This is a genomic window from Romboutsia sp. 1001285H_161024_C4 (assembly GCF_015550185.1).
Classification (GTDB): Bacteria; Bacillota; Clostridia; order Peptostreptococcales; family Peptostreptococcaceae; genus Romboutsia_C; species Romboutsia_C hominis.
The window spans coordinates 1-115,343 of the sequence record NZ_JADNAJ010000004.1 but is presented as its reverse complement, the minus strand read 5'-3'; the positions used below and the strand labels follow the sequence as shown (position 1 = coordinate 115,343).

The 115,343-nt window shown below is 27.7% G+C and carries 99 protein-coding genes, 1 rRNA gene, 2 pseudogenes and 3 riboswitches (1 of these 105 running past the window's edge); of the genes and pseudogenes, 86 read left to right on the top strand and 16 right to left on the bottom strand.

Annotated features, from left to right (window positions below; translation table 11 throughout):
* The 11 genes from I1959_RS08705 to I1959_RS08655 form a co-directional block, all read left to right on the top strand.
* A protein-coding gene (locus I1959_RS08705) for an aminopeptidase P family protein (protein WP_195237954.1) crosses the window boundary here: on the top strand, positions 1–447 show its 3' portion. Its footprint begins 624 nt before the window's first position; only the last 447 of its 1,071 coding nucleotides appear in the window; its start codon lies off the left edge, out of view; its stop codon occupies positions 445–447.
* Between the two features lie 4 nt (positions 448–451).
* Positions 452–1,648 carry a MalY/PatB family protein gene (locus I1959_RS08700; protein ID WP_195237952.1) on the top strand — a complete coding sequence of 399 codons (1,197 nt, stop codon included), beginning with the start codon at positions 452–454 and terminating at the stop codon, positions 1,646–1,648.
* A gap of 114 nt (positions 1,649–1,762) precedes the next feature.
* On the top strand, positions 1,763–1,948 hold the full coding sequence (locus I1959_RS08695) for a helix-turn-helix domain-containing protein (RefSeq protein ID WP_092922759.1): 186 nt from the start codon (positions 1,763–1,765) through the stop codon (positions 1,946–1,948).
* Positions 1,949–1,978: 30 nt separating this feature from the next.
* A complete protein-coding gene (locus I1959_RS08690) occupies positions 1,979–2,179 on the top strand; it encodes a hypothetical protein (protein ID WP_092922762.1) in 201 nt (66 codons plus the stop codon).
* 25 nt (positions 2,180–2,204) lie between these two features.
* The gene (locus tag I1959_RS08685; RefSeq protein ID WP_166504783.1) at positions 2,205–3,365 is read left to right on the top strand and encodes an iron-containing alcohol dehydrogenase; all 1,161 of its coding nucleotides are present in this window, start codon (positions 2,205–2,207) and stop codon (positions 3,363–3,365) included.
* Between the two features lie 435 nt (positions 3,366–3,800).
* Positions 3,801–4,469, top strand: coding sequence for a response regulator transcription factor (locus I1959_RS08680; RefSeq protein ID WP_092922768.1), 669 nt, complete (start codon positions 3,801–3,803; stop codon positions 4,467–4,469).
* 2 nt (positions 4,470–4,471) lie between these two features.
* Positions 4,472–5,509 (top strand): sensor histidine kinase, encoded by a 1,038-nt coding sequence (locus I1959_RS08675; RefSeq protein WP_195237950.1) that lies wholly within the window; start codon positions 4,472–4,474, stop codon positions 5,507–5,509.
* Positions 5,510–5,732: 223 nt separating this feature from the next.
* Positions 5,733–6,500 carry an ABC transporter ATP-binding protein gene (locus I1959_RS08670; RefSeq protein WP_092922774.1) on the top strand — a complete coding sequence of 256 codons (768 nt, stop codon included), beginning with the start codon at positions 5,733–5,735 and terminating at the stop codon, positions 6,498–6,500.
* Complete coding sequence (locus I1959_RS08665) at positions 6,490–8,520, top strand: ABC transporter permease (protein WP_195237948.1); 2,031 nt, start codon at positions 6,490–6,492, stop codon at positions 8,518–8,520. The genes I1959_RS08670 and I1959_RS08665 overlap by 11 nt, the downstream gene beginning before the upstream one ends.
* Before the next feature lie 250 nt (positions 8,521–8,770).
* Positions 8,771–9,886, top strand: a complete 1,116-nt coding sequence (locus I1959_RS08660) for a 4-hydroxybutyrate dehydrogenase (protein WP_166504786.1) — start codon at positions 8,771–8,773, stop codon at positions 9,884–9,886.
* 248 nt (positions 9,887–10,134) lie between these two features.
* Entirely contained in the window at positions 10,135–10,575 is a 441-nt protein-coding gene (locus I1959_RS08655; RefSeq protein WP_166504787.1) for an N-acetyltransferase, read from the top strand.
* Between the two features lie 201 nt (positions 10,576–10,776).
* Here I1959_RS08655 and I1959_RS08650 read toward each other — a convergent pair whose 3' ends face one another.
* Entirely contained in the window at positions 10,777–12,138 is a 1,362-nt protein-coding gene (locus tag I1959_RS08650; RefSeq protein ID WP_195237946.1) for a D-serine ammonia-lyase, read from the bottom strand.
* A gap of 300 nt (positions 12,139–12,438) precedes the next feature.
* Here I1959_RS08650 and I1959_RS08645 point away from each other — a divergent pair, with 300 nt between their 5' ends.
* From I1959_RS08645 to I1959_RS08630, 4 genes are all read left to right on the top strand, one after another.
* Entirely contained in the window at positions 12,439–12,993 is a 555-nt protein-coding gene (locus I1959_RS08645) for a helix-turn-helix domain-containing protein (protein ID WP_092922789.1), read from the top strand.
* 200 nt (positions 12,994–13,193) lie between these two features.
* Positions 13,194–13,997, top strand: a complete 804-nt coding sequence (locus I1959_RS08640; RefSeq protein WP_092922792.1) for a hypothetical protein — start codon at positions 13,194–13,196, stop codon at positions 13,995–13,997.
* A 12-nt stretch (positions 13,998–14,009) separates the two neighbouring features.
* Entirely contained in the window at positions 14,010–15,140 is a 1,131-nt protein-coding gene (locus I1959_RS08635) for an ATP-binding protein (protein ID WP_195237944.1), read from the top strand.
* 3 nt (positions 15,141–15,143) lie between these two features.
* Complete coding sequence (locus tag I1959_RS08630; RefSeq protein WP_166504790.1) at positions 15,144–16,553, top strand: vWA domain-containing protein; 1,410 nt, start codon at positions 15,144–15,146, stop codon at positions 16,551–16,553.
* A 316-nt stretch (positions 16,554–16,869) separates the two neighbouring features.
* Here the strand turns inward: I1959_RS08630 and I1959_RS08625 are convergent, their stop codons facing one another.
* On the bottom strand, positions 16,870–17,628 hold the full coding sequence (locus I1959_RS08625) for a SagB/ThcOx family dehydrogenase (protein ID WP_166504791.1): 759 nt from the start codon (positions 17,626–17,628) through the stop codon (positions 16,870–16,872).
* 258 nt (positions 17,629–17,886) lie between these two features.
* Positions 17,887–17,973, top strand: a riboswitch (cyclic di-GMP riboswitch).
* Positions 17,974–18,183: 210 nt separating this feature from the next.
* Between I1959_RS08625 and I1959_RS08620 the strand changes: the two genes are divergently transcribed.
* From I1959_RS08620 to I1959_RS08600, 5 genes and pseudogenes are all read left to right on the top strand, one after another.
* Positions 18,184–24,579 carry an NPCBM/NEW2 domain-containing protein gene (locus I1959_RS08620; RefSeq protein ID WP_195237942.1) on the top strand — a complete coding sequence of 2,132 codons (6,396 nt, stop codon included), beginning with the start codon at positions 18,184–18,186 and terminating at the stop codon, positions 24,577–24,579.
* 913 nt (positions 24,580–25,492) lie between these two features.
* Complete coding sequence (locus tag I1959_RS08615) at positions 25,493–26,884, top strand: MFS transporter (RefSeq protein WP_166504793.1); 1,392 nt, start codon at positions 25,493–25,495, stop codon at positions 26,882–26,884.
* Between the two features lie 262 nt (positions 26,885–27,146).
* Complete coding sequence (locus tag I1959_RS08610) at positions 27,147–27,986, top strand: HAD family hydrolase (protein ID WP_195237940.1); 840 nt, start codon at positions 27,147–27,149, stop codon at positions 27,984–27,986.
* A gap of 56 nt (positions 27,987–28,042) precedes the next feature.
* Positions 28,043–29,812 (top strand): annotated as a pseudogene (locus tag I1959_RS08605) (glycoside hydrolase family 3 protein).
* Positions 29,813–30,033: 221 nt separating this feature from the next.
* The gene (locus I1959_RS08600; protein WP_166504795.1) at positions 30,034–30,618 is read left to right on the top strand and encodes a helix-turn-helix domain-containing protein; all 585 of its coding nucleotides are present in this window, start codon (positions 30,034–30,036) and stop codon (positions 30,616–30,618) included.
* A gap of 136 nt (positions 30,619–30,754) precedes the next feature.
* Here I1959_RS08600 and I1959_RS08595 read toward each other — a convergent pair whose 3' ends face one another.
* Entirely contained in the window at positions 30,755–31,129 is a 375-nt protein-coding gene (locus I1959_RS08595) for a MerR family transcriptional regulator (protein ID WP_092922819.1), read from the bottom strand.
* Between the two features lie 170 nt (positions 31,130–31,299).
* On the opposite strand from I1959_RS08595, the gene I1959_RS08590 reads away from it, so the two are divergent.
* From I1959_RS08590 to I1959_RS08495, 20 genes are all read left to right on the top strand, one after another.
* Positions 31,300–33,060, top strand: a complete 1,761-nt coding sequence (locus tag I1959_RS08590) for a 1-deoxy-D-xylulose-5-phosphate synthase (protein WP_166504796.1) — start codon at positions 31,300–31,302, stop codon at positions 33,058–33,060.
* Positions 33,061–33,505: 445 nt separating this feature from the next.
* On the top strand, positions 33,506–36,007 hold the full coding sequence (locus I1959_RS08585; protein WP_195237938.1) for a heavy metal translocating P-type ATPase: 2,502 nt from the start codon (positions 33,506–33,508) through the stop codon (positions 36,005–36,007).
* A 527-nt stretch (positions 36,008–36,534) separates the two neighbouring features.
* Positions 36,535–36,990: a C-GCAxxG-C-C family protein gene (locus tag I1959_RS08580; RefSeq protein ID WP_092922828.1), complete on the top strand. Its 456-nt coding sequence runs from the start codon at positions 36,535–36,537 to the stop codon at positions 36,988–36,990.
* Between the two features lie 18 nt (positions 36,991–37,008).
* Positions 37,009–37,962, top strand: a complete 954-nt coding sequence (locus tag I1959_RS08575; protein WP_195237936.1) for a TDT family transporter — start codon at positions 37,009–37,011, stop codon at positions 37,960–37,962.
* 243 nt (positions 37,963–38,205) lie between these two features.
* Complete coding sequence (locus tag I1959_RS08570) at positions 38,206–38,397, top strand: (2Fe-2S)-binding protein (RefSeq protein ID WP_092922834.1); 192 nt, start codon at positions 38,206–38,208, stop codon at positions 38,395–38,397.
* Positions 38,398–38,604: 207 nt separating this feature from the next.
* Positions 38,605–39,699 (top strand): sensor histidine kinase, encoded by a 1,095-nt coding sequence (locus I1959_RS08565; protein WP_092922837.1) that lies wholly within the window; start codon positions 38,605–38,607, stop codon positions 39,697–39,699.
* Between the two features lie 4 nt (positions 39,700–39,703).
* Positions 39,704–40,348 (top strand): response regulator, encoded by a 645-nt coding sequence (locus tag I1959_RS08560; protein ID WP_092922840.1) that lies wholly within the window; start codon positions 39,704–39,706, stop codon positions 40,346–40,348.
* A gap of 217 nt (positions 40,349–40,565) precedes the next feature.
* Positions 40,566–41,498 (top strand): ABC transporter ATP-binding protein, encoded by a 933-nt coding sequence (locus I1959_RS08555; RefSeq protein WP_092922843.1) that lies wholly within the window; start codon positions 40,566–40,568, stop codon positions 41,496–41,498.
* Positions 41,499–41,511: 13 nt separating this feature from the next.
* Entirely contained in the window at positions 41,512–42,630 is a 1,119-nt protein-coding gene (locus I1959_RS08550) for an ABC transporter permease (protein ID WP_195237934.1), read from the top strand.
* Between the two features lies 1 nt (position 42,631).
* A complete protein-coding gene (locus tag I1959_RS08545; protein WP_166504802.1) occupies positions 42,632–43,762 on the top strand; it encodes an ABC transporter permease in 1,131 nt (376 codons plus the stop codon).
* A gap of 187 nt (positions 43,763–43,949) precedes the next feature.
* Positions 43,950–45,233, top strand: coding sequence for a hypothetical protein (locus I1959_RS08540; RefSeq protein WP_195237932.1), 1,284 nt, complete (start codon positions 43,950–43,952; stop codon positions 45,231–45,233).
* Positions 45,234–45,389: 156 nt separating this feature from the next.
* The gene (locus tag I1959_RS08535; RefSeq protein ID WP_092922854.1) at positions 45,390–46,316 is read left to right on the top strand and encodes a chemotaxis protein; all 927 of its coding nucleotides are present in this window, start codon (positions 45,390–45,392) and stop codon (positions 46,314–46,316) included.
* A 246-nt stretch (positions 46,317–46,562) separates the two neighbouring features.
* Positions 46,563–47,507, top strand: a complete 945-nt coding sequence (locus I1959_RS08530; protein ID WP_092922857.1) for an iron-hydroxamate ABC transporter substrate-binding protein — start codon at positions 46,563–46,565, stop codon at positions 47,505–47,507.
* A gap of 154 nt (positions 47,508–47,661) precedes the next feature.
* On the top strand, positions 47,662–48,675 hold the full coding sequence (locus I1959_RS08525; protein ID WP_195237930.1) for a FecCD family ABC transporter permease: 1,014 nt from the start codon (positions 47,662–47,664) through the stop codon (positions 48,673–48,675).
* 3 nt (positions 48,676–48,678) lie between these two features.
* Positions 48,679–49,692, top strand: coding sequence for a FecCD family ABC transporter permease (locus I1959_RS08520; RefSeq protein ID WP_195237928.1), 1,014 nt, complete (start codon positions 48,679–48,681; stop codon positions 49,690–49,692).
* A 47-nt stretch (positions 49,693–49,739) separates the two neighbouring features.
* The gene (locus I1959_RS08515) at positions 49,740–50,525 is read left to right on the top strand and encodes an ABC transporter ATP-binding protein (RefSeq protein WP_195237926.1); all 786 of its coding nucleotides are present in this window, start codon (positions 49,740–49,742) and stop codon (positions 50,523–50,525) included.
* A gap of 9 nt (positions 50,526–50,534) precedes the next feature.
* Positions 50,535–51,878 carry an MATE family efflux transporter gene (locus I1959_RS08510; protein ID WP_195237924.1) on the top strand — a complete coding sequence of 448 codons (1,344 nt, stop codon included), beginning with the start codon at positions 50,535–50,537 and terminating at the stop codon, positions 51,876–51,878.
* A 169-nt stretch (positions 51,879–52,047) separates the two neighbouring features.
* Positions 52,048–52,350, top strand: a complete 303-nt coding sequence (locus I1959_RS08505) for a hypothetical protein (RefSeq protein ID WP_092922873.1) — start codon at positions 52,048–52,050, stop codon at positions 52,348–52,350.
* A gap of 390 nt (positions 52,351–52,740) precedes the next feature.
* On the top strand, positions 52,741–54,135 hold the full coding sequence (locus I1959_RS08500) for an MATE family efflux transporter (protein ID WP_092922876.1): 1,395 nt from the start codon (positions 52,741–52,743) through the stop codon (positions 54,133–54,135).
* 118 nt (positions 54,136–54,253) lie between these two features.
* Complete coding sequence (locus tag I1959_RS08495; RefSeq protein WP_195238104.1) at positions 54,254–55,303, top strand: 4Fe-4S dicluster domain-containing protein; 1,050 nt, start codon at positions 54,254–54,256, stop codon at positions 55,301–55,303.
* A 72-nt stretch (positions 55,304–55,375) separates the two neighbouring features.
* On the opposite strand, the gene I1959_RS08490 is transcribed toward I1959_RS08495, so the two are convergent.
* Both I1959_RS08490 and yedE read right to left on the bottom strand, forming a co-directional pair.
* Entirely contained in the window at positions 55,376–55,612 is a 237-nt protein-coding gene (locus tag I1959_RS08490; protein WP_166504809.1) for a putative Se/S carrier-like protein, read from the bottom strand.
* A 108-nt stretch (positions 55,613–55,720) separates the two neighbouring features.
* Positions 55,721–56,809, bottom strand: a complete 1,089-nt coding sequence (gene yedE, locus I1959_RS08485) for a YedE family putative selenium transporter (protein WP_166504810.1) — start codon at positions 56,807–56,809, stop codon at positions 55,721–55,723.
* Between the two features lie 200 nt (positions 56,810–57,009).
* Between yedE and I1959_RS15785 the strand changes: the two genes are divergently transcribed.
* From I1959_RS15785 to I1959_RS08460, 5 genes and pseudogenes are all read left to right on the top strand, one after another.
* Positions 57,010–57,285 (top strand): aminotransferase class V-fold PLP-dependent enzyme, encoded by a 276-nt coding sequence (locus I1959_RS15785; RefSeq protein WP_330405548.1) that lies wholly within the window; start codon positions 57,010–57,012, stop codon positions 57,283–57,285.
* A gap of 142 nt (positions 57,286–57,427) precedes the next feature.
* Positions 57,428–57,694: an aminotransferase class V-fold PLP-dependent enzyme gene (locus I1959_RS15780; RefSeq protein ID WP_334293979.1), complete on the top strand. Its 267-nt coding sequence runs from the start codon at positions 57,428–57,430 to the stop codon at positions 57,692–57,694.
* 84 nt (positions 57,695–57,778) lie between these two features.
* Positions 57,779–58,339 (top strand): annotated as a pseudogene (locus tag I1959_RS15490) (DUF4269 domain-containing protein).
* Positions 58,340–58,476: 137 nt separating this feature from the next.
* Entirely contained in the window at positions 58,477–58,941 is a 465-nt protein-coding gene (locus tag I1959_RS08465; protein WP_092922888.1) for a methylated-DNA--[protein]-cysteine S-methyltransferase, read from the top strand.
* 36 nt (positions 58,942–58,977) lie between these two features.
* Positions 58,978–59,373 (top strand): DNA alkylation repair protein, encoded by a 396-nt coding sequence (locus tag I1959_RS08460; RefSeq protein WP_330405549.1) that lies wholly within the window; start codon positions 58,978–58,980, stop codon positions 59,371–59,373.
* Positions 59,374–59,671: 298 nt separating this feature from the next.
* Here I1959_RS08460 and I1959_RS08455 read toward each other — a convergent pair whose 3' ends face one another.
* Complete coding sequence (locus I1959_RS08455; protein WP_166504814.1) at positions 59,672–60,493, bottom strand: nitroreductase family protein; 822 nt, start codon at positions 60,491–60,493, stop codon at positions 59,672–59,674.
* Between the two features lie 221 nt (positions 60,494–60,714).
* Here I1959_RS08455 and I1959_RS08450 point away from each other — a divergent pair, with 221 nt between their 5' ends.
* The gene (locus tag I1959_RS08450; protein WP_166504815.1) at positions 60,715–61,623 is read left to right on the top strand and encodes a LysR family transcriptional regulator; all 909 of its coding nucleotides are present in this window, start codon (positions 60,715–60,717) and stop codon (positions 61,621–61,623) included.
* 44 nt (positions 61,624–61,667) lie between these two features.
* On the opposite strand, the gene I1959_RS08445 is transcribed toward I1959_RS08450, so the two are convergent.
* A complete protein-coding gene (locus tag I1959_RS08445) occupies positions 61,668–63,134 on the bottom strand; it encodes an amino acid permease (protein ID WP_195237922.1) in 1,467 nt (488 codons plus the stop codon).
* Between the two features lie 276 nt (positions 63,135–63,410).
* Positions 63,411–63,581, bottom strand: a riboswitch (Lysine riboswitch).
* A 190-nt stretch (positions 63,582–63,771) separates the two neighbouring features.
* Here I1959_RS08445 and I1959_RS08440 point away from each other — a divergent pair.
* The 8 genes from I1959_RS08440 to I1959_RS08405 all read left to right on the top strand — a co-directional run bounded on the left by I1959_RS08440 (position 63,772) and on the right by I1959_RS08405 (position 73,639).
* Positions 63,772–66,339 carry a cell wall-binding repeat-containing protein gene (locus tag I1959_RS08440; protein ID WP_166504817.1) on the top strand — a complete coding sequence of 856 codons (2,568 nt, stop codon included), beginning with the start codon at positions 63,772–63,774 and terminating at the stop codon, positions 66,337–66,339.
* A gap of 176 nt (positions 66,340–66,515) precedes the next feature.
* Positions 66,516–66,728, top strand: coding sequence for a hypothetical protein (locus I1959_RS08435; RefSeq protein WP_092922906.1), 213 nt, complete (start codon positions 66,516–66,518; stop codon positions 66,726–66,728).
* A gap of 207 nt (positions 66,729–66,935) precedes the next feature.
* The gene (locus I1959_RS08430; protein WP_092922909.1) at positions 66,936–67,316 is read left to right on the top strand and encodes a hypothetical protein; all 381 of its coding nucleotides are present in this window, start codon (positions 66,936–66,938) and stop codon (positions 67,314–67,316) included.
* Between the two features lie 420 nt (positions 67,317–67,736).
* Positions 67,737–69,866: an anaerobic ribonucleoside-triphosphate reductase gene (gene nrdD, locus I1959_RS08425; protein ID WP_166504818.1), complete on the top strand. Its 2,130-nt coding sequence runs from the start codon at positions 67,737–67,739 to the stop codon at positions 69,864–69,866.
* A 16-nt stretch (positions 69,867–69,882) separates the two neighbouring features.
* Positions 69,883–70,386, top strand: coding sequence for an anaerobic ribonucleoside-triphosphate reductase activating protein (gene nrdG, locus I1959_RS08420; protein WP_092922915.1), 504 nt, complete (start codon positions 69,883–69,885; stop codon positions 70,384–70,386).
* A 690-nt stretch (positions 70,387–71,076) separates the two neighbouring features.
* The gene (gene rpsD / locus I1959_RS08415) at positions 71,077–71,670 is read left to right on the top strand and encodes a 30S ribosomal protein S4 (RefSeq protein ID WP_092922918.1); all 594 of its coding nucleotides are present in this window, start codon (positions 71,077–71,079) and stop codon (positions 71,668–71,670) included.
* A gap of 137 nt (positions 71,671–71,807) precedes the next feature.
* On the top strand, positions 71,808–72,143 hold the full coding sequence (locus I1959_RS08410; RefSeq protein WP_092922921.1) for a winged helix-turn-helix transcriptional regulator: 336 nt from the start codon (positions 71,808–71,810) through the stop codon (positions 72,141–72,143).
* Between the two features lie 128 nt (positions 72,144–72,271).
* Entirely contained in the window at positions 72,272–73,639 is a 1,368-nt protein-coding gene (locus I1959_RS08405; protein WP_092922924.1) for a cation:dicarboxylate symporter family transporter, read from the top strand.
* Positions 73,640–73,715: 76 nt separating this feature from the next.
* Here the strand turns inward: I1959_RS08405 and brnQ are convergent, their stop codons facing one another.
* Positions 73,716–75,005: a branched-chain amino acid transport system II carrier protein gene (gene brnQ / locus I1959_RS08400; RefSeq protein ID WP_092922927.1), complete on the bottom strand. Its 1,290-nt coding sequence runs from the start codon at positions 75,003–75,005 to the stop codon at positions 73,716–73,718.
* Between the two features lie 606 nt (positions 75,006–75,611).
* Between brnQ and I1959_RS08395 the strand changes: the two genes are divergently transcribed.
* Complete coding sequence (locus I1959_RS08395; RefSeq protein WP_195237920.1) at positions 75,612–77,063, top strand: DEAD/DEAH box helicase; 1,452 nt, start codon at positions 75,612–75,614, stop codon at positions 77,061–77,063.
* 140 nt (positions 77,064–77,203) lie between these two features.
* Complete coding sequence (gene hpf, locus I1959_RS08390; RefSeq protein WP_092922933.1) at positions 77,204–77,734, top strand: ribosome hibernation-promoting factor, HPF/YfiA family; 531 nt, start codon at positions 77,204–77,206, stop codon at positions 77,732–77,734.
* Between the two features lie 93 nt (positions 77,735–77,827).
* Here hpf and I1959_RS08385 read toward each other — a convergent pair whose 3' ends face one another.
* The gene (locus I1959_RS08385; protein WP_166504820.1) at positions 77,828–78,604 is read right to left on the bottom strand and encodes a CPBP family intramembrane glutamic endopeptidase; all 777 of its coding nucleotides are present in this window, start codon (positions 78,602–78,604) and stop codon (positions 77,828–77,830) included.
* 224 nt (positions 78,605–78,828) lie between these two features.
* A riboswitch (TPP riboswitch) is annotated at positions 78,829–78,940 on the top strand.
* Positions 78,941–79,070: 130 nt separating this feature from the next.
* On the opposite strand from I1959_RS08385, the gene thiS reads away from it, so the two are divergent.
* Genes thiS through I1959_RS08360 form a run of 5 tightly spaced genes read left to right on the top strand, consistent with a single transcriptional unit; the run spans position 79,071 to position 82,600 of the window.
* Complete coding sequence (gene thiS / locus I1959_RS08380) at positions 79,071–79,265, top strand: sulfur carrier protein ThiS (RefSeq protein WP_166504821.1); 195 nt, start codon at positions 79,071–79,073, stop codon at positions 79,263–79,265.
* 1 nt (position 79,266) lies between these two features.
* Positions 79,267–80,073 (top strand): sulfur carrier protein ThiS adenylyltransferase ThiF, encoded by an 807-nt coding sequence (gene thiF / locus I1959_RS08375; protein ID WP_166504822.1) that lies wholly within the window; start codon positions 79,267–79,269, stop codon positions 80,071–80,073.
* A gap of 19 nt (positions 80,074–80,092) precedes the next feature.
* Complete coding sequence (locus tag I1959_RS08370) at positions 80,093–80,869, top strand: thiazole synthase (RefSeq protein ID WP_166504823.1); 777 nt, start codon at positions 80,093–80,095, stop codon at positions 80,867–80,869.
* 1 nt (position 80,870) lies between these two features.
* On the top strand, positions 80,871–81,974 hold the full coding sequence (gene thiH / locus I1959_RS08365) for a 2-iminoacetate synthase ThiH (protein ID WP_092922948.1): 1,104 nt from the start codon (positions 80,871–80,873) through the stop codon (positions 81,972–81,974).
* Positions 81,974–82,600 (top strand): thiamine phosphate synthase, encoded by a 627-nt coding sequence (locus I1959_RS08360; RefSeq protein WP_195237918.1) that lies wholly within the window; start codon positions 81,974–81,976, stop codon positions 82,598–82,600. The genes thiH and I1959_RS08360 overlap by 1 nt, the downstream gene beginning before the upstream one ends.
* Positions 82,601–82,750: 150 nt before the next feature.
* On the opposite strand, the gene I1959_RS08355 is transcribed toward I1959_RS08360, so the two are convergent.
* Positions 82,751–83,575 (bottom strand): MerR family transcriptional regulator, encoded by an 825-nt coding sequence (locus tag I1959_RS08355; RefSeq protein WP_092922954.1) that lies wholly within the window; start codon positions 83,573–83,575, stop codon positions 82,751–82,753.
* A gap of 362 nt (positions 83,576–83,937) precedes the next feature.
* Between I1959_RS08355 and I1959_RS08350 the strand changes: the two genes are divergently transcribed.
* The 7 genes from I1959_RS08350 (at position 83,938) to I1959_RS08320 (ending at position 90,314) form a co-directional block, all read left to right on the top strand.
* Complete coding sequence (locus I1959_RS08350) at positions 83,938–84,138, top strand: hypothetical protein (RefSeq protein WP_166504825.1); 201 nt, start codon at positions 83,938–83,940, stop codon at positions 84,136–84,138.
* A gap of 33 nt (positions 84,139–84,171) precedes the next feature.
* The gene (locus tag I1959_RS08345) at positions 84,172–84,360 is read left to right on the top strand and encodes a hypothetical protein (RefSeq protein WP_092922961.1); all 189 of its coding nucleotides are present in this window, start codon (positions 84,172–84,174) and stop codon (positions 84,358–84,360) included.
* A 264-nt stretch (positions 84,361–84,624) separates the two neighbouring features.
* Positions 84,625–85,578, top strand: a complete 954-nt coding sequence (locus I1959_RS08340; protein WP_166504826.1) for an ABC transporter permease — start codon at positions 84,625–84,627, stop codon at positions 85,576–85,578.
* Positions 85,568–86,581: an iron chelate uptake ABC transporter family permease subunit gene (locus tag I1959_RS08335; RefSeq protein WP_330615174.1), complete on the top strand. Its 1,014-nt coding sequence runs from the start codon at positions 85,568–85,570 to the stop codon at positions 86,579–86,581. Before I1959_RS08340 ends, I1959_RS08335 begins: the two co-directional genes overlap by 11 nt.
* Entirely contained in the window at positions 86,581–87,336 is a 756-nt protein-coding gene (locus I1959_RS08330; protein WP_092922970.1) for an iron ABC transporter ATP-binding protein, read from the top strand. Before I1959_RS08335 ends, I1959_RS08330 begins: the two co-directional genes overlap by 1 nt.
* A 67-nt stretch (positions 87,337–87,403) precedes the next feature.
* Positions 87,404–88,363: a siderophore ABC transporter substrate-binding protein gene (locus I1959_RS08325; RefSeq protein ID WP_195237916.1), complete on the top strand. Its 960-nt coding sequence runs from the start codon at positions 87,404–87,406 to the stop codon at positions 88,361–88,363.
* A 250-nt stretch (positions 88,364–88,613) separates the two neighbouring features.
* Positions 88,614–90,314 carry an ABC transporter ATP-binding protein gene (locus I1959_RS08320; protein ID WP_092922976.1) on the top strand — a complete coding sequence of 567 codons (1,701 nt, stop codon included), beginning with the start codon at positions 88,614–88,616 and terminating at the stop codon, positions 90,312–90,314.
* A 50-nt stretch (positions 90,315–90,364) separates the two neighbouring features.
* Here the strand turns inward: I1959_RS08320 and I1959_RS08315 are convergent, their stop codons facing one another.
* The gene (locus I1959_RS08315) at positions 90,365–90,559 is read right to left on the bottom strand and encodes a zinc ribbon domain-containing protein (protein WP_092922979.1); all 195 of its coding nucleotides are present in this window, start codon (positions 90,557–90,559) and stop codon (positions 90,365–90,367) included.
* Positions 90,560–90,779: 220 nt separating this feature from the next.
* Here I1959_RS08315 and I1959_RS08310 point away from each other — a divergent pair, with 220 nt between their 5' ends.
* A complete protein-coding gene (locus I1959_RS08310) occupies positions 90,780–91,547 on the top strand; it encodes an ABC transporter ATP-binding protein (protein WP_092922982.1) in 768 nt (255 codons plus the stop codon).
* The gene (locus I1959_RS08305; protein WP_195237914.1) at positions 91,537–93,546 is read left to right on the top strand and encodes an FtsX-like permease family protein; all 2,010 of its coding nucleotides are present in this window, start codon (positions 91,537–91,539) and stop codon (positions 93,544–93,546) included. Before I1959_RS08310 ends, I1959_RS08305 begins: the two co-directional genes overlap by 11 nt.
* A 147-nt stretch (positions 93,547–93,693) precedes the next feature.
* Here I1959_RS08305 and I1959_RS08300 read toward each other — a convergent pair whose 3' ends face one another.
* From I1959_RS08300 to I1959_RS08290, 3 genes are all read right to left on the bottom strand, one after another.
* Positions 93,694–93,918, bottom strand: coding sequence for a helix-turn-helix domain-containing protein (locus I1959_RS08300; protein ID WP_092923282.1), 225 nt, complete (start codon positions 93,916–93,918; stop codon positions 93,694–93,696).
* A 13-nt stretch (positions 93,919–93,931) separates the two neighbouring features.
* Complete coding sequence (locus tag I1959_RS08295; RefSeq protein ID WP_195237913.1) at positions 93,932–94,423, bottom strand: DUF2975 domain-containing protein; 492 nt, start codon at positions 94,421–94,423, stop codon at positions 93,932–93,934.
* A gap of 145 nt (positions 94,424–94,568) precedes the next feature.
* Entirely contained in the window at positions 94,569–96,089 is a 1,521-nt protein-coding gene (locus I1959_RS08290) for a hypothetical protein (protein WP_092922991.1), read from the bottom strand.
* 332 nt (positions 96,090–96,421) lie between these two features.
* Between I1959_RS08290 and I1959_RS08285 the strand changes: the two genes are divergently transcribed.
* The 4 genes from I1959_RS08285 (at position 96,422) to trxA (ending at position 100,070) form a co-directional block, all read left to right on the top strand.
* The gene (locus I1959_RS08285; RefSeq protein WP_195237912.1) at positions 96,422–97,720 is read left to right on the top strand and encodes a conjugated bile salt MFS transporter; all 1,299 of its coding nucleotides are present in this window, start codon (positions 96,422–96,424) and stop codon (positions 97,718–97,720) included.
* A gap of 224 nt (positions 97,721–97,944) precedes the next feature.
* Positions 97,945–99,108 (top strand): class I SAM-dependent methyltransferase, encoded by a 1,164-nt coding sequence (locus I1959_RS08280; RefSeq protein ID WP_195237911.1) that lies wholly within the window; start codon positions 97,945–97,947, stop codon positions 99,106–99,108.
* Between the two features lie 110 nt (positions 99,109–99,218).
* Entirely contained in the window at positions 99,219–99,587 is a 369-nt protein-coding gene (locus I1959_RS08275; protein ID WP_195237910.1) for a C-GCAxxG-C-C family (seleno)protein, read from the top strand.
* 171 nt (positions 99,588–99,758) lie between these two features.
* The gene (gene trxA / locus I1959_RS08270; RefSeq protein WP_195237909.1) at positions 99,759–100,070 is read left to right on the top strand and encodes a thioredoxin; all 312 of its coding nucleotides are present in this window, start codon (positions 99,759–99,761) and stop codon (positions 100,068–100,070) included.
* 607 nt (positions 100,071–100,677) lie between these two features.
* Here trxA and I1959_RS08265 read toward each other — a convergent pair.
* Positions 100,678–101,403, bottom strand: a complete 726-nt coding sequence (locus tag I1959_RS08265) for a hypothetical protein (protein WP_195237902.1) — start codon at positions 101,401–101,403, stop codon at positions 100,678–100,680.
* A 211-nt stretch (positions 101,404–101,614) separates the two neighbouring features.
* On the opposite strand from I1959_RS08265, the gene I1959_RS08260 reads away from it, so the two are divergent.
* The 4 genes from I1959_RS08260 to I1959_RS08245 all read left to right on the top strand — a co-directional run bounded on the left by I1959_RS08260 (position 101,615) and on the right by I1959_RS08245 (position 106,344).
* Positions 101,615–104,791, top strand: a complete 3,177-nt coding sequence (locus I1959_RS08260; RefSeq protein WP_195237900.1) for a ligand-binding sensor domain-containing protein — start codon at positions 101,615–101,617, stop codon at positions 104,789–104,791.
* A 92-nt stretch (positions 104,792–104,883) separates the two neighbouring features.
* Positions 104,884–105,060, top strand: a complete 177-nt coding sequence (locus I1959_RS08255; RefSeq protein ID WP_166504832.1) for a hypothetical protein — start codon at positions 104,884–104,886, stop codon at positions 105,058–105,060.
* Between the two features lie 398 nt (positions 105,061–105,458).
* A complete protein-coding gene (locus I1959_RS08250; RefSeq protein WP_166504833.1) occupies positions 105,459–105,830 on the top strand; it encodes a VOC family protein in 372 nt (123 codons plus the stop codon).
* A 214-nt stretch (positions 105,831–106,044) separates the two neighbouring features.
* A complete protein-coding gene (locus tag I1959_RS08245) occupies positions 106,045–106,344 on the top strand; it encodes a PTS sugar transporter subunit IIBC (protein ID WP_166504834.1) in 300 nt (99 codons plus the stop codon).
* A 358-nt stretch (positions 106,345–106,702) separates the two neighbouring features.
* Here the strand turns inward: I1959_RS08245 and I1959_RS08240 are convergent, their stop codons facing one another.
* Positions 106,703–107,155 (bottom strand): MarR family winged helix-turn-helix transcriptional regulator, encoded by a 453-nt coding sequence (locus I1959_RS08240; protein ID WP_166504835.1) that lies wholly within the window; start codon positions 107,153–107,155, stop codon positions 106,703–106,705.
* A gap of 267 nt (positions 107,156–107,422) precedes the next feature.
* On the opposite strand from I1959_RS08240, the gene I1959_RS08235 reads away from it, so the two are divergent.
* From I1959_RS08235 to I1959_RS08200, 8 genes are all read left to right on the top strand, one after another.
* Positions 107,423–109,645 carry an ABC transporter ATP-binding protein gene (locus tag I1959_RS08235; protein ID WP_166504836.1) on the top strand — a complete coding sequence of 741 codons (2,223 nt, stop codon included), beginning with the start codon at positions 107,423–107,425 and terminating at the stop codon, positions 109,643–109,645.
* Positions 109,635–111,485 carry an ABC transporter ATP-binding protein gene (locus I1959_RS08230; RefSeq protein ID WP_207733564.1) on the top strand — a complete coding sequence of 617 codons (1,851 nt, stop codon included), beginning with the start codon at positions 109,635–109,637 and terminating at the stop codon, positions 111,483–111,485. Before I1959_RS08235 ends, I1959_RS08230 begins: the two co-directional genes overlap by 11 nt.
* Positions 111,486–111,744: 259 nt before the next feature.
* Positions 111,745–112,221, top strand: coding sequence for a PTS galactosamine transporter subunit IIB (gene agaB, locus I1959_RS08225; protein ID WP_092923024.1), 477 nt, complete (start codon positions 111,745–111,747; stop codon positions 112,219–112,221).
* Between the two features lie 22 nt (positions 112,222–112,243).
* Positions 112,244–113,011, top strand: coding sequence for a PTS mannose/fructose/sorbose/N-acetylgalactosamine transporter subunit IIC (locus tag I1959_RS08220; RefSeq protein ID WP_092923027.1), 768 nt, complete (start codon positions 112,244–112,246; stop codon positions 113,009–113,011).
* Positions 113,001–113,840, top strand: a complete 840-nt coding sequence (locus I1959_RS08215; RefSeq protein WP_092923030.1) for a PTS system mannose/fructose/sorbose family transporter subunit IID — start codon at positions 113,001–113,003, stop codon at positions 113,838–113,840. The genes I1959_RS08220 and I1959_RS08215 overlap by 11 nt, the downstream gene beginning before the upstream one ends.
* Before the next feature lie 9 nt (positions 113,841–113,849).
* A complete protein-coding gene (locus I1959_RS08210; RefSeq protein WP_092923033.1) occupies positions 113,850–114,251 on the top strand; it encodes a PTS sugar transporter subunit IIA in 402 nt (133 codons plus the stop codon).
* A gap of 128 nt (positions 114,252–114,379) precedes the next feature.
* On the top strand, positions 114,380–114,661 hold the full coding sequence (locus I1959_RS08205) for a hypothetical protein (protein WP_166504837.1): 282 nt from the start codon (positions 114,380–114,382) through the stop codon (positions 114,659–114,661).
* A gap of 431 nt (positions 114,662–115,092) precedes the next feature.
* Positions 115,093–115,343 (top strand): 16S ribosomal RNA (locus tag I1959_RS08200); the annotation flags it as partial.

Here is a 115,343-nt window from a genome sequence, read left to right as displayed (position 1 = left end):
GCTATAACAATAGATTTTGGTGTTGTTTACCAAGGATATCAATCTGATATGACTCGTACAATATCTATAGGTAAGCCACCTAAAATTATTCAAGAAATATATGATGTAGTTTTAAAAGCACAACTATCGGCAATAGAGTCAATTAAAGAAGGTATGAAAGCTAGTGATGTTGATAAAATTGCTAGACAAATTATAGAGAATCATGGATTTGGTGATTATTTTAACCATGGATTAGGTCATGGAATAGGTCTTGGTGATGGAGAAGTGCCAACACTAAACCCAAGAAGTGATGATATTCTAACAGAAGGTATGGTAATGTCCTGCGAGCCAGGTATTTATATTCCAGATGTAGGGGGAGTTAGAATAGAAGATGATATTGTCATAATCGATGGTAAAGGTATTTCACTTAATAAGACATCTAAGGACTTTATAATATTAGGAGAGTAAAGCTATGAAATATAATTTTGACAAAGTGTTAAATCGTAAAGAAGGTAATTGTAGAAAATGGAGCAATAGTGTAATTCAAGAAAAATTCGGATTAGATGAAGATGCAATTCCTATGGATTTAGCTGATATTGATTTTGAGTGTGCTCCAGCTATAAAAGAAGCTATTACAAAAAGAGCATCTGTGGGAGATTATAGTTATACCTTTATAGGAGATGACTTCTATGAAGCCGTGATAAATTGGAACAAAAGAAGATTTGATGTTCATATAGAAAAAGAGTGGATAAAATTAACTTTCGGAACAGTTTCAACTCTTCATTATATAGTTCAAGCGTATACTAAAGAAGGAGAAGGAGTATTAATAAATACACCTGCTTATGATCCTTTTGCAGAAGCTGTAGTAAATAACAATAGAAAGTTATATTGTAGCCCATTAAAGCTAGAAAATAATAGATATTATCTTGACTTTGAAGATATGGAAAATCAAATGAAGTCTGGTGATATAAAAGTATTTATATTCTGCAGTCCACAGAATCCATCAGGCCGTATATGGACAAAAGAAGAACTATATCAAGTGTCAGAATTATGCTTGAAGTATAATGTACTTTTAGTAAGTGATGAAATTCATAGAGACGTAGTATTTAAAGGTCATACATTTATATCTTTATGGAATGCTCATCCAGAAATTTATAAAAATAGTATAATATGTGTATCTCCTAACAAAGGATTTAACTTAGGTGGGCTAAAAACATCTTATGTAGTAATAAGAGATGCTAAGGTTAGAGAAACTTTATTGGAAAGACTAAAAAGTAACTCAATAACTTCTCCAAATGTATTTGCTATTCCAGCCATTGTTGCAGCATACAACGAAAGTGAAGAATGGTTAGATGAGATGAGAGATTATGTAGAAAGTAATTTCGAAATAGTTTATGACTTCTTTGAGAAATATATGCCAAAAGCAAAAGTTATGAAGTCTGACTCTTCTTTCTTAGCATGGATAGATGTAAGAGAAGTATTTAAGGATGAAGAAGAGTCTAAAGAATTCTTTAGAAGTGCAAATTTAACTATGGTAGTTGGAAGTTATTTTGTAAAAGATGGAGAAGGATTTATTCGTCTTAATATAGGATGCCCTAAAGAAACATTAAATGAAGCTCTAAATAGAATAAAAGAAACTTATATAAGTATGTATTGTCAAAAAGCTTAAATCAATTTTAAGGCATAAAAGGTAAGTCCCATATATATTGAATTTTAATCGATATATATGGGATTTATTTTTATTTAGGAGCTATGATGACAAGTCAAATTTTATTTGAGGAAAATGGGAATTAATCTTATCGAATATTTAAATATGAAAAAGATAGCAGGGGCAAAACCACTGTCAATGGATATAGACAAATCAATAAATAGTATTTCTTTATATTTAAGATTTGAAAATTGTGGCTACCTTATAAGGGTATTTAAAAAGTTAGAGGGAATAACGCCAAAAGAATTTAGATATATATAACTAGTCTTATTGAAAAATAGGACTTTTTTTATGGGAAAAATAGCAAAGAACAAAAAATTACATTTTTTAAATAAAAATAGACTAAAATTTTACATAGAAAAACAAGATATTAAGATGTATTTGATAAGAAAAAAAGTTAAAATTATAACAAGGAAAACGAAAACATTAAATTGGGGTAGGATACAAAATTTAATCCCAAAATATTTTATGCTTTTTATAAATAAAAAATAATGTATACAAATTGGAGGAATATAAAATGGGCAGAATGTATGATTATTTAGTACCAAGTGTCAACTTTATGGGACCAGGATGTTTAAAAGTTATTGGCGAAAGGGCTAAAATGTTAGGCGGGAAAAAGGTTTTAATAGTTACAGATAAATTCTTAAGAAACCAAGAAAATGGAGCAGTTGAACAAACTATAAAATATTTAACAGAAGCAGGTCTTGAAGTTGTTATATACGATGGAACTGAACCAAATCCAAAAGATACAAATGTAGCTGATGGTTTAAAAGTTTTCAAAGATGAAAACTGTGATATGATAATTACAGTAGGTGGAGGTTCTTCTCATGACTGTGGTAAAGGTATAGGTATAGCTGCAACTCATGAAGGTGATTTATATGAATATGCAGGTATAGAAACTTTAACTAATGCACTACCACCAATATTAGCAGTAAACACAACAGCAGGAACTGGAAGTGAAGTTACTAGACACTGTGTTATAACTAATACAAAGACAAAAGTAAAATATGTTATAGTAAGTTGGAGAAACTTACCATTAGTATCTTTTAATGATCCAGAATTAATGGTTGGAAAACCAGCAGGACTTACTGCAGCTACAGGAATGGATGCTTTAACTCATGCAGTAGAAGCATATGTTTCTAAAGATGCTAACCCTGTAACAGATGCTTCTGCCATACAATCAATAAAATTAATATCTAATAACTTAAGACAAGCAGTTGCTATGGGTGAGAATTTAGAAGCTAGAACAAATATGGCTTATGCATCATTATTAGCTGGTATGGCATTTAATAATGCTAACTTAGGTTATGTTCATGCTATGGCTCACCAATTAGGTGGATTATATGATATGCCACATGGTGTTGCTAATGCAATGTTATTACCTCATGTTTGTAAGTATAATATAATATCTAATCCACAAAAATTCGCTGATATAGCTGAATTTATGGGAGAAAACATAGATGGTTTATCAGTTCATGAAGCAGCTGAAAAAGCAATAGATGCAATGTTTAGATTATCTAAAGATATAGGTATACCAACTTCACTAAAAGAAATGGGAATAAAAGAAGAAGATTTTGAATATATGGCTGAAATGGCTCTTAAAGATGGAAATGCATTTAGTAATCCTAGAAAAGGTAACAAACAAGATATAATAAATATATTTAAAGCAGCATATTAATAAAAACATCTCATACTATTTAAAATATCATATCAAAAAGGGAATGTTAATTAACAATATAAAAGTTGGGACAAGTATTTATTTACGATACTTGTTTCAACTTTTTTATTTTAAAAATTTCATAAATACTTTATTAGAGCTTTTCAAGCATACTTACTATTATAAACTTATAAAACAAAATGAAATAAAAAGTACTGCACAATTAAACTAGAAAAAGAAAGTAATTTAATAAAATTAACAATATTAATAATGATTAATAAAAATGAATACTCAATACCTAAAAATATATTTAAAATATTAGAAACTTATATTTTGCTATAAAATGTGTATTTTAGCTAAAACTTACTAACCTGTTCATATAATATTAAAAATTAATAAATTGAAAGAATCAACCAAAATGATATAATTATCTTTAAAATGGAGGTAAAAAATATTATGAAGAAAATTATTATAGTAGAAGATGAAGAAAAAATTAGAATGGAGCTAAAAAATTTCTTATTAAAATATAAATATGACGTTGTATGCTTAACAAAATTTGAAAATATTATAGAAGATATTTTAAAGTTGAATGGACATCTAATTTTATTAGATATAAATTTACCTATATATGATGGGTATTATATTTGTAGAGAAATAAGAAAAAAATCTGATATACCTATAATTGTAGTAACGAGTAAAGATACAGAAATGGATGAGCTTATGAGTATGAATTTAGGAGCAGATGATTTTATAACAAAGCCGTATAATACTCAAATTTTATTAGCACGAATAAATTCTATTTTAAAAAGAACATATAAAGAATCTAATACAGATATACTTTTATATAAAGAGTTGGCATTGGATTTATCTAAAGATATTGCTATATTTGAAAATCAAGAAGTAGACTTAACTAAAAATGAATTTAGAATACTAAATTGTTTAATGAAAAATAAGGGAAAGATAGTATCAAGAGGAGATTTAATGGATTATTTATGGGACTTAGATTTATTTATAGATGATAATACTCTAACTGTTAATATAAATAGGCTTAGAAAGAAATTAAGTGAAATTGGATGTAGTGGATATATAGAAACTAAAAGGGGGAGAGGCTATATAATGCCGTAACTATGAATATAAAAGATTATTTAAAAGATAGAAACTTAGCTATATTATTAAATTTTATATTTTTTGCTTTTGTAATTTTTATACTAAAAGCATCTCAAGTTGAAAGAGTAACAATAATTTTTACAGCAATGCTTTGGATAGTTTTAAGTAGTATAGAAATTTTTTATGGATATTTTAAAAAGAAAAGTTACTACGATCAAGTAATAAATTCCTTAAATGAACTAGACAAAAAGTATTTACTACCAGTAGTTATAAAAAGACCATCTTTTTGCGAAGGAAAAATTTTATATGATGTACTTAGCATTACAGATAAATCTATGAATGAAGAAGTCAATAAATATAAATTTAATCAAGAAGAATACAGAGAGTACCTTGATTTGTGGGTTCATGAAATAAAAACTCCAATAGCAGCTAGTAAGTTAGTTATAGAAAATAATAAAAATGAACATACATTAAGTATTTTAGAAGAAATAGAAAAAGTAGAAGGTTTTATAGAACAAGCTCTTTATTATTCAAAATCTAATGAAATAGAAATAGATTACATAATAAAAGAAACAGATTTAAGAAAGTGTATAAATAACACTATTAAAAGAAATAAAAACTTAATTAGGGAAAAGAAGATTTGTATAGATATACAAGATTTTAGAGAAATAGTTTATTGTGATGCAAAATGGATGGAGTTTATACTAAATCAAATTATAGTAAATGCCATAAAATACATAGGAGATAAAACTATAAATAAAAAGTTAGAAAAAGAACTTCCAAAGATATCTATATACACAAAGCTTAAAGACAATAGCCTAGAATTGTATATAAAAGACAATGGAATTGGAATTGATAAGAAGGATTTAAAAAAAGTTTTTAACAAAGGTTTTACAGGCATTAATGGAAGAAAACTAAAAAAATCAACAGGAATGGGACTTTACATATCAAAACGATTAGCAGAAAAAATGTATATAGGCCTAGATATATACTCTGAGGTTAATGAAGAAACCACTGTAAAAATAACATTTCCAAAAAGTAATATGATTCAAATATAAAAAATTCGCTTTGCTCATGTCGCCAACGACCTTGAAAAACAGGTCCGTTACTCAAGTTTATATGTTGGAAATTATATTTATCCACAAATCAGGATTAAATATAATTTCCTAAGAAGTAAATAAACTTACATTTTCGTAAGATAGTCGTAAGGTTATCTTATTAATTAAATCCTCTAAAGACTATAAAATAAAGTTATAAATTAAAAAATATGGAGGAGATAAGATGAGTACAGTTCTTAAAGTTAAAAATATAGAAAAATATTATGGGAATAAAAAGAATCTAACAAAGGCTATTAACAATATTTCATTTGAAGTTGATAAGGGTGAATTTATAGGGATTATGGGACCAAGTGGAAGTGGTAAAACTACACTTTTAAATTGTATAGCAACAATAGATAAGGTAACTACCGGAAACATACAAATTGAAGATAAAGATATAACAACTTTATCAAGAAAAAATATAGAAAAGTTTAGAAGAGAACATTTAGGATTTATATTTCAAGAGTTTAATTTACTAGATACTTTAACTGTATATGAAAATATATCCTTAGCACTATCTATACTAGGAGTAAAGGGATCAGAAATAGATAAAAGAGTAAAAAGTGTATCAAGTAGACTTGGAATATCAGAGATATTAAGTAAATTTCCATACGAAATATCAGGAGGGCAAAAGCAAAGAGTAGCTTGTGCAAGAGCTATAATAAATGAGCCGTCTTTGATTCTTGCAGATGAACCAACAGGGTCACTAGATTCAAAATCAGCAAGAGTTTTACTTGAAAATTTATCTGACCTAAATGAAAGTATGAATTCTACAATAATGATGGTAACTCATGATGCTTTTACAGCTAGTTATTGTAAAAGAATTTTATTTATAAAAGATGGAAAAATCTTTAATGAGTTAGTAAGAGGAAATGATGATAGAAAAGAATTTTTCAAAAGAATTATAGAAGTTGTTACTCTTTTAGGAGGTGACAATAACAATGTTATTTAAGCTTTCCAAAAGAAATGTTCAAAGAAGTATGAAAGATTATAGTATTTACTTTTTTACACTTGTTCTAGGAGTTTGTATATTTTATATATTCAACTCAGTAGAAGCTCAAACAGCTATGATGGATATGACAGAAAATCAAAAAAAGCTAATGGAAGTTACAACTATGATAATTTCAATAGTATCAGTTTTTGTGTCTTTCATATTAGGTTTTTTAATAATATATGCAAATAACTTTATAATTAAAAAAAGAAATAGAGAATTTGGTATATATATGACACTAGGTATTAGTAGAAGTAAAATTGCTTTTATGCTATTTTATGAAACTATAATAGTTGGGGTTATGTCTTTAGCAGTAGGACTATTTGTAGGTGTATTTTTATCTCAAGGACTAGCTTCAGTTACTGCAAAATTATTTTCACTGGATATGAAAAAATATCAATTTATATTTTCAAAGGAAGCTTGTATAAAAACAATAATATATTTTAGTATAATGTTTTTTATAACTATGATTCTAAATTTTGTAGTAGTTTCAAGATATAAACTTATAAATTTAATAAATAGTCAAAGAAAAAATGAAAAGTTAAAAGGCACAAATTTAATATTATCTGTAGCACTATTTATAATATCTATAGTTTGTTTAGGATTTGCATATAAATTAATTTTAGAAAATGCTCTTGTAGACATAACAGATAATAATTTTAAACTATCTATACTTTTAGGCGTTGTAGGAACAGTATTATTTTTTAGATCTTTGGCAGGATTTTTAATAAAATTAGTTCAAAATGATAAAAACTTATATCTAAAAAATCTTAACACTTTCACTTTAAGACAATTAAACAGTAAAATTAATACAAACTATATATCAATGAGTATTATATGTTTAATGTTATTTATATCAATTGGGATGTATTCTTCAGCAATAGGACTAAAAAATGCCATGGAAAAATCAGCAGAGTCTCAAACCCCATATGATGCAACTTTTATAGAAACGTACAATCCTCAAGAAAAAACAAACTATAACAATGAAAAATTAAGTGAAATACTTAAAAAGTTAGATTTAAATGTAAATGATTATTCAAAAGAATATTTAGATTATAATTTTTACAAATCTCCTATAAAGTTTATTAAAATGTTTGAAAATACTTCAGATGATTTTTTATCTAAGCAATTAAAAGTTACGATGGATCATAATATTCCTATTATAAAACTATCAGATTATAATAAGCTAAATAAAATGGCAGGTAAAAAACCAATAAATTTAAAAGATAAAGAAGTACTTTTTGTTACAAATTCATCTACTATGGAGAACCCAATAAAAGATTATATAAAAAATAATAAAAGTATAAAAATAGGAAATGATGAATTTAAAATAAATGAAAACTATCAAAATCAATCTTTAGAAAATGATTTAGCAAAAGATAATTTTATAACATTTGTAGTTGAAGATAAATACGCAGATAAATATGATATAAGTCAAAAGTGTTTAAGTTTTAATTATGTAGGAGATAAAAAAGATACAGAAAATAATCTAACTAAAAATCTTGAAAAAAGTAAAAATAAACAAATTCAATATCAAAAAGACAATGGTTCAATCTTAATATTTATAAGTAAACAAATGGTTTTAGAAATTAATATGTCTAATGCAGCTATGTTTTTATACATTGGTTTATATATAGGGATAATATTCTTAATATCTAGTGCAGCAGTACTTGCACTTAACCAATTATCAGGAGCAACAGAAAGTTTAGGAAGATATGAAATACTTAAAAAACTTGGAGTAAGCTCAAAAATGATAAACAAATCAATTTTTATACAAGTATTTATATATTTCTCACTTCCAATAGCCTTAGCCTTAGTTCATAGTTATTTTGGAATAAAGGTAGCAAATAACGTAATTAAAATATTTGGAGACTATGATACAGTAGGAACTAATGTGGTTGCAGTAGTGAGTATATGTGTAATTTATGCTATATACTTCTTTGGAACATGTAAAGGATATAGGAGAATTGTAAATAAGTAATTAAAGTATGTACTATTGAAAGAACATAGATAGTCAATATTACATATGATTCTTAATGATTGTATCAATCATTGAATAAAAATAACTCATCCTATAATTGAAAGCTTAAATTATAGGATGAGTTATTTTCTATATTTAAATTATAGCATATAAATAAATTTAATTATAGACTAGTTGGATAGACTGTATTTTTATATACTATTTTAAGTACAAATGATATACAGAAAATATAAACATCGGGGGTAAAATAATGAACTTATTTATGGCAAAGACAAATATTCATAAATTTGAAAAGGTAAAAGAGTTTATTGAAGAATTTAAAATAGGAGAGAATGACTTTATTTTTGCAAGTAAAGGTATATATGAACGAAATTTTAAAGAGTTAGACATAAAGGCAACGGTAGCTTATAAAGATACATATGGAAATGGTGAGCCTACAGATATAATGATGGATGCTCTATTAAAAGATTTTAATAAAGGTAACTACAAAAGAGTTATAGCCATTGGTGGTGGTTCAGTAATAGATATGGCTAAAATATTAGTTCTAAAAAATGGAAAGTGTACAGCAGATTTATTTGAGAAAAAGATAAAGTTAGAAAAAGTAAGAACATTGATAACAATTCCAACAACTTGTGGATCGGGGTCAGAGGTATCAAATGTTAGTATAACAGAAATAACTAAGTTAAACTCTAAACTTGGACTGGCAATTGATGAGTTATATCCAGATTATGCGGTACTTATTCCAGAGTTACTAGTAAATTTACCATATAAATTCTTTGCAACAAGTGCAATAGATGCGTTAATTCATTCTATAGAATCATTTCTTTCACCAAAGGCTAATGTTTATACAGAGATGTTTAGTAAGCAAGCTATGGAAATAATAATAAAAGGGTTTAAAAGAATTGTTAAAGAAGGGCAAGATGCAAGAGTTTCGATGCTAGATGATTTTCTTATTGCTAGTAATTTAGCTGGAATTGCTTTTGGTAATGCAGGAAATGGAGCAGTGCATGCTTTATCATCTCCTTTAAGTGGAACATATCATGTACCTCATGGTGAAGCTAATTATCAATTTTTCACATCTGTTTTTAAAGTCTATAATAAAAAAAATCCAAGTGGAAAGATAATGGATTTAAATATTATTTTAAGTGGATTACTAGAATGTGAAGTTTGTAATGTATATGATGAAATGGAAAAGTTACTAAGTAATATTATAGAAAAAAAATCTTTAAGAGAGTACGGTATGAAGGAATCTGACATATTACTATTTACTGAAAATGTTATAGCTAACCAACAAAGATTACTTAGTCAGAGTTATACTTCATTATCAAAAGAAAATATTAAATATATTTATAATGAGTTATTCTAAATGCCTAATGTTAAATTTTACATTTATTTTATATTTAATAAAGTAAGATGTATTTTTCAATCTGAAAACATAGATGAATATATTTATATTAGATTAATAAAAAATAGGTGCGTTAAAGTAATTAAAAAATTACTTAATGCACTTTTTTATAGTACAAAAATTATACAAAATATATATGTATTAAGTATTACTTAAAAGTTAATTATAACATTAAAATAAAATACGTAAGTAGGGGGAAAACATCCGATATGATAAGAATGTTAGAGAATAAAGATATAGATAGAATAATGGAAATATGGTTAGAAAGTACTATAAAAGCTCATGATTTTATAGAAAAAAAATATTGGGAAGATAATTATAATACAGTAAAACATGATTATATACCTGTATCAGATGTTTTTGTTTATGAAGACGGAGAAAATATAAAAGGATTTATAGCAATTATAAATAGTGAATTTATAGGTGCATTATTTGTTGATAATAATTACCAAGATCGTGGAATTGGTAGAAAGTTAATTGAACATATCATTAATTTATACGATAACTTAACTTTATCTGTTTATAAAGATAATACAAAATCTGTTGAATTTTATAAAAAGATGAATTTTGAAGTTGTTAGTGAAAGTATTGATGAGGGCACTATGTGTATTGAATATACTATGAAAAATAAAAGTAAAATTCATAGATAAATTAGTTGGTTGGATAAGTAATATAGCTACACTTGATAAATAAATACAGTTGTTAGATTTAGTCTGAAGATTTATATAGAAGAATAATTTAAAATTTAAAAAAATGAAATCGAAGTCATATAAAAAGTAGGGGAATTTAAATAGAAAATTAAATTTATAAATAAAAGGTATTATCAAAATCTTGATAATACCTTTTATTTACTACTTAAGTAGTGAAACACCTTTGTTATAGTATTCATCCATCATATCCTTAGGAACCATACTTCCTCCAGTTGCCCAAGCTATATGAGTTATATTTTCTATCTTATCTTCAAGATTATTAGCTTTTAAATATTTCTTACCTTCTTCAGAAGTAAGTACATTTATTATACCTGGGACACCAGCAAGAGCTGAAGGTTCTAAGAATATATTTTCACCATCAGCCATTTTAGTTAATAATCTGTACATATTTTCATCAGTAACAGAGTAGCATCCACTCATTAATTTTTCTAATGTTTTACCAACAAATCCAGAAGCTCTACCAACAGCTAATCCATCAGCAGCAGTTATATTGTCTATTCCAAAGTCTTGAACAGAAACTTTATCATGCTCACCAGTCATACATCCTATCATCATGCATGGAGAGTGTGTTGGTTCAGCAAAGAAGAAGTGTACATTATCTTTGTATAAAAGCTTAAGTCCAAAGGCAACTCCACCAGGACCTCCACCAACACCACATGGTAAGTATACAAATAGTGGATGATTATCATCTACTTTTACATTAATATCTTTTAATTGTTTATCTAATCTTTTAGCAGCAACAGAGTACCCTAAGAATAAGTTTTTAGAGTTTTCATCATCTACAAAGTAGCTATTAGCATCTGCTTCAGCTTGTTTTCTTCCTTCTTCAACAGCTTTGCTGTAATCAGATTCATACTCTATAACTTCAACGCCTCTGCTTCTTAATAAGTCTTTTTTCCATTGTCTAGCATCTGCAGACATGTGAACTGTAACTTTGAAACCAAGTTTAGCACTCATTATACCTATACTTAAGCCTAAATTTCCAGTAGAGCCAACTACTACAGAATATTGAGAAAAGAATTTTCTAACTTCATCGCTATCTAATTTAACATAGTTGTCTTCTAATGATATTATATCGTTTGCTAAAGCTAAATCTTCAGCATGTTTTAATACTTCATATATTCCACCTCTAGCTTTTATAGATCCTGATACTTTAAGGTGACTGTCACATTTCAATAATAGATTTCCAGCAAGTTCTTTACCACAGATTTCTTCTAGCTTAGCTTTCATGTTATCTATTTTAGCTATTGGAGATTCTATTATTCCATTTTCTGATTGAGTTTCAGGGAATACTTGAGCTATGTATGGAGCAAATCTATTTAATCTTGCTTCTGCATCTAGTACATCAGCTTCAGAAAGCGAAACATTTTCCATACCCTTATCAAAATTAGTATGAAGTGGATTTATCCATATTGATTCTTTTAAATCTATTATTTCTTGTAATAAAGGATATTCATCAATCCAAGTTGATATTTCTTTGTTTAAAACTTTTGCATTAGACATAATAATAACCATCCTTATATTTTTATTTTTAATTCTTAAAGATAAATATTTATATAAATTTACCTAAGATAAATGAAGTTTATATTAAAACTATTTGTTAATTTAAATAAGTATTAATTAATTTTATTTCAAATAGTTAAATAATACTTAACTAATACTAACATTTTTTATGATTGACGTCAATTGAATTTAATTATTATTATAAAAGTTAAATAAAATTTAATTAAATTGATAAGAATAAGTTATATTGATATAATATGTAATGATAATTTCAAATACACAAAAGAGGTAAATTAACATATGAATGAAGTAGATATATCAAGAAATATTACTGAATATAGAAAAAGTAAAAATTTAACCATAAAAGAATTAGCTAACTTAACAGGTGTAACACCTTCTTTACTTAGTCAAATAGAAAAGGGAACATCAAACCCGTCTATAAATACGCTAAAACAAATTTCTAAGGCTTTAGATATACCCCTATTTAATTTTTTTATAAATGATAATCCTACTGAAAATTTAGTAGTTAGAAAAGATAGTCGAAAAAAAATAATGTTTGCTGAGGATGATAGCTTTGCTTATGAATTATTGACTCCAAACTCGCGAGGAACCATAGAGTTTATGCTTATGAAGATACCTAAAAGAGAGTCATCTTCAAAAGAACTTTTTAGTCATAAGGGCGAAGAAGTGGCTTATGTTATGAAAGGCTGTGTAAGTTTACATTTGATGAATACAGTTATTGAGTTAAATTGTGGAGATAGTGTAAAAATACCACCACACTCAAATCATAAGTGGGAAAATAATTCTGATGAGGATTGTGAGGTTATATTTGCAGTAACACCACCATCATTCTAAAAAATAAAAAATTTAAAATAAATTAGAAGAATAGAAGGATTTGTATAAAAAAGTACCTAAAGCTAAAATAGTTTTAGGTACTTTTTTTATATATTGCCATAATTATTCTGTTTAAATTTATTAAAAAGGTATATTAATTATAATAAGAAATAATTATAATAGATAAAAATTTAAAATAAACATAGAGGGAAAGGTATGCTATGGAAGAAGCAAAACTTATAAAGATGATAAATAATAATCCATTTGTTATAAAAACTATAAACAATCCAACAGATGAGATTAAGTTATTAGCTATAAAGAAAAATGGGCTTGTATTAGAGTATATAGAAAATCCAACTATAGAGATGCAAGAATTAGCTATAGACAACAATGCTAGAGCAATTAAATATATAGATAAACCAACAGAAGATATGATGATAAAAGCTGTAAGCGATGGATGGACTATTTTAGAGTGCATTAAAAATCCAACTGATAAGGTAATTAAATTAGCTATAGATAAAGCTGGATGGGCTATTAAATATGTTGAAAATCCAAATGAGGAGCTACAATTATTAGCAGTAAGGAAAGATTATGATTCATTAAAATATATAAAAAATCCTTATGAAAGTGTTCAAGAAGAGGCTGTAAAAATAAATTATACTGCATTAAGATATATAGATTCACCTAGCTATAATGCACAGATTTTAGCTATTAAAAGCAATGAATCGGCTATTAGATTTATAAAAAACTTGGATAAAAGTAAAATGTTAGAATTTTTAAAGGTAAATATTTTAACTATTAAATATATTTCAAATAAGATATCTAAAGAAGAATTAGAAGAAGTGTTAAAAGAAATGCTATCAAAGGAAGATATTGAAGAAAAATATGTTAGAGATTTTTTAAACTGTAAAACTATAGATAAAAATAATGATAATATATCCATGGATAAGATAATATTCATTCATAAATACGGAAGTAAAAAAGCTAAAAAAATAGCTGTAGATGAAAAACTTAAGATGATATAGGAGAAATAAAAAATGAATTTTATAGAGACATTAAAAAGCGTTGACTTAGTTTTAGCTACTGGGGAAGTACCTTTAGTAGTTGGCGAAAGTGGAATAGGAAAAACTGCATTAGCAAAAAAGCTTGCTAAAGAAAATGAGTGGAGTTTAATTGTTATTGATGGAAACTTACTTAAAGAAGGTGAAATAGGAGGCTTACCAACTGTAGAATCTTATATAATAAGTAATTCTAATGGTCAGGAGATAGTAAAGAAAACAACAGTATATGCAGTTCATAACAAGCTAAGGGAAATTGATGAAGAAATATCTAAAGGAAGAAATGTTCTTTTATTTATAGATGAAATAAATCGTTGTGAGCATACGGTACAACAAGAGCTTATGAACTTAATATTAAATAGAGAAATAAATGGATATAAGTTACATGATGATGTAAAAATTTTAGCAGCAATGAATCCATCAAGTAAGTATGGTTCAGATTTTGATTATCAAGTTGTAGATATGGATGCAGCTCAAGAAAATAGATTTGTATGGCTAAATATGGAGTCTGATTATAATCAATGGCTAAAATGGGCAATAGGTGAAGGTCTTGAACAAAAGGTTATAGAGTTTATTTCAACCTTCCCAGAATATTTACACAAAATAAATGAAGGAGATGTATCAGCAACTCCAAGAAGTTATGAAAGAGTTTCTAAAAGTTACAAAGTATATAAGGATCAAAAAGATTCAATACCAAAGGCTGTATTTTTAAATGTTATAAAAGGAAATGTAGGTAAAGTTATCGCAGAGGAATTTATAAACTTTATTGAATCAGATTATAGTCCACTTATATCTTATGAAGAGGTTTTTTGTGGAGAAACTTTAAGTGAATCTGTTATAGAAAAAGTAAAAAATGAAAGTCATACAAGACTTTATTTATCAGTAATGAATATTTTAAGGGATTTAGAATCAAATATTAAAAATGAAGATTATGAGGCAAGCTATTATATTAATAGATTTGTACAGTTTTTAAAAGTATACCCTATAGATTTAATGGTAGGAATTATGAAAGAGATTAAAAATAGCTATAAAAAAGTATATGAAAAAGCTATAGAAAATGAAGAATTTGTAGAAGCTTACTTCGAATCTTATAAATTAATAAGGGGATAGCCTATGGAAACTTACTTTGATAAACAAAAAAGAGATCTTTATTATAAAACAGAAAAAATTATAGATACGTATGCTATGTTAAAAGCAAATCACAAGGGTGAAAAATTTGAGATAGATATACCACAAGATTTCAAAAATGAATTTTTCAGTTTAGTAGATAAAGTTAATCTAAGCCTTATGGAAGACAAAGATAATTTCTATGGATATTTTTTATTTCAAACATCAAGAGAAATAAGATTTGATATAAGTAGTCCCACTGCTATAAATTTTAAAGGTGCTAAGTATGTCATATACTTTAATCCAATAATTTTTTTAGACCTTAATATGAGACAAATGGAAAGTACAATTAAACATGAAATTCTTCATGTAATATCTATGCATTTAGTAAGAGCAAGAGAATTAAAAGGAAAATACAGTACATTAGCTATTAATATGGCGATGGATATAGTGGTTAATAAATATTTAAATAATTTACCACCATATGCTGTTACTTTAGAAAATGTAAATGTAAAATATAATTTAAAACTTGAGCCTTATGAGCCTTTTGAATACTATGTAGAAAAAATTCAAACTGAATTAGATTTACAAGAAGTAGATAAAGATGGCGAAGAAGATGATACTCGTCAGTCTGATGATATAGAAACTGAATACAATCCAGAAAAAACTCATGATATTTGGGAAGATTCTAGTAATATAGATGAGGAAACTCTTAAAGAATTTACCCAAAAAGCTATTAATAATTCTCAAAAAGGTAAAATTCCAGAATACTTAGATGGTATGATATCATCACTTAAAAATAGTAAAGGTGAATTGCCTTGGAACTTATATCTTAATAGATTGATGGGAACAGTCGAAAGCAATAAAAAGAAGACTATAACAAGAAGAAATAGAAGACAGCCAAATAGATTAGATTTGAGGGGACAGTTGAGATCTCATAAAGCAGAGATAGCTGTCGCACTTGATATAAGTGGAAGTATTAGTGATGAAGAATTTAAACAAGCTATTAAGGAAGTACTTAATATAGTAAAAAATTATAACCATGAAATTACAATCATAGAATGTGATAATGAAATTAGACGTGTGTATAAAGTCAAATCTGTAAAAGATATAAAAGAAAGGCTTAAAAGAAGAGGATCAACTAAATTTAGCCCAGTTTTTGAATATGCTAATAATAAAAAAATTAATTTATTGGTATACTTTACTGATGGTAAAGGAGAAGACAGGCTACAAGTAATACCTAGAGGATATAAAATTTTATGGGTTATTTCAGGAAGAGGAGACAAACTTTCATTAAGAGAGCCTTATGGAGCAGTTAAAAAACTTAGCAAGGTTAAAATAAAAGATGATACATTAGATATGAGTGATGTTAGAAATGATGGATATTCAATGAATAACCAAGCTCCAATTTTATAAATTTATGTATTAAATTCTGGTTATTCTAATAACATAATAATAAAATTTCAATGAGAAATATAATTTCTAAAGGAGATAATAATATTATGAAAGAAGCAGAAAGATTATTAAATGAATAATTTGCGATTATTTTAAATATTTCTCCTGATGAAGTAACCTCATATATATTAAGTCAAATATCAAAATAAAGTACTTTATACTATACTTTATTTAAAAATATTAAAATTAAAAAATCTCAAAAAGTATCTTAATTTAAGATATTTTTGAGATTTTTACTTTAAAGTAATACAATTATATTAATAATTAAGCTAATTTATTAAAGTTTTTTACCTAAACAAGCCATATAAATTACAAACTCATTTTCTCCATCTAAATCTAACATATTATCAATTATATCCTGATCATATATTCCGATAGCACAAGTCCCGTAATTAAGAGATTCTGATGCTATGTAAAGATTCTGGCAAACATGTCCAATATCTATAAGTATTTTCTTATGAGCAGTTATACTAAATCTATGTTCACTTCTATATGGAATACAACTCCAAGCAAACACAACGGCACTTTTAGATACGAAACCTTGAACAAAAGGTTGGTTTGGAGTTGCTTTATCTATTTCATCATCTATATTGCTTAAAGTCTTTATAAATAAAAGTTTATGTTCTAAAGGTAAATATCTGTAAACTCCACTCTTTAAACCATCAACATTATTTATTATTAAATATGTTTCAAATGGGTGAGTGCAACCAGCAGAAGGTACAGTTCTTAAGGCACTAAATTTATCTTTTACAGTTTGGATTCCTTGAGTAGCCCATAGTAAATACGAAAGTTCAGATAAATTTATTTTTTCATCACTATATTTTCTTATACTTCTTCTATCATTTATACAATCTAGTACGTTAGGTTTAACTAAAATGTCTTTGCTTACAGGAGGTAACTCTATTAAATTAGAATTTGAATCATATTCTTTTTGGAAAGAAGGAGCGGGTATTCCTTTTTGTTTATCCGTTTTTATCTGTTTTAGTATTTCAAAATCAGCTTTGAAAAATTCTCTGTTTTGTGCAATTTTATCCATAGATGTCTCCTTATTAAAATGTATAAATTTTTACACTTATTATACCATATATATAAATATAAGTGGAAAAAGCCTAAATGGTAAAAATTTCATATTAGAAGCTTAATTACAGATAAAAATTAATAAATATTTTTGTGTAGTAATAATTAATATTTGCTTTAATAGAATATATTCAAAAATATATTAAAATTATTTTAAATTAAAAAAAACTATTTTAATTTATAAAAAATTATGTATAATTAATATAGATGACTAAAAATTACATATTAGCAAACCTAGAGAAATCTAGCGACGCAAAGCTAAAGGGGCTAAGGTAAAATTAGACTATGCCAGCCAGTTGCCAAAGAATTGATATTCTTTGTTTTTATAGAGTTATCTTATGATATAATTGTAAGATTGTTTTATAATGTTTACTTTAGATGGCAACTACCCTTTATAAAGGGTAGTTTTTTATTTAATAAAAACAACTATAGCTCTATAGCAAGACTATATTTTGAAATTTGGGGTAAAATATTTAGTTATTGTAAATTCATATAATATAAGAGGGAGAATATTATGAAGAAAAAGATAGCATCAATATTGGCCATATCTGTTATAGCAACAAACAGCACACCTGCTTTAAATGTTTTTGCTAACGAAGTAATAAAGGAAAAAGCATTAGCGATAGAGGAACAAGTTTCTAAAAGTATGACAGTTAGTGATTTTAAAATTAAGAACAATCCTAACTTCGCTAAGTATAATGAACTTTATAGAGTTGAGATACAGTCTATAACAAACAATGGAAGAAGTTACCCAGGAACTAAGATAGAAAATGCTATAGATGGAAAACTTAATACACATTGGGAAACATACACTAGAAATACAAATGAATTTAAAAATGAAGTAATTGTGGAGTTTAAAGATATAGCCGAGATAAATAGATTAGCTTATGCTACAAGACAAGACGGGGCTAAAGGTAAAGGATATCCTACTAGTGCAGAGATATATGTTTCAGAGAGTGAAATAGGTGAAGATTTTAAACTAGCAGGAAAAATAGAAGGAAGTAAAGTTACAGGTGGAATGGTTGAATTTAAATTTGATACTGTAAGAGCAAAGAGAGTTAAATTCAAATTCGTAGAAGCACATGACGAGTGGGCAAGTGCCGCAGAGTTTTGGTTCTATAAAGAGGATAGAATTCTAGATAAGATGGAAAGATTATTTACTAATGCAAACATGAATGAAGTAAGTAAAGAGTTTGCAACTCCTGAAGCATTAAACACTTTAGAGAAAGAAACTGAAGGACATCCATTCCGCGATAGCTTTAAAGAATATATAGATAATGCAAGACTTGTTCTAGAGAACAAAGAGGTTAACTTTATTGAAACTAAAGTATCTAAGTTATTAGGGTATGGAACTGAAAACCAAAAAGCTTATGATGACAAGTTTATGTTAGGTAAAGACCACATCGTTAATACACAAGTAAATGGTGGAACTTACTCTACAACAAAAATAGAATATATGTATGATGGTGACCCTAATACACATTGGGAAACAAACAGAAGCAATGGTAATGGTTTCACTAATGAAGTGGTATTCACTTTTGATGAAATAGAACAACTTGATAGAATAGCATTATTACCTAGAAGCGGAAATCAAAAAGGATTTCCTACTAAGTATGAAATATATGCTTCAGAAACTTCTCAAGGGGATACATTCAAATTAGTTTCTAGCGGTACTGCAGAAGTTACTAAAGACTTCATGCAATTTAAATTTAACCCAACAAACTTTAAGAGACTGAAGTTTGTATTTAAAGAGTGCCATGAAAATAGACCATTCATATCAGAAGCTAGGTTCTATAAAGAAGATGCTTTATCAGAGAAAATGGATAAACTATTTACAGACAGTAATAAGAATACAGTAAACCCTGATTTTGGGACTTTAGAGAAACTTACTGCTTTAGAGAATGAAGCGAAGGCACATCCTTTATACAGTAAGTTCAAAGAAGATTTAGATGATGCTAAACTTGTATTAGAAGGTAACGAGGTAACTTATGCAGATGCTAAAGTTTCGAAGTTTAAAGCTTTTGGAACTCCAGAGTTAGCAGAGTATGATAAGACTTATAAGATAGATAATAGTCATATAAAGAATATAACTACTAACGGTAGACATTGGTCAAATCAAACTATAGATAAAGCTATAGATGGTGATCCTAACACTAATTGGCATTCTGATGCTAGAAATAGCGAAACTCATACAAACGAAGTTATAATGACTTTAGACCAAATAAGAACTTTAGATAGAATAGTATATTATTCTCCGAGAGATAGAGGTTTCGCAGAGAAGTTCGATATCTATACTTCTAAGACTAGTGAAGGAGACACATTTACTAAAGTAACTAGTGGTAGTGCTTCAAGAACTGGAGACTCTATATCTATAAAGTTTAATCCAACTCAAGCTAGAAGAGTTAAGTTTGTTTATAAGCAAGGATATGAAGGTTGGGCTTTAGCGTCAGAGTTCGGATTATATAAACAAGACCAAACTCTAGATAAAATACAAAGGTTATTCACTGATGATACTATGTCTAAAGTAAGTGAAGAGTTTGATACAGTTGATAAATTAAAAGCTTTAGAGAACGAATGTAGTACACACCCATTCTTTGAAGACTTTAAAGAGGACTTATACAATGCAAGAGTTCTAATAGAACAAGGCAAGGTAGAGAGTTCTGTTGCTACAAGTAAGAAGTTTAATCATCTGGATAATGCGGAGTATGTAAAACAATTTAGAATACCTTACGAGAATATAAAGAGTATAAGTAATAATGCAGGGCAATATCTACAACAGCATATAAATAACGCGGTTGATGGTAATGTAGACACTTACTGGGAGACTAATAGAGGAAACGATAAAGAATGGTCTAATGAAGTAACTATAGAATTCAAACAACCTATAACTGTAGACAGAATAGCTTATGGTGCTAGACAGTCAGATAGAAAAGGATTTTTAGAGGAATTCGAGATATATGGTTCTAACGCTACTAAAGGTGATAACTTCCAATTAGTGGCTACAGGTAGAGCAGACAGTACTTCTGGTTTAGTTGAAGCTAAATTCAAACCTACAACATTTAAGAGAATGAAATTAAAGTGGGTTAAAAGTAACCAAAACTGGGCTACACTAAACGAAATAATGTTCTTTAAGAGAGATATAGTTTCAGATAAAGTTAATAACTTATTTACAAATGAATTAAAGAATGAGTTAAACCCAGAATTCAATTCATTAGAAGCTATTGAAGCTTTAGAGAAAGAAGTTAAAACACACCCATTAAAAGTAGAACTTATGGAAAGTATAGACATGGCTAAAGATTTAATTAAATCTCCTGATAAGAATAAAGGTCATGTTTATGAATTAGAAAGCAGAGGAGACGCTATAAAGGAAAGTCAAAAGAGAAAGGTATGGAATTTCAGAGATTGGCAACCTACAGGTTTAGCAGTTAAGTCAGGTGAAAAGATAACTGTGTATGTTGATACAGAAACAGGCGACCCAGTACCTAACTTAGTATTTAAACAAATGGATAGTAGACATAACGGTTTAGCAGATATAAGATTAACTAGAGGTAAGAACGAAATTACAATACCTGAGGTCGAAGTAAATGATATAAGACCAGGGACTGCTAAAGCAGGAGTATTATATGCTTCAAATCCTTATACTCCAGAGCAACAAGCAAGAAAGCCTAAGATAAGAATAATAGGTGGTGTAAGTTATCCTCAATTCGTAAAAGGTGTAGATAATGATGAACAGGTAATAAATGAGTTACGTGAATATACTGAGAAGTTAAAGAAAGATCCTAAACTACCTGATGTATTCGAAGTATTAGGAGATAAAGCTTTAGTAAACGTTAGAGCAACGTATGCTTTAGATTGGTATACAGAAAATAATAAAGTACCTAGTTATACAGCAGATAGATCTGACGAAGTAATAAAGGAAGCAATGAAGTTCTGGGGATTTGATGGTTCTAAAGATATACATTCGGACTTCAACTTTAGATATGTAACTATGCTTAAGAACTTAAGTGGTGGAGTATTCATGAATGCAGGAAACGGTATAACTGGATACAACCAAGGACAACAAGGTGGAGCTCTAAACGTTGACACTGGCTGGGGATTCATGCATGAATTAGGACACAACCTTGATACAAATAATAGAGCAATGCCTGAGATAACTAATAATATTTTACCTCTTCATTTCCAAATGATTAAAGGTGAAGCTAGTAAGATATCTCAACAAAACTTATGGGAGAGTAAAATATTCCCTAAAGTAAGTAAAGAAGATTATTCTAACAATGAGTGGTACCCTGCAAGTGACACTAGTTCATTAACTCATATGGCACCATTATGGCAATTACAACTATATGATAATACATTCTGGCCTCGTTTTGAGCAACAATTTAGAGAGAGAAACATAGGTGGTGGTGACTGGAATAACAAGCATGAAGCTTGGGCAGTTGTTGCATCAGATGTTCTTCAATTAGACTTAAAAGAACATTTTGCTAGACATGGTTTCTACGTTAATGAAGAGACTGCTAAGCATATGGCTCAGTACAAAAAGCCAGATAAGAAGTTATGGTATATAAATGATAATAAGTATCTGAACAAAGGTGAAGGTTTCAATAACGAGGTAGATTGTAAAGTTAAAGTTAAGACACAAGAGACTTCTGTTAAATTAGATATATCAATAGATAAAACCAATGCTAATAGTCTTCTTGGATATGAGATAATTAGGGATGGTAAAGTGATAGGATTTACTACTAAAGATACTTTCATTGACACTAACATAAATCCAGGTACTAATCACGAGTATAAAGTAGTTGCTTACGATACTCAATTAAATCCTTCTGAAGGTGTAGGCGTTAAGGCACATCAACCTATATTAGAAACAGTCGGAGGGTTGACATTAGCTTTAGGTGAAAATTTCAATGCTTTAGATTATGTTAAGGCAACTGATTACAATGGTAATAAATTGAAAGACATTAAGGTCACAAGTGATGTGGATACTACTAAGAAGGGTAACTACACAGTAACTTATGAGGTAACTGATAATGATGCAATTTCTAAAGAAACAATGAACGTTAATGTTGTTAGTAAATATGATTACTTATCAGATAGTGAGTGGAAGAGTGAACATACCGATTGGGGTAAACCATCACGTAATAACTCTATAAAGGGAAGAATTTTAGGAGAGATTAAAGACTACGATAAGGGAATAAGATTACATGCTAACGGAAATGTTGTTTATGATTTAGGTGAGCATAACTATGATAACTTTGAGGTTAAAGTTGGAGTAGACATGAACTTAGAAGCTCAAAATAATTCAAGTATAACTTTCAAGATTGTAGGCGATGGAAAGACTTTAGCAACAACTAAAGTATTAAAGCATGAGGATAATATGCAGTATATAAATGTTCCTGTAAAAGGAGTTAAAGAACTTAGATTAGAAGTTAACAATGGTGGAAACGGAAATACTTCAGACCACGGTATATTTGTAGAACCTAAATTAACAACTAATAATGCTAAACCTGAGTTAACTATACCTAAGTCTCAAACTGTTAAAGTTGGTCAAACTTTAGAAGACATAGTTGGAACTTACAAAGCTACAGATGCCGAAGACGGTGACATAACTGGTAATGTAGTCGTGACTGGACAAGACAAAGTTAACTTTAATAGAGTTGGTAACTATACTATAACTTATAGTGTAACAGATAAAGACGGCAATAAGGTAGAGAAGAGTAGAGTTATAAATGTAATAAACATGGAAGACTTTAAATACTTGAGTGACTTTGATTGGAAGTCTGCAAATTCAGGCTGGCAAAGTGTTAGGAAAGACAACGCAGTAAGTGGAAATAAGTTAAAACTTACTGGAGAAGATGGTCAAGAGGTTGTATATGATAAAGGAATTGGGACTCATGCAAACTCTACAATAGTATATGATTTAACAGATAAAAATGTAGACTTATTTAGTGCATTTGTAGGAGTAGACCGTGCTATGTATGGTTCAGTAGGTAGTGTACAATTTGAAGTGTATGTAGATGGTGAAAAAGTTTATGATAGTGGTTTAATGAATTCTAGAGATTCACAAAAGTTTGTGGATGTAGACTTAGCAGGAGCTAAAGAACTTAAACTAATAGCTAAAGATGGTGGAAACGGAATAGGTTCTGATCATGCTACTTGGGGAGATGCTAAGTTACATTATGTTAATACTGAAAGAGTTTATACTGAAGAATTAACTACTGCATTAGAAGAAGCTAAGAAGTTGGATAAGGATAATTATACAGACAAAAGTTATCAAGTTTTAGCAGACAGTATAGCTAAAGCTGAAGCATTATTAACAGAAGAGAAACCAAATCAAGAATCTATAGACGCTATGACAAAAGAACTTCAAGATAATGTAAAAGGTTTAATAGAAATAAATCTACAGGAAGTTGTTAATATTCCAGATAAATATTTAGTTAAATCTATACAAAATCAATTGGGAAAAACCGGAAATATAACTTTAGGTGATATGCGTAGTTTAACTACTTTAAGGTTATCTGGTGTTGTCGATTTAACAGGTATAGAGCATGCTAGAAACTTAGAGACTCTAGAAATGAGCTATAATGAAGTTAAAGATTTAAGACCATTAGCAAATCTAAAAAAACTTAAAACATTAGATGCAAAAGAGCAAATTATTGCAGTAGGAGAATTAACTCCATCTAATGGTAAAGTTGTAGTTGACTCTAAAGCATATAACAGAGAAGGAAAAAATGTAGCTAAAACTGTTAAACTTGTAGATAAAGATGGTAATACAGTAATAGAACAAGATGCTAAAGATGAGTCTGTTATAAGTATAGAAGGTTTACCTAAAGGTTTATATGGTGTTCATGTATTATTTGAAGACGAAGATTTTGATGGCATAATGATATATTTATTCAATATAAATTAAAAAAGTATTCAAAATATTACTTTTTTAACTATAGAAAAATCACTGCTTATTTTTAATAGGCAGTGATTTTTTTATATTTTATTAAACATATTGATTTATCTAAGCTAGTAATTGTTTTTAAAAGACCATTTGAATATAGAAAAAGATACAATGTAAACAATACTATATTTATAACGCGACCTAAGAGTTTTGGTAGACACGTATAAGTAAAATTAATAACTAAATTTTAAAAGATCAAAAAATAATAAAAGAAAAAGGAGCATATTCAATAAATATTTCAAAATATAAACTTTAAAAAGATGCAGATAATTTATTTTTATCAGAACTTTATAATGCACTCTATGGTGGTGAAAAGGTAGTTGTATTTCATAATTGTCATCAAATTGCTCTAGATTTGCTTACTTTAAATACTACTGATGAAATACTAGCAAATGGGAAGTATTTAAATTTTTATAACCGAAAAAAATGAAGAAATTATTAGAAATTTATTTTCAAATAGTTTTATGAAAAAGGCACACCACATTAAGGGGGTTGCTTTGAATATATGGGGTGAATAATTAAATAAATAATTAATATCAGAGTGCTATAAAATATTTAAATTAAAAATTAATGACAAAAATTGATAAATTTCTAGAAAACGGTTGCTAAGAAAACAAAAAGTGTGTTAGTATACTAGTATAAAGAAGAAGGGCTTGGATAGATAAAAAAATAACAAAGGAAATTATATGGATAATGACTAAGTCCAAATCAGATATTTCAGATTATATACTAAATTGCGCTTAGCAATCATCAATAATTAAGAAAACGATATTTTAACTTTGGGGGGAAGTTGGTATACTAGTATAAAACAAAGTGAAAAATTTGAAATATCATAAGGAAAAAAGAATAATAATATGTTCTAAGGAGTGGGGAAATGGAAATATCAACAGAAAAAGTTCTAAAGCAGGATGTAGTAAAACCTTTTGGTCTGCAAGACAAGATAGGATATATGTTAGGGGATTTAGGAAATGACTTATTCTTCCAATTTGTAAGTGGATATTTAATGCTATTCTATACAGATGTGTTAGGAATAACTGCGGGGGCAGTAGGAACTATGTTAGTAATTGCTAGAATATGGGATGCAATAAATGATCCAATGATGGGGACTTTTATAGATAGAAGAAAAGTTGGCAAAAATGGTAAATTTAGACCGTACTTATTATACGCCGCGTTGCCTGTAACGATTATGGGATTTTTAACATTTACAGCTATACCTGGTATACCAGATAACTTAAAGTTAGTATATGCATATATAACTTACATAGGTTTTGGTATGTGTTATACAGCTATAAACATACCTTATGGGTCATTGGCATCAGTAATGACAACAGACCCAGTGGAAAGAACATCTTTATCTACATTTAGATCAGTAGGTGCACTAATTGCAAATTTAGCAATAATGATTATAGTACCTAAATTAGTATTTAGTGATGGTGTAGCCACAGCAGGTGGGTTTATGAAAGCTTCGGCTGTCTTTGTAGTATTTTCTAATTTATGTTATTTTGGGGCATTTAAATTAACAACAGAGCGTGTTAAGCATAAAGTTCAAGAAACAAAAGAAAAGTCAAGTTTTATAAAAACAGTTAAAACTTTACTAAGTAATAGAGCTTTAATAGGGTTAATGTTAGCTTCATTTGGTATGTTAGCATCTATGATGGCAGTTAATGCTTTAACACCATACTTATATAAAGATTATTTTAAAGCACCAGAACTAATATCTCTTGGTGGTGTAATTGGAATGATTTCATCATTTTTAATATTACCATTCTTATCACCACTTGTTAATAAGTTTGGAAAGAAGGAGCTTTCAGTAGGAACTATGTTAATTGCTGTAGCAGCAAACTTAGCATTATTCTTAATGCCTATAAAAAGTCCATATGTGTATATGGCTATAAACTTTATAGCATCTATAGGAACTGGGTTCTTCAATGTATTAATTTGGGCATTAGTAGGTGATGCAATAGATTATCAAGAATATATAACTGGTAAGAGAGAAGAAGGTATTGTTTATGCATCTTACTCTTTAGTTAGAAAGCTAGGTCAAGCTATAGCTGGTGGAATAGGTGGATTTGCGCTTACTTTCATTGGATACAAAGCAGGGGTAGCAACACAAACACCAGAAGTTGCTCAAGGGATAAAATACATAATAACAATACTACCTTTCGTATCAGCTTTAATTTCAACTATAGCTATGACATTTGTGTATAACTTATCAAAAACTAAATTAGCAGAAATGACAAAGGAGTTAGAACTTAGAAGGGGATAAATATAGGAAATTACTATAAAATTATAAGAAAATTAAGCAAAACAGATATAAATACTTATTAGCCCTTGTATGTACAAGGGCTTATAGTTTATAGGCTAAATTATATTAGGTATTAGAATTTTATCAATTTATTTTTTATTAACTTTAAAAAGCAAAATTTTTGTAGAAATGAATTGAAAAACGATTGCCTTTAATTATTGCGTATGTTAGTATACTAGTATAAAGGAAAGAGCTATATAATTGCTTACTAATGGAGGATATTATGGCGAATATATTTGATAAGTATGAAAAGACACAAGAATTTTTAATATGTATTGACTCTGATGGATGTGCAATGAATACTATGGAAATAAAGCATAGAAGATGTTTTGCACCAGAGATGATAAAAACATGGAACTTATATGAAAAAGAAGATTATATATTAAACCTTTGGTATGACATAAATCTTTATACAAAAACTAGGGGTATAAACAGATTTAAAGGTTTAGCTGAAACCTTTAAAATCATAAGCAACGAAGGTATAGAAATAGATGACCTTGATAGTCTTGTAAATTGGGTTGAGACTACAAATGAATTATCAAACAAATCCTTAGAAAGAGAAATAGAAAAGACTAATAGTAAGGCCTTAAAAATGGCATATGAATGGTCTTTAAATGTAAACAAATCTATAGAACAATTACCAAAGGGTGATGAACCATTTGAAAATGTAAAAGAAGGATTAGAAACATTATCTAAGTTAGTAGATGTTGCAGTAGTATCATCAGCAAATGGAGAAGCTTTAGATGATGAGTGGAATAGGCATAATTTTGTTAGGCATCTTAAAGCACTACTAGGGCAAGAAGCTGGAACAAAACAATATTGTATATCTGAGCTTAAGAAAAAAGGATATGATGAGAAGAAAATATTAATGGTAGGAGATGCACCAGGAGATTTACAAGCTGCTAAAAATAATAATGTAAATTTCTATCCTATATTAGTAAATAAGGAAAGTTATTCTTGGAAAAGATTAGTAAATGAAGTAGTTCCTAAATTAATGAATGGTACATTTGATGAAGCTTATCAAAATCAATTAATAAAGGAATTTAATGATTCATTAAAATAATAAAAATATTTGTAATAAAAAACATCCATAATAAATACAATAGGGGGAATAATTATATGTTAAATTTAAAATCAAAACCTTATAATCTTGATGAACAATCTATACAATGGGTAAAAGACACAATTGCAAATATGACAATAGAAGAAAAAATAGGTCAACTATTTGTAAATATGGGTGCAAGCCGTGATGAACAATACTTAAAAGGTGTTTTAAATAATTATCATATAGGGGCAGTTAGATACAATCCAGGTAAAGCTGAAGATGTATATGATCAAAATAAAATATTACAAGAAAATAGTAAAATACCACTATTAATAGCTGCAAATACTGAAAATGGTGGTAATGGAGCATGTACAGATGGGACATATGTAGGAAGCCAAGTTAAGATAGGAGCAACAAATGACCCTAAATATGCTTATGAAATGGGGCGTGTTTCTGGTGTGGAAGCAGCAGCAATAGGATGTAACTGGAGCTTTGCACCAGTAGTTGATATAAATAGAAACTAGAGAAATCCAATAATATCTTCTCGTTGTTATTCATCTAGTGCAGAGCAAGTATTAGAATTTTCTTTAGAGTACATGAGAGGAATAATGGAAAGTGGTATTATGCCTGCGGCGAAGCATTTCCCTGGAGATGGAATTGATGAACGTGATCAACATTTATCATTTGCTCCAAACTGGCTTTCAGTAGACGAATGGGATGCTACATTTGGAAAGGTATACGGAGGATTAATAGATGCAGGTCTTCCATCAATAATGGCAGGACATATAGCTTTACCTGAATATGTACGTTACTTTAATCCAGAAGCAACTATTGAAGAATTAACTATGCCAGCCACATTAAGTAAATATATATTAACAGATTTATTACGTAAAAAAATGGGATTCAATGGAGTAATAGTAACAGATGCAAGCCATATGGTAGCTATGACATCGGCAATGAAGCGTAGTGAAATGTTACCAACAGCTATAGCGGCAGGTAGTGATTTATTCCTATTCTTCAATGATCCAGATGAGGACTTCAAGTGGATGATGGATGGTTATAAGAATGGAATAATAACTGATGAGCGTCTTGAAGAAGCATTAACTCGTATATTAGGATTAAAAGCTGCTTTAGGATTACATAAAAAAGCTAAAACAGAAATACTAAAACCAAAAGAAGAAGCTATGGCTAAAATAGGATTAGAAGAAAATAAAATACCTGCTTTAGAAATAGCAGATAAAGCTATAACATTAGTTAAGAATAAAGAAGATATATTCCCTATATCTCCAGAAAATCAAAAACGCGTATTACTTGTAGAGCCTAAAGGTCATGACGGTGGATTTGGAAAACTAATGGCTATGATGGGTGGAAAAGGTAAAAATGCAATCGAGTTAATGAAAGAGTTATTAGAAGCAGAAGGATTTGTAGTTGAAATATATGAATCTCCAATGGAAAAAGCAATGAAGTTACCACCAGAAGAGATGATGAAATCAATGATGGATATTTACTCAGGAAAGCGTCCTATATCTGAGTTAACTAGCAAATATGATTTAATAATAAACATAGCAGATATTGGACCAGGAACAGACCAACGTATACAATGGCCAATGAGTAAAGGTACTCCTGATATACCATTTTATGTAAATGAAATACCAACAATATTTGTGTCAGTACAATGTCCATTCCATTTAGCTGATGTACCTCAAGTAAAAACTTATATAAACACTTATGATAATAAAGAATACACTATAAAAGCATTAGTTGAAAAGATGTTAGGTAGATCAGAATTTGTCGGTGTAAGCTCAGTAGATGCGTACTGTGGATTATTAGATACACAATATTAATTTATAAATATAAATAATCAAATACTAATAGTTGTAGTTAAATATTGTATTTAACTACAACTATTTTTAATATATTACAAAACTTTTTTTAAATGACTAATGGATATAGTTAAATGATGTAAAATAATTAATATAAAAAGAAAAACATAATATAAACTCTACGATTAGTTTATTGAAAGATTTTCTCTAATAGTTTAAATTATTAACAAGAGGTGAAACTGATGGATTGTAAGAAAGTTGGCAAATTAATATATGAACTAAGAAAAGAAAAAAACATGACACAAAAACAAGTTGCCGAATTAATGAATATAAGTGATAAAACAATAAGTAAATGGGAGCGAGGATTAGGTTGCCCTGACATTTCTTTACTTTTAAAATTATCAGATATATTTGGTGTAAGTATAGAAGGGATTCTATCAGGAGAAATAAATTTAAATGAATTAGAGGGAGGAAATATGAAAAATATAAGATTTTATATATGTGATAAATGTGGAAATTTAATAACAACAACAGGTGAAGCATCTATATCTTGTTGTGGTAAGAAAATAGAACCATCAATTGCAAAAAAAGCAGAAGATGGACATAGACTTAATGTAGAAAATATAGAAAATGAGTTATTTATTACATCAGAACATGAAATGAAGAAGGAACATTATATTTCTTTTGTAGCACATGTAAAAGGAGATAGAGTTCAGATTGTAAAACAATATCCAGAGTGGAATATGCAGTTTAGGTTAAATCAAAATGGACGTGGTAAATTATATTTTTATTGTAAAGAACACGGACTATTTTATCAAATAGTATAGAGAAAAAATTAGTTACCAAAAAACAAATATATTTATATAGAGATATTAATTTTAAAGATAAAACCTACTATCGATTTATTGATGGTAGGTTTTTTTATAAGAAAATAATAGTAGAAAAATACTATATAAATTTTAATTATTTACATATGTTAGATTTTTGTTCTTTAATATAAAAGTTTATCTTATTATTGACAATTTTAAGAGAAGAATTAAAATTTTTTATCTCATCTTCGATATATTTTTTATGTTTTAAAAGTATATCTTCACGTTGGCATATGGTATCTGGACCTTCTATACATAAATTAACATATTCTTTAATTTTAGAAATAGGCATATGAGTATTTCTTAAACAGCATATTAGATTAAGCCACTCCAAATCTGTATCTTTAAATATTCTATTGCCTTGTTCATTACGTTCAATAAAAGGGAGTAACCCTTCTTTTTCATAGTATCGAAGTGTATGAGGTGACAAGTTATATTTTTGTGCTACTTCTTTAATAGTATATGACATATATAGCCTCCTAAAATATATGATAATATATTATACCTTTATAGTTAATTGTAAGCAAAATCAAAATAGATAAACTAAAAAATACTTATTGACTTAGAGTTTACTCTAAGGGGTATACTTATTAAAACAACGAAAATTACTTTAAAGACTAGCATCTAGGAGGAATTAATATGATATTAAATGTTTTAAATAAAATTGATGAACCAAAAGATTTAAAAGGACTTTGTAGTAATGACTTAAAAGTATTAGCTGACGAAATAAGGGAAATTTTAATAAAAAAAGTAAGTACAACAGGTGGCCACTTTGGTCCTAATTTAGGGATGGTTGAAGCAACTATAGCACTACACTATGTGTTTAATTCACCTATAGATAAGATAGTTTATGATGTTTCTCATCAATCATATACACATAAAATTTTGACGGGAAGAAAAAATGCATTTATAAATCCTGATAAATACAACAGTGTTACAGGATATACTTCACCTCAAGAAAGTGAACATGACTTCTTTACAATCGGACATACATCAACTTCAGTTAGTTTAGCATGTGGATTAGCAAAGGCTCGTGATTTAAAAGGTGGTAATGAAAATATTATAGCAGTTATAGGTGATGGTTCTTTAAGTGGTGGGCAAGCTTACGAAGGATTAAATAATGCAGCAGCATCAGGAAAAAATATAATAATAGTAGTTAATGATAATGATATGTCTATAGCTGAAAACCACGGAGGTCTTTATCAAAACTTAGCTTTACTTCGTAACACTAATGGAAAATCAGAAAATAACTTCTTTAAAGCATTAGGATTTGATTATCATTATATTAAGGATGGAAATAATATTGAGTCTTTAATTAAAACATTCTCAAAAGTTAAAGACACAAATCATCCAGTGGTAGTTCATATGCATACTATCAAAGGAAAGGGATATAAAGATTCAGAGGAAAATAAAGAAGCTTTCCATTGGGTAATGCCATTTGATTTGGAAACAAAAGAACCAAGATTTAAAAGTACAGGTGAATCTTATTCAGAGGTTGCAGGCGAATTTTTATCACAAAAGGCAAGAAAAGATAGTAGTATCGTAGCAATAACAGCTGCAACTCCTGGGCCAGTTGGTTTAGGTTCATTTAGACATGAATTTAAAGATCAATTTATAGATGTTGGAATAGCTGAGGAACATGCAATAGCACTTGCATCAGGTATAGCATCACAAGGTGGTAAACCCGTTGCATCTTTTGTTAGTTCATTTATACAAAGAACTTATGACCAATTATCTCAAGATCTTGCTATAAATAATAATCCTGCACTTATCATGGTTTATTGGGGAGGAATAACAGATAGTGATGTAACACATCTTGGATTATTTGATATACCGCTTATATCTAATATACCAAACATAGTATATCTTGCACCAACTAATAAAGAAGAATATATTGCAATGATGGAGTGGGGAATAGAGCAAGATAGACATCCAGTTGCAATACGTGTTCCTAATATGGAGGTAGTGTCAACAGGTGTTAAGGTAGAACCTAATTTTGATAACTTAAACACTTATGAAAAAGTTAAAGAAGGAAGTGAAGTAGCAATTATTGGACTTGGCTCATTCTACCATTTAGGAAATAGGGTACAAGAGATGCTAAAAGAATCAACAGGAATAAATGCTACATTAATAAATCCTAGATTCATAAGTGGAATAGATGAAAAATTATTAACTGAGCTATTGGATAACCATAGATTAGTAGTAACATTAGAAGATGGAATACTTGACGGTGGATTTGGTGAAAAGATATCGAGATTCTATGGGGATAAAGATATGAAAGTATTAAACTTTGGAGCATCAAAAGAATTTACAGATAGTGTATCATTAAAAGAATTATATGAGCGTTATCACCTAACTGAAGAGTTAATAATTTCAGATATAAAGGATGCTCTTAAATAAGATTAAAATTTGATTATAGATAGATTATAATCAACCTAATTATTGCGAATATTAAGAGGTAAGAATAGGAGTAGCTTTCACTATTAAGAGCCATATTGATGAATTTATCAATATGGTTTTTATTTATGTAAAAATAATTTATGTATAAATAAGGTACTGTATAACAAAGAACCACCTTAATTTAAATAAGGGTTTATATCAATTTGATATGAAGTTTAATGATAGATTTAACTTCTATTGTATAGTGTATATTTAAATTGATTAAAATTATTTTAAGAATATATTCTATTTTCTTAAAGATTATTGACAAATAAAAAAAATGAGATATACTTATAGATATTAATACCCCCTGGGGGTATAATGAAAATAGTATTCAAGCGGCTGAAATAAAAAATAGGGCTTATAAATATATAAAGTCTATAAAAAATATGAAAGGAGATTTAACATGAATAATATAGTAAAAAGAAGTTACAAAGTAACAGGAATGACATGTTCAGCCTGTGGTAAAGCTGCAGAAAGAGCTGTCAAAAAAATAGATGGCGTAGTCAGCCAAAGTGTAAATATGGCTACAGAAAAAATTAACATAGAATATGATAAAAATAAGGTTAGCTTTGAGGAATTGCAAAATGCAGTAAAAAAGGCAGGTTACAATTTATTAGAAGATGTTAGTTATAGCAAAATAGATTTTAAAATAGGTGGTATGACTTGCGCTTCTTGTGCAAAAGCAATAGAGAGAGCAGTCAATAAATTGGATGGAATACAAAGTATTAATGTAAATGTAGCTACCGAAAAAGCAACTATAAGTTATGATTCATCTAAGCTAAAATTAACCGCAATAAGAAATACTATTGAAAAAGCAGGATATAAAGTATTAGAAAAAAGTACAACTAGTAAATCAAACAATGTAGATGAAGATAAATTAAGAAAAGAAAAAGAAATGAAAACACTATTTATAAAGTTTTTAGTGGCAGTAGGATTTTCAATACCGCTATTTTATATAGCGATGGGACCTATGGTACCAAGTCCAATTGGACCGTGGCCAGTTCCAGATATTATAAACCCAATGACAAATTCTCTAAACTATGCTTTAATCCAAATAGTACTAGTAATACCAGTAATGATAGCTGGAAATAAATTCTACACTAATGGATTTAAAGCACTTATAAATAAAAGTCCAAATATGGATTCACTAGTAGCAATAGGAACATTAGCAGCATTTTTATATAGTTTATATACAACAGTCCAAATGGCTACTACAAATATGGTAGCAGGACATGAACATCACCAATTATATTATGAAAGTGCAGGTATAATAATAGCACTAATATTACTTGGTAAATATTTAGAATCGAGATCAAAAGGAAAAACAAGTGAAGCTATAAAAAAACTTATGGGTCTTCAACCTAAAACAGCAATAGTTATAAAAAGTGGAAAAGAAATAGAAATTCCAATAGAAGAAGTAGAAGTTGGAGATGTAATAATAGTTAAACCAGGAAGTAAGATACCAGTAGATGGTATAGTAATAGAAGGACATACTTCTGTAGATGAATCTATGCTTACAGGTGAAAGTATACCTGTAGAGAAAAGTGTAGGAGATAAAGTTACAGGAGCAAGTATAAATAAAAACGGTAGTATAAAGTTTAAAGCAGAAAAAGTTGGAGCAGATACAGCTTTATCTCAAATTATAAAATTAGTTGAAGATGCACAAGGTAAAAAAGCACCAATAGCAAAATTAGCAGATACTGTATCAGGATATTTTGTACCAACAGTTATAACAATAGCTGTAGTAACGGCATTACTTTGGTTTACAGTTGGAGGAAAAGGTGTAGAATTTGCACTTACAATATTTATATCAGTACTTGTAATAGCTTGCCCATGTGCACTAGGACTTGCAACACCTACAGCGATTATGGTAGGTACAGGTAAAGGTGCAGAAAATGGTATATTAATCAAAGGTGGAGAAGCATTAGAATTAGCACATAAGATAGATACTATAATATTTGATAAAACAGGAACAATAACAGAAGGGAAACCTAAAGTTACAGATATAGTAGTAGCTAACAATATTGATAAAGATTATTTATTAAAAATAGCAGCAAGTGCTGAAAAAGGTTCAGAACATCCACTAGGAGAAGCCATAGTAAGATTTGGTGAACAAAAAAATATTGGATTTATGAAAGTAGAGAAATTCAAAGCTATACCAGGTCATGGTATAGAGGTAACTATAGATAATAAAAATGTATTACTTGGAAATAAAAAGCTTATGGATGATAGAAAAATAAGCTTAGGAAATTTAAGTAATAAATCAGATGAATTAGCAATGCAAGGTAAAACACCTATGTATATAGCTTTAGGAAATGAATTAGGTGGAATAATAGCAGTAGCCGATGTAGTTAAAGAAAGTAGCAAAAGAGCAATAGATAAACTTCACAGCATGGGAATAAAAGTTGCTATGGTAACAGGAGACAACAAAAAAACTGCTGATGCAATAGCAAAAGAAGTTGGAATAGATATAGTACTTGCAGAAGTTTTACCACAAGATAAATCAAATGAAGTTAAAAAACTTCAACAACAAGGTAAATTCGTTGCAATGGTAGGAGATGGAATAAATGATGCTCCAGCATTAGCACAAGCAGATATAGGTATAGCAATAGGAAGTGGAACAGATGTAGCCATGGAATCTGCGGATATAGTTTTAATGAGAAGTGACTTAATGGATGTTCCAACAGCTATAAAATTAAGTAAAGAAACTATAAAAAATATAAAACAAAATCTATTCTGGGCATTTGCATACAACACAGTAGGAATACCAGTAGCAGCAGGTGTATTATATATGTTTGGTGGACCATTATTAAATCCAATGCTTGCAGCAGCGGCTATGAGTTTAAGCTCAGTATCTGTAATAACTAATGCACTTAGACTTAAAGGATTCAAAGCATATAAATAATATTCTAGTTAATATAAGTTGATTAGACAGATATAAAGTATGAACATTAAATTAACTTATGAAATACAAAATATTCTTTTACAAAATGAATTTACGTAAATATCCATAAAAGATGATTCCATAAATTTAAAGGTCAATGAAAAAAACTATAACTTTTATAATCATAAGGATAAAATGTATTTTTAATATAGTAAAAGATTAATAAATACCAAAGTGGTAAGATTATATCAAAATAAAATCATATATGGATTTTCAAGAGCTAGGGTAAAACCTAGCTCATTTTTATGTATAAATTTTTAAAAAATATTTTATAGAGAAAGCTTATCCAAGCATTTTACTATTTTATAATCTGTAAAATAGTAAAATGTTTGAATATATGCACCACTAAAATTAATTTATCGTAGATTTTCTTTTCTTAAATATATGCGATGATTTCTATATTCAAGTCCTTAATTATAGAAAATATCTATTTAACGTGGGAAAATTCCAATGTTATAATAATAACCAGAAAAAATAGGAGGGATATTATGAATAATATTGAACAAAAAGCAAAAGAAATAAGAAAAATAGGCGAAGGATACTTTGAAAGAGGAGAATTTTACTGTTCTGAAGCAGTAGTAAAAACTATAAATGACGCTTTAGGTAATCCTTTTAGTGATGATATAACTAAACTAGCATCAGGTTTTCCTATAGGAATAGGTAAAGCTGGATGTTTATGTGGAGCAGTAAGTGGTGGAGTAATGGCCCTAGGAATGGTATATGGTAGAAAACATGGAGAGCCTATGAATGAGGATATGTTTAAACGTTCATCTGGATTACATGACCACATAAAAGAACTTTACAAAAGCACTTGTTGTAGGGTTATGACTAGAAATTTTGAATTTGTATCAGAAGAAAGAAGACAACATTGTATAAAAATAACTGGTGAAGTTTGCGAATATGTAGCAAAAACTTTAATGGAAGATAATAAATTAAATAAATAGTCGAAGGATTTAGTTACTATGAAAGATAATTTTAAGAATATACCAATAGCATTATCAGCTATATCATTAGGTTTTATGGGATTGGGAACTGCCTTTGCAGGATTTAATATTTTATGGGTAAGACACATAGCAGTTTTATTTTCAGTAATTTGTTTAGGACTTATATTTTTAAAGTATGTTATGCACCCAAAAGTAGTTTTAGAAGAAATAAAACACCCTGTATTAGGAAGTGTTTATCCTACTGTCTGTATGACACTTATGGTTATAGCTGTCTATTTTAATGATTTTAATCATATGATAGGAAAAGGAACATGGGTATTTGCAATAGCTCTACATTTTATAATAAGTATATTTTTCTTTAAAGAAATGTTTAAAGAGTTTAAATTAGATAAAATGATACCAGGTTGGTTTATCCCTAGTGTAGGAATAGGAGTAGGAGCAGTTACCAGTGGTCCAATGAATATGCCTTTACTTTCGGACATTGTATTTTACTATGCATTAGCTATGTTTGTAATAATAACACCAGTTATGATTTATAGACTAAAAAAACATTCTAAATTACAAGGGCCTGCAAGATCTACAATAATGATATTTACAGCCCCAGCTAGTGTATGTTTAGCGGGTTGTTTAGCTACTAGCAGTATGGAAAATCAAATACTTGTAAGTATTCTTGCAATATTAACATACATATCTATTATTTATAGTTATGCATTATTACCACAACTTATAAGAGAAAAATCACTTCCACATTTAGCACCACTGACATTCCCATTATCTATAGGAGTTATAGCTTCTCAAAGATATGTAAAATATCTTGGAAATAAAAATTCAAATTTACAAGGGATATGCGAAGTATTATTATATGTTCAATGTGTAGTTGCCACTTTAGTTATAGCATATGTAGTAATTAAAGCTGTTTGTTTATTATTTAGTAAATTTAATAAAGTAGATGACAAAGGATTAAGTATATAAAGAAAGCAAGTGTAGTTTTTACACTTGTTTTTATCTGTCATTTTATATGAAAGAGTATAATTTGGATTTTGAATAAACGATTATTTATAGTCATTTTTATGTTAGTAAATAAATAAAAAACACATTTAATATTATAAAAATTTAAGGTAATAAAGATTTATTTAAGAATATAGAATTTCCATAGTTTAATTAAGTGTTTACTAGGTATAAATAAAATATACTTTAGCCTAGGGAGGTTTTACTATGAATAATGATAGAATATGTGGTTGCTGCAATGTGACTATTGAAGATATAATAAAAGCTAAAGAAAATGGATGCACAAGTGTTGAAGAGATAGTTAAAGAAACAAATGTAGGAAGAGCCTGTGGTAGATGCAAAGATAAAGCAGAGTTAATGATTTTAAAAGTACTTTTAAATAGACTTTATATAAAGTAATAATTGGCCATATTGATGAAAGATTCAATATGGTTTTTATTTTACAAAAAAATTATATTAGTTTTTAAGTATTAAATAATATATAATTTATGTGATATGATTGAAAAGAACACAATTAAGTAATTGAATAAAGTTTAAATAGGATTAAAGTGGGGGGCTTAAAGCTAATTAAATCATAGCTTTAAATTTTATATTGGGAGAATAATAATGATACTTAGAATAATTGTAAACATTATTTTGGCAGTAAATATATTTTTATATGGTATGGAAAATGATATATACTTCGACAAAGTAAGTTATCCAATATGTATAGCTTTAATTAGCATAAGCTTATCAGTTTATATGCTATACATAATCAAACTTAAAAATAAAAAAATACTATTAGGAAATATTTTATATATGATTATAGTAACCTACCTTTATCCTCCATCTTTAGTGATTTTGACATATATGATAACTGAATATATACAAGTTAAAGGCTATAAATGTAGGTATATTTTACTTTTTGTATATATAATGTTATCTATAAAGATAGGATTAAATTATAATGATATATTTATAGGAATAATTGCTAGTATTTTTACTTATGAAATTATGAGATATGAACAAAAAATCTTGAAAATAGAAAAAATTAACTATGATTTAAAAGAGAAAAACTATAACATTGAAGAAAGAAGAAAAAAAGAAAATCGTATAAGACATCAAAATGTTGAAGTTGTAAAAATCGAAGAAAGAAATATGATATCTCAAAAACTTCACGATAAGATAGGACATACTTTGGCAGGAAGTATAATGCAACTAGAAGCTTTAAAAATAGTAATTGTAAATGATAAAGAAAAAGGCAATGAAATGCTAGAAAGTATAATTACAAACTTAAGAAATGGTATGGATGATATAAGGCAAACTTTAAGAAAAATAAAGCCAGATCAATCGCAAGTTAATATAAATAATCTAAGGTTAATGTTAGAGGATTTTTCTAATAAATCTAATATAAATACTAAATTAAATATAGAAGGAGATTTAAATGAGATAAATTTAGTTTATTGGAAAGCTATAATAGAATGTTGTAGTGAAATATTGACAAACAGCATGAAATATTCCAATGGGGAATTAATTAACATTGACATTAGCGTATTAAATAAAATTATAAGATTACATATAAAAGATAATGGTTGTTATCAGGGTGAAATAAAAAAAGGAATGGGGTTATTAGGGATTGAAGAGAGAATCATCAATTTAGGTGGAGATATTTATTTTAATAATGAAGATGGATTTTCAAACCTAATAATACTTAAAAGGTGAGAAAATGATAAAATTAATTATAGTAGATGATGATGTTTTAATAAGAGAAAGTCTAAAAATAATAATAGGGATAGATAATGAAATTGAAGTAGTTAAAGCTTTGGAAAATGGGAAAGAATGTATAGATTTTTTAAGTGAAAATGAAGTAGATGTAGTACTTTTAGATATGAGAATGCCAGTGATGGATGGTGCAGAAGTGCTAGAGGAAATTAGCAAGAGGAATATAAAGGTTAAGGTATTAATACTTACAACTTTTGATGAAGAAAAACTAATAAGTAGTGCTATAAAGCATAAGACTAGTGGATATCTGCTAAAGAGTAGTAAGCCAGAGAAAATCATAAGTGGGATAAAATCTGTTTATCTTGGAAATGGTGTGTTTGAGTCTGATATAGTGTCAAAATTGGTAGTGGGTAGTAGTAATAAAAATGATAAGTCAGATGATGAGGGTTTAAATATTTATGGGTTAACAGATAGAGAAAAAGACATAGTAAGACTTATATCAAAAGGCTTATCAAATAAAGAAATTGCAAATAAGCTTTTTTTATCTGAAGGAACCATAAAAAATCATATAACATCTATTCTGTCTAAAATGGATTTGAAACATAGGACACAGATAGCTATAGAGTATTTAAATAGTAAAATACACTAATTACATAATTGATTTTGAAGGAAAACCACTTAGGTTTTCTTTTTTATTTAACAAGGAATTATTTTAAATGAAATTAGTAAATGATTAAGGTTATTTGATAATCATGAAATTTATGACTTTAGTCATGGTTAATCAATGACTATGTGTACTTAAGGAATTTATATATCTTTAATATAATTAAAATATAAACTAATGTAAATAAATGGGAGTGATATTTATGAAATATATTGAGATAAGTGGCTTATATAAACGTTTTGGGGATGTAAATGCTATAGAAAATTTAAATCTATATATAGAAAAGGGGGATATATTTGGCCTGCTTGGACCAAATGGAGCTGGAAAAAGTACAACAATAAATATACTTTGCCAACTACTAGAAAAAGATAGGGGAAGTATAAAAATATGTAATGAAGAGTTAAGAAGGAGTGATGCTAACATAAGAGGTAAGCTTGGGATAGTTCCTCAAGACTTAGCTATATTTGAAGATATGACAGCATTAGAAAATACAATGTTTTTTGGTAGCCTATATGGGCTAAGAGGAAAAGACTTAAAAGAAAAAGCATTAAAAGCTTTGGAATTTGTAGGATTAGAAGACACTAAAAAGTTAAGCAAGACTTTTTCAGGAGGAATGAAAAGAAGATTAAACATTGCTTGTGGAATAGTACACAATCCAGAGTTATTAATCTTAGATGAACCAACTGTTGGAATAGATCCACAATCAAGAAATCATATAATGAAATCTATAAAATTTCTAAATAAAAACGGATGCACAATAATATACACAACACATTATATGGAAGAAGTAGAAGCTATTTGCAATAATATCGCAATAATTGATAAAGGGAAGGTCATAGCAAGTGGAAGTAAGGAAAGCTTAAAATCAATTATTACAGATAAAAACAAGTTTGAAGTAATGGTTAATGATATTACAGAAATAAATGAAAAAGAGTTAATGGATATAAAAGGAATAGATAGTGTTGAATTTAAAGACAATAAAATTATTGTAAGTATAGATAGAGAAATTAATGGTTTAAATGAGTTCATACTTTATATAAGTAGTAAATCCATTAAAATTTTAGATATAAAAAGTAAGGCACTAACACTTGAAGATGTGTTCTTAAATCTCACAGGAAGAAAGCTTAGAGATTAAGGAGGAGGAAAAAATGAGTATAATACTATCTGCAATAAAAAGAAGTTTAAGAGATAAGAATACAATCATTGGTACTATATTTTTAGTTATAATGCTTCCTTATATATTCTCAATAATTTTTAGCTTTGATAGTGTAAAGGAAAGCCTTGATATAAGTATAGTAGGAAACAAAAATAGTGAAATAAACAAATCATATGTAAAAGCATTAGAAGAATTTGATAAAGAAAATGAGATGATAAGCTTAGATTATAAAATCTATAACAAAGAAGAACTTGATAAAAATATTGAAGAAGTAAATAAGAGTAATTTAACTGTAATTATAGATGATAAAAATAGGAATATAAAGTTTGAAGGAAGCAAAAAACTTAGTATGGGTGAAGAAGTTATTGAAGGGATTACAAAAGAATTTTTTAATTTAATGTCTGTATACGAATCAGTGGCCAAAGAAGGTGAAGTACCTAGTATAAGTAATAATTTAGTAAAGGTATCAGAATACAAAAGTGAAGGAAACAAAAACTTAATAGCAGAAGATATAGATTATGGTAAATACTTCAGTGTAGTCATGCTTCAAATGGCAATCCTTGCAGTAAGTGCTTGTTCTTTTAAAAATACCTTTTACATAAAAGAAAATATAGGAGAAAGGGCAAAGTCCTCTCCAATGAAAATATCTAAACTTATGTCACTAGAGTTAATAGGCTCATTCATAGTTATTTTTGGTCAAGGAATTATAATGTTACTTGCAATATCCATTTTATATGGTGTAAATATTACTAAACAAAATTTATTAGGAATGATAGCCTTGATAAGTGTACTTAGTATGCTTTCTGTTTGTATAGGACTATTTGCATCATCTATATGTAAGAAAAGAAGCGTTGGAGAAAATGTCTGCTCTATAATTGTAACTGTTATGGCTTTAGCTTCAGGCGAACTTATGCCGAAAATGGAACAATTTGCAAAAAATATTCCAATATTAAAGTTAAATCCATTTGTATGGATCAGTAAAGAATTTAATTCATTAGTAACTTTAAATTATAGTGAAAATTTATATACTGCATTAGGTGTTGGAATTATAGCATCTATTGTGTTAATGGCTATATCAATACTAATTTTAAGTAGAAAAGTGGTGAAATAATATGAAAAATATCATGATTATATTAAAGCATAATTTAAAATGTACTATGAAAGGGTGGTTTTGGTTAGTATTAATATTTCCAATAGCTATTAATATACTTGTTAGCGTGTTGGTTGATAAAGTAGACTCATCTCTAGAAGATTCAAATAATAGTTTTAATGTAGGGATATATACAAAAGACAATAGTGAAATAGTAGATGGTTTATTGCCACCAGATAAAGTAGGTAGTTTTTTTAAAGTTAGTAGTGTAAAAGAGCTTAAAGAAACTTTAGATAAAGGAGATATATCTGTTGGAGTCATAATAAATAGTAAAGATATATATAAAGATATAAAAACTAATAAAGAAGGAACAATAGAAGTCATTTCTCAAAGTAATTCAGGAAACAAAGAGTATATACTTAGCGTTATAAATACTGGAATTATGCAAATTCAATCTTTTGGAGATAACAAAGGTGAATACCTAAAATTATATAAAGAATATGAAAAGAATAGCTATAAATTTACTTATGAAAATAGTGATTTATCGTATGCTTTCCATTATATAATCATGTTTGGTTTATTTGAAATAGCATTTTTAATTATAGGAGGAAGATGTATAGCACCATTATTAAAAGAAAGGGAGCTCAAAATAGACAGGAGAATTTTAATGTCTAAGATAAGTAAGGTAGAATATACATTAGGACACATATTAGGATGCTTTGTATTATTGTTGTTTCAAGGTGTAACTTTAGTAGCTACTTTTTATATACTAAATCCACAGTTTGATATTAACTTAATATGGATGATGCTACTATCGTTTGCATTATCCATTGTAGGGATAGCAGTAGCTTTAGTAGTTTTAAGTATATCTAATAATTCAACAATGTATTATACACTACTTTCTGTAATAGTAACTCCAATGTGCTTATTAAGTGGTGGATTTCTTCCTATAGAATTTATGCCAGAATCAGTTCAACATTTTTCACTGATTTTACCACTAACTTGGATAAATTCAGCATTTAAAAAGATTATTATGGAGGGGAGTTATTTAAGTATAGGGTTAGATTTATTAGCAGCAGTATCAATATCATTAGTATTAATTATGCTATATTTAGTATTAGAACGTAAAAGGAAAAATAAATTAACTTGTTAAATAATATAATTAAGAATAGATAAGTTTTTATTTATATTAATTTAATATTAGATACCACTTTTTCATAAATAAACTGAAGCTAATATTTAAGACAGTTTATAATGGATAGGTGGTTTTTATTTTTGTAATAAAATATAATAAAAGATAGTTTTACTTAAAATAAATATAATTCTAAAGAGGAGACAAGGTGATTAATAATATAAATAGTAATTCATATAGCAATTTATCTAAAGCAGTATTAACAAATAGAAATAATCAAGCTAAGACAATACAAGATAAGTCAGCAATAAAAATAGATTTAGAGGCAGTATCAAAGGAACAATTTGCTAAATTAAATAAATCTCAAAAAGAAGAAGTAGCAAATTTATTAAAGCGAATTCAAGGAGAAATAGCAAAGGCAGAAATAATAGCAGTAAAAATAGTTAAGGGAGAGACATTAAATTTTGAAGAAAAAAAGTTTATAAAAGAAAAATATCCAGATTTAAAGCAAGTAGCAGAAGAATCTGCAAAAGAGGTAAAAGAATTAAAGCATGAAATAAAAAATTTAAAAAGTGAAGATCAAAAACAACAAGTAATATCAAAAGCAATAAATAATATAAAACTAATGAATAAAAAGGGAATACTTTCTGAGGTACAAACTAAAATTAAAATGTCAGGAATAGAAGAAGTTGAAAAGTTCATAAAGAATATTCAAAAAGAACTTAAAAAGTCAGAAATGATAGCAGTAAAAATAGTTAAAGGAGAGAGATTAAATTCTGAAGAAAAAAAGTTCATAAAAGAAAAATATCCAGATTTAAAGCAAGTAGCAAAAGAATCTGAAAAAGAAGTAAAAGAATTAAAGCATGAAATAAAAAACTTAAAAAGTGAAGAACAAAAACAACAAGCAATATCAAAAGCAATAAACAATATAAAACTAATGAATAAAAAAGGAATACTTTCTGAAGCACAAACTAGAATTAAAATGTCAGGAATAGAAGAAGTTGAAAAGTTCATAAAGAATATTCAAAAAGAACTTAAAAAGTCAGAAATAATAGCTATCAAAATGATTAAAAGTGAGAAATTAACTATTGAAGAAAAAAATTTTATAAATGAAAAGTACCCAGAGTTAAGACATGAAGTAGAAAAATATATAAAGAAAAGTAATAGCTTAAAGGAACAATTAAAGTTATGTAAAAATGAAGAAGAAAGGCAACAAATAGTATCAAAAGAAATTAAGAATATAGAAAATATGAGCAGTAAAGGCATTATTTCAGAAAGTGAATTAAAAATAAATATGGCAGCAATAGAAGAAGCTGTCATATTTATAAAAGATAGCAAATTAGAAATAAATAAAGAAGAAAGAGAAAATGATAAAGGTAAGTTATTAAAGTTTATTATAAATCCATATTTCTATGTAGGTACAGTTTCAGATAATCTATCAAGCATATTTATTATCATAGCAATAATAACAATTATTTATCTGTTTTTATAAACATGCTATTCATATTAAAGAAGAGTATTTTTATTTATAGCGTTACAAGAGTTTAGTTGCAATAGATGATTAATAATCCTATAGATTTATACATAAAAGACGTATATAGAATATATAGACATCAAAATAGTTAGTAGAGAAAATTGGAGGATTATAATGGGACTTTCAGAAAATACAAGCCAAACGAAAATACTTTTAGAGTCTGGCACTAATGAACTTGAGATTATGGAGTTTACAATTTCAGGTGAAGTATTTGGTATAAATGTAGCAAAAGTACGTGAAATTTTAATGGCTCAAGAAGTAAAGAAAATGCCAAATTCACATGACGTTGTAGAAGGTGTATTTAAGCCAAGAGATGAGATTATCACGGTTATAGACCTTGGAAAATATTTAAATCTTCCTAAGCCAAAAGATATAGGACATGATATATTTATCGTTACTCATTTTAACAAGTTAAACTTTGCATTCCGTGTAAATTCAGTAGTTGGGATTGATAGAGTTTCTTGGAAAGATATAAAAAAACCAGATAGAGTTATATATGGTGGAGATGAAGGCGCAGCAACAGGTATTGCAGAATACAAGGATAGACTTATAACTATATTAGATTTTGAAAAAATAATTGCAGAAATTAGTCCGGAATCAAGTATTCAATTTGAAGCTATAGAAAAATTAGGCGATCGTAAATGTAATGATAAAACTATTTTAATAGTAGAAGATTCAATGTTACTTTCAAAACTTATAATCGAGTGTTTACACAAAGCAGGCTATAAAAACACAGTTAAGGCAGATAATGGACAAGAAGCATGGGATTATTTATTAGAAGTAAAAACTTGTGGTGACCCAATTGAAAATCATGTTTCTTGTATAGTATCAGATATTGAAATGCCTCTAATGGATGGTCATAGGCTAACAAAACTTGTTAAAGAAGACAGTGTTTTAAAAGATATTCCACTAATACTATTCTCATCTTTAATAAGTGAAGAAATACGTATTAAAGGTCAGGCACTTGGAGCGGATGAACAGATAACTAAGCCAGAAATAGTTAATCTTGTTAGCATTATAGATAGATTAACAGAAAAATAATAAGGAAAAATTAAATAGGGTTAAGTAAAATACATTTTAAATATATCAAATATAAGAAAATATTATCATAAGCGTATGATAATATTTTTTTATTTATTTTAAAATATATAAAAAAATTTATAAAATAAAAATATATTGACTATAAAAAATTAGATGATATAATAATTATATAAATCAAGTGATAATAATTATTAATAACAAAAAATAATGATAATAATTACATAAATAACAACACGGAGGAATGACATGAAAAGATTAAAATCATTAGTAGTATTAGGTGTAACAATAGCTACTCTTGGAATTGTTACTGGTTGTTCGGGAAACAGTAACAATGAAGATAGTAATAAAAAAGAAGAAACAAGAGTAGTACAATCCGTAAAAGGGGAGGTAGAAATACCAGCAGATCCTAAAAGAATAGTTGATATATCTGGAAGTAGTGAGGAGCTAGTTTTACTAGGTCACACTCCAGTAGCTACAGCAAATGTAGATTCATATGAAACAGATAAAGTTCCATCATACGTAGAGGATAAGTTAGGAAAGTCAAAAGTAGTTGGTCACTCAATGATGGATACTATGGATATAGAAGCAATATTAGCATCTAATCCAGATTTAATAATAATGGCACCAAGACAAGAAAAGATATATGATCAATTAAAAGAAGTAGCTCCAGTAGTTATGCTAAAAGATGAAGCAAATGATTGGGAAGCTAAACTTAAAGATGTAGCTAAGTTATTTGGACAAGAAGAAGAAGCTCAAAAATGGTTAGATAGCTACTATACAAAAGCTAAAAAATTAGGTGATGAAATAAAGAAAGCTAATGGGGACAAAACATACTTAACAGTATTAGCTAGTCAAGGTCAATTTATGGTATTTACTGAAGGTGGTATAGGCACAATATTAAAAGATGATATGGGATTACCTCAACCTGCTAATATGCCTAAGCAAGATGGAATAACTTTACCAACTGTTACTATGGAAGGTTTAACAGAGATAGATGCAGACCATATAATAGTTATAGCTACAGATTCAGATAAAGCCGATTTAGAAAAAAGTACAGTATGGCCAGAAATTAGAGCTGTAAAAGAAGGTAACGTAACAATACTTGATGCAAGTCCATACTTTAGTCAAGCATACAATCCAATAGGAAGAGAATTATTATTACAATCAATAAAAGATGAAGTTGTAAAATAATATAAGTATATAAAGTAGGTGGTAAAAGGATATAACTTTTGTCACCTACTATTTAATTTATAGAGAATTAATTTCAATTAAAAAATAATTACAATTAAATTTTATGGGTATATTTAAAAGAGTATTTCAGTTAAATTTAATCTAAGGAGGAACTATGAAAAAATTAAGCAAAAAAACTTTAGCTTATTCATTTATGCTTATAGGAATAATATTGCTTATAGCTGGAATAGTTATGTCTATTTCACTAGGAGCAAAAGATATAGATTTTCAAACAATAATACATAGCATATTTACAAATAGTAATGATGTAAGTATTAAGATAGTTAGAGATGTTAGGATACCAAGAGCTATTTGTGCAGCTCTTGTTGGAGGATTCTTAGCAGTGGCTGGAGCTATAATGCAAGGTATAACTAGAAACCCTATTGCAGAGCCATCTGTAATGGGTATAACACAAGGTGCTACATTTATGATAGCAGTAGCTTTTGTATTACAAAGAATATACAAAAATTTAGTTATAGGAAGTTTTGGGTTGATGGTATTTGCATTTTTAGGTGCTAGTATAAGTGGACTTTTAGTTTATTTTATAAGCTCAAGGTCGGCAAGGAAAGTAGATCCAGTAAAGCTTGCTCTTGCAGGAACTGCATTAGGTACTTTACTTATATCATTAGCTATGGGAATCTCAATGTACTTCAACTTATCTCAACAGCTAAGCTTTTGGATTTCTGGAGGACTAGTTAGTGCTAAGTGGGAAGGTGTTAAACTACTAGCTATAGTAGGAGGAACTGCATTTATAGGGGCTATGTTTATGGCACCTAAGATAACTATTTTAAGTTTAGGAGAAGAAGTTGCCATAGGATTAGGACAAAGAACAAATGCAGTTAGGTTTGTGAGTTTAATAATAGTAATATTTTTAACTGGAGCATCTGTTTCTGTGGCTGGAAATATAGTATTTGTAGGATTAATAGTTCCTCAAATTGCTAAAAGAGTAGTAGGAGCGGACTATAAATATATAATACCTAGTTCAATGATATTAGGTTCAGTTTTACTTGTATATAGTGATATTATGGCTAGAATGATTAATCCTCCTTATGAAACACCGATAGGTTCTTTAACAGCATTATTAGGAGTTCCTATGTTTATATACCTTGTTAGAAAGGATACAAAATAGATTATGAATATAAAAAAGAATAAAAAATTTATTATGATTATAGGCATTTTAATGGTATTAATATTTGCTACATTTTTAGTTAGTTTAAATATGGGATCGCTGTCTATAGAGCCATTAGATGTTATAAAAACTTTAGTAGGACAAGGATCTAAAAGTCATGAAATTGCTATATTTAAACTACGATTACCTAGAATTGTGATTGGAATTCTAGTTGGAACAGCTTTGGCAATAGCAGGTACTATTTTACAAGGTGTTACTAAGAATGATTTGGCAGACTCAGGAATACTAGGAATAAATTCAGGAGCTGCATTATTCGTTGTCATATACATTTATATTATGAATGGAAATGTATATGATGGTATAAGTAATATGACTATATTTACAATGCCAATAGTTGCATTATCAGGAGCTATATTTGGAGCATTTTTAATTTATATACTTGCATGGAAAAACGGAATAAATTCATCTAGATTATTGTTAATAGGTATAGGTATAAATGTAGCATTTACATCATTACTTACGATATTCCAATTAAGATTTACAACACAAGAATTTAATAGAGTAATGGCGTGGACTTCAGGAAGTATATGGGGAGCAAGTTGGAAATATGTATTATCAGTTTTACCTTTTATATTAATATTTACTTTGCTTACAATATATAAATCTAGATATTTAGATGTACTAAATTTAGGAGATGAAGTGGCAACAGGGTTAGGTATAGAGGTTGAAAAAGAGAGAAGAAGATTAATAATATATGCTGTAATATTAGCAGGTGTAGCGACTTCTGTAGCAGGAAGTATAGGCTTTTTAGGATTAGTTGCACCGCATATAGCTAGAAAATTAGTTGGGCCTAAGCATAAAAAGTTAATTCCTACAGCTGCACTTGTGGGAAGTTTAATTTTACTAGTGTCTGACACTATAGCTAGAAATTTAATAGCACCTATGGAAATCCCTGTAGGAATAGTAGTAGCAATAATAGGTGTTCCATACTTTATTTATCTGATGCTATCAGAATAAATAATTTCATTTTAAATAATCGAAATAATTAACCAAAGGAGATAAAAATGAACTGTATAAATACTAAAGATTTAAATATTTCATATGGAAATTTAGATATAGTAAAAGATTTAAATTTAGACATACCAAAAGGAAAAATAACTACGATAATAGGGTCTAATGGATGTGGAAAATCAACTATATTAAAAACTATAGCTAGAATTATACAACCTAAAAGTGGTGACATATATATAAATGATAAAAATATAAAGGAACAAAGTCCAAAAGAATTAGCAAAAACTATGGCAGTTCTTCCACAAAGTCCTCAGGCTCCAAGTGGCCTTACTGTAGAGGAGTTAATAGCTTATGGAAGATTTCCTCATCAAAGGGGATTTGGTAAATTAAAAAAAGAAGACAATGATATAGTTACATGGGCATTAAAGTCAACGGGAATAGAGGAATTTAGAGATAGACCGATGGAAGCCTTATCTGGAGGTCAAAGACAAAGAGCTTGGATTGCCATGGCACTAGCTCAACAAACAGATATACTTATACTTGATGAGCCAACAACATATTTAGACTTAGCTCACCAATTAGAAGTATTAAAGTTATTAGAAGAATTAAACAGAAAACAGGGAACAACTATTGTTATGGTAATACATGAACTTAACAATGCAGCTAGGTTTGCAGACTATATGATAGGTGTTAAAAAGGGTAAAATAGCATGTCAAGGTAGTGCACATGAGGTTATGACAAAGGAAAATCTTAAAGAGTTATTTAATATAGATGCTGAGATTGTTGAAGATCCTAGAACTCAAAAACCAGTATGTATAACTTATGACATGGTGGTATAGGAGTAATTTATGGAAAGTCAACAAGCTTTAAAAGAAGATAAAATAGGAAGGTTACTACTTAAGTATTCAGTACCTGCTATATTAGCAATGATGGTAACATCTTTATATAATACAGTAGATAGAGCTTTTATAGGTTCTATTAAGGATGTAGGAGCACTTGCTATATCTGGACTTGGAGTGACAATGCCTTTATTTACAATACTAGGAGCATTTTGTGTAGGAATTGCTATTGGAGGAAGTACTAATATATCTATAAAGCTCGGTGAAGGTAATAAAGAAGAAGCTGAAAGGATATTAGGAAATACATTTGCTTTAGAAATAGTTGTTGCTATAGCAATAATGATAATAGGAGCATTCTTTTTAGATGATATACTTTATATGTTTGGAGCTAGTATTGATACTATTAAATACGCAAGAGATTATATGAGTGTAATATTCTTTGGTACATGGTTTAATTTGCCAGGGTTTGCACTTAATAGTGCTATAAGGGCAGAAGGAAGACCTAAGCTAGCTGCTACAATGATGATAATAAGTTGTATTCTTAATCTAATATTAGACCCTATATTTATATTTGGATTTGATATGGGAATAAAAGGTGCAGCTATAGGAACTATAATGTGTCAACAGTTAGTATTTATATGGTCTACCTATTATTTTACACTAGGAAAATCAAATCTTAAGCTAAAAATCAAAAATATTAGGCTAGAAAAAAGACTTTTAAAAGCTATTATATTAATAGCATTAACTCCATTTTTTATGGAACTAGCATCAGGTTCTATACATTTAGTAACAAACAGAGTACTGAAAATATACGGTGGAGACTTAGCAATAGGAGCTATGACAACCATAACATCTATATACTTGATTTTCTTAATGCCTGTATTTGGGCTAAGCCAAGGAATGCAAACTATAATTGCATATAATTATGGAGCTAAGCAATATGACCGTACTAAAAAGACATTGTTAATAGCTATGATAGTAGCAACAATAATATTAACTTTTGGTTTTATACTTATTAGACTATTCCCAGAGTTATTTATTAGTATATTTACAAAAGATAGTAAACTTACTGAATTAGCTATGAATGGAATAAGTATTTATACATTTACATTGCCAATAACAGCTATTACCATTTTAGGAGCAGTATATTTCCAATCAATTGGTAGTGCAAAGATATCTATGTTCCTAAGCTTATTAAGGCAAGTAATAATATTGATACCTGTTATACTTGTAGTACCTAGAATATACGGATTAAATGGAGTATGGTCATCACAACCGATAGCAGATATAATTGCTATGATTATAGTAGGTATATTTTTATTAAAAGAATTTAAAAAAGTAAAAAACATTTAAAAGTAAACACCCATATCAATATTTGATAGGGTGTTTTTATAACTACAATAAAATGGTAGTTACAAAAAAGTGCCTAATTGTTAATGTCAATTAAATTTGTTATATTAAACATATAAATATAATGAAAGGATTTTAAGTATTAAATGTACTTAGAAATAGGCATAAGATTATGACTGATAAATTAACTTACAAAATACAAAATTTACTTCTTACAAATGAATATACAGATATAAAAGTAAGCAGCAAAGTAAATGGTGAAGAAATGAATATAAAAGAGGCTAATATAAAATTTAGATATGAGCCTAAAGAAGATAAAGGATATCTAAGTTTTGGAGAATGTAAAAATACTACTGTATGTGAAGTAGAAGACAGTGCTATAGATGAGATAGTAGTATATGATGATTCTTTACGTATAGAAACAAAAGAAAAGACATATTACTGTTATAAAGATAGCGATAAGATGTATTTTTAATAATATAACGTTTAGTTAGGTAATGAATAAAATTTAATCTAAAAGTATTAAAGGTAAAAGAAGATGCTACCATAGTCTTATGATAATATCTTCTTTTATTTTTATTCGGAATCAAAAAACTCTAAAATCTCACTCTAAAAATAATAACTATGGACAAGTTAAATTATATTTTTAGCAAAAGGAATTTTATATAATTGTGATATTGTTTTAAGTTTAAATAATTTACAAATAAAATATTATATTATATAATATAATAAAATAATCAAGCTAATAATTAAAATGTGCTTATAAATTAAGATTATATGCTGGATAAGAAGTGAGCTTTAAGCTTGCAACTTATCCAGCTTTTTATATCATAAATAAGTTATTAACATAAGGAGGAAAGAGAATATGAGTGTTTTTGTGAAAGAAAAATCTTTTTATAAAGATGTACTAAAAATTAGCATACCGATAGCTATGCAGGGACTTATAAATGTTGGTGTAAGTATGACAGATACTATGATGTTAGGCTCTTTTGGGGAGATAACACTATCAGCAGCATCCTTAGCGAATCAATTTTGTTTTATATTTTTAATTATTAACTTTGGACTAGGTGGAGGAGCAGGTGTATTATCTGGTCAATTTTGGGGCAAGAAGGATATAAATTCCATTAACAAAGTATTATCAATATTGATAAGAGCTAGTATAGCTTTTGCTATAATTTTCTTAAGTTTATCACAGTTTATGCCAGATAAAATAATGTCTATATATACTAGTGAATTACCTGTGGCAGATCAAGGAGTAATGTACCTTAAGATAATATCATTATCATTTATATTCCAAGGAATATCTACTACAGTAAATATTTTGTTTAGAACAGTAGGGTCAGTTAAAGTTGCTTTATTTGCATCTTTAACATCTTTTGGATTTAATATTTTTCTAAATTGGGTTTTAATATTTGGTAAATTAGGCGCACCAGAACTTGGAATACAAGGAGCAGCAATAGCTACTCTTATAGCTAGAATTATAGAATTTACAGTGGTAGTTACTTACTTATTTAAGATAGATAAAAAACTTAACTTCAAATTAAAGTATTTACTTACTTTAGATAAAGAGCTACTTAAAAGTTATATAAAAATAGGTGGACCTGTTTTAGTAAGTGATCTTATACTTGCTCTTGGTCTTAACATGGTATCTGTAATAATGGGTAGAATGGGTTCAGACATGGTGGCAGCTAACAGTATATCTGCTGTTGTCCTACAGTTTACTAATGTATTTTTAATGGGTGTATCTAATGCAAGTGGAGTTATTACAGGCAATACTATAGGTAAAGGAGATTATGAATCAGCATATAAAAGAGCTGTTACGTTCTTGGCTATGGCTATTATATTAGGGGGATGTTCAGGAGTAGTTATATTTAGCCTTAAATATATTGTAATAGATTTTTATAATATATCAGATTATACTAAATCTATTGCCTATCAATTAATGAACTCAACGTCAGTTTTAGTAGTATTTATGTCTGTAGCAACACTTCTTACAAAAGGGGTACTTAGAGCTGGTGGAGATACTAAGTTTTTAATGATTGCGGATGTATTATTTTTATGGATTATATCTATTCCACTAGGATATGTAGCTGGGATTGTTTTAGAATTACCTCCAGGAATAGTTCTTATTGTATTAAAATCAGATGAGATTTTAAAGGGAATTTGGTGTGTGTTTAGATTATTTAGCAAAAAGTGGATTAGAGATATTGATTATAAAGAAAAAGATAATAAAAATCTAGAGGCTTGTGTTAACAATTAATATATAAAAAGATACTACAATAAATTATGTAGTATCTTTTTTGTATAAAGGATTATAGGAGATTTAGTCGAATATATTATCTACTAACACTAAGTCAAAGGGGATGACAAGTAAAATAATGAATAGAGTTGATGAAAGAGATACAATGTTTGCTAGATCAAACTATGAAAAGGGTAGTGAGGCTTATGTAGATTACTACTCGAGAAATCCTGAAAAAAAGGATATAGATGATAGCATAAGAACTAGACCTTATCTATGCAGTGAGGAAAGTATGACGTATAATCCAACAAATTCACCAATGGCTTTGTCTGCATTTGAATTTTTATCAGACATAAAGCACTTATGTGAAAACAAACCTAAACCAGAAAAGGTAAAAGTAAATAAAAAAATAATAACTAAGAAAATAAAGGGGTTTGCAAAACAGTATGGAGCTAAATTAGTAGGGATAACAGAATTAAAAGACTATCATTATTATACTCATAGAGGAAGACATGAAGAAAATTATGGTGAAGAAATAACTAATCATCACAAATATGGAATAGTATTTGCAGTAGAGATGGATAAAGATATGATAAATAGAGGACCTATGATAGCAGAAGTTATAGAAACTAGTAAGTGCTATGTAGATGCATCTATAGTTGGGATGGTACTTAGTTATTACATAAGAAACCTAGGCTATGAAGCTAGAAATCATATGGACTCGAATTATTTATTGATGCCAGTTAGGGTGGCAAAAGATGCTGGACTTGGACAGATAGGAAGAAATACTATTTTAACTACTAAAGAGTATGGCTCAAGAATAAGACTTGGAGTGGTAACTACAGATTTAGAATTAGATGTAGATGAGCAAATAGATTTTGGGCTAGATGACTTCTGTAAATTGTGCAACAAGTGTGCACATTTTTGTCCTTCGCAATCTTTATCCAATAAGCCAGATAAAGATTCTTGGGTAATAGAGCAAGAATCTTGTTACATAAAATGGTTGTATATGGGGACAGATTGTGGGATGTGTATATCAGTATGTCCATTTGCACAAGAGTTAGAAACTATAAAAGAAGTAAATACTTTTAAAGATAATCAAGAACTTATAAAAAAGGCTCTTGATGAATATAAAGAAAAGTTTGGTAAAAGACCTTTCGTTCCAGGAAATCCTGATTGGTTAAGGTAAACATATTGAATTAAAATAAGCTGTAGGTAAAGTTGTATTAAACAAACTTATCTACAGCTTTTATAAATTTATTTAATCATCAAAATCCTTATACAAAGAGTACTCATTACAATCTATAAAATAAATTTTTTCTATATCTTTTATATAAAGTTTATTTATGTCATCTGTATAAGAAAAGCTAACTCCAATACCACAGTTAGAGCTTAAATTTCTGGGAACTGGAGAAGACTCATTTTCCATACCACTTTTAGTTAAAAATCTAGAAAATTTAATAGCGCAAGAATGAGTAAACTTTTTATATTTTGACAAGCAGCATTATTATCTACCAAAACTTCTACACCTTAAGGATTTTCTTCTAAACCCTTCTTAGCCATGAGTACAGGTTGAAGACAAGAATATCCTCTAGCATCTATTTTTTTAGCCAATACTAACATCTACTTTTAATTTATTTTTTATATCTTTATCAGCCTTGCAACTGTAATATGAAATGATACCAAGTATAAAAAAGCATACAATCACAGCTATTTGACTATTAGATGTAGGTCCTTTTGAAGAAGATGCTAATTGGAAGTTGTGACAAAAAGCTGCTCCAACAAGCATACCAAATATAGTTATTACAGAGTCAATATTTCCCTCGCCAGATAAAATTAATTGTCTCATAGGACAACCACCTAATAATACAGAACCCCATTCTGCTAATACCATACCTAAAAAATTCCATAAACCATCTGTATGGGCTACTGGCTGATCAGTAAATCCAGGAGTGAAGAATCCAAAAGTTAAATTCCCTATAAAAGCAGCTACTAGCATAGCTAAAAATCCTAATAAAAAATAATAATCTTTAAACAATATTAAATCTCTAAATCCACTAACCATACACAATCTAGTTTTTTGACATATAACTCCAACAGCTAGCCCTATTGTTAAAGCTATAAAAGCTGGAGCATGCTGAGAACCAGGACCTTCTTTTGAGAATAATAATAAAGCAGAAGATGATATTAGCATAATGAATAATACAATATTTATAGCTGGGAATAAAAATCCTTCTAATTTAGTTTGTTTGTAACTTCTTTTGAGAGAGAATCCTTTTCGCAAGCAAACTATACCAATAAGTATACCTACTACAAAACCACCTATACCAAATAAAGCATTTAAATCTCCACCTGCAAGTCTAAGCACCATTCTAGTAGGACAACCTAAGAACATTAATGCTCCTATTATTACTATAAATCCTAGATAAAATCTTATAAATGGAGAAGAGCCACCACGAGACTTAAATTCACGACTACCAAGTGCTAAAATAAAAGAACACAGCACCATTCCTATAATTTCAGGTCTTATATATTGAACTATTTCAGTTCTGTGAAGACCTAATGAATCTGCAATATCCCTAATAAAGCAAGCTACACATATTCCCATATTCTTTGGATTTCCATAAAGTACGGATAAAACAGATATAATTCTAATTATAGCTCCACCGATAATGATGTTTCTTTTTTCCTTCATTAAAAATACCCCCATATGAAATTGTTAGATACAAAATACTTTTCCACGCAAAGTATAACATAGCCATTTTGTAGATAATTAGGTAAAAATGTAGTATAGAAAAATTCTAAAATACTCATGTAAAGATAGATAAAAACAGTATAGCAGTAATAAAAATGAATGATATATTAAACTTAAGATATATTTAATTAGGGGGAAAAATGGATAAGATACATTGTGATAATGGAGCAACATCATATCCAAAGACAACATTAAAGGGTGGAACTATGCTAGATTATATAAATAATGTAGGTTGTAATGTAAATAGAGGTGCATATTCATCATCCTATGAAGCGGAAAATGTTCTATATGAAACTAGAGAATTAATATGTGAATTATTCAATTTTGATAAACCTAAAAATGTTGTTTTCACACCTAATATTACAACTAGCTTAAATATAGTAATTAAAGGCTTACTAAAAAAGGTGACAATGTAATAGTTTCTTCTATGGAGCACAATGCAGTTATGAGACCGTTGAATTCTTTAAATGACATAACGATTACAAAAGTTAATTGTAACTTTTTAGGCGAAATCAAACTAAAAGATTTGTAGGTGGAATAAAAGGAATAGATAAAAGTTTGTTAGTTGGAAAGCTTGATACTAAAAATAGAACCTCGGTAGTTTCTCTTGATTTTAAAGAACTTGATAATGGGATAGTATGTCATATGTTAGATAAAAATTACGGTATATCAACTAGAAGCGGTCTTTATTGTGCACCTTCTGCTCATAAAACACTAGGAACTTTTCCTAATGGTACTGTTAGATTTAGTTTTGTGTACTTTAACACAGAAAAAGAAATAGATTATATTATTGATTGTGTGAAAAATATATGGATAAATAAATAATTCATGTTTTATAATATACTTTAAGAAAATGGATAATCATTTTTAAAATCAATTTACATTTAAAGATCTGAATAAGGGGAAGATATGAAAATAAAGGACATAAACTGGAAGGATATATCATACCTAAAAGAGGGGAATAATACTCAAAGAAAAAGTTATGAAATACTTAAAAGAATAAATATATTTGAAGTACTCAAGGATTACAACCCAATACTGATAGGAACTATTCCAATACAAATAAACATAGAAAGTAGTGATCTAGATATTGTATGTGAAGTAGAAAACTTCGTTACTTTTAAAGAAGTATTAGTCAATGAATTTGAAATAAGAAAAGGATTTAAAGTAATATAAAATAGTATAGAAAATATAATAGTATGTAACTTTTATGTGGATGATATAGAAATAGAGATATATGCGAGCAAAAATCATTCAGAGAAAACCAACGGATATAGACATATGGTGATAGAAGCTAGATTGATAGAGATTTTAGGAAAAGATTTTAAAAATGAAATAATAGCTTTAAAAAAGAGGGGATTAAAAACAGAGCCAGCTTTTGCTAAACAACTAGGATTAAAAGGTAATCCATATGAAAGTTTACTAGAATTAGAAGAATACTATGATGATGATTTAAAAAATTTAAAATAATATTAATATAGAAAAATATAAAGAAGTTATTATGCTTATTTTTAGTATAGTAACTTCTTTATTATATAAATATTATATAAAGTATTGTATATTAGATTATGAAATAACATATGCAAATTAACAAATGAGGTGTTTATATGAAAAATATTTTTTATTATGAAACAAAGCTGGGAAAGATAGGAATTGCTGAAGATGGAAAAGGAATAACAGATCTTTATCTAGCGGAGAAACTATCATCAGAAGATATGAATATTGAAGAAACACCATTAATTAAAGAAACAGCAAAGCAACTTCAGGAATACTTATTAGGACAAAGAATAGAATTTGATGTACCACTTTCTCTTAACGGTACAGAATTTCAAAAGCTAGTATGGAATGAACTTAAAGATGTACCATATGGCAAAACATATAGTTATAAAGAATTAGCTCAAAAAATAGGTAAGCCAACAGCAGCTAGAGCAGTGGGAATGGCAAATAATAAAAATCCTATATTAATAATAATTCCATGCCATAGAATTATAGGTGCTGATGGAAGTTTAGTTGGTTATGCTGCGGGTTTAGAGATAAAAAAACAATTATTAGATATGGAAAATAATAATTAAATAAAAGTATATTAACATTATATGGAGAAGGGATATATGAACGAAAAAATTAGAGAAGAACTTTTGAAATTATCAGAAGAAAAGTATAGAGAATTTTCTTCAAGGCTAATACCAGGAGTTGAGAATATACTAGGTGTTAGACTTTTGTGTTTAAGAAAAATAGCGAAGAGAATAGCTAAAAAAGACTGGAGAGAATATCTAAAAAATGCTAATGATACATATTTTGAAGAGGTTATGCTACAGGGAATGGTAATAGGATATGTTAAGGATAGTAATATAGAAGAAATATTAGTATATATAAAAAACTTTATTCCTAAAATAAATAACTGGTCTGTATGTGATAGTTTTTGTAGTGGGCTTAAAATAACCAATAAAAATAAAGAAATAGTATGGGAATTTCTAAAAAAATATAACACTAGAATATTTAAATAATAATAATCTTGATGATTTTACTTACAATAAATCTCTCCAGAAAATATGTGAATCTTTAAAGATTGACAAAGAAAGGAAAGTCTTAATAAAATCAATGAAGAGATAGTAAAAATGGGCTAATTTACCTTAACATAGCCCATTTCTATTTTTTTACATACAAGGATTTTATATTAAGAACAAAACTGTTGATAAATTATGGATATAAGATATATCAACAAGTTTGAAAATGTAGAAAAATATATTTTGAGCAACGGACGTAGTCGTTGGCGACATGAGCGAAGCGAATTTTTTATTTAGATTACTTCCAAGATATTTGTGCTTCTTTTCTTGGAGTTGTTCTTTGATATTTTACATCTGGATATCCGATAACCATGCAAGTTACAATTTTTTGATTTTCGTTCAGTCCTAAGAAGTCCATAATTTTTTTATTTCCTTCAGCAGATCTTGTAAAGAATCCACTAAAGAAAGTTCCAAGGCCTAGAGCATTAGTCATAAGTTCCATATTAGAGGAAGCTAAACTAGCATCTACAGGATTATCAGAAACTACAAGTATTACAGCAGGAGCATTGAAGAATAGACTATCCCTACCAGTAGGATTTGCTTTAAATTCTTCATACATTTTTACCCACATCTGGGCATATAGCTTTAAATTCATTGTTTCAGGTGTTAAGTTAGCAAGCATATATTTACCCATATCACTTAATCTTTCTAAAGACATTTCTTTTAAAGTTTCTATGCCATCTTTAACTACAATATAAGATACATCTTGTGCATTTCTTGCTGTTTGAGTAAATCTCCCTGCTTCTATGATTTTAGAAAGTTTTTCTATTTCTACATCCTGATTTTTAAAGTGTCTTACACTTCTTCTAAACTTGATAAAGTTTAGTAAATTATCTGCATCAATAGAGAAATCCTCTTTATTATAATCTTTAACTTCATTCATGTTATAATCATCAGTTGATACTGCATTTTTAGGGCATATTGCAATACAGTGACCACATTTAAAACAGGCTACATTTTTAATATGAGCCTTTTTATCTATAAGTTCAATATCTTTAACCATGCAATCTTTAACACATAGAGAACATCCTATACAAAGATCCTTATCTACTTTCATCATAAAAAACACTCCCTTTAATTTATATAATATCTTTCAATTTTAATTTATATGTCTTAATTATTTTGGTATACTAATAAGTAAAATTCATAAGAAAATACAAATATATTTATTAAGGATAATAGTGATTATAGCACTGTTATAACCACTATGTCTAATTTAAAATATTCATAAACATATAACTTTTAGTTATAGATTTGATAAATTATAAAAAGGAGTAGAAAATGAACCTACAACAACTAGAGTATTTCAAAACAGTCGCTGAAACCGAAAATTTTACTAAAGCTTCAAAGTTATTATTAGTTACTCAACCAGCATTAAGTAAATCAATAGCAAAGTTGGAAGGAGAACTAAAAGTCCCTTTATTTGAAAAGAGTGGCAGAAATGTCAAACTAACTAGGTTTGGGAAATTATTTTTAGTTCATGCAGAGAGAGCATTGGTAGAGATTGAAAAAGGGATAAAGGAATTAGATGAAATGGTTAGTGATACTACAGGGACAGTTTCTATTTCCTCTACATCTAGAGTAGGAGCTTATTTTATGAATTTTATAATAAGCGATTTCTTAAATGATAACCCTAATGTAAAGTTTCAATTTAACCAACAGTCTGTAACTGAAATAATAGAAGATTTAAAAAAAGGAAAAATTGATATTGGTTTCTATGATAATCATACAGAACCTATTTGGGATATTAATATAGAATCTATACCAATAAAAAAGCAAGAGTATATATTAATAGTACCAAAGAATCATAAATTAGCCGGTAGAGGAGAGGTATCTTTAAAGGAATTAGAAAATGAATCTTTTATAGCATTTTGTGAAGGTAGTAAAGATAGGATTCTTTCTTGTACTGATGCTTTAGGGTATACCCCTAAAATATCAATTCAGCCAAAAGGAGCTAATATAGGAAGTGTAATAGAAGGATTAGTATCTGCTGGAGCAGGGATTTCAGTAGTTCCTGATTCACCAACTATCAATACAAATACACTATCTAAAATAAATATTAAAGAAACTATTAAGGAAAGAATAATATATATGAGTTATTTAAAAAATTCATATATACCTCCAATAGCAAAGTTATTTAGAGATTATATATTAGAATATGTTGATAGAAATTATATAACTTCATCATAAAAAATGTAACTCCTAAGTTAAAGGAGTTACATTTTTTATGTTTATTAATTTAATTCAAGGATCTTTTTTTCTATATTATCTAAATTTTTATCTTCTCCATAAGTTAAATCAACCTTGTGAAGAGGGATAAGTTTAGTCTTGTGCTTAATTTTATAACCTATATATAAACTTAAAAATAGAGGTATACCTATATAAGAAGCTATTAAACCACTCCAGTCAATGCCATCTGGTTTAATACAAGAATAACCTTGACCTATTATTATAACTATACACATTATTAATGCTAGTATAGGTCCAAAAGGATACCATTTAGCAGTAAATTTTAAATCTTTTAAATTATTACCTTGATGAGTATATGCTTTTCTAAATCTATAATGGCATATTGCTATTCCAACCCATGCTATAAATCCAGCAAGGCCAGATGCAGCAACTAACCAAACATAAACAGTACTTTCGGCAAATACACCTGTTAAGAAACAAAAAGATGCAACTATAGTAGTTAATATTAAAGCATTTACAGGAACACCTCTTTTATTAGTCTTAGCAAATAGCTTTGGAGCAAGTCCATCCTTAGCCATAGAGTGAAGCATTCTGCTTGATGCATACATACCAGAATTTCCAGCAGATAATACAGATGTTAATATTACTGCATTCATAAGAGAAGCAGCTCCAGCTATACCTGCTTTCTCAAATACCATAGTAAATGGACTTTCAGAAACACCAGCCTGTGTAAAAGGTATTATAGCACCTAAAACTATTATCGTTCCTAAATAAAATATTAATATTCTCCAAAATATGGATTTTATAGCCCTAGGAATAGTTTTTTCTGGATTTTCACTTTCTCCAGCAGCAACTCCTATAAGTTCGGTTCCCTGAAATGAAAATCCTGCAACTAGAAAAATGGCAAAGATTGATTTTATTCCACCATGGAAAGGTCCATCTTTTATAAAATAATTATGAAATCCTATTTCATCAGAACCAATTATACCAACTATCATTAATACACCTATTATTAAAAATATAATTACAGTAACAACTTTAACACCAGCAAACCAATATTCAGACTCACCGTAGGCTTTTGATGATAGGAAGTTTAATCCGACAATTATTATTAAAAATAATAAACTCCAGTAAACTCCTGGTATGTTTGGGAACCAAAATTTCATAACTAAAGAACCTGCAACCATTTCGGCAGCTATTGTTATAGCCCAGTTGTACCAGTAATTCCATCCAAGTGCAAACCCAAGTGCTGGGTCAATAAATTTAGTAGCATAGGAACTGAAAGATCCAGAGATTGGCATAAAAGTAGCCATTTCACCTAAACTTGTTATTAAAAAATAAACCATAATGCCTACTAAAACATATGCAACTAATGCACCACCAGGTCCTGCTTGATAGATAGTATCTCCCATTGCAAGAAATATACCTGTTCCAATAGAACCACCTAGTGCTATCATGTTTAGATGTCTTGCTTTTAATCCTCTTTTTAATTCTTGATTTTGTTCACTCATTTGATTATCCTCCTTATGGTGTAAATTTTCCATAAGTAAGTAACTAAGATAATAAAATTTATCTAACAATAAAAATGCGCTTAGTTTATGTCGCTAACGACTTCGACGGTTACTCAGATATATTTTTATATTATTGAGTTATTGATATACCTTATATAAGTTATCAGTAATTTTAGGTTTACATAAGGTTTTTGTATACAAAAAAAGCCATGAGACTATACCCATGACAAAAATACGTAAATTATATACAAAAAATACAACGTACCGTACGTTTTCATTGAAAATAGCTCTCCACAAAAATGTGACAGTCTTATGCATATTTTACATAAGCCCAGTAAATAGTATCAAAGCCATTAACTATTTACTTCGGCGAAATTTCCTTTTGTATTATTTCATTGAGCTTACCTCCATAATACTACTCTTAAATTTCGCGCCTCTATCTCAGTTATCTACTTGTTGTTTTAAATTATAACCAAAACAAAAAATAAGTCAATAGAAAAGATTAGATTTTGTACAAAAACAATAAATAATAAGTTTACTAACAATAATTGCAAGTGTTAAAATAGAGTTAACATAGTTAGTAAAAATATAACAAGGAGCAAAAGCATTAAATAAAGAAAATTGAGGGGGAAAGCAAGTGACATTATTAAAAAAGAGCATAGCAAGCATAACAACACTATGTTTAATAACTATAAATCTAACTAGTTTGAGTTTTGCAAGTGAGGATATGCAAAAACAAGAATTAAAAAAAGCTATAGAAAAATCGGAACCATTTGTAGTAAGTGGTAATATAAAGGAAGAGAAAAAAGAAGGTATATCACCTCAACAAATCCTAATTAATTATTTAAGCAATGTAGAAAAAACTTCTACTTTCAAAGTCAAATCAAAAGAAGATGATAAAAATGATTCTCAGGTTATAGTAAGACTTCAACAGTATATAAATAATATACCTATCTATGGTTCAGATTTAGTAGGATGCGTAGATTATGACGGAAATATAAAATCAATTTCAGGATATATAGAGCCAACATCAAAGACATTAAAAGGATTTAACTATAATCCGACTTTAACTAAAGATGATGCACTTAAGATAGCAAAGGAAAAACTTGAACTAAAAAATGAATTAAATAAAAATGAAAAAGTAGAGTTATATTTATATAAAAGTAAAGAAGAATATAAACTTGCATACAAAGTAGATGTAAATATAATAGGAAAAACAATTTATAACAAAATTGTATTTATAGATGCTAACAGTGGAGATATAATAAATCAATACGAAAACACAAACAATATAATCAAATCAGAAAAAATTAAAGCAAAAGGTGTATTTGGAGATGAAAGAGAAATACAAGTAATACATAGACAAGGTGAAGCAGGCTTTAAAGACGGGTATTATTTTATAGATTTAAGTAGAGGATCAAAACCTATAAAAACTTTAGATATAAAAGGTCAATATTTTTATCAATATTATTATCAAAATAAAATTCCTTATGGCATGGATAATGATATAAAATATTTTAGCACAAAACTAGAAAAGAGCGATGGAAAGTTTGTAGATGCAAACTACCATGTAGGAAAAACTTACGATTTTTATTTAAATAAATACAATAGAGATGGGCTAGATGGAAAGGGAAGTAAGCCAGAATTACTTGTAAATGTAAATGAGCCAGGAAATGCATTTTCCAGTCTAGTAAATGGAGTTGATATACTAGTTTTTGGAAATGAAAACTCAACAACTTATGATTCTGCAGGATCATTAGATGTAATTGGACATGAATATACTCATTCAGTAGTAAGACATACTGCTAATTTAGATTATGTATCTCAATCAGGCGCTATAAACGAAGCATATGGAGATATTTTTGGTACTTTAGTAGAACATACTTATAAATCAAGCAAAAATTGGACTATAGGAGAAGATTTTTCAAAATATGGATACTTAAGAAGCATGAAAAACCCAGATATAGATAATGTAGATAATATGGAAATCTGTAGAAGGTCTCATGTACATAATGATAGCTGTGACAATGATTACGTACATGAAAATAGTGGTATAATAAATAAATTAGCTTACCTAATATCTGAAGGTGGAACACAATATGGTATTAATGTTAAAGGTATCGGAGAAGAAAAAATGGGTAAACTTTTCTATGATGCACTTACAGAAGGCTTATATTCTCAATCAGATTTTAATCATCTAGGAGAAGTATTATTATTAAAAGCTAAAACAGCAAGTGAAAAAGAAACAGTAGAAAATGCTCTAAAAGCTGTTGGGATAATGAAGGTAAGCTCAAATAATCCTAAAGTAGTTATAAGTAAAATGGTAGGAGAAACTAGATATGAAACATCTATAATGATAAGTCAAAAAGGTTGGGATACTTCTGATAATGTAGTATTAGTAAATTCAAGTTCTATAGCAGATGCTCTTTCAGCCACACCATTTGCAAAATCTATAAATGCTCCAATACTTCTAACACCAAATGACAGCTTATATTATAATATTGAACAAGAGATAAAGAGACTAAAAGCTAAAAATATATATATTATTGGAGGTACAAGTTCAGTATCGAATAATATAGTAAATGAGCTTGAATATGATGGATTTAAGGTAAATAGAATAAGTGGAATAGATAGATATGACACATCATTAGAAATAGCTAAAAGATTAGGTAACATATCAAATATAGCTGTTGTAAATGGAGTTAAAGGATTAGCAGATGCAGTTAGTATAGCACCTGTCGCAGCCAATAAGAATATGCCGATAATACTAACATCACAAAATGAAAATTTTGATAAAATTAATAAGTTTATTAAACAAAACAATATACAAACATCTTATGTTATAGGTGGACAAAGTACTATATCTAATGATATAACAACTAAATTACCTAACTATAAAAGAATAGGTGGAGATGATAGAAATGAAACCAATGCTTTAATTTTAGAGAACTTTTATAAAGAAAAAAATCTAGAAGACATACTTATAGCAAAAGATGGCATAAATAAACAAGATGATTTAATTGACGCCCTATCAGCAGGAGTATTAGCAGCTAAGAAAAACTCTCCAATTGTAATAGTTGGAAGTAATTTAAATTGGAAGCAAAAAGAAATTTTATCATCTAAAGAAACAAATGAAGTAACTCAAGTTGGTGGAAATGGAAATGAAAATTCATTTAGTCAAATAATTGATATATTAAACAAATAACTAAATTCTTTATAAAAAATACTAACAAGTAAAGTTAGTATTTTTTTGTTTAAAATCTAACTTATATGTTTTATATGTAAAAATATGGGAATAAAATTAATATATATGGATAGAAAGCTTAATTCAAGTAAAAAAGAAATTGAAGAATTTAAAGAATGTAGTTAGGAGATATTAAAATGAAGTTGGAAAAAGAAATAATATTAGAAGAAAGAGAAGCTAAAAAGATAGAAAGAAAATCTGAGAAATGTGATAAAAAGGAATTCGAAATTAACAGCGAAAGAAATTACAAAGAAGCACAAAAAGAAGCTAAAGCTCATCAAAAATCTATGAAAAAATTAGAAAAAGAAAAGTTTGAAGAAAAAAGGGAAGAAAGAAAAGTAAATAAATAAATTAAATAGGTATTTATAAAGGTATATAATTTAAGTATTATATGTTTATATAAGTATCTATTTAGATTATTTACTAAAACACTAACTTATTAAAGTTAGTGTTTTTTAATATATTTAAATAATAAATACAAAGATATAAAAAAAGTGGATTAATTAAAGGAATTTGTTTAAATTTGTAAAAGTATATTAATAAAGAGGTGAGTTCATATGTTTAACCAAAGTATTGTTTTAGAATTTGACAAAAGGTTAGTTTCAGAAGAAGAGATGATTGAGAATATAGATTATTATATTTCAAGGTCTAGTGAAGGTATGAAACTCATATCACAGGGAAAGCAAAAGGAGGCTATGAAAATATTAAAAGAAATTAAAACGTCATTAAAGAAAGAATACATATATTATAATAAAGAGAAGATTAAACCATATATACATAGAAATAATGTATATAGAACTTATCAATGGGGGATAGTTTTAGCTTATTCTAAATTATATAAAGTCTATTCTTATAAATATTTGTATGACAATTTATTTAATGTATGGGATAGTATCTCTAATCATGATTCTTGTTTATTTTTAGGATATAGAATATAAAGACACTTATATTATTTAATGATATAAGTGTCTTTTTAGTATAAAATAAATTTTATTTGTATAAAAATTTGGGTAAATATGATCTATAGCTACTTTTATATTTATTAGATTATTTACATCGAGATATTATAAAATTTTCAAAAAAATATAAAAAAATAAGGAAATTTACTGAAAAATATAAAATTTAAGCTAGAATTAGGTGGTATCAAGGGGTATAAGAAAAGTGAATATAAATAGCTTGAATATACACTATATATGGTATAAAATAGAGGTTGTGTTACTACATATAGTGCTTATGCAAAGTTAAGTAAAGTGCTGAAAAACAAAAAAGTCAATACTTTTTATTAAAAAAGTTATTGTTTTTTTATCTAGTAAGACTTGACAAACACATCAAGAAATATTAGGCAAAAGGAGAGTTTTATGACCAGAAAATTAAATATAATAAAAAGAAATGGAAAGGTTGCAGAGTTTGATAAAATAAAAATCGAAAATGCAATACTAAATGCTATGAAATATGGTAGCGGTATATATGAAGAAGAAATAGCTAAAAAAATAGCTAACGAAATAGAAGAAAATTGTTATGAAAAGTCACCTTCGCCGACAGTATATCAAATAGAAGATATGGTATATAAGAAGTTAATAGATTATAAACACGAATTGACTGCGAAAGCTTATGAAGGATATAGAGCGGTACAGTCATTTAAAAGAGAAGTGAATACAACTGACGAAAGTATATTAGGATTACTAGACAATAGTAATGAAGATGTTATAAATGAAAATTCAAATAAAAATGGATTATTAGCGTCTACTCAAAGAGACCTAATAGCTGGAGAAGTTTCAAAAGATATAGCAAGAAGAAAATTAATACCAGCACATATAGCGCATGCCCATGATGAAGGTGTACTTCACTATCACGATATGGACTATGCAATTCAACCAATTCATAACTGTATGCTTATAAACTTAGAAGATATGTTAAATAATGGTACAGTAATAAGTAATAAATTAGTAGAATCACCAAAATCATTTACAACAGCTTGTACAGTTACAACACAAATAATAGCTCAAATAGCAAGCGGTCAATATGGTGGAAACTCTATAACTATAAAGCATATAGCACCATTTTTAAGAGTATCGTATGATAAATATTTCAATAAATACAAAGAAAAGTATTCTGAAGAAATGGCTAAAGAATTAGCTGAAGAAAGAATGTTAGAGGAGCTAAAAGCAGGTATACAAACTATAAGATATCAATTATCAACGTTATATACAAGTAATGGTCAATCACCATTTTCAACTATATATTTAGAGATTGAAGAAGGTCATGAATATGAAAGGGAAATGGCTTTAATTTGCGAAGAAATGATAGCGCAAAGATTAGAAGGAATGAAAAACTACAAAGGACAAGAAGTAGGAGAAGAATTCCCTAAACTAGTTTATTTATTAGATGAACATAACTGCCTAGAAGGTGGTAAGTATGACTATATTACAAGGCTAGCAGCTAAATGTAATACGAAAAGATTAGTTCCAGATTATCAAAGTGCTAAAATAATGAGAAAGAATTATGAAGGAAATACTTTCCCACCTATGGGATGTAGAAGTCACTTATCTCCATGGAAAGATGAAAATGGAAATTATAAGTGGTATGGAAGATTCAATCAAGGTGTAATATCATTAAACTTAGTACAAGTTGCATTAACTGCAAATAAAGATATGGATAAATTCTGGGAGATATTAGATGAAAGATTAGAACTTTGTAAAGAAGCTTTAATGGTTAGACATGATTTATTAAAAGGAGTAAAATCAGATGTATCTCCAATACATTGGCAACATGGAGGAATAGCTAGACTTAAAAAAGGAGAGAAGATAGACGCTCTTTTAGAGGATGGATATTCAACTCTTTCTTTAGGATATGTTGGGGTATATGAAATGACTCAAGCAATGCTTGGTGTAAGTCATACAACTAAAGAAGGGGAAGCATTTGCATTAGAAGTTATGCACCATTTAAATGATGCTTGCCAAAGTTGGAAGGAAGAAACTGGTCTTGGATTTGGATTATACGGAACTCCTGGAGAAAGTTTAACTTCAAGATTCTGTAGAATAGATAAGCAAAAATTCGGAGAAATTAAAAATGTAACTGATAGAATGTATTATACAAACTCATACCATGTTCACGTAACTGAAGAAATAGATGCTTTTGAAAAATTAAAGTTTGAAAGTCAATTCCACGACATAAGTTTAGGTGGATGTATAAGTTATGTAGAAGTACCGGATATGAGTAAAAACCTACAAGCAGTAGAGCAAATAATAAATTACATCTATCACAATATACAATACGCAGAAATAAATACTAAGCCAGATATATGCTATAAATGTGGATACACAGGTGAAATAAAGCTTGATAAGGATTTAGAATGGTATTGTCCAAACTGCGGAAACAGAGATAAAGATGAAATGCAAGTTATGAGAAGAACTTGTGGATACATTGGGGCAAATATGTGGGGTAAAGGACGTACTCAAGAGATAGGTGAGAGAGTACTTCACTTATAGAATTTGGAGTGATAATATGAGATTTGCCAAAATAAAAGACAATGACATAGCTAATGGACTTGGAGTAACAATGTCTTTTTGGACACAAGGATGTCCCCACCACTGTAAAGGATGTTTCAATGGAGAAACATGGGATTTTAACGGAGGTCAAGAATTTACACAAGAAGATTTACAATATATTATTGATAATATAAATAAAAATAATATAGATAGAGACTTATCTATATTAGGAGGAGAGCCATTATGCCCTCAAAATGTAGAAGGTGTATTTAATTTATGCAAAGAATTTAAGAAACATTACCCAAATAAAATGATATACCTATGGAGTGGATATACACTAGAAAATTTTGATGAAAGTCAAAAGAAAGTATTAAAATATATAGATGTATTAATAGATGGTAAGTTTGAAGAAAACAATAGAAATCTAAGCCTAATGTTAAGAGGTTCATCAAATCAAAGAGTTATAGACGTAAAAAAGACATTATTAAGTAATAAAATAGTATTTTATGAGCTAGGTTAAGTATGTAGAATGCATCAAGATAAATATAAATTTTATCTTGATGCATTTTTTACATGTAAGTAAATTATATTAAGCACAAAAATGTTAACAACTCATGAAAGTAAAATATGTCAATAAGATTGAAAATGTAAAACGTGACATTTGAGGAACGGACAAAGTCGTTGGTGACATGAAGTGTAGCGCCCACGCAGTGGCTTAAGCGAAGCGAATTTTTTACAAAATAAAAAATTATTATGCTAGAAGAAGTAATTTCATAGAGTACTTTAACGTTTAGTTTCAAAAAATGAAATTAATAATTATTATCATTTACAAAAATGATTAATTATGATATACTTTAAATAAATAGAGAATTAATGAGTAATTTACTAGCAAGTGAACATAAAAGTGTAAATTATATCATAGCTTACATAAATTTTTTAAATCCGATGATCTTCAGCACGTTATTAGATTTAATACAGAAAGTATAATATTCCCCTATATGATAAATTACATTATAAATGTTATGCTAATTATACTCTTAATTTACTAATATAACTACACAACTTCTATATAAAGACCACGATTCATATCGTGGTTTTTATTTTAAAAAATGATAATGAAATTCATTTACAAAAAATAAAAATTATGATATATTAAAAATAGGCTTAAAATTATCGCGGCAAATTTCTGATTTTATAGGAGATGATAATTATGGCAAGAATGATGGGACCTAGATTTAAACAATGTAGAAGACTAGGGTTAAATGTATGTGGGCATCCAAAAGCAATGGATAGAGCTACAAAAGGAACGTCTAGAGCGGACAAAAAGCTTTCACCATATGGAGTACAGTTATTAGAAAAGCAAAGATTAAAGGCTTACTATGGTGTGTTAGAAAAGCAATTTTCTAACTATGTAAAAAAAGCGATGAAATCTAAAGACTCTACAGGTACAGCATTAGTACAAATGTTAGAATGTAGATTAGACAACTTAGTATATAGATTAGGGTTAGCAAGCTCTACAAGACAAGCTCGCCAAATGGTAGTTCATGGACATATACTAGTTAATGGGAAAAAAGTAGATATACCTTCTTATGGAGTGTCAGTAGGAGATGTTATATCTTTAAGAGAAAAATCTCAAAAAAATACAATGTTTAAAGATAGTTTTCAACAAAATGCTACTAGCCAATATCCTTACTTAACTAAGGATATAGAGAACTTTTCAGGTGTTCTTACTAGAAAGCCTGAAAGAAATGAAGTACCAATAGAAATTGACGATATTTTAGTTGTTGAGTACTACTCAAAATAATCTAAATATAAAATTACCATAAATCTTAGGGTTTATGGTAATTTTTTTATTTTAAGTATTTTATAAAGATAAAAATGGACAAAATGATAGTTATATTATAAGCTAATCTATATAAAATAATTAAAAGGAGGTCGTTAATGTATAGTTTGAACAATATCAAGCAAAATAATTGTCCATTAAAATTCATATCAAACATACTCGGAAAAAAATGGGTATGTGAAATAATATGGGAAATTGGTAATGATAAAAAAAGATTTGGAGAATTACAAAGGTGCATAGAAGGATGTAGCAAGAAGATGTTAATTCAACAATTAGAATTTTTAATCGAAAATGGAATAGTAATTAATGACAAAAAAGAATTAAAAAATAATATCCAATCAACATACTATTTAAGTGAATGTGGTGTTTCGTTACTTCCAATAATGGAAACTATGATACTTTGGAGTAACAAACATATTAAATGTGATTGTTAATTTTATATAGATATTAATCTGGTTACAAAAAAGTTACCAGTTGATACAAGAGCTCATACTTGTTATATTATAAAAAACAGGTATGAGCTCATTTACTTTATATAAAAATAATCGGAGGGAGGCAATACATGAATTATACGTTTTTTTCAGAATTTCTTATGGTCACGAATTATATGACTTTAATATCAATAGCAATTTTAATAGGAATGTTTTTTGTAATAAATAAATTAAGTAAAAAGATAAAATTTAATAAATTAATGATTTTATCAATAGTATTAGGGATTGGACTAGGAGTATTAGTCCATGCTATAGCAGGATTCCCAGAAGATCCTACTAAGGTAACTTGGTTAACAGAAGTATCTAAATGGTATGGGCTATTTGGATATGGTTTTATGGATTTATTAAAAATGTTAGTAGTTCCACTTGTGTTTGTTTCAATAGTAAGAGTAATAATGAACTTAAAGCAAGGTGAAAACCTAGGTAAATTAACAGGAAAGACTATTGTAATGTTATTAGGAACAACAGCGATAGCAGCAATAATAGGTATAGTAGTTGGAAATTTATTTAACTTAGGAGTAGGACACGAAGCGATAGTAAAAAGTGGAGAAATAAGAGAGGTTACACCAATAGTCGATACTATAAGAGGTTTATTACCATCAAATCCAGTAAATGCAATGGCACAAGCTAATGTAGTTGCAGTAGTAATATTTGCAGGATTTTTAGGTATAGCAGTAAAGAGACTTAATAAAAAGTATTCAGAAATAATAAAACCATTTGTAGATTTAGTAGAAGCATTTTATAAAATAATAATAAGTGTTTCTATAACAGTAATAAAACTAATGCCTTATGCAGTAGTTGCTTTAATGGCTACTACGATAATAGATAGAGGTGTAACATCAATATTAGATGTTATGGACTTTATAATAGCTCTTTATGTAAGTGTAGCAATAATGTTTATTGTACATTTAGTAATAATAACTTTAAGTGGGGTAAATCCTATAAAATACTTAAAAAATGTATCTAAACCACTTATATTAGCATTTACATCTAGATCAAGTTTAGGAACATTGCCTGTAACAATAGAAACACTTACAGATAATGTTAAAGTAGATCAAGGTATAGCAAGTTTTGTAGGAAGTTTAGGTTCTAATATGGGAATGAACGGTTGTGCAGGAATCTATCCAGCATTAATGGCAATTACTGTAGCTAATATGTCTGGTACTCCTATGAACTTTAGTTTTTATATCATGTTACTTATAGTAATAACTATAAGTTCGTTAGGAATAGCTGGGATACCAGGTACTGCAACAATGTCAGTTTCAGTAGTTATATCAGGTATGGGTATGGGAGCATATTTCCCGCTATTAGGTGGAATACTTGCTATAGATCCAATATTAGATATGGGACGTACAATGCTTAATGTTAATGGAACTATGGCTTCAGCAATAGCAGTTGCTAGTTCATTAGATAAAATTGAAAAAGATAAAATAAGTTAATAAAATCTATAAAAAACCTTCAAACAACTATTAATTATTTGAAGGTTTTTATTAGTTTTTTATATGAATATTTTTATTAAGAAATCTTTGAATTTATACATATACTATTTTCTTTAATTATTAGTTTGCCTAAAAAAGCTCCAATTAGTGCAGGAATAACCCAGTTAAATCCTATATTAGCAAATGGAAGATTGTTAATAAAAGGGATATTTATACCTAGATTACTAAGTACTGTAAGCAAGCTTGTTAATAATGTTGCATAAGCAGCACCCTTAAAAGCAGAATCTCTCTTAAATATTTTTCCAAACAAGCTCATTAGAACTAAAACTATTGAAACAGGATATAACACTGTTAGTATAGGAGCAGCAATAGCTATTATTTTATCTACGCCTAAATTAGAAAATATGGCACTAAATACACATATAAAGGTTACTATGTATTCATATTTTAGTTTTCTATTAGTTACATCTTCGAAATACTTAGCTGTAACAGAAGTTAATCCTATGGAAGTTGTTAAGCAAGCAAATGCAACAACTATACTTAATAATATAGTACCAGTATTTCCTAATAAAAGATTTGTTATATTAACTAGTAATTCTGTCTGAGAAATGCTAGCATCATACACCGTAGAAACTGTAGCTCCAAGATATGCTAGTCCACCATAAACTAGTGTAAGCCCAATACCTGCAATTAAAGATGCTTTTATCGTAAGGCTTATATTTTCTTTCTTATTTCTGTAACCTTTACTTAAGAAAGATGACATAACAAGTGCAGTTATACCACCTAATCCAAGGGCATCCATAGTTTGATAACCTTGAGTTACACCTCTCATAAATAGATTATCAGAAGAAATATTAGTATTTAACTCACCAATAGGAGATAATATCCCCTTGATTATTAAGATCGCTAACGCTGCTAAAAGTATAGGCGTTAAAAATTTACCTATAATATCCATAACCTTACTTGGTTTTATAGTTAATATAAACACTAGTGTAAAGAATAAAATTGAAAATATTATTGGATTAAATGAGTTATTTAGAGGAAGTATACTCATTTCAAATGTAGTTGCACCAGTTCTAGGAACTACTAATATTGGACCTAAGCACAACATCATTATTACTTCTAAAGTAAGCCCAAATCTTTTGCCAGCTTTTCCAATAACATCTTGGAATGAACCAGCCTTTGCTATTGCATTGATAGAAAGTAGTATTATACCAACATCTGCAATTATAAACCCTAAGAAACTCATTAGCCAATTGCTACCAGAGGTAACACCTATGTATGGTGGGAAAATCAAATTACCTGCTCCAAAGAACATTGAAAATAGTGCGAAACCAATAACAATAATATCAATATTTTTTTTCATAATAACACCTCTTTTTTTATTTTATATATAAAAAAGCCACATAGTATGTACCATGTGACTTTTATTTTGCCTAGGATAAATAAAAAAGCCACATAGTATTATCTATGTGGCTTTACATAACAAGTTAGCTTTCACCATCATAGATACAAACAAGTACCAGTTTGTATCTACGATTAATCTATCGTTCATAAATACAAACCAACTACAATAGCCAAAAGCTAAAATAAGATATATTTAATTGTTTATTGTTAGTTAGATTTGTATTAATTATCATATTTATATTCTCCTAAAAAATTTATATTTAAATTGATTATATATAGTTAAAGGGAATATGTCAATAATATTTTTCAGAAAATTTATACAAATTATTTTATAATTAAAGTAAAAAATATTTTATAAATATGCAGTAAATTATAAAGGCTTAAGTAATAGCAATTATAGAAAAAAATAAAAATTTAGTGTATATTAGTTAAATGCTAATATAAAAGTAATAAAATAAAAAGACAATCATAATACAATAAAACATTGAAATAAAATAAACATATTAGCCATATTCTATGATGGTTAATAAAACAATAATAGTAAAATTAGATAAGGTGGAATTAAATGAATAATAAATTTGAGAGTTTAAAATTAAATAAAGATATATTAAAAGCATTGTATAATTTAGGCTATAATTCACCATCGAAAGTTCAGAGTGAAGTTATACCAAGGTTATTAAGATATGAAAATATAATAGTCAAATCAAAAACTGGGAGTGGAAAAACTGCGAGCTTTGCTATACCAATATGTGAAACAGTAGAAGTGGATAATAACAATCTTCAAGCACTAATAGTTGTACCCACTAGAGAGTTAGCACTTCAAGTAAAAGAAGAGATATCTAATATAGGTAGATTGAAGAAAATAAGATGTAGTGCTATATTTGGAAAACAACCTATGAAAGATCAAATAAAGGAGTTAAAGCAAAGAGTTCATATTGTAGTAGCAACTCCAGGAAGAATAATTGATCATATAAGTAGGGGTACAATTAACCTTGAAAGTATAAGATATTTTATAATTGATGAAGCAGATAAAATGCTTAAAAAAGGGTTTGTAGAAGATATGGAGTTTATATTTAATAGTATACCTAAAAATAGCATTAAAGGACTATTCTCAGCGACTATAGATAAAGATATAAAAAATATTTGCTTAGAATATATGAAAGATGCAGAAATGGTAGAAGTAAAAAATGAAAATTTATTAAATAATAAACAAATATCAGAAAAGACAGTCAAAGTAGAGGATAAAAAAAAGTATGATACTTTAAAAAATATAATATATTCTCAGGCTCCAGTATCAGTTATGATATTTTGCAATACAAAAGAAACTGTTACAAAACTTTATAAAAATTTAAAGGAAGATAGGTTTTTAGTAACAGAACTTCATGGTGATATGTCTCAAGACAAAAGAAATTTTACGATAAAAGATTTTAAAAATGGTAAGTTTAATATACTAGTAAGTACAGATGTAGCTGGTAGAGGTATACATATAGATGACATATCTTTAGTTATAAATTTTAATGTGCCTAGAGATAAAGAAAACTATATACATAGAATAGGTAGGACAGGTAGAAAAAAAAGCTTTGGAAAATCTATAACTATGGTAAATCAAAAAGATGAAAAGTATATGGAAGAAATAGAACATTATATTGGATATAAAATAGAAGATCTAGATGACATAAAAAAAGAAGATATTGCTTTAGGAAAAGCTAAGTTTGAAGAAAATAATAAAAAAGTTTTAAAAAATAGAAAAAATAGAAATGAAGAAAAAAAGGTTCACAGTGAAGTAACGAGACTATACCTAAATGCTGGAAAGAAAAAGAAAATAAGAGTTATAGATATTGTTGGAGCTCTTAATAGTATAGAGGGAATAAATAATGAAGATATAGGTGTAATAGAGGTACAAGACCTTTGTTCTTATGTAGATATATTAAATCACAAAGGTGAAATTATATTAAAGAAGTATAAAGAGATTAGTGTAAAAAAGAAGATGGTAAAAATAAAAAAAGATAGTAGATAAAAAACCCCCTTAACTTCTATAATACACCAAAAAAATATATAATAATAGCCTTAAAATGTAATTGTTTTCCTGTTATTATTTAAATATACAAGATAACTTGTATATTTAAAAATGTAGTCCAGATACAGGAGGTACATACTATGAGCGTAAAAATAATTTCAAAGCATGTAAAAGTTACAGAGGCAATAAGAGAAAAAATTGAAAGTAAGTTTGAAAAGCTAGAAAAATATATTAATGATGATTTTGATGTACATGTTAAAATAGATGTAAAGAGAAAAAATCAAAGTATTGAAGCGACAGTATATACTAAACATGGAACTATCGTTAGAGCTGAAGAATGCCAAGAAGATTTATATTCAGCAATAGACTTATTATATGATAAGCTTTATAAACAGCTTAGAAAATACAAAACACAAATGATAAGAAGAAATAGAAAAAATGAAAGTATAAGATTTGATAATATAGAGGAATATGAAGAAATAGATTTAGATGACGATGTAATAAAAAGAAGAAAGAAATTTAAAATGGACAAGCCAATAACTCCAGAAGATGCAATTGTTCAAATGAATTTATTAGGACATCAATTCTTTTTATTTAGAAATATAGAGACAAATAAAACAAGTATTATATATAAAAGACATGATGGATATGGCCTTATAGAACAAGTGTAATACCATAAACATTTAATAATAAAAAACGTATTGAAAATTTCAATACGTTTTTTATTATTAAAAAATAGCTTATTATTATTAATATAACTTGAATTATTTAGATTTTAGTTTTATACATTTTTTTGATATATAAAATATAATAAAACCAGCTAGACAAGTTGCTAGAGCTATAATTATATGTAAATCCACATCATACTCAAATACATAAGAACAAGCATTATCTAAAGCATGAAATAATATACAAAGCCAAATGCTATTAGTTTCCATGTATATGTAAGTAAGTACAAAAGAAGAAGCAATACAACTAAGAGCAAATGGAATAAAACTAGTATGTTGTTGTGGTGTACCAACTACAAACCATAAAGGTAGATGCCATAAGGACCAAATAATACCTATTATTAGAGAACTTTTAAAAGGAGAATATTTCTTTAGTAATTTAGGAAGTAAAAAACCTCTCCATCCTATTTCCTCTAATCCTCCCCCAAATATCATTATAGGAGTTAACCAACTTAAAAATATTAATGGGGATTTTAGTAAGGCACCATAGCCTCTAAACATTTCAACTACTATATATGGAACGGTCCAAAGTATTAAAGCGGCGATAATAACATATAAATATTCCTTTAGACTCCTGTTTGCATTTACACAGTTCCTTAAAAATCTATCAAATTCATCTTTAGACAAAAACTTTTTAGCGGTAATTAATCCAGCTAAAGCAGGAGAATACCCTGAAAGTGCATAAAATAACATAAAAATAGGAGAACCATATATTAAAATATTGAGTTGTGTTGTAGATATAGTTACTGTAAATCCAATTATACAAAAAAGTATTAGTACTATAAAAAAGTACTTTGTATCTTTTGAAATCAATTTTTTTCGCCTCCGAATTTTTTATAAGAATTAATTTATAGAATAATTCAAAGTATATTGAAATTATTGAATAACTATATAATTATTATACATAAGAAATCTAACTAATTTAATAGGGAAATTAAATAAAATTCGTATAATAAATATATATATATAGTTTATTTATAAACTAATAATTTGTTGATTATGAAAATACATTGTGCTACACTCAACTTGTAAAAATAAATAAAAGCTAGGGGAGCTATGATTGGATAGCTGAGAAGTAAAGCCATAACTTTCAGACTCTAAGAACCTGATTAAGATAATTCTTACGTAGGGAAGCTCGTATATTTTAATGTACCTAGATTTTTAGTTAAATAAGGCGCTCTCTATAAAAAGAGAGTGCTTTTTTAATGCTATTAAAGTTAAATTTATATAATTATTTTTATATCTTATAAAAGATAATCCTTAAAAGGAGGAAATGTAAGTGAAGGTAAATGGGGAAGAGTTTGAATTTAAATCAGATATGACAATATCAAAGTTATTAGAAGATATTGGAGTAAAAAAAGATAGCGTAGTAGTAGAGATAAATTTAAACATAATTGAAAATAATCAATACGATAGCTATATACTAAGAGAAGAAGATGTTATAGAAGTCATAAGGTTTGTTGGAGGGGGATAAGATGCAACTTTTTATAAATGAGCTACTTGTAAATATTGATGAAGATATAGTTACAGTAGATAAAGTTAAAGAAAAATATAAAAAAGATGCAGATATAATAATACTAAATGGTCATCCAGTAGATGCATATGTAGATTTAGAATTATATGAAAATGATAGAGTTACATTAATAAAAAGGGGTGAAATTCCAAAATTTGAAGAATTAGAAAATCTTATGGTTAGCAGACATACTCCAAATGTTCACTACAAATTAAAAAATGGAAAAGTAGCAATATTAGGTATTGGTGGATTGGGTTCAAATATAGCTATATCTTTAGCTAGAATAGGCGTAGGAACATTAATACTAGCAGACTTTGATATAGTAGAACCATCTAATTTAAATAGACAACAATATTTTATAAATGATATAGGAAAATATAAAACCGAGGCACTTAAAAATAATATAGAAAATATTAATCCATTTATAGAAGTTGAAACTATAAACAAAATAATAGATTCATCAAATATACATGAATTTGGGAACGTAGATATAATAATAGAGGCTTTTGATAATCCAAAGTACAAAGCAGAAATTGCAAATAACATTTTAACTAAAATGAGAGATAAATATTTAATATCCTCATCTGGAGTGGCAGGATATTATGATTCTAACATAATAAAAACAAGAAAAATCAGAGATAAATTTTACATATGTGGAGATGAGATAAATGAAGCTAAAGAAGGTGATGGGCTTATGGCACCAAGGGTGGCTATATGTGCTAATCACATGGCTAATTTAGCAACAAAAATATTGATAGAAGACAAATAAGATTATGTGGGGGATAAAAATGGATAAATTAATATTAAACGGACATGAGTTTAATAGTAGACTTTTAATAGGAACGGGAAAATATAGTTCAAATGATATGTTACCAAGAGTAATAGAGTCAAGTAACAGTGAAATAATAACTATGGCACTAAGAAGAGTAGACTTAGACAATACAGAAGAAAATATACTATCACATATACCTAGCAATATGACAATACTTCCTAATACATCAGGAGCGACTAATCATATGGAAGCTGTTAGGATAGCAAGAATAGCTAGAAAAATGGGATGTGGAAACTTTATAAAAATAGAAGTAATAAGTGATACAAAATACTTATTACCCGATAATGAAGAAACTATAAAAGCAACTAAAATACTTGCTGATGAAGGATTTGTAGTTCTTCCATATATGAGTCCAGATCTATATGCAGGCAAAAGGCTAATAGAAGCAGGGGCAGCAGCAGTTATGCCACTTGGGGCACCAATAGGTTCTAATAGAGGGCTTAAAATGAAAGAAATGATAAAAATAATGATAGAAGAATTAGATATACCAATAATAGTAGATGCAGGAATTGGAAAACCATCTCAGGCTATGGAAGCTATGGAAATGGGGGCAGCAGCAGTACTTGTAAACACTGCAATAGCTAGTGCAGGCGACCCTATAAAAATGGCGAATGCTTTCAAATTAGCAGTTGAAGGTGGAAGAGAAGCATATTTAGCTAAAACAGGAAGAGTAAGCAATTTTGCAAATGCATCTTCACCTCTTACTGGATTTTTAAGTGAAGTAGGTGTTTAATTTGAGTTTTTATAATGTTATAGAAAAGTATAAAGATATTGATATAGATAAATATCTAGAAAATGTATCAAATTATGATGTTTTAAGAAGTTTAGAAAAGGATAATTTAGATGAATATGATTTATTAAATTTATTATCTAAAAAAGCCACTAAATACCTGGAAGAAATGGCACAAAAAGCACACGAGATAACTAATAGATATTTTGGAAAGACTATACTTTTGTATACTCCTATGTATATAGCAAACTATTGTGTAAATAAATGTCTATACTGTGGATATAATATAGATTCTGGAATAAGTAGAAAAAAGCTCAACATTAATGAAATTAAAATAGAAGGAAATGAAATATCTAAAGAGGGATTTAAGCATTTGTTGCTTTTAACTGGAGAAAGTAAGATTCATTCAGACGTAGAGTATATAGGTGAAGCTGTAGAAGTTCTTAAAGATAAATTTCCATCTATTACAATAGAAGTTTATCCAATGGATGAAGAAGAGTATAAATATTTAGTAGATAAAGGCGTTGAAGGGCTTACTGTATACCAAGAAGTATATGATGAAAATATTTATAAAGAGGTACATTTAAAAGGTCCAAAATCTAATTATAAATATAGATTAGACTCACCAGAAAGAGGAATAAAAGCTGGAATGAGAAGTGTATCAATAGGTTCGTTACTTGGTCTTAATGATTTTAGAAAAGAAACTTTTTTTACATTAATGCATGGAAGATATTTAAGAAAAAAATATCCACATGTAGACGTTTCATACTCAATACCTAGAATAAGACCATTTAAGGGATGTTATGAAAAAATAATTGATATCAATGATAATGATTTAGTACAAGCTATGGTTGTTATGAGATTATTTGATAATCAAGGTGGTATAAATTTATCGACTAGAGAAAGCTTATCATTGCGAAGAAATTTAATACCTTTGGGAGTTACAAAATTAAGTGCAGGTGTATCAACAAATGTAGGAGGGCATTCTCAAAATAGTAAAGATACATCTCAATTTAAAATTAGTGATGAAAGTAGTGTTAGTGATATAAAAGCCATGTTAAAAGATATTGGATACCAACAAATATTTAAAGATTGGGAAAGGTTTTAATGTATCTAATAACGAATAGGCATCTATGCAAATATGATAGGTATATTGAAGTTATAAAAGAAGCATCTTATTGTGGCGTTAAAAATATAATACTAAGAGAAAAAGATCTGAGTAATGATGAGCTAGAAAATTTATATCTTAAGATTAAAAAAAATATAAATAAAGATACTAAGATAATAATAAATAGCAATATAGAAGTATTTAAAAGAGTTGATGCCGACGGTATACATTTACCATTTGATAAGTTTATAGATATTTATGATGAAAAAAATAAAAAAGATACAAATGAGTATATAGATATCAAAAACTTTAATAAAATATTAGGAGTATCAACTCATAGTATAAAAGATATAGTAGAAGTACTAAAAAGAAATGCAGATTATATATTTTTATCACACATATATGAAACTAAATGTAAGGAAAACTTAAAACCTAAAGGAATTGAAATATTAAAAGAGGCCAATTCTTTACTTATTAATTCAAATATAAATTTAATTGCATTAGGTGGAATAACACCTAGCAATGTCAAATACATAGTAGATTATTGTGATGATATAGCTGTTATGTCTAACCTAATGAGTAGTAAAAATATAAAAAAAACAATAAATGAATATAATATAGATTAAAAGTTAGCGTCTAAAATAATTTTTATTATTTTAGACGCTAACTTTTATTATAAATAGGTATTTTTATGTATTTTACTATTTAAAATAGTTACAATCTTTGATCTAGTAAAGGATTAGAATTTAAAGTTAATACCATTTAAATCATGAGTTTTATTTAGATAAATTAACTTTTATTGAGATTTTTATTACATAATCATCATATTCTTGAACTGCTAAATCATCAAGTATTATATCTTCATAGAAATGACCTTGAACAGATAGATTATTTTCTTCTATAAACTTTAAAATCTTATTATAAGTAATGCTAGTGTTATAATAACTACCCCTATGATATGCAACAATGTACAATCCCTTAGCTTTAGTAAAATTAGAATATTCTTTATTAGGAAGTTTATTATATATATATTTATAATCTAAGTAATTACCATTAGCTATATCACTGTATTCAAGCATTTCACCTAAAAAATGGGGGTAAGCTATACCTCTATCTTCACAACGACCTATATGAGCAGAAAAAGCCTCATAAACTTCTTTATCTGTAGAACAATTAAAAACTTTTGAAATAAATATGTATTCTTCTTGTAATGGTAAAATGCTGACTTTATCTGTATAATTATTAATAAAATCTTTGGAGTATTCAATTTTTCTATCAATAAAGAGTTTTATCTGGTTTAACTTATCTATTTTATTGATTACATTTATACGTTCCTTTTCTAGTAAATTAATTAATTCATTGGGATTTCTCTTACTTAAGTATTCTTTTATTTCTTTTAAAGGCATACCAATATCCTTTAGCATTGTTATAGCTCCAAACGTTTCTATTTGTTGATAAGAATAATATCTATAATTATTATCTCCTTTTATTTCAGGAGAAAAAATTCCAACTTGATCGTAATGATAAAGAGTTTGCTTACTAGTTTTGCAAAGCTTAGCAAATTCTCCAGTAGTAAAATGTATATTCTTATTAATTTTCATATAAAACACTCCAGATAATATAATAGTTTAATTATAAATATAACACAAAATGTTTAAGATTAAACTAATTAGCATTAATTTATGATAGTCTCCAATTCAAAAGTAAATACTATAAAAATAATAAAATTTTTATAATAGGAAGATATGGAAAGTGTAAGGGAAGTTTTAACAAATGGAAATTTTACTTATTAGTAAAAATTAAATTAAAATTTTTTAAGGAAAATATAAGTATTTTATATCCACAAATGGATATTAATTAAAAAAAAGAAGATAAGTAGATTTTATTGCAAAAATTATGGTGTATTTGATTTTGTATAATGAACAAACTAATGTTAAATAGATTATAAAAAGGAGTGAAGGTAGTGGAAGATAATAATTCTTTTATGGATGGATTAAGAAATTTGGGAAAGCAACTACTTTACACAGAAAGTGAGAATACAAATACTGATAGAGAGAATATAACAGAAATAAACAGTAATGGGAATAAAAGATGTATAACTAGAGCAGGCGCAGGGCCTAAAAGTCATAATAGAGTAGGTAACCCAAATAATAAATTTAGATAAATAATAAAATAATATCATTATGGAGGTAGTAATATGAAAAAAGGATTAATACCAGTAGCTTTAGGAACAGTAGTAACAGCAACAGGATTGATGTTAGATGCTAAGCAAAATAAAAAAGAGAAGTTCAATAGAAAAGATTATAAAAATATGGCAGGTGCACTTCTAGTGGGAGCAGGAGTTGCTCATATTGCCTTAGGTGGAATAGACATAGCTAAATATTAAAATAAGAGGAGATTATTCATTCTCCTCTTATTTTATATTATATTTAGAAATCACTATTATTAGGTGCTTGTCATATAAATGAAAACAAGTCGTTAATATATGTAAGAGCTTATTTTTGTTTTTGAAGATAAAAATTTAAATTAATAATTATTAATAAATAAAAAAATATTGACAATGATAATAATTATCAATACAATAAAAGTAAGTTGAAAATTAATTTCAAGAGATATGTATTTTCATATAAGGTTATAGCTAGGAGGAAAGATGAAGAAAAGATACTTAGGAATAATATTGATAATATTATCTGCAATATCAGTATTTTTAGGAGTACATAACATAAAGATAGTAGATATATTAACTTTAAATGAAGAACAATTAAATATTTTATTAATAAGCAGATTGCCTAGATTAATAAGTATATTAGTTGCAGGAATAGGAATGAGTATATGTGGTCTTATAATGCAACAAATAAGTAGAAATAAATTTGTATCTCCAACAACAGGAGCTACTATTGATTCAGCTCAATTAGGACTGATATTTGCGATGCTAATTCTACCAAATGCAACTATGGGTAGCAAAATGATAACATCTTTTGTATTTGCTCTTGGTGGGACCTTTATATTCATGAAAATATTAAAAAGTTTAAAGTTTAAAAATGCTGTGTTTGTACCGTTAGTTGGTATAATGTTTGGAAATATAATAGGTTCAATGACGACTTTTATAGCATATAAATATGATTTAATGCAAGATATAACTTCTTGGATGCAAGGAAATTTCTCTATGATACTTAAAGGAAACTATGAAATATTATACATAACAATACCAATGATAATACTTGCATATATTTATGCAAATAAATTTACTATAGCTGGTATGGGTGAAGATTTTGCGACAAACCTAGGACTTAATTACAATAAAGTTGTGAACTTAGGGTTAATTATCGTAGCAATAGTTACAGTATGTGTAGTAACAACAGTAGGAAGTATACCTTTTATAGGATTAATAGTACCAAATATAGTATCAATTTATAAAGGTGATAATGTAAAAGATAGTATATGGCATACAGGGTTATTTGGAGCAATATTTGTGTTAACATGTGATATATTCTCAAGGATTGTAATATATCCTTATGAAATACCAATAGGATTAACAGTTGGTGTTATAGGAAGTATAGTTTTCCTTTATATGATATTAAGGAGGAAGTCATATGCAAGTTAGTAGTGTAAATAAATTACCTAGTAAAAATATAAATATTAGATTACAAAAAGAAAACAGGCAAAAAAGAATTATATATTTAATAGGATTAATGGTTATTGCATTTTCAGCACTATTCTTAATAGCAGGGGTAAATCCAGAACATATAGATTATGCTATGAGCCAAAGAATACCTAAGTTAATAGCAATAGTATTAACAGGTGGATGTATAGCTTTTTCATCCATGATTTTTCAAACCATAACTAATAATAATATACTTACACCAAGTGTATTAGGTTTAGATTCTTTATACATATTAGTTCAGACGCTTATAGTATTTATTGTTGGAATAGATAGCAAATTTATAGCAAGTAAAAGTCATAACTTTTTATTATCAGTAGTAATAATGGTTGTAGCATCTTTTGTTTTATATAAGAAACTTTTTGAAAAAAGTGGGAATAATATATTTTTCTTACTTCTTGTAGGGATGATATTTGGAACTTTGTTTAAAAGTATGTCTACTTTCATGCAAGTTGTAATAGACCCAAATGAGTATGCTACTCTTCAAAATAGCCTACATGCAAGTTTTGGGAATGTAAATACAGAAATACTTTTAATAGCATCCATAATTTTAATAGCAATAATACCATTTATATATGATAAACTTAAGTATTTAGATGTATTATGTTTAGGTAAAGATAATGCCATAAATTTAGGTGTGGATTATGATAAAGTTGTTAAAAAGATGATAATAGTAGTATCTATATTAGTATCAATATCTACAGCTTTAGTAGGTCCAATAACTTTCTTAGGACTATTAGTAGTAAATATAACAAAGCAACTGCTAAGCACATATAAGCACAGTTACTTAATAGTAGCATCGATTCTTATAAGTATATCAACATTAGTTGGTGGTCAATTCTTAGTAGAAAGAGTATTTAGCTTTAATACAACTCTAAGTGTAATTATAAACTTTGTAGGGGGAGTATATTTTATATACTTATTGCTAAAGGAGAGTAAAGCATAATGATAGTAGTAAAAGATATAATAAAAAAATATTCAAATAAGTCAGTAGTTGACAATGTTTCAATAAATATAGAAAAAGGAAAAATAACATCCTTTATAGGCCCAAATGGAGCTGGAAAAAGTACTGCCCTATCTATAATAACTAGGTTAATGAAAAAAGATGGTGGAGAAGTTATTATAGATGGAAAGAGATTAGAAGATTGGGATAATAAAGAATTATCTACTAAAATAGCTATATTAAAACAATCTAATCATATAAATCTAAAGCTTACAATAAGAGAGCTTGTTGCCTTTGGAAGGTTTCCACATAGTCAAGGAAGGCTTACAGAAGAAGATAATAAATATATAGATGAAGCAATAGAATATATGAAGCTTAAAAGTATAGAAGATAGATACTTAGATGAATTAAGTGGAGGACAAAGACAAAGAGCTTACATAGCAATGGTTATAGCTCAAAATACGGAATATGTATTTTTAGATGAACCACTTAATAATTTAGACATGAAGCACTCAGTTGAAATGATGAGGGTACTTAGAAATTTATGTGATGAGCTAGGAAAGACTGTAATTTTAGTTATGCATGATATAAATTATACATCTTGCTATTCAGATTATATAGTAGCACTTAAAGATGGAAAAATAGCAAAGCATGGAAAGACTGATGAGATAATAAATAAGGAAGTATTAGAAGCAATATATGAGATGAAATTTGATATTCAAGAGATAAATGGAGATAAAATTTGTATTTATTTCTAAAAAATTTAAGGTTTTAATGATAAAGATAATCAATATAAAATAATAGAAATTATTAGGAGGACTTATTATGAATAAAAAAGTAGCAGCTATATCAGGTTTGGTTATAGCAGGATTAATAGGAGGGGCATTAGTATTTTCAAATAAAGGAGATAAAGAAGTTGCATCTAAAGCAGATGAAACAGTTAAGGTAGAGCATGCCTTAGGAACTACGGAGGTAGGAGTTAATCCTAAGAGAGTGGTAGTGTTTGACTATGCAGCATTAGATGTAATGCAAAGTTTAGGTATAGATGGTGTAGTAGGAACTCCGCAATCATCTTCGATACCAGAATATTTAAGCGAATACAAAGGGTCTAAGTATGGAAATGTTGGAGGCTTAAAAGAACCAAATTTAGAAAAGGTAAATGAACTTAAGCCAGATTTAATAATAATAAATGGAAGACAACATAGTTTCTATGATAAGTTTACGGAAATAGCACCAACTATATCATTATCAAAAGAAGATGGGAAGTACATGGAATCTTTTACTCACAATATGGAGGTTATAGGAGATATATTTGATAAAGAAGATAAGGTAGATGCTGAGTTAGCTAAGATAAATAAAAAAGTAGAAGAAATAAATAAGAAAGTAACAGAAAAAGATTTAGATGCAACAACTTTAATGGTTAGTGATGGATCATTAAGTGTACTTGGATCAGAATCAAGATTTGGGATAATATATAAGAGTTTAGGATTTAAAGAGACAGATGAGAATGTGAAAAATTCTGATCATGGACAAGATGTTTCATTTGAATATATAGCAAGTCAAGATTCAGATTATATATTTGTTGTTGATAAGTCAGTTATATCTAGTGATGAAGGTCAAAAGCCAGCACAGGAAATATTAAATAATGAATTAATAAATAATACTAGGGCAGCTAAAGATGGAAATATAGTTTATTTAGATACTCATTCATGGTATTTAAGTGATGGTGGAATAATATCTACAAATACTATGCTAGATGAGGTAGATGAAGCAATAAGCAAATAATAATTCACGTATAATACAAATAAATGTAACTTACTAAAAGTTGTATGAGGATGGGTTTAATTCTTATACAACTTTTGTTCTTTAGTAACTATTATACAAGTTATATTATTTGTAAGAATAATATAGATATCATTTACTTATAGATAAATTAGAAATATAATTATGTGGAGTGCATAAAATCTTTGAAATATAAAATGGTTTTAAAATATTATATACAATGTATAAATATATTGAAAGATGGAGGTAGACAATGATAAAAGAATTCATAAAATATTACAAACCTTATAAAAAATTGTTTGTACTTGATTTACTAGCTGCTTTCACAGTGGCACTATGTGACTTAGTTTATCCAATGATAACTAGAAGTATAATGGATGATGTTGTACCAAATAAAGATACAAGAATGTTAGTTGTATTTGCAATATCTCTATTAGTTATATTTATTATAAAAGCAGGATTAAACTATTTTATGCAATACTGGGGGCATGTAGTAGGTGTAAGGATGCAAGCTGATATGAGAAGCTATGTATTTACTCATCTTCAAAAACTTCCAAGTTCTTATTTTAATAATAATAAAACAGGTGTTATAATGTCTAGAATAATAAATGACCTTATGGAGATATCTGAATTGGCTCATCATGGACCAGAAGACTTATTCATATCTATTGTCATGTTGGTTGGTTCATTCTTTATATTATTAGGAATAAATATAGAGCTTACACTAATAGTTTTTGCTATATTACCTATAATACTTTTATATGCTATAACTCAAAGAAAGAGAATGAATAAGGCATTTAAAGAAACTAGAGTAAAAACTGGTGATGTAAATGCTACTTTAGAAAATAGTATAGCAGGTATGAAAGTTACTAAATCATTCTGTACCCAAGAAGAAGAATTAGAAAAATTTAATAAATCTAATAACATATTTAAATACGCAAGAGAAAGTGCATATAAAGTTATGGCACAATATTTTTCGGGAATGTTTTTATTTATAGATTTATTAGAGTTAGTTGTTTTAATAGTAGCAGGATATTTTACTTATATGAATCGTATAACGTTAGGTGATTTCGCAGCATATCTTTTATATGTAAAAATGTTTATACAGCCAATTAGAAAATTAATAAACTTTACTGAGCAATACCAAAATGGTATGACAGGATTTGAAAGATTTATGGAAATAATAAATGAAGAAACAGAAAAGGAAGCTAAAAACCCAATAGAACTTAATGGTGTAAAAGGTAATATAGAAATAGAAAATGTATCTTTTACATATGAAGATGAAAATCAAGTTTTAGATAATTTAAATTTATCTATAGAAGCTGGAAAAACAATAGCCTTAGTTGGTCCATCAGGTGGAGGTAAAACAACTTTATGTAATCTTATACCTAGGTTTTTTGATTTTGATGAAGGTAGCATAAAGATAGATGGAATAAATATTAAAGACGTAAGCTTAGATTCCCTAAGAAAAAATATAGGGGTTGTAGCACAAGATGTATTTTTATTTACAGGAACTATAAGAGATAATATTGTAATAGGAAAAACTGGTGCTACTGATGAAGAAATAGTAGAGGCTTGTAAAAAGGCTAAAATACATGATTTTATACAAACTCTTCCTAAAGGTTATGATACATATATAGGAGAAAGAGGAGTTAAGTTATCAGGAGGACAAAAACAAAGAATTTCTATAGCTAGAATATTTTTAAAAAATCCTCCAATAATGATACTAGATGAGGCTACATCAGCACTTGATAATGTCACAGAATATGAAATACAAAAATCTTTAGAAGAGCTAAGTAAAGATAGAACAAATTTAGTTGTGGCACATAGATTATCAACTATAAAAAATGCAGATGAGATAGTAGTATTAACGGAAAAAGGTATAGAAGAGAGAGGAACTCATAAGGAACTTATAGAAAAAGGTGGAGTTTACTCAAAACTTCATAGAAAATAGTAAGTTATATAACAAAAAGATGATTCTAACTTTAGAATCATCTTTTGTTTTTATAAATCAACCCAAGTTGATTTACCTGTATATATAAACTCTGTATGTCTACACTTAGGACAGACGTAAATTTTAAACATTAAATGCTCCTCTACATCAAAGATAGCTTTAAAAAATCCACGGTCAGCCTCTTGAGAATCAAATCTATATTCTTTTAAAAATTCAAGACTTGTGTCACATCTTAAACAGTTCATAAAATATTCCCCCTTAATAAACAAGTAAGTAATATAATTGTAAGATATATTTAGACAAATTTGGTTGCAATATGGTTACATATACCTAAATTAGACAATAAGAAATATTAGAAAGTTATAGAATCTTACAAAAGTGTAATGAAAATGAAAGACAAATGAATATGTAGATTTTTGGATTTAGTATAAAATACATATATAAGAAATCTAAGGAGGTTATTAAATGAATAATATATTAAAAGTTGAAAATATAGAAAAATACTATGGAAATAAAGACAATATAACAAAGGCAATTGATAATATAAGTTTTAGAGTAGATGAAGGAGAATTTGTTGGTATAATGGGTCCTTCAGGAAGTGGTAAGACAACTCTACTAAACTGTATATCGACAATAGACAATGTATCTACAGGAAATATAATAATAAATGGTCAAAATATAACGAATTTAAAATCAAAAAAACTAGATAAGTTTAGACAAAATGAATTAGGATTTATATTTCAGGACTTTAATCTTTTAGATACTTTAACAAATTATGAAAATATAGCATTAGCTCTTACTATAAAAGGAGAGAAGCCATCTAATATAGACTCTAAAGTAAAAGAAGTAGCAAAATATCTAGAAATAGAAAAAGCATTAAATAAATATCCATACCAAATATCAGGAGGACAAAAGCAAAGAGTAGCATCAGCAAGAGCGATTGTTACAAATCCATCACTTGTACTTGCAGATGAACCTACAGGAGCATTAGATTCAAAATCAGCAAGATTATTACTTGAAAGATTTGAAAGTTTAAATGAAGACTTAAAAACAACAATACTTATGGTTACACATGATGCCTTTACTGCAAGTTATGCTCATAGAATCTTATTTATAAAAGATGGAAAAATATTTAGTGAGTTAGTAAGAGGTAGTGATACTAGAAAAGAATTTTTCAACAGAATAATAGAAGTTATAACTCTTCTTGGAGGTGATGACAACGATGTATTCTAAGATAGCAATAGGAAATGTAAAAAAGAGTTTTAAAGATTATGCTATATATTTTTTAACACTAACTTTAGCTGTAAGTATATTCTATAGTTTTAACTCAATAGAATCTCAAAAAGCTATTTTAGAGATGAACAATTCAACAATGGGATTTGTAGATACACTATCTAAGATTATAGGTGGAATATCTGTATTTGTATCATTTATATTAGGTAGTTTAATAGTATATGCAAATAATTTTTTAATCAAAAAACGTAAAAAAGAGCTTGGAATATATATGACTTTAGGTATGGGTAAAGGAAAAATATCTAAAATACTAATTTTAGAAACACTTATAGTTGGGGTAATATCATTAGCAAGTGGGCTTATATTAGGACTAATAATGAGTCAAGGGTTATCATTATTTACATCTAAATTATTTGAAGTAAATATGAGTGAGTATAAATTTATTTTTTCTACAAGTGCAATAATCAAAACCATAATATACTTTGGAATAATATTTTTAATTGTTATGGCATTTAATGTAATTGTAATATCTAGATACAAGATAATAGATTTATTAACTGCAGGGAAAAAGAATGAAAATATAAGATTTAAAAATCCAATTATATACCTAATAACATTTATCTTATGCTTAATTTCAATAGGAACTGCATATAAGTTAATATTAGATGTTAAACTTAATATTGAAGATATAAGATTTTCAATGTCAATAGGACTTGGTGTGGTTGGTACATTCTTATTTTTCTATAGTTTAGCTGGATTTGGATTATATATATTTAAAAATAGTAAAAATATTTATTTTAGAGGATTAAATATTTTTATAACAAAGCAAATAAATAGCAAAGTTAATACAAACTTTATATCAATGTCTATTGTATGTCTAATGTTATTTTTAACTATGGGAATGTTATCAACTGGAATAGGGTTTAAAAATGCATTAGAAAAAGGACTTGAGAAAACAACACCATTTGATGCTAGTGCGAGAGTATTTGCAAATGAAGATGATAAAATTAAAAGTATAAAAGATGCTTTAAATAATTTAGGATTTAAATTTAATGATAAAGACAAATATTTATACTATAATACATATGACTCAGGATTTGAGATAAAGAATCTAAATAAAGGTTTAGATAAGGAAAATCAAAAGAATTTAAACAAGATAGAGGACATAGGTGCTGATTTTATAAAAATATCAGAATACAATGACATAAGAAAGCTAGAGGGTAAAAAAAGTATAAGCTTAGGTAAGAATGAAGTTTTAATTATGTCAAATAATAATATGGCTAGCAAAATAATAAATAACTTTTTAGAAAATAATAAAGAGATAAAAATAGATAAAAAAAATTATAAGGTTAAAAATGAAAAGGCTATAGAGGACTCTCTTCATACAACTGCTTTAGCTGACAATATGTTTACTATAGTAGTTAATGATGATTTAACAAACAAACTTCAAGTTAGAGAATCTTATTTAAATGTGAATTTTGGAGAAAATAGCAAGAACTCAGAAGAAAAACTATCTAAATTATTTGATGATTTTAAAAATGGTAAGATTGACTATAAAAATTCAGCATTTATCTACGGAGAAACTAAGGTTCAAGTATATGCAGAAAGTAAAGGTATGACAACAATTATGTTATTTATAGGTATATACCTAGGAATAATATTCTTAATATCTAGTATGGCAGTATTAGCATTACAACAGTTATCAGAAGCAAGTGATAGTATAGAAAGATATAAATCACTAAGAAGAATAGGTGCAAATGATAAAATGATAAATAAGAGTATATTTATACAAACATTAATATATTTTAGTTTACCAATAGTACTTGCATTTATACATTCTATAGTTGGTATAAAAGTATCAAATGAGTTTATAGCTATGTATGGTAAGCCAGATATAGGATTATCATCTTTAGTAACTGCGTTAATATTTGTGTTTATATATGTTGGATATTTCTATGCAACTTATACTGGATATAAAAATATAGTCAAAAATTCATAATATAAAAATAAGCTAGATACAATATATGTATCTAGCTTGTTTTGTATATTAAAAAAGTATTTGTTTAATGTGGAACTTGTAGTAACTTAAAATATTAAACTAAAAAAGGAGCTATTAGAAATCTAATATAGCTCCTTTTTTAATTATTTACTTTAATCTTTCATCATCTTCATCTACATATTCTAATATGTCTCCAGGTTGACAGTTTAGTATTTTACATATTGAATCTAATGTAGTAAATCTTACAGCTTTGGCTTTATTATTTTTTAATATAGATAGATTAGCCATAGTTATACCAAGTTCCTTTGAAAGTTCGGTAGAACTAATCTTTCTTTTAGCCATCATAACATCTAAATTTACAAGAATTGGCATAAAATATTCCTCACTAAATTGTTTTATCATTTTCATTTTTTATCTTTGTAGCTGTCTCAAATAATTGAGATAAAGTAAGACATAATAATCCTATAACTAGGCAGATAAAAGTAACTACTATAATTGCTGGAATTATAAGAGTGTCATTAAATGGACTTACAAAGTATTTTAGATACAACATGCATACAGCAAATATAATAATCTCACTAAAAGAACATATAGATATAGTTTTTAGAGCTTTTGAGCTGGCCATAGTAAAAGGTATATTCTTTATAATTAATCTACAAAGCTTTTTTAATTTAAATAAAGATATCATATAAGGTATAAAACATAAGTATACGCAAATTGATACATTAATCATTATTGGGTTAAGTTCTGACACAGGTACTTGTGTTTTACATAAAGCTATACTTATCATTGGTGTAGCTAGGAGTAAAACACCTGTAATAAATATTCCTATTAATATAATAACATTTAATATTTTAGAATTTAAGCTTTTTATCATTTTTATTTACCTCTCTTAAAAAATATATATTATACACCTATAATAAATATGTAATTATCGTTTGTCAATAAAAAAACATAATATTACAATAATGTAATGTACAAAAAAACTGTAGATAGCAAAAGGCTTTTCTACAGCTTTGATTTTATTCTATATTTTCTCCGAAATTTTCGCTTATTATTCGCGTATAACTTATAGATTTTGATATTCTGTCTAATATTTCTTCTTTTTTATCTAATACTATATCTTTTCTATCATTCCAAAGTGTATCAAATAAATTATTACACATATTTTTGAAATCATTATCACTTATTATAAAGTAATCATTTTGTCCTGAATTAGGATGTACTTTTGTAAACTTTAAATTCTTAGATAAATATAAAGATGGATTTTCTTTTTCTCTAAAATCATCAACAAAATCTCCATCAACTAATCGTATTTCAACATCATTAGATTCCATTAATATTTTTTCTATATATTCAATATGTCTTTCCCTTTCTTTGAATGTAAGAGTTACTGGTATATTGAAAAAGTGTAAGCAACCTGAAGACATATACTTTCTAAGTTCTGATTCATATATAAGTACTTTAAGATTAGATTTATAAGTAACATTATGAAGGAATACATTTATTTTTTTTAGCTCATTTATAATTTTTTTATTATCTCCAAAAACTCTTTCGGCAATCTCCATGAATAAATCCGGAGGCATAAAGAATTCATTAATAGAACCTAAAAGACATCTTAAATCATTGTTCATTATATATTGTATATAAGTTTGATTTTCTATCATAGAGGTACAATCTCTTTTGTCGTATAAAAGTTTTCCTTTATTTTTTAAAGTATACTTTATATTTGCATAAAAATCTTCTACTAATTTTCTGTCTTTAGAGGTTGTGGTAAACATACATTCACCTTCTTCAAAGAATAGATTTGTAGATAAGAATTTATTTTTAATTGCAAATATTGCAGTATTGGAATTTATACTACAGTTGTATAACTTAAAATTAAGTGAAGTAGATGTTGAAATTAAGTTTATAGCAAGGAGTGTATTAATAACGTCCTCATCTTCATAGTCATTAAGACCGATTAAAAAACTCGCTTTAACATTAACTTTTTTACTTAATTCATTTAAAAAAGCTTTCAAATTAGATAGTGTTAATTTATCTTTATGGTTTAGATAAAGTAAATTTACAGAAATCAGTACTTCTAAATCTTCATCTTTATCAGCATAAAAGCTCAATTCTTTAAAAAAGGTTTTATAAATTATGCCTGGATTAACTAAAGAAGTACTATTATAATATTCCTCTGAATGCGTAGTTTTAGGCATGGATTTTACCTGAGTATTGTTTACATTGACAGTATCCATATAAACTTCTTTGAGCTTAGTTTCTATATATTCTCCAATGAATTCATTACTGCTATCAGAAGATATTTCAAAATAATCTATTAAATTATCTAATGTATCGTCATTTAAAGACTCCATAATAAAGTCTGATATATTTTTACATATTTCATTTATTCTTTTTGAGCTTGGAAGATGTTTAGAAAGAATCCACTTATTTACATAAGAAACATCATAGCCTACATACTTTGCCAAACTACTTTTCTTTTGATTTGATAAGTATAGTAGATTCTCTAATAAACTTCCAAAAGTAATGGTTTTCAAGTTATATTCCCCCTAATAATTCGTTTTATGTCAGCTTTTAAATTATATTATATCACTTACTAAGGTATATTATAAGAGTTCGAAATAGATTGAAATATAATAAAATAGAAGCAATTTGAAGAAAGTTTTTTCAATGAAAAATGCAGAGGCATATAAAAAATGCCTTATATCCTTAAGTTTCGTTATTATTCGTAAAAGTAAGTAGATGATACGTGTTATTATATAAGCATAGACAATGAAAAATACGTTTTCTCAACAAGGGAATACGAAATATACTAAAATTACGGTAAGGAAAAACTAGAAAATTTCTAGGCAATAAATTAGGAGGATATATGGGCAATTTAAAGAGTAACAAAATAGCAAAGGGATGGATGATAGTAATAGCATGTATGCTTATACAAGCAATACCATTTGGTGTAGCATCAAATATTCAGCCATTATTTATACATCCAGTAACAACAGATAAGGGGTTTAGCTTAAGTTCATTCTCATTAATATTTACAATAGGGACAATAGTATCAGCGGTAGCATCTCCATTTATAGGTGCGCTTTACGGGAAGGTAAATGCTAAATTAATATATATAGTAGGATGTTTATTATCTGGTGGAGGATTTATGTTATTCTCTATGTGTACAGAGTTATGGCAATTCTACTTAGTAGCAGGAATAGTTAATATAGGAACATCGGCTATATCAGCTATAGGAGTTCCACTTTTAATAAACTCATGGTTTGATGAAAGTACAAAAGGAAAGGCAATGGGAATTGCTTTTGCTGGAGGATCTATAGGTAATATATTCCTTCAACAAATGGCTATATACTCAATAGCATCTAATGGATATTCTAGAGCTTATTTCTTATTTGGAGTATTATCTTTAGCTGTTGGTATACCAGTAGCATTATTAATGATAAGAATGCCTAAAAATAAAGATGAGATAGTAGTAGGAAATAAAAAATCAGATAAGGCAGAAGATAAAAAGGAAGAAAAAGTAGATTTAGCATATACATTAAAAGAAGTACAGAAAATAAAATATTTCTGGATGATGGCAATAGGATTCTTATTTGTAGGAATATATGTGTCTGCATATTCAGTACAATATGCTGCATATTTCCAAGGAGAGTTAAAGTTAGATCCTAGTGTTGTAGCAATGTCAGGTTCAATATTTGCAATTACATCATTATGTGGAAACGTAGTTGGTGGTATATTATTTGATAAAATAGGTGTTATGAAGTGTTTAGTAATATCATCAGTAGCAGTATTTGTATCAGGAATATTCTTGACTATGTCTGGAACATCTCCAATATTTGCATATGCATTCTCTGCTATAAAAGGTATAGCTGTTTATATGTATATGATGGGACCAGCATATCTTACAGGTTCATTCTTTGGAAGAAAAGAATATGGTAGTATACTAGGTATGATAAACTTGGTATTTGCACTTGGATTCTCAGGAGGATCAGCTATATTTGGTTTATTTACAGATAAGTTTGGTTATAACACTGCATGGATGGGAATATTAGCTTGTGTTGCAGCAGCATACATATTACTTATAATAGCATCTAGAGGAATGAATAATCTAAACAAAGATAGAAGACAAAGACTAGAAGCTGAAAAGGAAATTAAAATAGCTTAATAAAAAGTCGCCTTTAATTAAAGGCGGCTTTTTAATTTATTTTATTAGAAGTGCATATTCTCAAAGAAAATTTACAAAATGAAGGAATAGAGATAAGTGTGTAAGGTAAATATTAAAAAATGACTATACATGATGGTGTTATGCAAAAAGAGTTTGAATTAATCTAATATATATAATAATATCTTAATGTGGACATAAAAATATGAGATGATAGGTGTGAATAAATGGAAGAACTAATAAAATCAATTGATGAAATAACTAAAGATGAAGTTATTAAAGTAGTTATAAGTAATAAAAAAAATAAAGATATAGAATACAATAAAATAAATATAGTTTTAAAAGAAAAAAACAATAAAGAATACTATCAAATAGAAAAGTATACAGATAAACAAGTTTTTCATGAGAACATAGAAAAAGATGAGTTAAATACTAAATTATTAGAGTATATAGGCGATAACTATAAACAATTAGCAGCATGGACTATATCTAAAACTTTTGATCTAAAAGTATCTAAAAAAGGTAAAATATTTTTAGGAAAAAAGAATAGTGATAACTCAAATATGGTAAACAAGAGCCATAATAAAGAGAAAAACTATATATTAAAAGAAGGAATGATAATACAACCACTTATAGACTTAGGAGTATTTACCAAGGAAGGGAAGGTTGTTAAATCAAAATATGATAAATATAAGCAAATAAATAGATTTATAGAGATTATTGATGATGAAATTAAGAAGAATAACTATAAAGAACTTACTATATTAGACTTTGGATGTGGAAAATCTTATTTAACATTTGTCTTATATTATTATTTTGTAGAGATAAAAAAAATAAACGTAAAAATGATAGGTCTAGATTTAAAAGCTGATGTTATTAAAAAGTGTAATGATATAGCTAAAAAGTACAATTATGATAATTTAAGCTTTGAATTAGGAGATATAAATGGATATAGATTTACAGATAAGGTAGATATGGTAATAACACTTCATGCATGTGATACGGCTACTGATTATGCTCTATATAATGCTATAAAGTGGAATACAAAGATGATATTCTCAGTTCCTTGTTGTCAACACGAGTTTAATAGTCAAATGAAGTCAGATGAATTTTCACTACTTACAAAGTATGGGATAATCCAAGAAAGAATGGCTGCACTTATGACAGATGCTGTAAGAGCAAATTTACTTGAAAGTATAGGGTATAAAACTCAATTATTAGAATTTATAGATATAGCCCACTCACCTAAGAATATATTAATAAGAGCGGCTAAGGGAAAAGTGTCTAAAGAGAAGAGAGAAAAAGCATTAAATGAAGTAAATAATTTAATAAGTGAATTTAACTTTAAGCCAACATTATACAAACTTCTAAAAGATGATAAGTTAATATAATAAATCTTTATAATTATAAGGGTTATTTATATGTGTGACAAAGTCACAGAAATATGTAGTAAAGTATGGTAACATATATTCATGAACTAAAGTACTTAAGGAGTGATAGTATGATAAGACCATCAGAATACCATAGTCAAAGGTATACTTGTGCAGAAGCATTAATAAAAGCATATAACGAAGAACATAATACAGACATACCTGTTGCACTAGGTAGTGGTATGGGAGTTGGTATGACAGTAGGAAGTGTATGTGGTGCTGTAAATGCAGGTATAGTAGTTATAGGATTTATAAAAGGAAGAGAAAATAATACAGAGGCTAATATAGCTAGAAAATATTCAAATAAGTTGATGAAAAAAGTTAGAGAAAAATATAATTCAGAAATATGTGTAGACTTAAAGAAAAATAAAGTTGGATGCGATGAAATAATAAACTTTACTTATGATGCTATAAATGAGCTACTTGCAGAGGAAATGTAAAAATACAAATTAATAACTATTAAATATAAATAAATTTTGCCAAGATATAAATTTTTGAAAAATTGATTTAACGGTTATTAAAGGTAATAAATATACTATTAATATATTTTACACTAGAAATAGTATGTATTAAATTAATAAGAATTAAAGAGGAAATTTTGGAGGAGAAAAATGTCAAAAATAATTGATAGCACTAATTTTGAACAAGAAGTGAATGATGGAGTTGTAGTGGTTGATTTCTTTGCTACTTGGTGTGGACCTTGTAAAATGCTAGCTCCTATATTTGAGCAACTTAGCGTTGAAATGAAAGATGACGCTAAATTTGTTAAGGTAGACATAGATAAAAGTCTTGAAATAGCTAGAAAATATATGATATCTAGTGTTCCTACAATGATGATTTTTAAAGATGGAAAGCCTGTAGATACTATGGTTGGATTTATGCCAAAGGAATCTATAAAGAGCAAAGTAGAATCACATATATAATAAAAATGGATGCCTAAAAGTTTAGGTATCCATTTTTATTGTATTAAGAAATTGATTAAATAAAACAAATATATAAATTATATTATAAAAATGAGAAAAATATAAAATCTATTTTATAGGATGTTTAAAAATAATTAATTGAAAAATACATAAAAATAAAATTTTACATAAAAAAGAAATTATAATATGGTAAAAAATGTAGAAATATATTATATTATTAATAGTCACCGACAGGAACGGACATAGAAGGACACAACCACAATTTATATCATAAGAATAAATTAATTTACTCAGACTATTTTTAAATGATGAATAATATAAGAGTAAATCTAATGACATGGAAAATACTATCCCCCCTGAATAGTATTAAAAATCTTAAGACTGCATATGCAGTCTATTTTTTTACAAAAAATTAGCTTGCATATTGAGAGAATATATATAGGAAGCTAAGATAAAAGAGTTAGTAACATACAGAAAATGGTATTGATTTAATTAAAACAATACCATTTTTAATTTATTGATATTTACAGATATACTATTATATATGTAGTGCAGGTATTTTCTATAATGATTAGCTATTAAATATAAATAGTTTTTATAAAATTTATTAAATATTGTAATTAAATGAACTAATAAGATTATCTAGCTTGAATTTAGGATATATAGGTTTTGAATTGCACATAGAACGTAATATTAAGTAATGCTTATACTCACTACTATCAGATTTAAAATATTTATTTATAGATATTTCTAACATGTCTTCTTTATCACCAAAATTCATATATTTTAAATAAGAGTCCTTTAAATTAGGATGATCTAAAGTAAGAGAATAAAACTTTCTTTCTACTATTTTTAAATCTTCTATAAGTTTTTGTGTTCGATTAGCTATTTCTTGATTTAAAAAATCATAGTCTCTAGAACTATTAGTTAAATCTGACATAATTTCATATTGAATATGCTTGATTTTTTTATTTAACATAAGGGATAAGCAAAATAGTTCACCTAGTTCTTTTTCTTCTTCAAACTCTCCTTTTAACAAAAGTCTTATAGATGGCAAATCTTTTTTTGAAAATATTTTAAGTTGTCTTCCTTTACCAAATACTATTTTTAATGGAAATTTTAAATTATCGGAATTTACTGACTGAGTTAAAATTCCATCTTCTACAATATAAAATTCTTCCCCTTGGTAAATAGCAAAGTTTTTACTGTAATTGTAATAAAGTGTTTTTGTTGGGACTTGATCTCCAAAATCAAACTCTTTTAAATTTATGTTAGATCTTATGACTTTACCATCGTCATTTACTGTAGGATAATAAAAACAATCAAATCTCATAAAATTTATTCCCCCTAATACATAAATTATATATCTATAATAATTATAGTCCTTATATGATGTTTTGTAATTAAGTAATGTAAAATATTTAAATAAATACAACTGTATAGTAAATACAATAATATAGGTAATAATATCTACTTATGTAGAAATATGTAAAATTATGTAATATAATGAAAGAGTTAAAAAATACAGATAAAGAGAGGTCAATATGACATATATAAAGAAGTTAAATATTTTTAAAGTGTTAGTAGTATTAATAATGATATTATCTATAAATACTAATAAGATATTTGCTCAAACAAGTCTGAAATTTAGAAATATCACGATTGAGCAGGGACTGTCGCAAGGTACTATAGAAGATTTGTATCAAGATAGTAAGGGATACATATGGATAGGAACCCAAGATGGTTTAAATAGGTACAATGGATATGAGTTTAAACAATATAGACATAATGAAAAATCTAAAAACTCAATAGTAAGCAATAATATTATAAAGATAAAGGAAGATAAGGACAATAATATATGGGTAGGAACTATAGATGGAGTAAGTAAAATTTCTAAAAATGGAAAGATAAAAAATTACAAGCAGGGTAGTAAAAATGGAAATCTTTCTGATGGCAATGTTTGTGATATATTAGTAACTTCTGATGGAAAAGTTTTAGTCGGTACTACAAATGGACTAAATATATACAATAAAGACAAGGATAAATTTGAAAGAATATTATCGAAAGAATCTGATTTAACAAACCAATTTATTTATTGCTTAGGTGAAGATAAGAATAAAAATATATGGATAGGTACTAGTGATGGATTAAATAAAATAAATACAAAATATAAAAATGTAGATAAGATATATTTGACAAAGGATAAGAAACCTAATGAAAAAGATACTATATATGGACTTTATATGGATAAAGAAGGATATGTATGGATAGGAACTATGAAAAATGGTCTATTAAAAATAGATATTAATACAAATAAGATAAAGTTGCATAAAGTAAGTAAACAAAATAAAGAATTAGACTTTGTAAAAAATATATTAAAGGATAGTGAAGGAAATATATGGGTATGTACTGATGATGGATTATTAGAGCTATCTGAGGATGGAAATCATGAAGAATTGTATAAAAATAAACCTTATGATAGTCATAGTTTAATTAGCAATAGTACAAGGTGTATTATGCAAGATAAAAATGGTTTAATTTGGGTAGGTACATACACAGGTATAAGCATATTTGATCCTAAAAATAGAGTGACTCAGTATCAAAGTGATCCTTATGACAAAAACTCTTTGAGTAGCAGTGTAATTCATGGAATATATGAAGATAAAGACGGCTTAATTTGGGTAGGTACAAGATCTGAAGGCGCAAATATAATTAATAGAAAAAAAGGCATAATAAGGCAAATAGAAAAAGGAATATTAACTGATGATAGAATTAGATATATAACAGGTAAAGATGATGATATATGGATTGGAACAAATAGTGGATTAAATAGGATAAATAAAAAAACAAAGAAAATAAAGTATTACACTTTAGATAATGGATTATTAGATAATTATATAAGAACCATTTATATCGATGGAGAATATGTATTTGTAGCTACAAGGGGTGGAGTTAATGTAATTAATTCTAAAACCAATGAAATAAGTAATATAAATGATTTGCTAGAAATATATAAAATTCCTAAAGACTATATATCTTGTATTTATAAAGATAGGGAAGGTATTTATTGGTTAGGTACATCCACTGAAGGCGGTTTAATAAGCATAAATTCTAAAACTAAAAAAGTAAAAATATACAACAAAAAAGATGGATTAAGCACTAATGAAATAAGGAATGTAGTTGAAGATAATAAAAAGAATTTATGGATAGCCACTAATTATGGTTTAAATAAATTAAACAAAGAGACTGGAAAAATAATACATTTTACAGAACAAGAAGGCTTGCCTAATAATACGATATATGGTGTAGTTCTTGATTATGAAAATAATCCTTGGATGAGTACAAATAATGGGATTTCTAAATTCGATGTAAAAAATAATAAATTTATAAATTTAAATGTTACAGATGGACTTCAAGGTAATGAGTTTAATGCTAATGCTTGCTTTAAAAACTCTAAAGGAGAGATCTTATTTGGAGGGATTAATGGATTAAATATAATTAATCCAAAAAATTTAGTAACATCAAAAGATATATCTAGAGTAATGATTGATGATATATCAGTTAATGGAGTTGTGTTTGAAGAGGGAAAAAATTTAAACTTTAAAAGTGATGAAAATACTATAGAGATAAAATTCTTCTTACCAGATTATAAAAATACTCAAAGAATACAATATGTATATAAGTTAGAAGGGAGTAAGGATAGTTGGCATACCATAAAGGATAATAAAGTAACATATACAAATTTAAGTCCAGGAGATTATAAGTTTGTGGTAAAAGCTATAAATAATGATGGTGTAATGAGCGAAAAAACTAGTATAAACTTTAAGATAAATCCACCATGGTGGAGAAGTAAAGAAGCAATAGTTATTTATGCACTTATTATAATAGCCATTATTGTCCACAATCAAAGAAAAATGAAAAGGCTAGACAAATTAGTAGGAGAAAGAACAGAAGAACTACGAGAAGAGATGGAAAAAAATAAAGTTCTTTTTGATAAGGTTATTGAACTTGAAAAAAATAAAAATAATTATTTTATAAACTTATCTCATGAATTAAGAACACCATTAAATCTTATACGTAGCACAGAGCAGCTAATAACAGGGCTTAATAATCGTGGAAAGCAAATATCAAGTGAAAAAATAGAATATTATATGAGTATTTTAAGAAAAAATTCAAATCGATTATTAAGGCTTATTAATAATATTATTGATACATCAAAAATAGAAAATGGGAACTATATACTTAATATAAACGAGCATGATATAGTCTACTTAGTAGAGGAAAGTGCATTAAGCTTGAGCAATTTAGCTAATGATAAGGGAATTGAATTGATAGTAGACCCTTATATAGAAGAAAAAACAATACTATGTGATTCATATGATATTGATAGATGTATAGTAAACTTAGTAAATAATGCTATAAAGTTTACAGATGAAGGTGGAAAGGTAGAAGTTATAATTAAAGAAGTTGGAACAAACGTACAGATAGAAATATCTGATACAGGAGTAGGAATAGAAGAAAAATATCATCATTCTATATTTAATAGATTTAACCAAGTGATAGATGAATATGGTGAATCAAAACAAGGTAGTGGACTAGGTCTTACTATAACAAAACATATTATCAATTTACATAAAGGTGAAATATATGTAGAAAGTGAATTAGGGAAAGGAACTAAATTTACAATAATATTACCAGAAAATATGTACAAAAATAACTAGCTTATAGCTAGTTATTTTTGTTACATAGATTGATTAAATACCATAAGAAATGTCAAAGATAGTATTAACAATTAATTTAGGGGGTATATAGAATGGTTTTAAGTAGAGAGAATATAATAGAGGGGCTAATAGATTTAAAAAATGAAAGAGAAAATGAAAGTAAAAAAATAATAATAAACATAAAGGAAATAGTAGAGAGTCAAAATATAGATGATATGGAAAAGTTAAAGTTGATTAATAATGAATTAGGTAAAATGCTAGTTATATAATAAAACTATACACAAAAATAATTTAATATAGTTAGCATTATAGTAAGCTAAATTAGTTTATATACAAATTTTTTTATTATTATATAGGAGACTTAGAATTGATACTAGCTTAATAAAAGTTATATAAATACAAAGTAAATTTAATATTATAAGAATATATTATTAATAACACACGAATAAGCATAAAATGTTAAGGAGTAATTATATATTTAAGAAATTTTTCTAAAATTGTTAGTTAAATTTTCCACTATATTTATGTTAATTTGTGGATAGATTATTATATTTTTTAAATAATTACATATGTTTAGATACTAGTGTAACATTAAAATTAGGTTAATATATTTATTTAAATCAATAAATAAATTATAATAAATAAAAAGATATATGGAGGGGAATCTATGAATTTTAAATTTTGCCACAATAACTTTAATGTATTAAATCTTGAGAAAAGTCTTGAGTTTTATGAAAAAGCATTAGGTCTTAAAGAAGTAAGAAGAAAAGAAGCTGAAGACGGAAGTTTCATATTAGTTTATTTAGGTGATGGAGAAAGTGATTATACGCTAGAATTAACTTGGTTAAGAGATTGGGATAGACCGTATAATTTAGGAGATAATGAATTCCATCTAGCTCTTAGAGTAGATGACTTTGATAAAGCTCACAAATTACATAAGGATATGGGATGTATATGTTTTGAGAATGAAGCTATGGGAATTTATTTTATAGCAGATCCAGATAATTACTGGATAGAAATACTTCCTCAAAATATGTAATTTGTTTAACTAGTTAAATAACATTTGAAACAGTATATAAAAAGTATTGTAGCTAATATAGCTAACAATACTTTTTTTATTAGAGTGTACTTGTATCAAATAAAAAACTATATTGATTTATATAGGACGGTTTATTTATAAGATTAATATTGACTCAGAGAATAATAAAATATAATAATATAAAGATAGATTATAAAATAGAGAGGTATTAGATATGAAGAATATAGTAGTTATATGTGAAAATTTACAAAGTGCTGAAGCAATAAAGTTAGCAGGAAAAGAATTAGGGATAAATGTAGTTTGTGAAATACAAGAAAATTGCAAAATACAAAATGAAATAAGTGAAGCTGAAATTAGAAAAGCATGTGCAGTATTATTTGTAATAAGCTTTGAAGTGGAAGATATAGAAAAGATAGAAAGATTTATAGATTGTGAATACTATGAAGTAGAGCCTAAGTATGTTATAAATGATGCAAAATCAGTAATTAAAGAGATAATGGAAGAAATAAATTAGTAGGTTAAGTAATAGAAATTAAAGTATTATATCATTAAATGTAAATTAAGAGAATATATTAATGCAAGCGGTGATATAATTGAAAATATTTAATAAAGAAAGTCTATTATTTAATATATTTGGAAATGTAAGAAAAGTAATTGCGTTGTTGCTTACATTAGTATTTTGTTATCTAAGTATTAGTGGAACCATAACACAATAACAATTTATATCTGTCTTTAGTATGGTTTTAGGATATTATTTTGGTAAGTCAACAGCACTAGATGTTCCAGATAAATTAAGAAAAAAAGAAAATACTATCACTAAAGAGATTAGTGAAGCAGATAAAAACATATTTGATTAAAATAAAAGCTCAGACTTAATTGTCTGAGCTTATTTCCATTAATACCTCTTTTAAATTCTCAAGAGATGTATTTAATTTATTAAGTTGGTCGTCTGGAATAGTTGAAAGCCTATTTTTTAAAGTATCTTTCATAAGATTAAACTTATCTTTTAAATATTGATCTCCTTTATCAGTTAAGCTAATATTAACTATTCTACGATCTTTTGTATCATGAGCTCTTTCAACCATTCCTTCATTTATAAGTTTATTAAGAAGTTTTGTCATATTTGGTGTTGAAATTAACAGCTTTTTAGCAACTTCAGAAATTGGTTGAGTACCCTTACGTCTAAGAACTTCCATTATTTGGAAGTGAGAATGATTGAATGTATCATTTCTAAAACCACATTCATTCCTAATTATTTTCTTTTGAAATAATGGCATTATCTTTACAAAATTTTGAACTATAGATTCTAATTTATCATCAGCCATAATAATACCTCCATAAAAATTTATTTTAACACAAATTTTACCCATAAAAATTATTTCATACTATATACAACATTAAATTTATTTTCACACTGTAGGGAAACACAATATATATAAAATATTGACTTTTTTTTAAAATACTATATACTTAAAAAATATAATAGTTAAAAAGTATAACTATTAACTAGTATAAGTAGTTTAATATTATTATACATCAAAAACTATAAATTGTGTAAAAAGACTAAAATTAAATGGAGGGAATTTTAAGCTATGTTTAAGATTTTTAAATACTCAAAACCGTTTATTGTGTCAATTATTATGGCGGTTATGCTTTTAGTAGTTCAAGCAATGTGTGATTTATCATTGCCTGATTATACTTCAAACATAGTAAACGTAGGAATTCAACAAAGTGGTATAGAAAATGCAGTACCAGTTGTTATAAGAGAAACAGAATTTAAGAAGTTAAAAATATTTATGAACGACACTGAAAAAGAAAAGGTTGAAAAATATTATAACTTGATAGACAAAGAAGACTTAAGTGACAAGGAGTATAACAAAGAAGTTGAAAAGTATCCTGCACTTAAGAATGAACCTTTATACCAATTAAATACTAAAGATAAAGATGTTATAGATAGCTTAAACAAGATAATGTCTGACTCTATGATGAGAGTAGCAGCTATAAATATGGCTAGTGATAAAGGCGATATACCAAATGTACCAAAGGGTACTGATATATGGCCTATGATAGAAAATATGCCAAAGGCTCAATTAGATACTATGATGAAGCCTATTGATGAAAAAATAGATGATTTAGATCCTAGCATGCTTACTCAATCAGCTATTTATGCAGTTAAAACTGAATATGAAAAAATAGGCATGGACTTAACTAAGTTACAAAACAATTATATATTCAAAACAGGAGCGATAATGATAGTAATAGCTCTTGTAGGTATGGCAGCTACAATATCAGTAGTTTATATAGCTGGTAGAGTTGGTGCAGGTGTAGGAAGAAATATACGTAAAGATGTATTTAGAAAAGTTGTAGGATTTTCTAATGTAGAATTTAACAAATTTTCTACAGCATCACTTATAACTCGTAGTACAAATGATATACAACAGATACAAGTATTTACTGCGATGTTTATAAAGATGGTATTTTATGCTCCAATACTAGGGATAGGTGGGGTATTAAAAGTACTAGATACAGATACTTCTATGTCTTGGATAATAGGAGTGGCTATTGGTGCAATACTAATAGTTGTTACAGTATTATTTAGTTTAGCTATACCGAAGTTTAATAGAGTTCAAAAGCTTATAGATAAATTAAATCTAGTAACACGTGAATCATTAACAGGAATGTTAGTTATAAGAGCTTTTAGTACTCAAAAAATAGAAGAAGAAAGATTTGATGAAACAAATACTCTTTTAAGAAAAACAAATACATTTGTAAATCGTATAATGACTATGATGATGCCGACTATGATGCTTATTATGAATATAACAACTGTACTAATAGTATGGGTTGGGGCTAAGCAAATAGATGCAGGTGCGATGCAAGTCGGGGATATGATGGCATTTATACAATACTCTATGCAAATAATAATGGCATTCTTAATGATATCAATGTTATCAGTAATACTTCCAAGAGCAGCTGTATCAGCTAAGCGTATAATGGAAGTACTAGGTACAGAAGTATCTATAAAAGATGTTGAAAACACTAAAATATTTGATGATTCAAAAGATGGAGAAGTTGAATTTAAAAACGTATCATTTAAATACCCTAATGCAGAAGATAATGTATTAAGTGATATAAGTTTTGTTGCTAAGCCAGGTCAAACAACTGCATTTATAGGAAGTACAGGAAGTGGTAAATCAACTCTAATAAACCTTATACCTCGTTTCTTTGATGCTACTGAGGGAGAAGTTTTAGTAAATGGAGTTAATATAAAGGACGTAAGCCAACACGATCTTAGAGAAAAAATAGGATATGTACCTCAAAAAGGAGTTTTATTCTCTGGAACAATAGATAGTAATATAAAATATGGTGCAAGAGATATAAGTAAGGAAGAAGTTGAAAGAGCAGCACAAACAGCTCAAGCAATGGAGTTTATATCTACTAAGCCAGAAAAATTCGAAACTGAAATATCTCAAGGTGGTACGAATGTATCTGGAGGTCAAAAGCAAAGACTTTCTATCGCTCGTGCTTTAGCTAAAAAGCCTAAGATATTTATATTTGATGATAGTTTCTCAGCTTTAGATTTAAAAACAGATGCAAAACTTAGAAAAGAACTGAAAAATCAAACTGGAGATTCAACAGTTTTAATAGTAGCTCAAAGAATCAGTACTATAATGAATGCAGAGCAAATAATAGTGCTTGATGAAGGAAAGATGGTAGGTAAAGGAACTCATCAAGAGCTAATAGAAAACTGTGACGTATATAAGCAAATTGCACTATCTCAGTTATCAAAGGAGGAGTTAGTCAATGAGTGTTAAGAAAAGCAAAAGACCTATGAGAATGGGTGGAGGACCTTCTATGATGGCAGGTTCAGAAAAAGCAAAAGACTTTAAAGGGACTATGAAAAAATTACTTAATCGTTTAAGTCCATATAAAGTGTCATTAATATTTGTTGTATTATTTGCTATAGGTAGTGCGGTATTTACTATAGTGGGACCTAAAATATTAGGTAATGCAACAACAGAAATATTTGAAGGATTAGTAAGCAAAGTAAGTGGAAGCGGAAGCGGAATAGATTTTACTAGCATATCAAAAACACTAGCTATGCTAGTTGGATTATATGTTATAAGTGCACTGTTTTCATTTGTTCAGACATTTGTTACATCTGATATATCACAAAAGGTATCTTATAATTTAAGAAAAGAGATATCAGAAAAAATAAACAAATTACCTCTTAAATACTTTGATGGAACAACAAACGGAGAAGTATTATCGAGAGTTACTAACGATGTAGATGCAATAAGTCAAAACTTAAACCAAATACTATCACAGATGATAACTGCAGCGACAGTACTTATAGGTGTACTAGTGATGATGTTATCAATAAGTGTAAGTATGACTTTAGTAACTTTAGTAATAATACCTTTAGCATTAGTATTTATAAGTATTGTTGTTAAAAAATCTCAAAAACACTTTAAAGATCAACAAGAGTACTTAGGTCACACTAATGGTCACATAGAGGAAATATATAGTGGGCACAATATAATGAAAGCATTTAATGGTGAAGAAAAAGCTATTGAAGAATTTAATGAGCTAAACAATACATTATATAATTCTGCTTGGAAATCTCAAGCATTATCTGGAATGATGATGCCTATAATGACTTTTATAGGAAACTTAGGATATGTAATGGTAGCTATAATGGGTGGATATCTTACAATAAAGAAAAAAATAGAAGTTGGGGATATACTATCATTTATTCAATATGTAAGATCATTTATGCAACCAATAGCACAAACAGCTCAAATTGCCAATGTAATGCAACAAACGGCAGCTGCTGCTGAAAGAGTATTTGAATTCTTAAGTGAAGATGAAGAAATGGAAGAAACTAAAACACCTGTATCAACTGAAAATATTAAAGGTGAAGTTGAATTTGAAAATGTAAACTTTGGATACAGTGATGATAAAATAATAATAAATGATTTCTCAATAAAAATAAAACCAGGTCAAAAAGTAGCGATAGTAGGTCCTACAGGAGCAGGTAAAACTACAATAGTAAAACTTCTTATGAGATTCTATGAGTTAAATAGTGGAAAGATATTAATAGATGGACACGATATAAAAGAATTTACAAGAAGAGATTTAAGAAATCTATTTGGTATGGTTTTACAAGATACTTGGTTATTTAATGGAAGTATAATGGATAATATACGTTATGGAAACCTTAAAGTGAGTGATGAAGAGGTTATAAAAGCAGCAAAACTTGCGCATGCAGATCACTTTATAAAGACATTAAGTGATGGATATAATATGGAAATAAATGAAGAGGCTAACAATATATCTCAAGGTCAAAAACAATTACTAACAATAGCAAGAGCTATACTTGCAGACCCAAAAATATTAATATTAGATGAAGCAACAAGCTCTGTTGATACTCGTACAGAAGTATTAATACAACAAGCTATGGAAAATCTTATGGAAGGTAGAACAAGCTTTATAATAGCTCATAGATTATCTACTATAAGAAATGCTGATTTAATATTAGTAATGAAAGATGGGGACATAGTAGAACAAGGTAGTCATGATGAATTACTAAAAGAAGGCGGATTCTATTCTGAATTATACAATAGTCAGTTTGAAGAAGTAGAAGCCTGTTAATAAAATAAAAAGCGATTCTTAAGTTTAATAACTTATGAATCGCTTTTTATTTTATTAAAATATTGTATTTTAAATTACAGAGAAAAGAGTTTTCGTATATATAATTACACATATTTTTATATGAATCTAGAATATAAAAGTACAAATCATAAACACAAAATTACAAATACACAGATTGAAAAAGTTACTACAATTAAAGTAAGTAATATAATTTTATAAAACATAACAAATAATATCAAAATTTAAGGAGTGGGGGATTATGCCAAATATAGTATTAACAAGAATCGATAACAGATTGATACATGGTCAAGTAGCGACAATGTGGTCTTCAAGTGTAGGAGCAAATTTATTATTAGTTGCAAATGATGAGGTATGTGCTAATGAATTTAGACAAGGTCTTATGGATATGGCAGCACCAAGCTTTGCGCAAACTAGATATTTTAGTATAGAAAAAACTATAAATATAATAGACAAAGCAAGTGATGCTCAACATATAGCAATAATATGTGAAACTCCACAAGATGTAGTGAGATTAGTAGAAGGTGGAGTACCAATAAAAGAAGTTAATATAGGAAATATGCATATGGCAGAAGGGAAAAGACAAGTATCTAAAGCTGTATGCGTAGATGATGATGACGTCAAAGCATTTAGACGTCTTCAAGAACTTGGTGTGAAGCTAGAAATCAGAAGGGTTCCAAGTGAATCTGCTGAGAGTCTAGATGAACTATTTAAATAAAATTCAATAAGGGGGTAAGTTTATGGAATTAAGTTTTATTCAAATTGGTCTTATATTAATAGTTACAATGATAGCAGCAATAGACCAATTTAACTTCTTAGAGTCCTTTTATAGACCGATAGTAATTGGTCCTATAATAGGAGCTATAATGGGAGATTTACAAACAGGACTTATAGTTGGTGGTTCATATGAACTTATGATGATAGGAGCAATGCCAGTAGGAGGAGCACAACCTCCAAATGCAGTTATAGGTGGAATAATGGCTACAGTATTTGCTATTCAATCAGGATTAGATACTTCAGCTGCACTACCTCTTGCAATACCATTTGCATTACTTGGTCAATATGCAGTAACAGCTTTATTTACAGTAATGTCTCCATTAATGGGACTATGTGATAAGGCAGCAGATGAGGCTAATCCAAAAGGTATAGATAGAGTCAATTATATGGCTATGGGAATATTAGCAGTATCATTTGCATTGATAGTTTTAGCTGGATTATTATCAGGTCAGGCAATAGGAGAAACTTTAACAAAAGTATTACCACAATGGGTTTGGGATGGACTAACTGCAGCAGGTAAGATGATGCCAGCACTAGGATTTGCAATGTTACTTAAAGTTATGTTAAGTAAAGAATATGCATTATTTATGATGTTAGGATTTGTTTTAGTAGCATATGGTAAATTACCACTTTTAGCTATAGCTATAGTAGGTATAGCTGCAGCAGTTTATGACTTCCATGTAAGTATGAAAACTAAAAATACAGGAGGAGGTATAGGCGATGGCATCTAATACAGAAGCATTAAAAAGTCAAAGAGAGTATATCGATAAAACAGAAGGCGAAACTCTTGACAATAAAACATTAAATCAAATGGCTTGGAGATCAATGTTTTTACAAGCATCATTTAACTATGAAAGAATGCAAGCTGGAGGATGGTTATACTCTATACTTCCAGGGCTTAAAAAAATACACAAAAACAAAGAAGATTTATCAACATCAATGAAACATAATATGGAGTTTTTCAACTGCCATCCGTTTTTAATAACATTTGTTATGGGGATAATATTATCTCTTGAACAAAAAAAGGCAGATGTTCAAACTATACGTGCTCTAAGAGTTGCAGCAATGGGACCTTTAGGTGGTATAGGAGATGCAATATTCTGGTTTACATTATTACCAATATCTGCAGGTATAGGAGCGAATCTTTCTTTACAAGGAAGTATATTAGGACCAATTATATTCTTTGTGTTATTTAATATAGTACATTTAGGATTGAGATTTGGTCTTATGCATTGGTCATATAAAGTTGGTGTTGAAGGTATAACTAAGCTTACTAAAAATGCTAAAGAATTTACTAGATCAGCTACAGTACTTGGTATGATAGTAGTAGGAGCATTAATAGCATCATATGTAAATATAAATATAGTTACTCCAGAATACTTAAGTATGTCTGGAACTATAGACTTACAAAAGATACTAGATTCTATAATGCCATGTTTATTACCTCTTGGATTAACATTTGGAATGTATGGATTAGTTAAGAAAAATGTTTCTCCGTTAGTTAATATATTAGTATTAGTAGTAATAGGATTAATAGGAGCATTCTTAGGTATACTCTAGGAGGATAAAATGATAATAATAACAGGACATGGGAATTTTGGAAGTGGACTTAAAAGTAGTTTGGATTTAATTGCAGGAAAATATGATTTTATAAAAACTGTTGATTTTACAGAAAATAAATCATCAGATGATTTAAAAGAAGAAATAAGAAACATAGTTAAAGATACTTATAATAAAGTATATATATTTACAGATTTACCTGGAGGAACTCCTTTTAAGGTTAGTAGTGAATTAACATTAGAACATTCGAATATAGAAGTTTTTTGTGGAACTAATCTGCCAATGCTAGTTGAATCTACTATGATGGTGTCTCTAGGATTTGAGATTGATAGTGAGGCTATAAAGACAGCTGGAATAAACAGTATAAAACCGCCAATAAGAAAAGTTGTGTTGGCTGAAGATGGAATATAAATTATAAAAAAGGAGGATGCAAAATTGCATTCTTCTTTTTTTATAATTTATTTAAGCTTTTTATAATAAAAAATAATATTATGGAAAAATTAAATATAATTATGCTATTTCTTACAGGAGGAAGTAATATGGACAATATAAGAGAAACTAGATATAAAAGAGAAGATGGAACATATGATATATCTTTAGAAGTTAAAGATTCTGCATACTTTAATGTATTTGATAACGCAGACACAACATCAGGTAAAGAATTTCTAAGAGATTATTTAAAAAGTAATGCAGATGATGCTAGATATGCGGATATTTCTGTAAATCATAATAAGGGTAGACGTATAGTAAGCATAAAAGCTAAACTAGATTATGAAGGTAATATGCACACATCATATGATAACAGAAGAAAATTATATTAAATAAAAAATAATATACATATTGTACTAGTTAAAATTAATTATAAAAATAAAGATAAGAAAAAATTAACTAGTACAATATATTTAAAACTAAGTGAATATAAGTAATTTATTGATATTAATATTAAATAATAAATATAAAAATAAAAAAGTTTATAAAAAGTATTGACGATATAAAATTATGGTGATATAGTATTACTTGTCCTTAAGAAAAGGGCAAAGCAAAAAAGTAAGCGCCGACACAGTCGCTTAAAATGAACTTTGAAAATTAAACAGTAGGTTAATTTATATAACTGATTCTTAAAGAATCGAAAACAAACCAAGCCAGATATTCAGATAATGATAGTCTGAGCAGGTAGTCAAATTTATTTTAGCAACGGATGTTGTTGAACGGATGTGAAACAATATCGTTGGCGATATAAATTCAAAGAATTTATTTTGAGAGTTTGATCCTGGCTCAGGATGAACGCTGGCGGCGTGCCTAACACATGCAAGTCGAGCGATTTACTTCGAGTAAAGAGCGGCGGACGGGTGAGTAACGCGTGGGTAACCTGCCCTGTACACACGGATAACATACCGAAAGGTATGCTAATACGAGATAACATGAGAGAGTCGCATGGCTTTCTTATCAAAGCTTTTGCGGTACAGGATGGACCCGCGTCTGATTAGCTAGTTGGTAAGGTAA

What these genes read in the sequence shown, in the direction of transcription:
- I1959_RS08700 (WP_195237952.1), top strand. Translation starts at nt 452, where the DNA reads ATGAAATATAATTTTGACAAAGTGTTAAATCGTAAAGAAGGTAATTGT.
- I1959_RS08695 (WP_092922759.1), top strand. Translation starts at nt 1,763, where the DNA reads ATGGGAATTAATCTTATCGAATATTTAAATATGAAAAAGATAGCAGGG.
- I1959_RS08690 (WP_092922762.1), top strand. Translation starts at nt 1,979, where the DNA reads ATGGGAAAAATAGCAAAGAACAAAAAATTACATTTTTTAAATAAAAAT.
- I1959_RS08685 (WP_166504783.1), top strand. Translation starts at nt 2,205, where the DNA reads ATGGGCAGAATGTATGATTATTTAGTACCAAGTGTCAACTTTATGGGA.
- I1959_RS08680 (WP_092922768.1), top strand. Translation starts at nt 3,801, where the DNA reads ATGAAGAAAATTATTATAGTAGAAGATGAAGAAAAAATTAGAATGGAG.
- I1959_RS08675 (WP_195237950.1), top strand. Translation starts at nt 4,472, where the DNA reads ATGAATATAAAAGATTATTTAAAAGATAGAAACTTAGCTATATTATTA.
- I1959_RS08670 (WP_092922774.1), top strand. Translation starts at nt 5,733, where the DNA reads ATGAGTACAGTTCTTAAAGTTAAAAATATAGAAAAATATTATGGGAAT.
- I1959_RS08665 (WP_195237948.1), top strand. Translation starts at nt 6,490, where the DNA reads ATGTTATTTAAGCTTTCCAAAAGAAATGTTCAAAGAAGTATGAAAGAT.
- I1959_RS08660 (WP_166504786.1), top strand. Translation starts at nt 8,771, where the DNA reads ATGAACTTATTTATGGCAAAGACAAATATTCATAAATTTGAAAAGGTA.
- I1959_RS08655 (WP_166504787.1), top strand. Translation starts at nt 10,135, where the DNA reads ATGATAAGAATGTTAGAGAATAAAGATATAGATAGAATAATGGAAATA.
- I1959_RS08650 (WP_195237946.1), bottom strand. Translation starts at nt 12,138, where the DNA reads ATGTCTAATGCAAAAGTTTTAAACAAAGAAATATCAACTTGGATTGAT.
- I1959_RS08645 (WP_092922789.1), top strand. Translation starts at nt 12,439, where the DNA reads ATGAATGAAGTAGATATATCAAGAAATATTACTGAATATAGAAAAAGT.
- I1959_RS08640 (WP_092922792.1), top strand. Translation starts at nt 13,194, where the DNA reads ATGGAAGAAGCAAAACTTATAAAGATGATAAATAATAATCCATTTGTT.
- I1959_RS08635 (WP_195237944.1), top strand. Translation starts at nt 14,010, where the DNA reads ATGAATTTTATAGAGACATTAAAAAGCGTTGACTTAGTTTTAGCTACT.
- I1959_RS08630 (WP_166504790.1), top strand. Translation starts at nt 15,144, where the DNA reads ATGGAAACTTACTTTGATAAACAAAAAAGAGATCTTTATTATAAAACA.
- I1959_RS08625 (WP_166504791.1), bottom strand. Translation starts at nt 17,628, where the DNA reads ATGGATAAAATTGCACAAAACAGAGAATTTTTCAAAGCTGATTTTGAA.
- I1959_RS08620 (WP_195237942.1), top strand. Translation starts at nt 18,184, where the DNA reads ATGAAGAAAAAGATAGCATCAATATTGGCCATATCTGTTATAGCAACA.
- I1959_RS08615 (WP_166504793.1), top strand. Translation starts at nt 25,493, where the DNA reads ATGGAAATATCAACAGAAAAAGTTCTAAAGCAGGATGTAGTAAAACCT.
- I1959_RS08610 (WP_195237940.1), top strand. Translation starts at nt 27,147, where the DNA reads ATGGCGAATATATTTGATAAGTATGAAAAGACACAAGAATTTTTAATA.
- I1959_RS08600 (WP_166504795.1), top strand. Translation starts at nt 30,034, where the DNA reads ATGGATTGTAAGAAAGTTGGCAAATTAATATATGAACTAAGAAAAGAA.
- I1959_RS08595 (WP_092922819.1), bottom strand. Translation starts at nt 31,129, where the DNA reads ATGTCATATACTATTAAAGAAGTAGCACAAAAATATAACTTGTCACCT.
- I1959_RS08590 (WP_166504796.1), top strand. Translation starts at nt 31,300, where the DNA reads ATGATATTAAATGTTTTAAATAAAATTGATGAACCAAAAGATTTAAAA.
- I1959_RS08585 (WP_195237938.1), top strand. Translation starts at nt 33,506, where the DNA reads ATGAATAATATAGTAAAAAGAAGTTACAAAGTAACAGGAATGACATGT.
- I1959_RS08580 (WP_092922828.1), top strand. Translation starts at nt 36,535, where the DNA reads ATGAATAATATTGAACAAAAAGCAAAAGAAATAAGAAAAATAGGCGAA.
- I1959_RS08575 (WP_195237936.1), top strand. Translation starts at nt 37,009, where the DNA reads ATGAAAGATAATTTTAAGAATATACCAATAGCATTATCAGCTATATCA.
- I1959_RS08570 (WP_092922834.1), top strand. Translation starts at nt 38,206, where the DNA reads ATGAATAATGATAGAATATGTGGTTGCTGCAATGTGACTATTGAAGAT.
- I1959_RS08565 (WP_092922837.1), top strand. Translation starts at nt 38,605, where the DNA reads ATGATACTTAGAATAATTGTAAACATTATTTTGGCAGTAAATATATTT.
- I1959_RS08560 (WP_092922840.1), top strand. Translation starts at nt 39,704, where the DNA reads ATGATAAAATTAATTATAGTAGATGATGATGTTTTAATAAGAGAAAGT.
- I1959_RS08555 (WP_092922843.1), top strand. Translation starts at nt 40,566, where the DNA reads ATGAAATATATTGAGATAAGTGGCTTATATAAACGTTTTGGGGATGTA.
- I1959_RS08550 (WP_195237934.1), top strand. Translation starts at nt 41,512, where the DNA reads ATGAGTATAATACTATCTGCAATAAAAAGAAGTTTAAGAGATAAGAAT.
- I1959_RS08545 (WP_166504802.1), top strand. Translation starts at nt 42,632, where the DNA reads ATGAAAAATATCATGATTATATTAAAGCATAATTTAAAATGTACTATG.
- I1959_RS08535 (WP_092922854.1), top strand. Translation starts at nt 45,390, where the DNA reads ATGGGACTTTCAGAAAATACAAGCCAAACGAAAATACTTTTAGAGTCT.
- I1959_RS08530 (WP_092922857.1), top strand. Translation starts at nt 46,563, where the DNA reads ATGAAAAGATTAAAATCATTAGTAGTATTAGGTGTAACAATAGCTACT.
- I1959_RS08525 (WP_195237930.1), top strand. Translation starts at nt 47,662, where the DNA reads ATGAAAAAATTAAGCAAAAAAACTTTAGCTTATTCATTTATGCTTATA.
- I1959_RS08520 (WP_195237928.1), top strand. Translation starts at nt 48,679, where the DNA reads ATGAATATAAAAAAGAATAAAAAATTTATTATGATTATAGGCATTTTA.
- I1959_RS08515 (WP_195237926.1), top strand. Translation starts at nt 49,740, where the DNA reads ATGAACTGTATAAATACTAAAGATTTAAATATTTCATATGGAAATTTA.
- I1959_RS08510 (WP_195237924.1), top strand. Translation starts at nt 50,535, where the DNA reads ATGGAAAGTCAACAAGCTTTAAAAGAAGATAAAATAGGAAGGTTACTA.
- I1959_RS08505 (WP_092922873.1), top strand. Translation starts at nt 52,048, where the DNA reads ATGACTGATAAATTAACTTACAAAATACAAAATTTACTTCTTACAAAT.
- I1959_RS08500 (WP_092922876.1), top strand. Translation starts at nt 52,741, where the DNA reads ATGAGTGTTTTTGTGAAAGAAAAATCTTTTTATAAAGATGTACTAAAA.
- I1959_RS08495 (WP_195238104.1), top strand. Translation starts at nt 54,254, where the DNA reads ATGAATAGAGTTGATGAAAGAGATACAATGTTTGCTAGATCAAACTAT.
- yedE (WP_166504810.1), bottom strand. Translation starts at nt 56,809, where the DNA reads ATGAAGGAAAAAAGAAACATCATTATCGGTGGAGCTATAATTAGAATT.
- I1959_RS15785 (WP_330405548.1), top strand. Translation starts at nt 57,010, where the DNA reads ATGGATAAGATACATTGTGATAATGGAGCAACATCATATCCAAAGACA.
- I1959_RS08465 (WP_092922888.1), top strand. Translation starts at nt 58,477, where the DNA reads ATGAAAAATATTTTTTATTATGAAACAAAGCTGGGAAAGATAGGAATT.
- I1959_RS08460 (WP_330405549.1), top strand. Translation starts at nt 58,978, where the DNA reads ATGAACGAAAAAATTAGAGAAGAACTTTTGAAATTATCAGAAGAAAAG.
- I1959_RS08455 (WP_166504814.1), bottom strand. Translation starts at nt 60,493, where the DNA reads ATGATGAAAGTAGATAAGGATCTTTGTATAGGATGTTCTCTATGTGTT.
- I1959_RS08450 (WP_166504815.1), top strand. Translation starts at nt 60,715, where the DNA reads ATGAACCTACAACAACTAGAGTATTTCAAAACAGTCGCTGAAACCGAA.
- I1959_RS08445 (WP_195237922.1), bottom strand. Translation starts at nt 63,134, where the DNA reads ATGAGTGAACAAAATCAAGAATTAAAAAGAGGATTAAAAGCAAGACAT.
- I1959_RS08435 (WP_092922906.1), top strand. Translation starts at nt 66,516, where the DNA reads ATGAAGTTGGAAAAAGAAATAATATTAGAAGAAAGAGAAGCTAAAAAG.
- I1959_RS08430 (WP_092922909.1), top strand. Translation starts at nt 66,936, where the DNA reads ATGTTTAACCAAAGTATTGTTTTAGAATTTGACAAAAGGTTAGTTTCA.
- nrdD (WP_166504818.1), top strand. Translation starts at nt 67,737, where the DNA reads ATGACCAGAAAATTAAATATAATAAAAAGAAATGGAAAGGTTGCAGAG.
- nrdG (WP_092922915.1), top strand. Translation starts at nt 69,883, where the DNA reads ATGAGATTTGCCAAAATAAAAGACAATGACATAGCTAATGGACTTGGA.
- rpsD (WP_092922918.1), top strand. Translation starts at nt 71,077, where the DNA reads ATGGCAAGAATGATGGGACCTAGATTTAAACAATGTAGAAGACTAGGG.
- I1959_RS08410 (WP_092922921.1), top strand. Translation starts at nt 71,808, where the DNA reads ATGTATAGTTTGAACAATATCAAGCAAAATAATTGTCCATTAAAATTC.
- I1959_RS08405 (WP_092922924.1), top strand. Translation starts at nt 72,272, where the DNA reads ATGAATTATACGTTTTTTTCAGAATTTCTTATGGTCACGAATTATATG.
- brnQ (WP_092922927.1), bottom strand. Translation starts at nt 75,005, where the DNA reads ATGAAAAAAAATATTGATATTATTGTTATTGGTTTCGCACTATTTTCA.
- I1959_RS08395 (WP_195237920.1), top strand. Translation starts at nt 75,612, where the DNA reads ATGAATAATAAATTTGAGAGTTTAAAATTAAATAAAGATATATTAAAA.
- hpf (WP_092922933.1), top strand. Translation starts at nt 77,204, where the DNA reads ATGAGCGTAAAAATAATTTCAAAGCATGTAAAAGTTACAGAGGCAATA.
- thiF (WP_166504822.1), top strand. Translation starts at nt 79,267, where the DNA reads ATGCAACTTTTTATAAATGAGCTACTTGTAAATATTGATGAAGATATA.
- I1959_RS08370 (WP_166504823.1), top strand. Translation starts at nt 80,093, where the DNA reads ATGGATAAATTAATATTAAACGGACATGAGTTTAATAGTAGACTTTTA.
- I1959_RS08360 (WP_195237918.1), top strand. Translation starts at nt 81,974, where the DNA reads ATGTATCTAATAACGAATAGGCATCTATGCAAATATGATAGGTATATT.
- I1959_RS08355 (WP_092922954.1), bottom strand. Translation starts at nt 83,575, where the DNA reads ATGAAAATTAATAAGAATATACATTTTACTACTGGAGAATTTGCTAAG.
- I1959_RS08345 (WP_092922961.1), top strand. Translation starts at nt 84,172, where the DNA reads ATGAAAAAAGGATTAATACCAGTAGCTTTAGGAACAGTAGTAACAGCA.
- I1959_RS08340 (WP_166504826.1), top strand. Translation starts at nt 84,625, where the DNA reads ATGAAGAAAAGATACTTAGGAATAATATTGATAATATTATCTGCAATA.
- I1959_RS08335 (WP_330615174.1), top strand. Translation starts at nt 85,568, where the DNA reads ATGCAAGTTAGTAGTGTAAATAAATTACCTAGTAAAAATATAAATATT.
- I1959_RS08330 (WP_092922970.1), top strand. Translation starts at nt 86,581, where the DNA reads ATGATAGTAGTAAAAGATATAATAAAAAAATATTCAAATAAGTCAGTA.
- I1959_RS08325 (WP_195237916.1), top strand. Translation starts at nt 87,404, where the DNA reads ATGAATAAAAAAGTAGCAGCTATATCAGGTTTGGTTATAGCAGGATTA.
- I1959_RS08320 (WP_092922976.1), top strand. Translation starts at nt 88,614, where the DNA reads ATGATAAAAGAATTCATAAAATATTACAAACCTTATAAAAAATTGTTT.
- I1959_RS08315 (WP_092922979.1), bottom strand. Translation starts at nt 90,559, where the DNA reads ATGAACTGTTTAAGATGTGACACAAGTCTTGAATTTTTAAAAGAATAT.
- I1959_RS08310 (WP_092922982.1), top strand. Translation starts at nt 90,780, where the DNA reads ATGAATAATATATTAAAAGTTGAAAATATAGAAAAATACTATGGAAAT.
- I1959_RS08305 (WP_195237914.1), top strand. Translation starts at nt 91,537, where the DNA reads ATGTATTCTAAGATAGCAATAGGAAATGTAAAAAAGAGTTTTAAAGAT.
- I1959_RS08300 (WP_092923282.1), bottom strand. Translation starts at nt 93,918, where the DNA reads ATGCCAATTCTTGTAAATTTAGATGTTATGATGGCTAAAAGAAAGATT.
- I1959_RS08295 (WP_195237913.1), bottom strand. Translation starts at nt 94,423, where the DNA reads ATGATAAAAAGCTTAAATTCTAAAATATTAAATGTTATTATATTAATA.
- I1959_RS08285 (WP_195237912.1), top strand. Translation starts at nt 96,422, where the DNA reads ATGGGCAATTTAAAGAGTAACAAAATAGCAAAGGGATGGATGATAGTA.
- I1959_RS08280 (WP_195237911.1), top strand. Translation starts at nt 97,945, where the DNA reads ATGGAAGAACTAATAAAATCAATTGATGAAATAACTAAAGATGAAGTT.
- I1959_RS08275 (WP_195237910.1), top strand. Translation starts at nt 99,219, where the DNA reads ATGATAAGACCATCAGAATACCATAGTCAAAGGTATACTTGTGCAGAA.
- trxA (WP_195237909.1), top strand. Translation starts at nt 99,759, where the DNA reads ATGTCAAAAATAATTGATAGCACTAATTTTGAACAAGAAGTGAATGAT.
- I1959_RS08265 (WP_195237902.1), bottom strand. Translation starts at nt 101,403, where the DNA reads ATGAGATTTGATTGTTTTTATTATCCTACAGTAAATGACGATGGTAAA.
- I1959_RS08260 (WP_195237900.1), top strand. Translation starts at nt 101,615, where the DNA reads ATGACATATATAAAGAAGTTAAATATTTTTAAAGTGTTAGTAGTATTA.
- I1959_RS08255 (WP_166504832.1), top strand. Translation starts at nt 104,884, where the DNA reads ATGGTTTTAAGTAGAGAGAATATAATAGAGGGGCTAATAGATTTAAAA.
- I1959_RS08250 (WP_166504833.1), top strand. Translation starts at nt 105,459, where the DNA reads ATGAATTTTAAATTTTGCCACAATAACTTTAATGTATTAAATCTTGAG.
- I1959_RS08245 (WP_166504834.1), top strand. Translation starts at nt 106,045, where the DNA reads ATGAAGAATATAGTAGTTATATGTGAAAATTTACAAAGTGCTGAAGCA.
- I1959_RS08240 (WP_166504835.1), bottom strand. Translation starts at nt 107,155, where the DNA reads ATGGCTGATGATAAATTAGAATCTATAGTTCAAAATTTTGTAAAGATA.
- I1959_RS08235 (WP_166504836.1), top strand. Translation starts at nt 107,423, where the DNA reads ATGTTTAAGATTTTTAAATACTCAAAACCGTTTATTGTGTCAATTATT.
- I1959_RS08230 (WP_207733564.1), top strand. Translation starts at nt 109,635, where the DNA reads ATGAGTGTTAAGAAAAGCAAAAGACCTATGAGAATGGGTGGAGGACCT.
- agaB (WP_092923024.1), top strand. Translation starts at nt 111,745, where the DNA reads ATGCCAAATATAGTATTAACAAGAATCGATAACAGATTGATACATGGT.
- I1959_RS08220 (WP_092923027.1), top strand. Translation starts at nt 112,244, where the DNA reads ATGGAATTAAGTTTTATTCAAATTGGTCTTATATTAATAGTTACAATG.
- I1959_RS08215 (WP_092923030.1), top strand. Translation starts at nt 113,001, where the DNA reads ATGGCATCTAATACAGAAGCATTAAAAAGTCAAAGAGAGTATATCGAT.
- I1959_RS08210 (WP_092923033.1), top strand. Translation starts at nt 113,850, where the DNA reads ATGATAATAATAACAGGACATGGGAATTTTGGAAGTGGACTTAAAAGT.
- I1959_RS08205 (WP_166504837.1), top strand. Translation starts at nt 114,380, where the DNA reads ATGGACAATATAAGAGAAACTAGATATAAAAGAGAAGATGGAACATAT.